We start from the raw sequence: 112991 nt of genomic DNA on the forward strand, positions 1-112991 counted from the left end.
TCTTCAATCGGCAAGTGGTGGGGGCGGCTCGGCACGCTCCTGGTAACGGTCGTGCTGGCGGTGTTCGTGCCGGTCGCGGCGTGGGCCTCGACCGGCCCCGGGGAACTGGTCGTGGAGGCCGCCCGGCGGCGTGGGCGCGGTGGCGGCTTCTTCGGTTTCCTGGGCCTGCTCTGCTGCCTTGCGGTGGTGGCCGTGGTCGTCCTGCTGCTGGTGCGGCTCACCCGTAACCGGCGGCGCTGAACGGGTTCCGCAGCGCCTCCCGCGCGCTGCGGTCCCGGCACGGTGGTGCGTCCGGGGCGTGGTCTACTTGTCCGCGTGGAACTTCTGCACTCGGGCAAAGTGAGGGACGTCTACGCGGACGGCGACGACCTGATCCTGGTCGCCTCGGATCGCATCTCCGTCTACGACGTGGTGCTGCCGACTCCGGTCCCGGACAAGGGCAAGCTGCTCACCGCGTTGTCGCTGTGGTGGTTCGAGCAGCTCGCCGACCTGGTGCCGCACCACGTCATCTCCGCCACCGACGTGCCGGCCGAGTTCGCCGGGCGGGCGATCCGGTGCCGCCGGTTGCGGATGGTCCCGGTGGAGTGCGTCGCCCGCGGCTTCCTCACCGGGGGCGGCCTCAAGGAGTACCAGAGCACCGGGGCGGTGTCCGGCGTCGCGCTGCCGCGTGGGCTGGGCGAGGCGTCCATCCTGCCCGAGCCGATCTTCACCCCGTCGACCAAGGCGCCGATGGGCGAGCACGACGAGCCGATGACCTTCGCCGAGGTGGTCGACGAGGTCGGCGCGGAGACCGCCGAGCGGCTGCGGAAGCTGACCATCGACGTGTACTGCCGGGGCGCCGAGCTGGCCGCCGAGCGCGGCATCCTGGTCGCCGACACCAAGATCGAGCTGGGCTGGGCGGCGGACGGCACCCTGGTCCTCGCCGACGAGGTGCTCACCCCGGACTCGTCCCGCTTCTGGCCCGCCGAGTCGTACCAGCCGGGCCGTACGCAGTTCTCCTACGACAAGCAGTACGTGCGGGACTGGGCGGCGGGCAGCGGCTGGGACCGGCGCGAACCGGCGCCCGAGGTGCCGGACGAGGTGGTCGAGGCGACCCGGGCCCGCTACGTGGACGTCTACGAGAAGATCACCGGCAACCGCTGGGAGTGACCCCGGCGCCGGTCGTCACTCGCTGCGGTGCCGGCCGATGTGCTGCTCGGTGGGGAGGGTCGCGGAGGTGATGCGGACCGTGGTGCCCTCCGGGCCGGTCTCCACGTCCATCGCGTCGGTCAGCTCGCGGGCCAGCCAGAGTCCCCAACCGCCGGCGGTCTCCGGCGCCGGCCGGCTGCGGTCGTCGAGGCGCTGCACACTGATGCCCTGACCGTGGTCGGAGACCTCGCACACCACCAGTTCCGACTGCCGCCAGAGCCGGAGCCAGCCCCGCCCTCCGCCGTGCCGGACCGCGTTGGTGATCAGCTCGTTGACCGCGAGCACGAAGTCGTCGAGGCGGTCGTCGCGCAGCCCTGCGGCACGCACGCACGAGGCGACCGAGTGCCGCAGCTCGGTCACCTGTGCCTGGTCGAAGGCGTCGGCGATCAGGAGGGTGTGTTCGATGGGCACCACCGTACGCGGTGTGCGGGGTTCTGCGTTCGTCATGGCCCCGTCCCGACAGGAGATCGCAGAGCTTTAAGCGGCTTTTACCACCGTACGTCAGGATTCGTGGGACCGCATCGGCGAGGACCCGTCACACAGGCTGTGGCATGGTGACGGGCGTGTCCGCCCCCGGTGGTTTCGAACTCCCTCTCTGGCGGGCCGTCGCGGTCTTCCGGGTGGCCTCGCTGGCGTACGTCTGCGTGGTCGTGCTGCGCGACGCGGACCGCTACGCCCACCCTCTGCTCGCCGGGGTGCTGGTGCTGGCGATGGCGGTCTGGACCGGCGTCACCGCGATCGGCTACGCCGCTCCGGCCCGGCGCGGCTGGCCGCTGCTCCTGGCCGATCTCGGCGTCGTGGTGGCGATCCTGCTGGCCACTCCCTGGGTGATGGGCCGCGACGCGCTGGACGCCGGCCTGCCGACCATGGCGGTGGCCTGGTTGAGCGGCCCGGTGCTGGCCTGGGCGGTCTGCGGCGGACGGCGACGCGGCGCGCTGGCCGCGCTGGTCGTCGGCGCCACCGACCTGGCCACCCGGGGGATGGCCACCCCCACGGCGATCAACGGCGCGATCCTGATGTTGCTCGCCGGCGTGGTGGTCGGGCACGTCGCCCGGCTCACCGTGACCGCCGGGGAGCGGTTGCAGCGGGCGGTCGAGATCGAGGCCGCCAACCGCGAACGGGAACGCCTGGCCCGTGACATCCACGACTCGGTGCTCCAGGTGCTCGCCCTGGTGCAGCGGCGCGGCGAGCGACTCGACGGCGAGGCCGGCGAACTGGCCCGGCTGGCCGGTGAACAGGAGGCGGCGCTGCGCATGTTGATATCCGGCACCGGCCCGATGTCCGTCGACGACGTGGACTCGCCGGTGGACCTGCGCGCGCTGCTCGGCCGGTACGCCTCGGGCGGCGTGTCGCTCTCCGCGCCGGCCACCCCGGTGCCGCTGGCCCCGCCGGTGGCCCGCGAACTGGCCGCCGCGATCGGGGCCGCGCTGGACAACGTCGCCCGCCACGGCGACGGACGTGCCTGGGTGCTGGTCGAGGACGAGGGGACGGCGGTCACCGTGTCGATCCGGGACGAGGGACCGGGCTTCACCCCGGAACGACTCGCCGAGGCCGCCGCCCAGGGCCGGCTCGGCGTGACCCACGCGATTCAGGGCCGGCTCGCCGAACTCGGCGGGACCGCCCGGATCAACTCCACCCCGGGCTCCGGCACCGAGGTCGAGCTCACCGTGCCGAGGAGGGGATCGTGAACGGCGTACGCGTGATGGTGGTCGACGACCACCCGATGTGGCGGGAAGGGGTGGCCCGCGACCTCACCGAGGCCGGCCACGAGGTGGTCGCCAGTTGCGGGGAGGGCCGGCAGGCGGTCCGGGTGATCGCCGCGGCCCGCCCCGACCTGGTGGTGCTCGACCTGCAACTGCCGGACATCTCCGGTGTGCAGGTGATCCGGGGCCTGCGGGCGGAACGGCCCGAGGTGCGGGTGCTCATGCTCTCCGCCAGCGGCGAGCAGCAGGGGGTGCTGGACGCGGTGAAGGCCGGCGCCACCGGCTACCTGCTGAAGTCGGCCGGGCTGGCGGAGTTCCTGGACGCGGTCCGCCGGACCGCCGCCGGTGAGCCGGTCTTCACGCCGGGCCTGGCCGGGCTGGTGCTCGGCGAGTACCGCCGGCTGGCCGCCGTCCGGGAACAGGCTCCCGCCGGTACGCAGGACACCGCACCCCGGCTCACCGACCGGGAGACCGAGGTGCTGCGGCTGGTGGCCAAGGGGATGTCCTACAAGCAGATCGCCGAGCGGCTCGGACTGTCGCACCGGACGGTGCAGAACCACGTACAGAACACGCTCGGCAAGCTGCAACTGCACAACCGGGTCGAACTGACCCGGTACGCGATCGAACGCGGCCTGGACGAATGAGCGAGCGCAGCGAGCGAACCATCAGGCACAGCAGGTACGGCGGCACGCAGCGCAGTGACGTCGTGAGCGGGACTCAGACCGAGTGCGGCGGCCGGGTCTCGTGCACGGCCAACTCCTCCGCGCTGGCTCCGCCACCGGCCGCTCCCGCGTCGTACGCGATGGAGTCGGTCTCCTGGTCGGTGTGCGTGCCCTCGTCCGGTTCGACCAGTCGGCCCACCGTGGCGTCGGCGACCGTGCCCAGCCGGTCGTGGTCGTAGAGCGACACCGGGGAGTTCGGGTCGGAGGTCGGGCCGGGATCGATCACGTCGGCGTCGAGCTGCGCCTGCGCCGCCTGCTCCCGGCTGTCCGCCTCGGCCGCGATGTCCGGGTCGACCGGACCGGCCAGCGGGTCGTCGACCGGCAGTTCGAACCGCTCCCGGCCGAGCTTGTAGTCCAGCGACTCGCCGTCGAGCTGCTCCTCGGCGGTGGTGCCGAACTCGTCCACCGCCACCGGGGTCCGGTCACCGGGCAACTGGGCCGGCGCCGGGCCGTCCGCCTCCCGGCCGGTCAGCACGTCGTCACCGGCCGTCGAGTCGTCGTCGGCGGTGTCCGGCAGGCCGTCGGCCTCAGGGTCGGACAGGGGGGTCGGGTACTCGTCGTCGCGCATGACTGACCACTACCCGTTGCCCTCCGGCCGTAACCGGTCACGTCCGCGTCGTTCGGGCAGCCGCCGCTGGCGGGCCACCGCGGCGAATCGACGCGGGTGGTGGCGGGGTGCCGCGAACGGCGTCACGGTCGCGCTCGATGCAGGATCGAGTGGCTTCCGGTGCACTCCGATACCACTCGACCCGGGATCGGGCGTGATCAAGGGCGGCCCGTGGCCGGTGCCGTGGCGGTTCGGCGAGCTTTCGGGCGAGGGGCATTCCTCATCGGTACCCCCTGGTGTCCGGGTCATGCGCGCCGGACACCAGGGGATCTGCCATGTTTCGGCTCGTCGGAGCCCGGTTAATGGGACGCTCTGACCGGAGACCACCGCCCCATCCGCATGGAGGTGACCCATGCGCGTCGGCCTCGTCTGCGCCCACGCCGCTTCGCCGCCGTCCGGCGACGGTAACGTCGTCGGCACCTACCAGCACATCGCACGGGTCGCCGCCGAACTGGCGGGGAGAGGCCACGACGTCCGGGTCTACACCCGACGGGACGATCCGGAGGTCGCCGAGAGCGACCTCGTCGACGGGTACCGGATGGAACGGGCCCCGGTGGGTCCGATCACCCCGATCCCCACCGCCGAGCTGGTGCCGTACGTGCCGGCGTTCGGCCAGTGGCTGGCCGACCGGTGGTCCGGCGACTGGACGCCGGAGGTCGTGCACGGCCACTACTGGGTCGGTGGACTCGCCGCCGCGCAGGCGGTCCGGGAGACCGACATCCCGGTGGTGCAGACGTTCCACTCCCTCGGCATGGAGCAGCTCCGCCACCTCGGTTCGCAGTACGACGGGCCGGGCACCCGCATCCCGTTGGAACGGGCGCTGACCCGGGCGGTGGACATGGCCGTCGCCCAGTGCAACGACGAGGTCGACGAGCTGACCCGGATGGGCCTGCAACGCAGCTCGGTGGCGATGGTGCCGACCGGAGTGGACATCGACCGGTTCCACCCCGACGGCGAGGCGGCACCCCGGGACCAGCGTCCCCGGATCCTCTCCGTCGGCGGGCTCTCCCCAGGCCACGGGCAGGACGACCTGATCCGCGCGATGCGCCTGGTGGGCGACGCGGAACTGGTGATCGCCGGTGGCCCGCCGGCCGAGGGGCTGGCCCAGCACACCGAGGCCCGTCGGCTGCGGGAAATGGCCGAGCGGATCGGCGTGGGGGAGCAGGTGCACCTGGTGGGCGCCGTGCCGCACGAGCAGATGGCCACCTGGTACCGCTCGGCCGACGTGGTCGCCTGCACCCCGCACTACTCGTCGGCCGGACGGGTGTCGCTGGAGGCGATGGCCTGCGGGGTGCCGGTGGTCGGCTACGCGATGGGCGGCATCGCCGACGCGGTGGTGGACGAGGTGACCGGCAAGCTGGTGTCGCCGGGCGACGTCCGGACGCTGGGGATGACGCTGCGTCGGGTGCTCACCGACAACGCGGGCCGGTTCGCGTACGGGCACGCGGCGGTGGACCGGGTCCGGTGCAGCTACACCTGGGAGCGGACCGCCTCCGCCCTGGAACGGCTCTACGAGCGGGTGGTCGGCCGGCGCAGGCCCGTCGAGGCGGCCTGAGCCAGACCGGAGCCGGTCGGGGAGAGCTGGGCGGCGGGGTGCGGCATCGGCCCGTCCGTGCCGCCCGGGCGTGCCCGGCTCGGCTGCGGCCCGATCAGCGGCTTGCCGGCGACGACCGCCCGCGAGGTCTCCTGAGCGACGGCGTGGTGGTGCTGCGGCTCGGCGTACCGGGTGAGGCCGATGACCGAGGCGAGGGTGACCAGGAAACCGACTCCGGCCAGCCACTCCCGGCCGGGCCAGATCTTGTCGTTGAGCAGCAGTAGCCCGACGATCGCGGCGGGGACCGCCCCGGCGGCGTCCATCGCGGCCACCGCCGCCGTGGTGGAGCCGCGCTGCATCGCCAGGCCGAGCAGCAGCTGCCCGACCACGGAGTGCCCGACCAGCACGTAGAGCAGCGGGTCGGCGAGGAACGCGTCCCAGGTCGGTGCGGAGGCCAACGGGCGGGCGGCGATCGCGGCGGCGGAGAAGGCCAGCCCGGCCAGCGAGCCGAGCGCCACCGAGCCGGGAGCGCCGCGTAGCCGGACCGCGAAGAAACCCAGCACCGCGATCACGCCGAGCGTCACCAGCAGGGCGATCATCCCGGCGGTGCCGAGGGGCTTGGACTGTGCCGGCTGGGCGGCGAGCACCAACGCGGTGATCCCGGCGAAGAGCAGGAGCAGCAGCACCACCTCGGCCACCGGCAGCCGCCACTTCAGCACCAGGACACCGAGGATCGCGGTGACCCCGAGCCCGGCCGCCACGCTGGCCTGCACCAGGAACAGCGGCAGGTCGCGGCGGGCCAGGAAGGCCAGCACGAAGCCGCCCACCTGGCAGACCAGGCCGATCAGGTAGGCGCGGTGTCCGGCCAGGCGCAGCAGCAGACCGGGATCGAAGGTGTGCTGCACTGTGGTGCGGGCTGCGGCGACCGACTGCAACAGGTTGGCAACGCCGTACGCGACGATCATCGCCGCGAGAAAACACCAACCCGAGGTAGCCACCTGGCGAGGATAGAGGTAACCGGACGTCAGTGCGCGGCGGGCCGACCGAGCCTGTCGAGGAGTTCGGCGTGCAGTATTCCGTTGCTGGCCACCGCGCTGTTTTCGCCTCCGGCGGGGGCCGGTCGACCGGCCAGATCGGTGAAGGTACCCCCCGCCTCGGTCACGATGGGTACCAATGCGGCCACGTCCCAGAGCGACAGCTCGGGTTCGACCATGACGTCCAGTGCGCCCTCGGCCAGCAGCATGTAACCGTAGAAGTCGCCGTAGGCGCGACTGCGCCAGGTGTCCCGCATCAGTTGGAGCATCGGCGCCAACCGACCGGCCTCCTCCCAGCCGCTGAGGGAGGAGTAGCAGAAGCTGGCGTCGGCCAGCTCCGCGACGGCGGAGACCCGGATCGGTTCGCCCGAGGCGGCGTCCGGGCCCGCGTACGCCCCGGTGCCGGTAGCCGCCCACCAGCGGCGGCCCAGGGCCGGTGCGGAGACCAGCCCGGCGACGGGTCGGCCGTCCTCCAGCAAGGCGATCAGGGTGGCCCAGACGGGCACTCCCCGGACGAAGTTCTTGGTGCCGTCGATCGGGTCCACCACCCACTGCCGGGTGCCGGCGGCCGGCGACGCGCCGTACTCCTCGCCGAGCAGCCCGTCGTCCGGCCGGTGCGCGGTCAGCAGCGACCGGATCGCGCGCTCCACGGCGGTGTCCGCGTCGGAGACGGGGGTGAGGTCGGGCTTCGCCTCCACCCGCAGGTCGAGCGCGCGGAACCGGGCCGCCGAGATGGCGTCGGCGGCGTCGGCGAGCCGGTGGGCGAGAGCGAGATCGTCGGCGTACCCGGTCATGCCGGACACGGTAGCGAGGCCGGTCGCGGCCGGTCCCGCCGGGCCGTCGTGACCTGGGCGCGGCTCACTCCGGGTGCCCGCGCGGCTCGACCTCGCCGCGTGGCTCCAGGTCGCCGGAGCGGGAGGCCAGCAAGCGGCGGTACGAGGCCAGCCGGCGCGGATCCGCCCGCCCCTGCGCCACCCAGGCGTCCAGCGTGCAGTCGGCCTCGTCGGCGGTGTGCGGGCAGTTGGCCGGACAGTCGGCGGTGGCCTCGACGAGGTCGGGGAAGCCGTGCAGCAGGCTCTCGGCCGAGACGTGTGCCAGCCCGAAACTGCGGACGCCCGGCGTGTCCACGATCCAGCCCGGGTCGTCCGCGGCGCCCGGCAGGGCAGGCAGCCGCAACGCCACCGCGCTGGTCGAGGTGTGTCGCCCCCGGCCGATCGCGCTGACCGTGCCGACCGCCCGGTCGGCCTCCGGGACCAGTCGGTTGACCAGCGTCGACTTGCCCACCCCGGAGTGCCCGACGAGCACCGACACCCGGCCGGCGAGCAGGCTGCGGAGGGCGTCCAGCGGCGAGTCCGGCCGGATCAGCACGTACGGCAGTTCCAGCTCGGTGTAGTAGTCGAGCACCGCCTCGGGCCCGGCCAGGTCGGCCTTGGTCAGGCAGAGCAGCGGCTCGATGTCCGCGTCGTAGGCCGCCACCAGGCAGCGGTCGATGAACCCGGTACGCGGCGGCGGGTCGGCCAGCGCACTGACGATCACGAGCTGGTCGGCGTTGGCGACGACCACCCGTTCCAGCCGCCCCTCGGCGGTGCTGGCGTCGTCCTCGGCGGTCCGCCGCAGCACCGAGTGGCGGGGGGCGATCCGGACGATGCGGGCCAGCGCCCCGGCCGCGCCGGAGGTGTCCCCGACCAGGGCCACCCGGTCTCCGACCACCACCGACTTGCGGCCCAGCTCGCGGGCGCGCATCGCGGTGACGGTGGGGTCGTCGGGCCCGGCTCCGGTCAGCACGCATGTGTAGCGTCCCCGGTCCACCGCGAAGACGAAGCCGTCCCGGGCGTCGGCGTGCCGGGGGCGGGTGCGGGTACGCGGACGCGAGGACTTGCCGGGCCGGACCCGGACGTCGTCCTCGTCGTACTCGCGTCGCTTGGTCGCCAGGTCCGCCCCTCCGTCGTCGGTCAGCTCTTGCCGGTCACCATCGCCGACCATAGTGCCGGAAACTCGGGCATGGTCTTCGAGGTGCACGCCACGTCGTTCAACTCGATGCCGGGGACGGCCAGGCCGGTGATCGCCGCGGCGTGCGCCATCCGGTGGTCATCGTAGGTGTGGAACACGCCACCCCGCAGCGGTCGGGGGCGGATCTCCAACCCGTCGGACGCCTCGGTGACGTCCGCACCCAGCGCGGCGAACTCCCGCGCCAACGCGGCCAGCCGGTCGGTCTCGTGCCCCCGGATGTGCTCGACGCCGGTGAACACCGAGGGGGAGTCGGCCAGCATCGCCAGCGCGGTCAGGGCCGGGGTCAGCTCGCTGACGTCCGAGAGGTCGGCGCGCAGCCCGTGGACCGTCCCGGTGCCGCGTACGGTGAGCCCCTCGGTGGTGAGCGCGACCTCCGCGCCCATCTGCTGCAACAGCGAGCGGAGCCGCTCCACCGGCTGTGCGCTGCTGCCCGGCCAGCCCTGGAGCGTCACCTCGCCGCCGGTGACCAGCGCGGCGGCGAAGAACGGCACCGCGCCGGAGAGGTCGGGCTCGATCTGCCAGCCGCGCCCGGTCAACGGGCCCGGTTCGACCACCCACACGTCCGGCGTGCTGTCGTCCACTGCCGCGCCGGCCGAGCGCAGCATCTGCACGGTCATCCGCAGGTGGGGCGCGGAGGGCACCGGCGGGCCGACGTGGCGTACCACCAGGCCCCGGTCGAAGCGCGGGGCCGCCAGCAGCAGGCCGGAGACGAGTTGGCTGGAGGCGGAGGCGTCGATCACCACCTCGCCGCCGGTCACCCGCCCGGTGCCGAGGACGGCCAGCGGCAGGCTGCCCGGACCGGTGGTGTCGATGCGGACGCCGAGCGAGCGCAGCGCCTCGATCAGCGGGCCCAACGGCCGGGTGCGGGCGTGCGGGTCGCCGTCGAAGGTGACCCGGCCGTCGGCAAGCCCGGCGACCGGCGGTACGAACCGCATGATCGTGCCGGCCAGGCCGACGTCGACGTGGGCCGGGCCGACCAGCGGGTGCGGCCGGACCAACCAGCGCTCGTCGTCGGCGATCGACACGTGCGCGCCCATCGCCCGCAGCCCACCGGCCATCAACTCGGTGTCGCGGGCGCGCAGCGGCGCGGCCAGTGTCGAGGGGCCGGTGGCCAGCGCGCTGAGCACCAGGGCCCGGTTGGTCATCGACTTGGACCCGGGCAGGCGTAGCGACGCCGACACCGGATCGCTGGCCGTCGGGGCGGTCCACGGCTGTAGCGGCCGGGTCGCGGTCAGGTTCCCCACGGTTCCCATTCTGCCGTGTGCCGGGCGTCGGCGGACCTCGCCGTTTCCCACTCCCGATGAACGGGACAGCCGCCCGGCCGGTGGCGCGCTAGCGTGTCGGACATGTGCGGGAGGTACGCCACGACCCGGAGCTCCGGTGACCTGAGCGGGCTGTTCGAGTCCGCCGACGAGACCGGTGGCGACCTGGCGGTCGACTACAACGTGGCGCCGACCGATCCGGTGCCGCTGGTGCGGGTCAGCTCCGAGGGGCACCGGGTGCTCTGTCTGGCCCGCTGGGGGCTGGTGCCGCCGTGGTCCCGGTCGCCCGCCGGCGCCGCACGCATGATCAACGCTCGCGCCGAGACGGTCGCCACCAGCCGGGCGTACGCGCCGTCCTTCGCCCGCCGTCGGGCCCTGGTCCCGGCCGACGGCTGGTACGAGTGGGTCCGTCGACCGGACGGCACCAAGCAGGCGTTCTATCTGACCCCACGCGACGGGTCGGTGCTCGCCTTCGCGGGCATCTGGTCGGTCTGGGGCGGCCCCGACGACCCGCTGATGACGTGCAGCGTGGTGACCACCGGCGCCCTGGGTGAGCTGGCCGAGGTGCACGACCGGATGCCGTTGCTGCTGCCGCCGGAGCGGTGGGCGACCTGGCTGGGCGGGGGAGGTGAGCCGGCGGAGCTGCTGGTCCCGCCGGCACCGGAGTGGCTGGCCGGGCTGGAGGTGCGCCCGGTGGGGCCGGCGGTCGGCGACGTCCGCAACGACGGTCCCCGGTTGACCGCCCGGGTGCCACTGTCGTCCCCGGCCGGCCCGGAAGAGGCGACCCTGTTCTGATTGCACCCCGCATATTGTCGGGAGTGATTTGCCGCAGTTGCGGGTGAAAGGTGCAGGGCTCTTTCTGGCAACTTCCCGGCAGACACTTGTCCCCGTGCCAGTAAATGCGATAGAACACAGCGCCGGTGGTGGGTGTCGTTCGCGTCCTGTGAACGATGCTCATCGATATTGCTGGTCCCACGGGGGAGGTGGGTGGATGACACGGGCGCGTATGCCCCGTCCGCACGAGGTGGCCGCCGCACGGCGTGATCCACGACTGTTGAGGGCGCTGCACGAGCGGCGACAAGACGAAGCCTGGCGTACCAGGGGGACATGCCAGAGCGTCGATCCGGAGACGTTCTTTCCGGCACCGAACGAGCCGGCCGACGCGGCGGTGGCACTCTGCAACAGCTGTGACGTGCAGGGTTCCTGTCTCGCCTGGGCGCTGGAAGTGGGCGACTGCCACGGCGTGTGGGGTGGCACCACACCCCGCGAGCGGCGGGCGATGTTGGTGGCCTGGCGTGACGAGGTCCAACCCGATCCGGACGCCGCCAGCGAGGCGGGTCCGCCGGTGCGTGATCGACTGCTCACCCTGGTGCCGCTGAGCTGATCGATGAGCCGGTCCGGAGCGGGACGCCGTGTCGTCGGACGCGACGGTCCCGCCCCGGAGCCGGCCAGACGGCGTCGGCGGGAACGAGGCACGCCGACCTGCGGACCGACCGGCGGTGGTGGTGCCCGGACACCAGCCCGGCCGCCGGTGGCGCGGGCGGCGGCGTGACCGCCGGTCGCGCAGAGCGTGCGGCCCGCAGAATGGAGCCGTGCCGCACGACGACCTCATCGAGACCCCGCACGGCCCGGCGCGGGTGGACACCGACCGACCGCCCGGCCCGGCCGGCGCGCTCCTGGTGCTCGGGCACGGGGCGGGTGGCGGTGTCGACGCACCGGACCTGCTCGCGCTACGCGACGCGGCGGTGGCTGTCGGGTTGGTCGTGGCCCGGGTGACACAGCCCTACCGGGTCGCCGGTCGGCGGGCTCCGGCTCCGGCCGGACACCTCGACACGGCCTGGACCGCCGTGTCGACCGTGCTGCGGGGGCGTCATCCGGGCGTACCGGTGCTGGTGGGAGGTCGCTCCAGCGGCGCGCGGGTGGCCTGCCGGACGGCGCGTGGCGTCGGCGCCGCCGGGGTGGTCGCGCTCGCCTTCCCGCTGCATCCGCCCGGCCGCCCGGAACGCAGCCGGGCCGCCGAGCTGGACAGCGGGGTGCCGACACTGGTCGTCAACGGCGACCGGGACCCGTTCGGGGTGCCCGAGCCGGGCCCCGGCGTGCAGGTGGTGGTCCGCCCGGGCCAGCGCCACGACCTGCGTGGCGACCCACCCGGCACGGCGGCGTTGGTGATCGACTGGCTGCGCGCACACGGCTGGGTGCGGTCCTGACCGCCCGTCGTCCGCCCGGCCGGGACGCGGCCGCCGCGGTGCCGGTCGGGGCCCGCGCCGTGTCCGGTGGCCGCGCCGGGTCGTTGCATCCCATGGTGTCGCCCGCCCGGTCGGGGCGGTCGCACCGGGCTCCCAGGCCCTTCCTGGTCCCAGCCGTGTGATCCGCGCGGCCGGGACCAGGATCGGGAGTCGGATCCGGAATGCCCTGGCCTGCGGTGGGTGTTGAACCCCTCGGATGACCACTGTGCGAGGGGGTGACCGGTGCCGACCGAGATCCGGAACCGGGAACGCGACGAGCGGGACGCGCGGCAGCTACGGCAACTGCTGGCGGGCCCGGACTGGCCGGCGACGGTGTCACCGGCCGAGGTGGCGACGGGCACACCCGTCGGAACCGAATCTGCCGGGAGGTCCGTGCGCGTATCCTCGGCGGGGAAGCATCCGACCCGAGGGGATGTGCGGTTGACCACCGAGAAGACGGACGAGCGCAGGGCCCGGTTCGAGCGGGACGCGATGCCATTCGTCGATCAGCTCTATGCGGCCGGCCTGCGAATGACGCGTAACCCGGCGGATGCCGAGGACCTGGTCCAGGAGACCTACCTGAAGGCGTACGCGGCCTTCCACCAGTTCGAACAGGGCACGAACCTGAAGGCCTGGCTGTATCGGATCCTGACCAACACCTACATCAACTCCTACCGCAAGCGGCAGCGGCAGCCGGTGCAGGCGCCCACCGATGAGATCACCGACTGGCAGCTCGCCGAGGCCGAGTCGCACACCTCCAGTGGGTTGCGCTCCGCCGAGACGGAGGCGCTCGACCGGCTGCCCGACAGTGACGTCAAGGAGGCCCTCCAGCAGCTGCCGGAGGAGTTCCGGCTGGCGGTGTACCTGACCGACGTCGAGGGGTTCTCCTACAAGGAGGTCGCCGACATCATGGGTACGCCGATCGGCACCGTGATGTCGCGGTTGCACCGCGGTCGTCGTAATCTGCGCAAGCTGCTTGAGGGCTACGCCGCGGAGCGCGGCTTCTCGGCCGCGCCGTCGACGGCCCGGAGTTCCGCTGCCACCGGCCGGGAGGTGTGACGTGAGCTGTGGAGACCCGCACGAGACGGCTTGCCGCGAGGTCCTCGCCGAGGTCTACCTCTACCTCGATCTGGAGTGCGCCCAGGAGCGGCGCTCCCGGATCCGTCACCACCTCGACGAATGCGGTCCCTGCCTGCGGGAGTACGGCATCGAGCAGGAGGTGAAGGCGCTGGTGGCCCGCTGCTGCGGCAACGAGTCCGCGCCGGACGAACTGCGCGAGCGACTGCGGGTACGCCTCAGCGAGATCGTGGTGTTCGAGAGCACCGAGTCCCGCGAACTGGCCGACTGACCGGTCGGCGAGGGAGGGACGACGACGCCGGTGGCCCGGACGGGCCACCGGCGTCTCGCTGTCCGGTCCGCCGGGACCGGAGCGTCGTCGTCAGGAGTTGGGGCGCTTGCCGTGGTTGGCGGCGCTCTTCTTCCGGGCCTTCTTCTTGCGGGCCTTCTTCGCCATGGTGACCTCCTCGTGATGATCGTCTGCGCACGACCTCGACCCCGGGGCACGCTACCGGCCCTCCGGAGCCAGGGTCCGACCTGTTGATGCTAGTGCGGTCGGCGTCGACGCATCCTCGCCGGGGCTGCTGCTCGCCGCCCGGGGAGGACCGCCACATGATTGGATGTGGCGCAGGCAGTCGCGAGAGAAGGGGCCGGGAGATGGCCGAGGAGATCCGCGCCGAGATGGTGGCGAACGTCTGGAAGGTCGTCGCGTCGGCCGGGGACACCGTGTCCGAGGGGGACACGCTGGTGATCCTGGAGTCGATGAAGATGGAGATCCCGGTGATCGCCGAGTCCGACGGCGTCGTGCAGCAGCTCGCGGTCAACGAGGGCGACGTGGTGCAGGACGGTGACCTGATCGCGGTGATCGGTTGACCGGCGTCCTGGTCCGCGCGGCCGAGCCGGCCGACTTCGCCGCGGTGGCCCGGTTGACCGTCGCCGCGTACGAGGCCGACGGCCAGTTGAAGGGCGAGAACGGTTACGCCGAGGTGCTGGCCGACGTCAGTGGTCGGGCGGCACACGGCCGGATCCTGGTCGCCGTCGACCCGGCCACCGGTCAGGTGCTCGGCACGGTCACCTTCGTCCTGCCCGGCAGCAGGTACGCCGAGCTGTGCCGACCGGACGAGGCGGAGTTCCGCATGCTGGCCGTCGATCCGGCCGCACAGGGACGGGGTGCCGGTGCCGCCCTGGTCGAGGCGTGCGTGGCGGAGGCGACCGGGCGGGGCTGCACCGCGCTGGTGATCTGCGTACGCGCCGGCCACGCCGAGCCGGCGCACCGGCTCTATCGGCGGCGGGGCTTCGTCCGCGTACCGGAACAGGACTGGTCGCCGATGCCCGGTGTCGACCTGCTCGCCCTGCGACTGACGCTGACCCCGGCCGGCTGAGCGCTCGGACCTCCGGCGGGCGTCGGCGGTCGGGCGGTCACGCCTCGGCCGGTGCGGCCGGTACCGCGATCGCGGCCAGCAGCTCGTAGGCGACCTCCAACGCCACCCGCTTGCGGTCGGCGTCGGTGATGTCCGGCGTACGCAGAGCGAACCAGCTGCTGTGCACGGCGAACAGGGCCAGCACGGCGCGTAGCTGGGCACCGGCGCTGTCGTCGCCCCGGCACAGCACGGAGGCCAGCCGGAACATCCGCTCGCGCATGTCCCGACCGGCGGAGAGGTTCTTCAGGGCGGTCTGGTTCTGCTCGAAGAAGCGCATCACCGACGGCTGTTCGCCGCCGAACATCGCGTCGGCGTACCGCTCGATCAGCGCCCGGCGGGTGGCGAGCGTGTCCGGTTGGCCCTCGCCCCAGGAGATCAGCGTGTCCATCCGGCCCAGCCGGTCCTCGACGACGCTGGTGACGATCTCGTCCTTGCTCTTGAAGTGGTAGTAGAGGGCGGCCTTGGTCACGCCGAGTCGTTCGGCGACCTCACGCAGCGATGTCGCCTCGTAGCCCTGCTCGGTGAAGAGTTCCAGCGCGACGGCCTTGATCCGCTCCCGGGTGCCGCCTGTGCTCTGGCTCACCTGCACCACCTAATCCAGTTGACCGTCATCTGCTGTCCAACTTACCGTCCGGCTAGTAAGGTAGCTAGCCGGTCGGCAAGTAAGTGCGTCACGTCTCGGGGGGAGAGCTTACCGATGGCCTCACAACAACAGGCCGCCGTGCGACCCAACATTCGACTCGTCCTGTTCGGGCTGATGATCGCCATGATGCTGGCGATGCTCGACAACATGATCGTCAGCACGGCGCTGCCCCGCATCGTCGGCGAGTTCGGTGGGCTCAACCACTTCACCTGGGTGGTGACCGCGTACGTGCTGGGCACCACCGTCTCCACCCCGATCTGGGGCAAGCTCGGCGACCTGTACGGCCGCAAGAACGTCTTCCTCACCGCCGTGGTGCTCTTCCTGCTCGGCTCCGCGCTCTGCGGCATGGCCGGCTCGTCGGCCCTCGGCGGACCCGACGACGGGATGGTCCAGCTCATCGCCTTCCGCGCGGTGCAGGGCCTCGGTGCCGGTGGCCTGATGGTCGGCGTGATGGCGATCATCGGCGACCTGGTCCCGCCTCGCGAGCGCGGCCGGTACCAGGGCATGATCGCCGGCATCATGGCCATCGCCATGGTCGCCGGACCGCTCGTCGGCGGCTTCATCACCGACCACCTCTCCTGGCGCTGGGCGTTCTACGTCAACCTGCCGCTCGGCGGCGTGGCGCTGGTGCTGCTCATCGCCACCCTGCGCCTGCCCCGGTACCGCACCGAGCACCGGATCGACTGGCTCGGCGCCGCGCTGCTGTCGGTCGGCATCACCGCGATCGTGCTGATCACCACGTGGGGCGGCAACGAGTACGCCTGGCGCTCCCCGCAGATCCTCGGCCTCGCCGCCCTGGCGCTCGTCGCGCTGGTCGCCTTCGGGTTCGTCGAGCGGCGCGCCCCCGAGCCGATCCTGCCCCTGGGTCTGTTCGCGAACCGGAACTTCGCCCTGATCTCCACGATCGGCTTCCTGCTCGGCTTCGCGATGTTCGGCGCGATGAACTTCCTGCCGCTCTACCAGCAGACCGTGCAGGGCGCCTCGGCCACCAACTCGGGCCTGCTCCTGCTGCCGCTGATGTTCGGCATGCTGGTGGTCTCGCTGCTCGTCGGCCGGGCCATCACCCGGACCGGTCGCTACCGGATCTATCCGATCGTCGGTGGCGCGGTGATGGCCGTCGGGCTCGCCCTGCTGAGCCTGCTGGACGTGCACACCAGCAAGGTCCAGTCGTCGCTCTACATGATCGTGCTCGGCGTCGGGATGGGCTTCCTCATGCAGACGTCGATGCTGATCGCGCAGAACAGCGTGGAGCAGAAGGACCTCGGCGCGGCCAGCGGCGCGGCCACCTTCTTCCGCTCCATCGGCGGCTCGTTCGGCATCTCGCTGTTCGGTGCGATCTTCGCCAACCGGCTGGCCGGTACCGCCGCCGGTGGTGCCTTCAGCGGCGGCGGCGAGGCCGGGGCGGCGATGAACATCGACCAGCTCCGGGAGTTGCCGGCACAGGCGCGCGAGGCGGTGCTCGGCGGGTTGGCCGACGCGATCTCGCACGTCTTCCTGTGGGCGGTGCTCTTCGCCGTGCTGGTGCCGGTGCTGGCCTGGTTCATCCGCGAGATCCCGCTGCGCACCAGCAACGAACCGACCGGCACGCCCGAGGAACAGGCCGAGACCGCTCTGGCCCGCTCCCCGTCCGCGTGAGCCGCGTGAGCCGGCTGTGCCGGATGTTCCGGCTGTGCCGGATGTAAGGAGGGGTCCCCTGCTAACGCCTCGTGCATAGCAGGGGACCCCTCCTTACGTCCGTGAGCGCGAGATGCGCGGATCAGGGTGGGCCGGGTAGGCGGGGGCGGAACGGGCGCAGCAGCCGGTGCAGCAGTGCGCGCAGCGGCGAGCGGTGCCCTCCGGCGGGTGCGCCGGCCAGGGTGCGCGCCAGGGCGACGCTGTCCGGGTCGAGATCCGGGGCGGCCAGCGCCAGGTGGGCCAGGGAGGCGGCCATCGGCACCGGGCCCTGCCGGGTCGCCTCGGCCACCGTGGCGAGTCGGGCGGCGACCAGCCCGGCCACGTCGGGCCGGACCGACGGGTCCACCCAGGCGGCGGTGACCAACGCGAACAGGGCCGCCTCGGCGACCTCCTCGGTGTCGGTCAACTCGGTGAGCACCCGCCGTCGCGTCGAGGCGGCCCACGGCTCGTCGGTGCGGTGGTGCAGCAGGCCGAGGCAGGCCCACACCTGGACGCAGCGCACCCAGAGCGCGGGATCCTGCCCGGCGAGCACCCGGCCCAACGCGGTCGGCGGAGCCTCCGGCGGGTGGGCCAGCAGGCCGAGCAGGTCCGACAGGTCGAGCGTGGCCAGGCCGACCGCCGTGTCGTACGCGGCCGGTGGGTGCGGCCAGGCGGGGTGGGCGAGCTGCTGCAGTCGCCGGGCCGCGTCCGCGGAGGGCGGTGGCGGTGTCGGGCGTGCCCGCTCCGCGGTGTCGAACGGCGGGCGGGCGGCGACCGGCGTCACCTGTCCCAGCCAGGGGCGGCCACGGCAGCACTCGGCGAGGTCGCCGTGCTCGTGGGAGTCGTCGGGATGGTCGCGGACGAAGTCGGCCAGCGCGACCAGGTGGCGTACGTCGGCGTCGCGCTGGAACCGCAGCCGGTGCGCGGTGTGCACGGCACAGTCGAAGGACGGGTTGCGGGTCAACGCCCGCTCGATCCAGACCAGCGCCTCGTCGAGCCGGCCGTGGTCTGCCAGCGTGCCGGCGATGTCGGCGTACACGGCGAGGTCGTCCGGGTCGTGGTCGACGGCACGGCGCAGCGCGACGAGCGCCTCCCGGGTACGGCCCGCGCTGCGCAACGCGTACCCGAGCCAGACCTCGCCGATCTTGGACGGTGCGGCGCGTACGCCCCGACTGGCCCAGCGGACCGCGAGCGGCACCTCGCCGACCCGCCGGGCCAGCGCGGAGGCCGTGCCCAGCAGCAGCCCGTGTTCCGGGTGGACGGTGACCGCGTTGCGGGCCAGCGTCAGGTAGGCCGCCAGGGCCGCCCGGTCGGACGCGGGGACCGGGTCGGGGGCGGCGGCGCAGACCTGCATCAGGACCCGGGCCGCCTGGTCCGGACCGAGGCGTTCGGCCAGGTCGGGTGAGGTGACCCAGGGGACACCGGCCCAGTCCGCTCCCGGTGCGTGCGCGGTGGCGGCCACCAGCAGGTCGAGCCCTTCGGCGGGACGGCCGGTGGCGGCGAGCAGGTGTGCCCGGGCGACGACCGCGCCGATGAAGGTGTGGTGTTGCAGAGGGAAGAGTTCCACCGGGTCGTCGCCGCCGGCCACGGCCAGTCGGGCCAGGGTCTCGTGCACCTCGGGCAGCGTCGGTGCCCGGGCCAGCGCAGCCGCCACGTGGTCAGCGGCGTGTGCCAGGTCGCCGGAGTCCAGGGCCTGCCGGGCCAGGGCCAGTTCCTCCGTCGCCGGCAACGCCCGATCGTCGGTTCCCTCGGCCACGTCGTCCTCTCGGTGGTAGGTACGGGTTGCGCGGTGAGGTCGGGTCAGCGTAGGTGACGACTCCTAGTTTTGGTGATCCACTGCGCAGTACTGCGCGTTCGGTTGCTCATACGTGAAGAATCCTGCAAGACTGAGCATCAAACGCGCGGGGACCGCGCAGGGGAGGAGTTCGCGTGACGCGCCCAGGAAGCGGCATGGCCGCCGACATCGACGAGCAGCCGGCCGGTTACGAGCGACTGCTCTCCGACGAGTACGCGGCACCGATCGCCCGGGTCGCCGCCGCCATCGCCGAGCGCCGCCCCCGGCACGTGGTGTTCACCGCGCGCGGCACCTCCGACCACGCCGCGCTCTACGGGGCGTACCTCGCCGAGATCCGTCTCGGCCTGCCGGCCGGGCTCGCCTCGCCCAGCGCCGTGACCCTCTTCGGCGCCCGGCCGGACCTCTCCGACGCCCTGGTCGTCGGCGTCAGCCAGAGCGGCGGCTCGCCCGACCTGGCCGAGGTGCTCCGGAGCGCCCGGGACTCCGGCGCACTCACCCTCGCGGTCACCAACGCACCGGACTCCCCGCTGGCCGGGACCGCCGAACTCTCCGTCGACATCGCCGCCGGACACGAGCGGGCGGTGGCGGCGACCAAGACGTACACCGCGGAGCTGCTCGCCCTGCTCCTGCTGGTCGAGGGGATCCGGTCCGGCGACGGCACGCTTCCGGACGACGAGCGCCGGGCACTGGCCGCGCTGCCGGCACTGGCCGCCCGGACCCTCGCCGACCCGACCGCCACCGAGCTCGCCCCCCGCTACCGCTTCGCCGGCCAACTGGTCACCACCGGCCGGGGGTACGCGTACCCGACCGCCCGGGAGGCCGCGCTCAAGCTGATGGAGACGTCGTACCTGCCGGCGTTGGCCTTCTCCGGCGCCGACCTGCTGCACGGCCCCCTCGCGATGACCGACCCGGACGTGCCGGTGCTGGCCGTGGTCGGCTCCGGGCCGGGCGGGCAGGCGATGCGCGAGGTGCTGCCCCGGCTCGGCGAGCGTCGGGCCGACGTGGTCGTGGTCGGCTCCGCCGAGGTCGAGGGGGCCACCCGGCTCGGCGTGCCCGAGGTCGACGAGCGCTACGCCCCGCTGCTGGACATCCTGCCGCTGCAACGGCTGGCGCTGGCCCTCGCGCTGACCCGGGGCGAGGACCCGGACGCGCCCCGGGGCCTGAAGAAGGTCACCGCGACGAGGTGACCCTCGGCGTGGCACGCTGGTCGGCGTGTCAACGCTGCGCGATCTCGCCGAGGAGCACACCCGTCTGCGTCCGGCCGACATCGACCACCTGCACCGCATCGCCGGTGACTGGCAGTTGCTGTCCGACCTGTCCTTCGCCGACCTGCTGCTCTGGGTCCCCGTGGACGGTGAGGGGAGCTTCCTCTGCGTGGCCCAGGTCCGCCCGACCACCGCGCCCACCGCGTACCAGGACGACCAGGTGGGACGCATCGTCGGCGGCCCGGAGGTGGCGCACCTGGACGTCGCCTACGGACAGGGCCGGATCTGGCGGGAGGGCGATCCGGTCTGGTACGGCGACGTGCCCGCCCGACACGAGGCGATCCCGGTCCGGCTGCGAGCCGCCGACGGGGAGTCCGACGAGGTGATCGCCGTGGTGGGGCGGGACACCAACCTGTCCACCGCCCGTACGCCCAGCCAGCTGGAGTTGAACTACCTGACCACTGCCGACGACCTGGCGCAGATGATCGCCGACGGCACGTTCCCGCCGCCCCGGCACCCCGGCGAGACCACCTCGGCGCCCCGGGTCGGTGACGGGCTGGTCCGGCTGGACGCCGGGGGCAAGGTCACCTACGCGAGTCCGAACGCGCAGTCCGCGTACCGCCGGTTGGGCTACGCCTCCCACCTGGTGGGCGAGGATCTCGCGGCGCTGCACCGCCGACTGGCCAACGACCCGCTGGAGGGGACCGAGGCCGGCAACGGCATCCTCGCCGCGCTGCGCGGCGAGGCGCCGCCCCGGCGCGAGATCGACGCGCGGGGCGCGACCATGCTCACCCGGGCCCTGCCGCTGATGCCCGCCGGTGTGCCGATCGGCGCGCTGGTCCTGGTCCGGGACATCACCGAGGTACGCCGCCGGGACCGGGCCCTGATCACCAAGGACGCCACCATCCGGGAGATCCACCACCGGGTGAAGAACAACCTCCAGACCGTCGCGGCGCTGCTGCGCCTCCAGGCCCGCCGGGTCGGCATACCCGAGGCGCGGGTCGCCCTGGAGGAGTCGGTACGCCGGGTCGCCTCGATCGCGTTGGTGCACGAGACGCTCTCCATGTCCAGCGACGAGGCGGTCGAGTTCGACGGGATCGTCGACCGGGTGGCCAGTGCGGCGACCGAGGTGGCGGCGACCGAGGTGAGCGTCGGGATGCGACGCACGGGCAGCTTCGGCGTGCTGCCGGCCGAGATCGCCACCTCGATGGTGATGGTGCTCAACGAGCTGCTGCTCAACGCCGTCGAGCACGGCTTCCCGCCGACCGGTGAGGCCGAGGACGAGGTCGGTGTCGAGCCGGAGCCACCGGGCCCGCCCACCGCCGACGCGCCCGAGGTGGTGGTGTCGGCGCACCGGGCCCGCAAGATGCTGCACGTCACCGTCGCCGACAACGGTCGGGGGCTGCCGGACGACTTCGACGCCTCCGGCAGCGGGAAGCTCGGTCTGCAGATCGTCCGCGCCCTGGTCACCGGGGAGCTGCGGGGCAGTATCGAGCTGCGGCCCGGCGCCGAGGGCGGCACCGAGGCGATCCTGATCGTCCCGCTGGCCCGCACCGCCCCGGAACGCCCTGGCGCCTGAGCGTGCCCTGGCGCCTGAGCGTGCCCCGGGCCGACCGGGAGTTCGCCGGTCGCCCTCGGTGCCGCGCCCGGCGGGCGGTCAGCGGTCGTCGGCGGTGAGCAGGGCGACGGTGAGGCCGGGTCGGGGCCAGACCCGGGTGACGGTGTAGCCGCTCCGCAGCGCGTCACCCTTGGTCCCGGGGACGGCGGCCAGCGGGTCGTCCGGACCGCCGGCGACCACCAGCCAGACCCGGTCCACCCCCGCCAGGCACTCCGTCGGCCGGTCGCACTCGGTGGCCCAGAGATCGCCCCGGCGCTGCGGGTCCGCCACCGCCAGTACGTCCCGGGGTGTCCGCTCGCCGAGGTGGTAGCGCAGCCCCAGGTCGAGGAAGAGCCAGCTCTCCCGGGGCGAGTAGACCACCGTGTCGTCGGGGCGCAGGTCGTCGGCGACGATCCGGGCCGCGCCCGCGTAGTCGACCGTGGCGCTGCGCGGCCACTCGTGGGTACGTCGCAACGCGGCCTGGTCCGGCAGACCGAGCAGCCCGGCCAGGGCCACCACGGCGAGTGCACCGGGCGCCCGGACCGTACGCAGAGCCGCACCGGCCAGCAGGCAGCCGAACGGCACCACGAAGACCAGGTAGCGGGGAACCCAGAGCGGGACGACGGACCCGGCGACGAAGAGCAGCAGCACGGGCAGCAGCACGCAACTGGCCGGCAGCAGCGCCCGCCGACCGGCCCGGACCGTACCGAGAGCGGCGAGCCCGACCAGGAGGCCGCCCACCACCCCGCTCTGTACCACCCCGCCGGGCAGCGCCGCCAGGTCCCCGGGCCGCGCCGCGTCCACCCAGTCCAGTTGCCGGGCCCGTTGCCCCCGGGCCCGCAGCGCCAACGGGGTGACCGCCGCGAACACCGGCACCAACGCGGCCACCCACCCCCACGCCACCCGTCGCCGGAACCGCCGCCGCCCCCCACCGGCCCCGAGGTCGCCCGGGGCCCGGGGCCCGGGGTCAGGGGTCGACGCCCGGTCCGATGACGCCGGGTCGGCGGCGGGCGGTGCGGTGGTGCCCGGTGAAGCGGTGCGGGGTGTGGCGGTGAGTACGGCGACGGCGTGTGCGGCGAGCAGGGTGAGGGCGACCAGGTGGGTGAGCCCGAGGGCGGCGGTGGTCACGGCGTACCCGGCCCAGCGGCGTGGACCGGGACGGTGCAGCGAGTCCACGAGCAGCAGGGTGCTCAGCACGGCCAGGGCGGTGGCCAGCGCGTACGGGCGGGCTTCCTGGCCGTAGCGGGAGGTGCTGGGCAGGACCGCGAACAGCAGCCCGGCGAGGGTGCCGACGCGGGCGTCCCAGAGCCGTCGACCGAGCGTGGCGGTCAGGCCGGCGGCGACGGCCATGGCCAGTGCGGACGGCAGACGCAGCGCGGCCACCGAGTCGCCGGCCACCGCCGTCCAGGCGTGCACGAGCAGGTAGTAGGGCGCGGCGGCGGCGTCGATGGTGCCGGTCAGCCGGAACAGGTCGGCCGCCGGCCGGGTGGCGGCGCTCCAGGTGGCCAACTCGTCCCGCCACGGCTGGGCGGAGTCCAACCCGGCCAGCGTCACCAGCAGGGTCAGGCCCGCCGGGAGCAGCCAGACCGGCAGGGCACGCAGGCGTACGCCGCTGAGCCGGACGCCGGTTCCGGCGACCGGGACCGACCTATCGGACAAATCCCCCACATTGCGAGCCTGCCACACGATCGCGCTCCGAGTGGCGGCAGCGACCGCCCGTGATGTGGGATGCGGCACGCAGTCATTGGCCGGCCCATACCCGGTGTGGCAACATGACGTTCATGACTGCCGCCGTCGTGCGCCGCTTCGTGGCTCGCCGCCACGTTGATTACGGCCGCGTGCGCAGCGCCATCTGTCCGGCCTACTGACGACGCCCGACCACCCTGCCTCGGGCACCTGGCGCGCCGGCCGTTCCTGACATCGCCGTCCACGGCCCCTTTCCGGGAGCCGATCGCGTCCGCTTACCCCAGCCGAGGCACAGCAGACAACGGAGGACGCCGCGATGGCGGTCAGCGAGATTCCGGCCCGACCCGGGGATCCCACGGCGCGCCCCGCGCGGGCTCCCCGCCGCCCCCGCGGCGAGGGCCAATGGGCGCTCGGATACCGCGAGCCGCTCAACCCCAACGAGCGCAGCAAGAAGGACGACAACCCGCTCAACGTGCGGGAGCGGATCGAGAACATCTACGCCCACGGCGGCTTCGCCTCCATCGACCCGGCGGACCTGCGCGGTCGGTTCCGCTGGTGGGGCCTCTACACCCAGCGCAAGGCGGGCATCGACGGCGGACGTACCGCCGTGCTGGAGCCGCACGAGCTGGAGGACGAGTACTTCATGCTCCGGGTGCGGGTGGACGGCGGCCAGCTCGACCTGGCGCAGCTGCGCACCATCGCGGAGATCTCCCGGGAGTTCGCCCGGGACACCGCCGACATCACCGACCGGCAGAACATCCAGTACCACTGGATCCGGGTCGAGGACATGCCCGAGATCTGGCGTCGGCTGGAGGCCGTCGGCCTGCAGACCACCGAGGCGTGCGGCGACTGCCCCCGCATCGTGCTGGGCAGCCCGGTCGCGGGTGTGGCCGCGGACGAGCGGATCGACGCCACCCCGGCGATCGACGAGATCGTCCGGCGGTACGTCGGCGACCGGGAGTACTCCAACCTGCCACGCAAGTTCAAGTCGTCGATCTCGTGGCTGGTGGACACCCCGTACCAGGCCAACGACATCGCCTTCCTCGGCGTCGACCACCCCGAGCACGGCCCCGGCTTCGACGTGTGGGTCGGCGGCGGGCTCTCCACCAACCCCATGCTGGCCCAGCGGCTCGGCGTCTGGGTTCCGCTGAACGAGGTGCCGGACGTCTGGGTCGGCGTGGTCGGCATCTTCCGCGACTACGGGTACCGCCGGCTGCGCCACCGAGCCCGGTTGAAGTTCCTGGTCTCCGACTGGGGCGTGGCCAAGTTCCGCGAGGTGCTGGAGAAGGAGTACCTCGGCCGGACGCTGCTGGACGGCCCGGCCCCGGACCTGCCGGAGCGGCCGGTCGACCACATCGGCGTGCACGCCCAGCGGGACGGCCGAAACTACGTCGGCGCGACCCCGGTGGTGGGGCGGGTCTCCGGCACCCAGCTCGCCCAGCTCGCCGACGTCGTCGAAGCGCACGGCAGCGGCCGGATCAGCCTCACCCCGTACCAGAAACTGCTCGTCCTCGACGTCCCGCAGGAGCGGACCGACTCGCTGGTCACCGCGCTGCGCGGGATCGGTCTGGAGGCCCACCCGTCGAGCTGGCGGCGCGGCACCATGGCCTGCACCGGCATCGAGTACTGCAAGCTCGCCATCGTCGAGACCAAGGCGCGCGGCGAGGAGCTGGTGGCCCGCCTGGAGCAGCGGCTGCGTGACTTCGACACGGACATCTCCATCCACATCAACGGCTGCCCGAACGCCTGCGCTCGCACCCAGGTCGCCGACATCGGGCTCAAGGGACAACTGGTGACCGGCCCGGACGGCCAGCAGGTCGAGGGCTACCAGGTGCACCTCGGCGGCGGGCTGGGCATGGCCGAGGGCCAGACCGCCGGGTTCGGGCGCAAGCTGCGCGGTCTCAAGACGACCGCCGACGAGCTTCCCGAGTACGTCGAACGGCTGGCCCGGCGCTACCTGGACGGCCGGACCGAGAACGAGACGTTCGCCAACTGGGTCGTCCGGGCCGACGAGGAACTACTGCGATGAGCGAGGTGACGCGATGAGCAGCGAGACCCGTGCCGCGCCGTTGTACTGCCCCTACTGCGGCGAGGAGGACCTGCGGCCGAGCGAGACCGGGCACGGCGCCTGGGAGTGCCACGGCTGCGCCCGAGTGTTCACGGTCCGTTTCACCGGTCTGCTCCCCCAGGCGGTGCGGCGATGAGCGCGCTGGTCTCCGCAGCCGGTCTGGGACTCGTCGACACCGCGCCCGCCCCGGCGGTCGCGCCGGCCGACCCGACCCGCCGCAGCCCCGAGCAGTTGCGGGAACTCGCCGACCGGGCGGGCCGGGAACTGGAGGGCGCGCCCGCGCTGGAGATCGCCCGGTGGGCCGCGGAGACCTTCGGTGACCGGTTCTGCGTGACCAGCTCGATGGCGGACGCGGTGCTCGCCCACCTCGTCTCCCGGGTGGCACCCGGGGTGGACGTGGTCTTCCTCGACACCGGCCTGCACTTCCCGGAGACCCTCGCCGTCCGCGACGAGGTCGCCCGCACCCTGCCGGTGAACGTCCGGTCGATCCGGCCCCGACTCACCGTCGGTCAGCAGGACGGCGAGTACGGGCCCCGGCTGTTCAACCGGTCACCGGACGAGTGCTGCCGGTTGCGCAAGGTGGAGCCGCTGGAACGGGCGCTGGCCGGCTACGAGGCATGGGCCGCCGGACTGCGCCGGGACGAGTCGCCGACCCGGGCCAACACGCCGGTGGTGGCGTTCGACCCGCGCCGGGGTCGGGTGAAGGTCAACCCGATCGCGGCCTGGAGCCAGGCGGACGTCGACGCGTACGTCGCGCGGTGGAAGGTGCCGGTCAACGAACTGCTCCGGCGCGGCTACGGTTCGGTCGGCTGCTGGCCGTGCACCCGCCGGACCACGGCGGGGGAGGACCCGCGCGCCGGCCGCTGGGCCATGTTCGAGAAGACCGAGTGCGGACTGCACCTCTGACCGAGGCGGCGGAAACCGACGGCGGCCCGATCCGCCCCGGCCCACCAGGGTCGGGGCGGGACCCGCTGCTCCTGGTCGCCCACGGCAGCCGCGATCCACGGGCCGCCGAGGCCACCCGGGCGCTGGCGCGGGCGGTGTCGGACGCCCGGCCCGGCACCCCGGTGCTGGCGAGCTGGCTGGACCACACCGAGCCCGGTCCGACCGAGGCGCTGCGAGGACTGGCCGCCGCCGGGCACTCCCGGGCGGTCCTGGTGCCGCTGCTGCTGACCGCCGCGTACCACCGGCGGGTGGACATCCCGGCGGCGGTGGCGGCCGCCCAGGAGTCCGGTCCGCCGATCGCGGTGACCGTCACCGACGTGCTCGGCCCGGTCGGCAACCGGGTGGACCGGTCGCTGCTGGACGCGCTGGGGCGGCGGCTGGCGGAGGCGGAACCGGGTCGGTTCGACGCGGTGGTGCTGGCGGCGGCGGGTACCCGGGACGCGTCCGCCCGCGCCTCGGTCGGCCGGGTGGCCCGGGAACTCGGTGCGGTCCTGGGTGCCACGACCCGGGTCTCGTACGCCTCGGCGGCGCCACCGGCCGTCGGCGCGGCGGTGGCCCGGTTGCGGGCGCGGGGCGCGCGGCGGGTCGCCGTGGCCGCGTACTTCCTGGCGCCCGGGTTGTTCCACGACGCGGTGGCGGTGTCGGCGCGGGAGGCCGGCGCGGTTGCCGTGGCGGCGCCGCTGACCGACGCGCCGGAGTTGGTGGGGCTGGTGCTGGACCGGGTGGACGTCCAGGCGCCCTCGACGCGCTGAGCGCCCTTGTGGATGTAAGGAGGGGTCCCCTGCTAACGCCTGGTGTATAGGAAGGGTCCCTTCCTTACATCCAGGTGCGGGTGGACAGCAGAACGCCCCGGCGGGCTGAGCCCGGCCGGGGCGTGTCGCTTCGGTGCGGTTGTGGTCAGGCGGAGTGAGCGCGCAGCACCCGGAGGCCACCGCGACGCTTGACAGCGCGGCGCTCCTCTTCGCTCATCCCGCCCCAGACGCCAGCGTCCTGACCGGACTCCAGCGCCCACTGCAGGCACTGGTCGGTCACGGAGCAGCGCCTGCAGACGGCCTTGGCCTGCTCGACCTGCAGGAGAGCCGGACCGGACGTCCCGATCGGGAAGAACAGTTCCGGGTCCTCGTCGCGGCAGACAGCATGGTGACGCCAGTCCATGGCGGCAACACTCCTCATTCTGGATGGGTGGCAGATGTTGCTTCTTCGTGCTTTTCCTATATGCATCCGCATTGCCGATGGTGACGGTTTGCGTTCGTCAATTCGGCAGTGCGTGAGCAGGCTGTTGGCCCGGGGGACCTGCTGGAACAGCTCAACCTGCCGAGCATGTCCAGGCAATGTCCCGGTAACTCAAGTTCGCTTGTGAATACTTTCACGAACTCTGGCGATGTCAAGGGTGACGCTTGGAAAAACTCCGGGCGGTGAGCAAGCCCACAACCCATTTGTCCCGGTTCCAGGGGGCACTGGCTTACCCGGCTTATCACAGTCGAGGATCAATATAGTACAGTCCCGCGCACATTGCCGACATTTCCGGCACGAGTCCCGGGTGTCGCAGTCGTCGCGTGTCGGGGGCGCGCCGACCTCTCCGCCCGGGGGTACCGGAGACCTAACAGATTACTCTGAGTGCGGCCGGAACGGAGGCGAATCCAACTTTTTCTCGTTCGCCAAGGTAGTCGCCGTCGAGCTGAAACGCCTGCGGACGGCTCGCTACCAGCGTGAACTCGGCAACATCGTGCCGACGAAGAACTTGGCGACCCTGCGGATCTGGCGTGGCGGACAGGAATTGCCTCACTGTCCGTGTCGTACTGGCGACGCCTAGCTGGCGAAGGGCCATCACGTCGAGGCCCAGATCGAAGGACGCCTCCGGGTTCGGGTTGGCCTCCCGGTCGCCGACGAACGTCCACGGGGCGGTGTTCTGGACGATCACCGTCGCCAGATCGCCCTCCGTGGTCTCGCCCGGCTGCTCCAACTGGATCGCCGGGTTGCGCCGCTCGGCACCGAGCAGGAACTGCGCGGTGAAGGCGCGGAAATAGAGCCCCGGCGAGGAGACCCGGCCCCGCCGACGGGCCTCCTCGACCCGATGGATGACCGCCGCGTCGAGCCCGAAGCCGGCGCAGAAGGTGAAGTAGCGGTCGTCGGCCCGGCCGAGGCCGATCGTCCGGTGCCGGCTCAGCCGCAGCCCCTCCAGGAGCATGCTGGCCGCCTCGGGCCACTCCTTGGGCAGGCCCAGCGCCCGCGCGAAGACATTCGTCGAGCCGCCCGGCACGGTGGCCAGCGCGGGCAACCGCTCGGCGGTCGGTGCCGCACCGCCGGCACTGGTCGCCGTCATCAGGCCGTTGACCACCTCGTTGACCGTGCCGTCACCACCGAGGGTGACCACCACGTCGACGCCCTCCACCGCGGCCTCCCGGGCCAGCGCGGTGGCGTGGCCGCGGCGCCGGGTGTAGCGCACGGAGAGATCCACCTCGCTGCGCAGCGCTCGGACGAGCACATCCCGCGCACGCTCGCTGGTGGTGGTGGCCTTCGGATTGACCAGCAGGACGGCCCGCATGGGCGGCACTGTACCCCGACCCGCCACGGGTATCGTGACCGCGTGGCAATCGACTCCGACCCGACCCCGGTGACCCTCCGGTGGGCGGTCTTCCTCCTGCGGGGTCAGGCGATCGCCGTCGGGCTGATCGCGGCCTGGTTGGTCGTCGCCGACTTCACCGCCGCCACCACCGACCTGGTGTCGGCGCTGCTGGTGACGGCGTTCGCCATCGGCGCGGCGATCGCGCTCTGGGCGCTGGGCAGCGCGCTGCTGCGCCGTCGAGCGGGCGCCCGGGCACCCGCCATCGTGCTGCAACTCATGCTGCTGCCGATCGGCTGGTTCATGATCCAGGGCGGGTTGGGCTGGCTCGGCGTACCGCTGATCGCGCTCGGGCTCGGCGTCACCTGGCTGCTGGTGAGCCCGCCCACCACGCGGGCCCTCGGCTTCGAGTGAGCTCCGCTCACCAGCCGGAGGCGCGGCGGGTGAGCAGCGAGATGGTGGCCCGGCCGTCAGCCGCTCCCGCCGAGGCGGAGGTGGTCAACGCGGTCAGCACCTTCCACGCGAACGACGACTCCGCAGGGAGTCGGGCGCCCGGCACGGTCGGCACCGTCACCTCGACGGTCAACGCGTCCTCGGTGACCGCGAAGCGGCAGTCCAGTTCGGCACCCCGGGGCGCGATGGCGAGCAGCATGGCGCACGCCTCGTCCACGGCGATGCGTAGGTCCTCGATCTCGTCGAGGGCGAACTGGAGACGCGCCGCGAGACCGGCGGTGGCCGTACGCAGGACGCTCAGATAGCCGCCGTCGGCGGGCACGGTGAGGTGCACCACGTCGTCGTCGGTGGTCGGTTGTCCGGTCAGTTGAGTCACGACTCATCCCCCCGGTCGGGGACTCTACCCGCTCAGGCGGCGGGGCGGCGGAGGGCCGTCAGCGCGGCGGACGGCGAGCCGGGCGACCTGGTACGGACCGGGGCGCTCGACCGGAAACGCGTCGGCGACCGGCCCGCCCCGAGGGGCAGGGCCGGCCGCCGACGACAGGCGTGACCGGGTCACGTCACGCCTGCTTGGTCTCCCAGAAGATCTTCGAGATCTCGTCGATCTTCTGCAGCAGCTCGTCGGCCTTGGACGGGTCGGTGGCGCCCTTGGCGCCGGCCGCGCCGGCCAGCTTGGTGGCCTCGTTGAACAGCTGGTGCAGGTGCGGGTACTTCTCGAAGTGCGGCGGCTTGAAGTAGTCGGTCCACAGCACCCACAGGTGATGCTTGACCAGCTCGGCCCGCTGCTCCTTGATCAGGATGGCCCGGGTACGGAACTCGGGGTCGGTGTTGGCCTGGTACTTCTCGCAGATCATTTTCACCGACTCGGCCTCGATCCGAGCCTGCGCGGGGTCGTAGACGCCGCAGGGCAGGTCGCAGTGCGCGCTCGCGGTCACCCGGGGCGCAAGGATGCGTGGAAGTCGCATCGGGATCCTCCATGGGAAGTTTGCGATGATCCATGACGACATTACTCCTGGACGTGGTCCCCGAGGCCGCAGGAGGTGAAACCACATGCCGGTACCCCGTCTCCGGCGACCGCTCTCGGCCGTACTCGTGACCGGTCCGTCCATGGCGCCGACCCTGCGGCACGGCGACGCGGTGCTGGTCCGCCCGGGGGGTCGCGCCACCCGGCCGGGGGACGTGGTGGTCGCGGTCTTCCGCAGCCGCCCCGAGCTGCTCGTGGTCAAACGCGCCGTCCGACCCGTCGACGGCGGCTGGTGGCTGTACGGTGACAACGAGTTGGTGACCGACGACTCCCGGGCGTACGGGGTGGCCGACGTCCTCGGTCGGGTGGTGTTCCGCTACTGGCCCCGTCCCGGCCGATTGCCGCCGCAGCCGTTATGACCCTGCTCACCTCTGGCTGCCGGTGGCGTGACTATGCTCGAAAAGTGCCTGGGTGACCCCCCGCACTCGTGCCGCCGCTCGCTCGCCTCACCGTGCGCCCCGACCGGCCGGCCCAGCTGCTGAAACGACACTGGAGTCACCATGCCTTCGTCCACCGTGGACCCCGCTGATCCCGTCTTCCAACTGCACCGGGGCGGCAAGATGGCCGTCCTCTCGACCGTCCCGCTGACCAGCCGCGAAGACCTCTCCCTCGCGTACACGCCGGGCGTGGCACGGGTGTGCGAGGCGATCGCCGCCGACCCGTCGCTGACGTACGAGTACACCTGGGCGTCGAACACCGTCGCGGTCGTCACCGACGGTTCGGCCGTACTCGGCCTGGGCAACATCGGCCCGCGCGCCGCGCTGCCGGTGATGGAGGGCAAGGCCGTGCTGTTCAAGCAGTTCGGCGGCGTCGACGCGGTGCCGGTCTGCCTCGACACGCAGGACGTCGACGAGATCGTGGCGACGGTCAAGGCGCTCGCGCCGTCGTTCGGTGGGATCAACCTGGAGGACATCAGCGCGCCACGCTGCTTCGAGGTGGAACGCCGCCTCGACGAGGCGCTGGACATCCCGGTGTTCCACGACGACCAGCACGGCACCGCGATCGTGGTGCTGGCCGCGCTGCGTAACGCCGCGACCCTGCTCGACCGCAAGCTCGGCGACCTGCGGGTGGCGGTCAGCGGCGCGGGCGCGGCCGGCGTGGCGGTGACGAAGATGCTGGTGGCCGGGGGAGTGGACCCGCAGCGGGTGGTGGTCTGCGACTCCCGGGGCATCGTCTCCCGTCAGCGTGACGGCCTCACCGGCACCAAGGCCGAACTGGCCGAGCTGACCAACGCCGACGGCCGGCAGGGCGACATCACCGAGGCGTTGCGTGACGCCGACGTGCTGATCGGTGTCTCCGGCGGTCAGATCCCGGAGGCGGCGGTGGCCGGGATGGCGTCCGGCGGGATCGTGTTCGCGCTGGCCAACCCCACCCCCGAGGTGCACCCGGACGTCGCCGCCCGGCACGTCGCGGTGGTCGCCACCGGCCGCAGCGACTACCCCAACCAGATCAACAACGTGCTGGCCTTCCCGGGCGTGTTCCGGGGCGCGCTCCAGGCCCGGGCCACCCGGGTCACCGAGTCGATGAAGGTGGCCGCCGCCGACGCCATCGCCGCCGTGGTGGCCGAGACGCTCACGCCCGACGCGATCGTGCCCTCGCCGCTCGACCCCCGGGTCGCCCCGGCGGTGGCCGAAGCGGTCGCCGAAGCCGCCCGCCGCGACGGCGTCGCTCGCGCCTGACGTGTAAGCCTGACGTGTAAGGAAGGGTCCCCTCCTAACGCCTCGTGTCGAGGAAGGGACCCTTCTTAACGGCCGCTCAGCTTGTTACGGTGCGGATCATGCGTGCCGCCTTCGCCTCCCGTTTCGACGACGCCGATCCGCTCGCCGCGCTCACCGTGGGTGAGCAGCCCGAGCCGAGCCTGCCCGACGACGACTGGGTGACCCTGCGCGTCACGGCCAGTTCGCTCAACCACCACGACATCTGGTCACTGCGCGGTGTCGGACTGCGAGCCGAACAGTTGCCGATGATCCTGGGCTGCGACGCCGTCGGTGTCGACCCGGAGGGCAACGAGGTGGTCGTCTACCCGGTGGTGCCCACCCCGGGTGACCCGCGCGGGATCTCCATCCTCTCCGAGCACTTCCCCGGCACGCTGGCCGAGCGGGTGGCCGTACCCCGGTGGAATCTGCTTCCGCTGCCCGCGGGCCTGTCGGCGGCGAACGCGGCGTGCCTGCCGACGGCCTGGCTGACCGCGTGGCGGATGCTGACCGCCAAGGGCCGGGTCGACGAGGCCGAGGCGGTGCTGGTCCAGGGCGCCGGGGGCGGCGTCGCCACCGCCGCCGTCGTGCTGGCCACCGCGATGGGCAAACGGGTGTACGCGACCAGCCGCGACGCGGCCAAGCGGGAGCGGGTCGCCGGGCTGGGGGCGACCGCGCTGGAGACGGGTGCCCGGCTGCCCGAGCGGGTCGACGTGGTGATCGAGACGGTCGGTGCGGCCACCTTCGACCACTCCCTGAAGTCGGCCGCGCCGGGCGCGCGGATCGTGGTCTCCGGGGCGACCGCCGGGCACGAGCCGGCCGTCAACCTGCGCCGGGTCTTCGCGATGCAGTTGGAGATCCTGGGCACCTCGATGGGTACCCAGGCCGATCTGGCCGACCTGCTGGCGTTCTGCGCCGAGCGGAAGGTACGCCCGGTGGTGGACAGCGTGGTGCCGTTCAGCCGGGTCGAGGAGGCGTTCGCCCGCCTGCACTCCGGCGACGCCTTCGGCAAGGTCGTGATCGACCACACCAGCTGACGCACGGCACGCGTCGAGGCGCACGCGCTCAGTGTGAGGGCGTGCGGCGTTAGGGCGTGCGGCGTTAGGGCGTGCGGCGTTAGGGCGTGCGGCGTTAGGGCGTGCGGCGTTAGGGCGTGCGGCGTTAGGAAGGGTCCCCTGCTATACGCGAGGCGTTAGCAGGGGACCCTTCCTTACAACAAACCCCGGGAGCTACAGGTTGCTGTCGAGGGTGGCGATGTCGTCGCGGGCGGCGGCGGTGGGGATGCGCTCCTTGGCCTCGGCGTCGCCGTAGAGCGTCCAGCGCAGGAACTCGGCGGTGGTGTTCGCCACCACGCCCAGCGACGTGTCGTCTCTCAGCAGCTTCCGGCCGTGGTCGCCCTCGGGCAGGCTGAGCATCGCCTTCGGCCAGGGCACCAGGTCGTAGACCGCCTTGCCGGCGGTGTACTGCACCACCTCGTCGGCCTCGCCGTGCACGAACAGTTGCGGTGCGGCGGCACCGGCGAAGGCGGTGCCCACGCCGAGCGCGGTGCCGGCGAAGACGATCCCGGCGGCCAGCCGCTCGTCCCGGCCGGCGGTGAAGAGCCCGATGGTGGTCACCCCGCCCGCCGAGTGCCCGGCGGCGGCCACCCGGTCGGTGGCGAGCCGGCCCCGCAGCACGTCGCCGTCGCGGGCGTCGAGCGCGAGCACCTCGGTCAGCGCGTACGAGACGTCGGCGGGCTGGTTGAGCACGTCGAGCACGTTGTTCTCGCCACCCGCCTTCGAGGTGTTCGGAAACGTCGGCGCGGCCACCACGAAACCGGCGGCGGCCCACCGGGTCAGTAGCGCCTGGTAGTCGGCGGGTCGACCGCCGAGGCCGTGGCTGAACATGACCACCGGGAACCGCCCCTCGGCGGCGTCCGCCGACGACTGCGGCTTCCCGCCGGCCCGACCGGCCGCCGGGTACCAGACGGTCACCGGCAGCGGTCGGTTGCCGTCGCGGTTGAGCTTGAGTTGCCGTACGCCGACGGCGAAGGTCTGCTCCGGCGCGGTGCCGGCGGGGATGTCCGGCGCCGACGCGGCCGGTGCGGAGGCGGTCGCCGAGGGGGCGGGCGCCTCGGCCCGCTCGTCCGGTTCGCGGTCGGCGGAGCAGCCGACCAGCAGGACGGCGGTGAGCGTACTGGCGAGCAGGAGAGGGAGGGCGCGGCGCGACATGACTCCGATTCTGCCTCGCCCGACGACCGAACCGTCCGGCGCTCCACGTGCTGCGCCCACGCCCTCACCTGACGTGCAGGTGACGCCGTCGGGCTGGTCAGCCCGCTGGTCGGGTCTCGAAGCTGGTGACGCCGGCCAGCAGCGCCCGGCCGGGCAGCCGCCGCCCGGCCTCCTGGTCGCCGTAGAGGGTCCAGCGCAGGAAGTCGGTGGTGGCGCCGAGGACCTGGGCGAAACCGGGCCGGCCGGGGACGAGGTACTCGCCGTGGCCCTGGCCGAGCAGGCTGAGGAAGGAGGCCGGTCCTGGGGTACGGCCGTACGCCGCCCGCCCCACGCTGAGCGGTACCACCGCGTCGGCGGTGCCGTGCACGAAGAGGATCGGGGCGCTCGGGCCGGCGAAGCTGCCCGCCATCCCGCCTCCGGCGATCACGATGCCGGCCCGCAGCCGGGACGGGTGCCCGGCGGTGAACATGCCGGCGGTGGTGAAGCCGCCCGCCGAGTGTCCGGCCGCCGCCACCCGCTGCACGTCGAGGTGACCGGCGAGCGGGTCGCCGGAGCGGCCGTCGAGCCGGACCAGGTGCCGGATCACCCGCCACCCGTCGGCCGGCTGGTGGCGGACGTCGGCCCGGGAGAACCGCTTCGCGCCGCGCCGGGTGTGCGGGTATGTCGGCGCGGCCACCACGAAGCCGGCGGCGGCCCACCGGGCGGTCAGTCCGGAGTGCAATTCGGGCAGGCTGGCCAGACCGTGGCTGTAGATCACCACCGGGAACCGCCCTTCGGCGACCCGGCTGCCCTGCGTCGGATACCAGAGTGTGACCGGCAGCGGACGTTCCGAGGCCGGGTCGACGGTGAGGGTGCGCACACCCACCGCGTACGGCACCTCCGGCGCCAGCCGGCCCCCGAGCGCCTGGCCGGACTGCTCGCCGCTCGCCGCGCAACCGGCTGTCAACGCCATCAGCAGCGCCGACACCAGTGCGGTGAACCCCCGTGCGATTCCCACGACATCACGGTAGGACCCCGGGTCACCCGTCCGGGTCCGGTTGACCGGTGCCGTACGCCATCCGTTCGGACGGCGCGCACGGACCGTCCGACTGGACTGCTTTCGCTAAGGTCACGGCATGACTGAGAACTACACCGATCCGAGCGGCAACACCGAGGCGTTCCGCGCCTTCGCCGGCACCCCGGACGCGCCCGCTGAGACGGCCTCCCGTAACGGCCTGATCATCGCTGCCGCCGTGGTCGCCGTGGTGCTGGTCGCGCTCGCGAGCTGGCTCGCCTTCGCCTGATCGGTTCGCCGCCGGCCGCCGACCGATCAGGCGGTGGCCGCCACCACCGCGCGTGCCGCCCGGGCGATCTCGCGCTCCTCGTCCGTGCCGACCACGCAGACCGCGACCTCCGCGCCGTCCGGTGAGATGAACCGGTCACCGCTGCCCGTGTTGCGCTCGGGGTCGACGGTGATGCCGAGCCGTTCGAGCCCGGCCAGTGCCGCCGCGCGTACCGGTGCCGCGTGCTCGCCGACCCCGGCGGTGAAGGTGACCGCGTCGACCCGGCCGAGCAACGCGTAGTACGCCCCCACGTAGCCGGTGATCCGCCGGCAGTAGACGTCGAAGGCGAGCGTCGCCGCCTCGTCCCCAGCCGCCCGCCGGGACAGCACCTCCCGCATGTCGTTGACGCCGGAGAGCCCGAGCAGGCCGCTGCGGTGGTTGAGCAGGTCGTCGATCTCGTCCACGCCCAGTCCGCCCTCGCGGCGCAGGTGGAACACCACGGTCGGGTCCAGGTCACCGCTGCGGGTGCCCATCACCAGCCCCTCCAGCGGAGACATCCCCATCGAGGTGGCCACGCTGCGTCCCTGCGCGACCGCGCACGCGCTGGCACCGTTGCCCAGGTGCAGGGTGATCGTGTTGACCTCCGCGTACGGGCGGTCCAGCAGCTCGGCGGTGCGCCGGGAGACGTACGAGTGCGAGGTGCCGTGGAAGCCGTACCGCCGTACGCCGTACCGCTGTGCGACGTCCCGGTCGATCGCGTACGTGGCGGCGGAGTCGGGCAGCGTGTGGTGGAACGCGGTGTCGAAGACGGCGACCTGCGGCACCTCGGGCAGGACGGCGCGCGCCTCGGCGATGCCGGCGAGGTTGGCCGGGTTGTGCAGCGGTGCCAGCGGCACCAGGTCGGTGATGGCGGCCAGCACCGCGTCGTCCACCAGCGTCGGCGCGGTGAACCGCCGGCCGCCGTGCACCACCCGGTGCCCGACCGCGGTGAGCCCGGTCAGGTCCAGCCCGGCCAGGATCCGCCGCACCGCACCGGCATGGTCGGGCGCGTCGCCACCGGCCTCACCGATCCGTTCGACGGTGCCCTTGTCGAGCACCCGGTCACCGTCGTACAGCCGGTACTTGACCGAGGACGACCCGCAGTTGAGCACCAGCACCTTGTCGGTCATCAGGCACCTCCGGGTGCGGGAGCGTCGGTGAGGGCGGCGGCCTGGATGGCGGTGATCGCCACGGTGTTGACGATGTCCGGCACGGTGGCCCCCCGGGAGAGGTCGTTGACCGGCCGGCGCAGGCCCTGCATCACCGGCCCGACGGCCACCGCCCCGGCCGAGCGCTGCACCGCCTTGTAGGTGTTGTTGCCGGTGTTGAGGTCCGGGAAGATGAAGACCGTCGCGCGGCCGGCGACCGCACTGTCGGGCAGCTTCGTCGCCGCCACCGCCGGGTCGATCGCCGCGTCGTACTGGATGGGGCCCTCCACGGCCAGGTCGGGCCGACGCTCACGGACCAGCGCGGTGGCCGCCGCGACCTTCTCCACGTCGGCACCGGCGCCGGAACTGCCGGTCGAGTACGACAGCATCGCCACCCGGGGCTCGATGCCGAACCGGGCCGCGGTGTCGGCCGAGGAGATCGCGATGTCGGCGAGCTGGGCGGCGTCCGGGTCGCGGTTGACCGCGCAGTCGCCGTACACCAGCACCCGGTCGGCGAGCAGCATGAAGAAGACGCTGGAGGCGACGGAGACGTCCGGCAGGTTCTTGACGATCTCGAAGGCGGGGCGGATGGTGGCGGCGGTGGTGTGGGTGGCGCCGGAGACCATGCCGTCGGCGTGACCGGCCCACACCATCATGGTGCCGAAGTAGTTCGGCTGGGCCACCACGTCGTACGCCAGCTCGACGGTGACGCCCCGATGGGCGCGCAGCTTCGCGTACGCCTCGGCGAACTCGTCCCGCCACCGGCTGGTCGCCGGGTCGACGATGGTGGCCCCGGTGATGTCGACGCCGAGTTCCCGGGTCCGGCGGGCCACGTCGTCGGGGCGGCCGAGCAGCGTGAGGTCGGCCACCCCCCGGTGCAGCAGGATCTCGGTGGCCCGCAGGATTCGCTCCTCGGTGCCCTCGGGGAGCACGAGGTGGCGGCGCTGGGCGCGGGCCCGGTCGATCAGGTCGTACTCGAACATCAGCGGGGTGACCCGCTGTGAGCGGGTGACCGCGAGCCGGCGGGCCAGTTCGTCGGTGTCCACGTTGGCCTCGAACGCACCGAGGGCGGCCTCCACCTTACGGGTGTTGGCCGCGCTGGGCCGTCCCTCGATCCGGCTGGACGCGGCGACCGTGTCGTAGCTGTCGCTGGTGACGCTGAGCACCGCCAGGCCGGTGTTCAGCCCCTCGAAGAGGCGCAGGGCGCGCGGGTCGGGTTGTTCGCCGAGGGTGAGCACCAGCCCGGAGATCGAGACCTGGCCGGAGACGTGCGCGGCTCCGGCGGCCACCAGCAGGTCGTCCCGGTCGCCGGGGGTGATCACCAGGCAGCCGTCGGTCAGGTGCTCCACCAGCGTCGGCACGTGGGCCGCGCCGACCACGTAGTCGAGCACGTCGCGGCCGAGCGCCGCCTCGTCGCCGGTGAGCAGCGTCGCGCCGAGCGCGGCGGCCACCTCGGCCACCGTCGGCGCGGACACGGTCGGCACCTCCGGGATGGCGTACGCCGGCACCGGCAGGTCGGGCAGGTCCATCGGCTCGGGCACCCGGTTGGCGATGACCGCGAGCACCGTCGCGCCGAGGTCCACCAGGTCGTGGTACGCGCCCCGGGCCGCCGCCGCGATCGCCGCCGGTGACTGGCCCTGCCCGTCCACGACCGGCACCACCACGCTGCCGAACTCGGTGGCCAGCCGGGCGTTGAAGGCGAGTTCCCGGGGTGTGGTGCCGTCGCCGGAGTCGGCGAAGTCACTTCCCACCACCACGACGGCCGGACACTGCCGTTCGACCGCTCGGTAGCGCTGCACCACCCTGGAGATCAGTTCTTCCCGCCGTCCGTCCGATACCAGCGCCGTGGCCTCGGCATATGTGGCTCCGGACAGGTCGGACGGGTTAACCTGCACGCGATAGCGCTCGCTGAGCAGGGCGAGGATGTGGTCGGGTCCGTTCGACGGCACCAGGGGCCGGAACACGCCGATCCGTTCGACCTGCCGGGACAGCAGCTCGGCGAGACCCAACGCGATGGCGGATTTTCCGCCGCCGGATCCCACGCTGGTGAGGTAGACGCTGCGAGCCATGCGGCCCAACCTACTCGGTCCGGTTGGTTGTCCTCGGACAACCATCTAGGGCTGGTTGCGCCTGTTTTCGCATGTCAGATGGGACACTTGGGCGAGAAAGCGAGAGCTTTTCACGTTTAGACTCGCCCAGGTGGAGGGACCAACACAGATCATTCCTGTCGCCCCGGAACCATCCCCCGTCTTCGTCGATCCGAGTGGCCGCCGCAGGCGGTGGTTACGCCGGACCGCGTACGCCCTCGGCCTGGCCGGAGTGGCGTACACCATGATGGTCGGCATCAGCTTCGCCGGCGGACCGGTCCGCCCGGAGACGATCATCCCGTTCGTCGAGCCCGCCGAGACCTGGGAAGCGCCGCCGGTCTCCCCGACGCCCTCGCCCAGCCGCTCGACCTCGCCTGCGCCGCCGCCGACCCAGGTCACGCCGCAGCGCCCGGTGCTCCCTTCCTCCACGCCCGGCACCGGCACGACGTCGGCCAGTCCCACCCCCAGCCCGTCCCGGACGGCGCCGACCAGCGCCCGTCCCAGCCGGACGCCGTCGGCCAGCCCGTCCCGGAGCACCCCGCCCCGCAGCACGCCGCCGCCCAGCACCCCGCCCCCGACCAGCCCGACGCCCACGACAACGCCGTCGCCGGACCCGAACGACACGAGTGAGGCGACCGCTCCCTGATGAGCCACCCCTACCCGCCCGGCCGACCGACACACCCACCCCCCGGCCGGACGCCCGAACAGCCCCGGCAGCACGCCCGACCCGGTCCGGCCGCCCGCGCCCGGCGGTTCATCCCCCGTCCGAGCTGGGCGGTCTACGCCATGGTCTTCGTGCTGCTCGGCGGCATCCTCTTCGTGCAGGCGTACGCCAACGGCTCGTTCATCCCGGACTACCGGGCGGAGAACACCTTCGGCAGCGGCCAGGACGACGTCCCCGACGAGATCCTCGAAGGCGGCCCGATCGTCAACACCACCGCCGACCGGCCGCAGTCGTACCGGCTGCCGGCGCGGACCATCGCGTTGACCTTCGACGACGGCCCCGACCCGATCTGGACCCCGGCCGTGCTGGAGGTGCTGGAGAAGCACCAGGTCCCGGGCACCTTCTTCGTCCTCGGCAACCAGGTGGTCCGCAGCCCCGACCTGGTCCGCGAGCTGGCCGAGAAGGGGCACGAACTGGGCGTGCACACCTTCACCCACCCGCACCTCACCCAGATCCCGGGATGGCAGCGGCGGATGGAGTACACCCAGACCCAGCTCGTCATCGCCGGGGCCACCGGCCAGCGGTCCAACCTGCTGCGCTTCCCGTACTCGTCGCGGGCGGACGCCTTCGTCGACCAGGACTGGCCGCTGCTGCAACAGGCCGGTGAGCTCGGCTACCTCAGCGTGGTCAACGACCTGGACAGCCGGGACTGGGAGCGGCAGGGCGTGGAGGGGATGATCGAGCGGACCGTACCGGAGGGCTACTCCGGAGCGGTCACGCTCTGGCACGACTCCGGTGGCGACCGCTCGCAGACCGTCGAGGCGCTGGACCGGTACATCCCGTTGATGAAGGAGCGGGGATACACCTTCACCACGATCAGTGGCGGATTGAACCGGGCGCTGGCCGAGGCCGGCGCCACCGGGACCACGGCCGGACCGACCGAGGCGACGTTCACCGAGCGCTGGCGCGGCCAGATGCTGATCATGGCGGTACGCGCCGCCGACGGCACCTTCGTCCTCTTCGGCGTCCTCTTCGTGCTGGTCGGGACGCTCACCATCGGGCGTACCGTGCTGCTGTTCGTGCTGGCGCGACGGCACGCCCGCAAACGACGCCGCAAGGGCTTCGCCTGGGGGCCGCCGGTCACCGAACCGGTGTCGGTGATTGTGCCCGCGTACAACGAGAAGGAGGGCATCGCCGAGGCGGTCCGCTCACTCGCCACCGGCGACCATCCCGGCGGCATCGAGGTGGTGGTGGTCGACGACGGTTCGACCGACGGCACCGCCGACATCGCCGCCGGGCTCGGCCTGCCGAACGTACGGGTGGTCCGCAAGCCCAACGGCGGCAAACCGAGCGCGCTGAACACCGGCGTCGCGCTGGCCCGGCACGATCTGATCGTGATGGTCGACGGGGACACCGTCTTCGAGCCCGACGCCGTCCGTCGCCTGGTCCAGCCCTTCGGCGACCCGCAGGTGGGCGCGGTGGCCGGCAACGTCAAGGTCGGCAACCGGCGCAGCATGATCGCCAAGTGGCAGCACATCGAGTACGTGATCGGCTTCAACCTCGATCGCCGGCTCTACGAGACGCTGCGGTGCATGCCGACCATCCCCGGCGCGATCGGCGCGTTCCGCCGCGAGGCGCTGGAGTACGCCGGTGGGATGACCGACGAGACGCTGGCCGAGGACACCGACATCACCATGGCCCTGGGCCGCGCCGGTTGGAAGGTGGTCTACGAGGAGAGCGCCCGCGCCTGGACCGAGGCACCGGCCAGCTTCGGCCAGTTGTGGAAGCAGCGGTACCGGTGGAGCTACGGCACCATGCAGGCGATGTGGAAGCACCGCCGCTCGGTGCTCGACAAGGGCGCCTCCGGCCGGTTCAGCCGCCGCTGCCTGGCCTTCCTGACGCTGTTCGGGGTGCTGCTCCCACTGACCGCCCCGGTGATCGACCTGCTCGCCATCTACGGCCTGATCTTCCTGAACCGGACCGAGACGGCGCTGGCCTGGGCCGCCATGCTGGGGTTGCAGTTCCTGACCGCGATCGTGGCGTTCCGCCTCGACAAGGAGAAGCTCGGCGTCCTCTGGGTGCTGCCGTTGCAGCAGTTCGTCTATCGCCAGCTGATGTACCTCGTGCTGCTCCAGTCGGTGGTCACCGCGTTGACCGGCGGGCGGCTGGGCTGGCAGAAGCTCAAGCGCACCGGACTGGCGCCCGTCGGCCCGGCGGCTCCACCGTCACCGGTGCCCGCCCCGGTGGCCGCCACCGCCCGGCGGGGACGCCCCTGACCTGCCGACAGCCGGTACGCCCGAGAGTGTCAGCCGGCGCGTCGGGCGAGGCCGAGGGCGTACTCGGGCCACCAGGCACCGCTCTCCGGCTCGCCCGGGCGGCAGGCGCCGTCGGACTCGCCCGGGTACTTGACCCACAGCAGGGCGTCGACCCGCTCCAGGCCGGTGTCGGTGGTGGGGTCCGCGCCGAGTGCCCGGCCCGGCGGGTTGCACCAGCTCGGCGCCGACCGCACGGTCTCGCCCGGATACCGGCCCCGGCCGTTGCGGCTGGTGTCGATGACGAAGGTGGTGGTGCCGCCGAGGGCGTCGGAGATCTCGTGGCCGTAGGTGACGTTCTGCGGCGTACCGACGAAGTTGGCCACGTTGAGCGCGAAGCCGTCGGCCTCGGCGACACCGGCACGGCGCAGCGCCGCCGCCAGCCGGGCGCCGTCGGTGATCCAGCCGGGGTGCCCGGCGTCCAGATAGACCCGGGCGCTCCCGGTGCTGCCCAGCACCGTCACCGCGTCCCGCAGCAGGTCCAGTCGCTCGTCGACGTCGTCGACGCACCGGTCCACGGCGTCCGGCACCGCGCCCGGTTCCACCACGATGGTGACCGGGCGTCCCTGCACCCCGGCGGCCACCCGCCGGATCCAGTCCTGGTACGCCCCGGCCGACTCGGCGCCGCCCTGACCCTGCCGTCCGCAGTCGCGCTGCGGGAGGTTGTGGGTGACCAGCACCGGTGTCTGCCCGGAGCGGCTGGCACCGGCGAGGAACTCCGACACCTCCTCGGTGACCGTGGCGGAGTCGCCCACCAACCAGCGGGCGGTGGGGCGGGTGCTGATCCGGCGCAGTGTGGCGGCGTCCTCGGCCCGTCCCTCCTGCGCCCACTCGGTGACCTGCCAGGACGCCGCGCCACGCGGGTCGACGTAGAAGGTCGGCGGCAGCGGCGGTGACGAGCGGTCGGCGCTGACGGTCTCCGTCGGTGGACGCTCGGGCGCCTCGTCGCCGCACCCGGTCAGCAGGAGCGTCAGCGCGATCCCCGCCACCAGGGCAGGGCGGCGGGAGCTGCGAAGCATGGCCGTCACCATACCCGCCGTCCCGGCCGGTGGGGACCGGGCCTACCAGGGCTTCTTCGTCGGCACCGACGCCCGGTGCCGGGGGCGGTCCGGGGTGCGGACTACTCGTCGTCGGGGTCGTCGAGCCGGGCGAGCCAGGTGGCGAAGCGCTCGATCGGGGTCTCGAACTCGGGGTTGAGGTCGACGAAGTCCCGCAGCCGCTCGCCGATCCACTCCAGGGTGACGTCCTCGTCCCCCCGGCGCTGGACCAACTCCTCGATGCCACGGTCGGTGAAGTACATCAGGTCTCCTCGGACATGCTCACCGGGGCGGGCCACCGTCTCCGATGGCCCGCCCCGGTGTTCGCGGTCGGTGGGTCAGGGGCGGGGCAGCGCCGCCTCGATGAGCGCGTTCTGCTCCACCTCGTGCATCTTCGCCGAGCCGACGGCCGGGGCGGCGGCGGCGGGGCGGGAGATGCGACGCAGGCGGACCCCGTCGAGGTGCTCCAGCAGGTTGAGCGCGACGAACGACCAGGAACCCTGGTTGGCCGGCTCCTCCTGCACCCAGGCGAAGTCCTCCGCGTTCGGGTACTGGGCGAGCGCGGCCCGGATCTCCTCCACCGGCATCGGGTAGAGCTGCTCCAGCCGGATCAGCGCGGTGTCGGTGACGCCGCGCTCCTGCCGCGCCTGGAACAGGTCGTAGTAGACCTTGCCCGAGCAGAGCAGCACCCGCTTGACCTGATCGGCGGCGGGTGCCGCCTGGTCGGCCAGGACCGGTGCGAAGGTGCCGGTGGTGAAGTCCTCGACCGGGGAGACGCAGAGCTTGTGCCGCAGCAGGGACTTCGGCGTGAACACCACCAGCGGCTTGCGCTTCGGCGAGAGGGCCTGGCGACGTAGCAGGTGGAAGTAGTTCGCCGGGGTGGTCGGGATGGCCACCCGCATGTTGTCCTCGGCGCAGAGCTGGAGGAACCGCTCGGGCCGGCCGGAGGTGTGGTCCGGGCCCTGTCCCTCGTGGCCGTGCGGCAGCAGCAGGGTGACCGCGGAGCGCTGGCCCCACTTCACCTCACCGGAGGAGATGAACTCGTCGATCACCGACTGGGCGCCGTTGACGAAGTCGCCGAACTGGGCCTCCCAGCAGACCAGCGCGTTCAGGTTCTCCACCGAGTAGCCGTACTCGAAGCCCATCGCGGCGTACTCGGAGAGCAGCGAGTCGTGCACGAAGAGCCGGGACCGCTCGCCGTCGCCGGTCAGCGACTGCAACGGCAGGTAGTCGTCACCGGTCTCGGCGTCCACGATCGAGGCGTGCCGCTGCACGAAGGTGCCGCGCCGGGAGTCCTGTCCGGCGAGCCGGACGGTGACCCCGTCGTGCAGCAGTGCGCCGAAGGCGATGATCTCGCCGAAGCCCCAGTCGATGTTGCCCTCGACGGACATCCGGGCCCGCCGGTCGAGCAACTGCTGGATCCGCTTGTGCGGGGTGAAGCCGTCCGGCAGGTTGACGTGCGCCTCGCCGACGGCCTTGACCACCGACGCGTCGGTCGCGGTCTCCACCTGCGGCTCCGGCTCGTCCTGCCGGGCCGGGCGGCTGACCTGGCGCGGGGTGCTGGCCGCGTCGCGGGTGGCCTTGAAGACCCGCTCCAACTGCGCCTGGTAGTCGCGCAGCAGCTCCTCGGCGTCCTCGACGGTGATGTCACCCCGCCCGATCAGCTCCTCGGTGTAGAGCTTGCGGACCGAGCGCTTCGAGTCAATGATCTTGTACATCTGGGGGTTGGACATCGAGGGGTCGTCGCCCTCGTTGTGCCCGCGCCGCCGGTAGCAGACCAGGTCGATCACGACGTCCTTGTTGAACGTCTGCCGGTACTCGAAGGCCAGCCGGGCGACCCGGACCACGGCCTCGGGGTCGTCGCCGTTGACGTGGAAGATCGGCGCCTGGATCATCCGCGCCACGTCGGTGCTGTAGAGGCTGGACCGGGAGTACTCCGGCGCGGTGGTGAAGCCGACCTGGTTGTTGACCACCACGTGCACGGTCCCACCGGTGCGGTAGCCGCGCAGCTGGGAGAGGTTGAGCGTTTCGGCCACCACACCCTGACCGGCGAAGGCGGCGTCGCCGTGCACCGCCAGCGGCAGCACGGTGTAGCCCTCCAGCTTGAGGTCGATGCGGTCCTGCTTGGCGCGGACGATGCCCTCCAGCACCGGGTCGACCGCCTCCAGGTGCGACGGGTTCGCCACCACCGAGACCTTGACCGAGTGGTCACCGGCCGGCGTGGTGAACTTGCCGTTCTGGCCCAGGTGGTATTTCACGTCGCCGGAACCCTGGGTGGAGCGCGGGTCGAGGTGCCCCTCGAACTCCGAGAAGATCTTCTCGTACGGCTTGCCGACGATGTTGGCCAGCACGTTGAGACGACCCCGGTGGGCCATGCCGATCACGACCTCGTCCAGGTCGTTCTCGGCGGACGCCTCCAGCACCTCGCCGAGGAGCGGGATCAGCGACTCGCCGCCCTCCAGCGAGAAGCGCTTCTGCCCGACGTACTTGGTCTGCAGGAACGTCTCGAAAGCCTCGGCCGCGTTGAGCCGGTTCAGCACGTGCTTCTGCTCGTCGGCCGGCGGCTTCTCGTACTTGCGCTCGACCCGCTCCTGGATCCAGCGGCGCTCGGCCGGGTCCTGGATGTGCATGTACTCGATGCCGACCCGGCGGCAGTACGAGTCGCGCAGCACCCCGAGGATCTCCCGCAGCCGCATCCGCTGCCGGCCGTTGAAGCCGTTCACCGGAAAGGTGCGGTCCAGGTCCCACAGGGTCAGCCCGTGCTGGAGGACGTCCAGGTCGGGGTGCTTGCGGATCTTGAACTCCAGCGGGTCGGTGTCGGCCATCAGGTGGCCCCGGACCCGGTAGGAGTGGATCAGCTCGTGCACCCGCGCGGTCTTGTTGATCTGCCCCTCGCTGTCGACCGCGACGTCGCGCATCCAGCGCACCGGCTCGTACGGGATGCGCAGCGAGGTGAAGATCTGGTCGTAGTAGCCGTGCTCGCCGAGCAGCAGCTCGTGCATGACCTTGAGGAACTCGCCGGACTGCGCGCCCTGGATGATCCGGTGGTCGTACGTGCTGGTCAGCGTGATGACCTTGCTGACCGCCAGCTCGGCGAGGGTGGCCTCGCTCATGCCCTGGTACGGCGCCGGGTACTCCATCGCGCCGACGCCGATGATCGCGCTCTGGCCCTGCATCAGGCGCGGCATCGAGTGCACGGTGCCGATGCCGCCGGGGTTGGTCAGCGAGATGGTGGTGCCGGAGTAGTCGTCCATGGTCAGTTCGTTGCGGCGGGCCCGCCGGACCACGTCCTCGTACGCCTGCCAGAACTGCCGGAAGTCCATCTGCTCGCAACCCTTGATGGAGGGCACCACCAGGGTCCGGCTGCCGTCGGGCTTGGCCAGGTCGATGGCGATGCCCAGGTTGACGTGCTCGGGGCGGACCATCGCCGGTTTGCCGTCGACCTCGGCGAAGGAGTTGTTCATCTCCGGGTGCGCGACCATCGCCCGGACCAGCGCGTAGCCGACCAGGTGGGTGAAGCTGACCTTGCCGCCGCGCCCTCGGGCGAGGTGGTTGTTGATCACGATGCGGTTGTCGACCAGCAGCTTGGCCGGGACCGCGCGCACGCTGGTCGCGGTCGGCACGGCCAGTGAGGCGTCCATGTTCTGCACGATCCGGGCGGCGACGCCGCGCAGTGGCGTGGTCTGCGGCCCGGTGGCGGTCGGGGCCGACTTCGCCGGGGTGGACTTCGTCGTGGTCGCCTTGGCCGGCTCGGACTTGGCGGCCGGCTTGGCCTTCGCCGGTGCCGTGGACTTGGCCGGCTCCGCCTTGGCCGCGGGTGTGGCCTTGGCGCTCGGCTCGGACTTGGCGGCACCCGGCTCGGTCTTGGCCGGGGCCTTCGGGGCGGACTCGGTGGTGGTCGCCGGGCCGTCACCGTCGGCGGAGCGGCCCTTGCCGGGGCCGGGCCGGTAGTCGGCGAAGAAGTCGTGCCAGGCCGGGTCGACGCTGCTGGGATCGGCGAGGTAGCGCTGGTACATCTCCTCGACGATCCACTCGTTCGGGCCGAAACCCGCCAGTGGGTTCTCCTGCGAAGTCTGCTGGGTCGACACGGCCGGTAATCGCCTCTTTCACGCGGGTTTGGTGTGTCACGCGGTGTCCGTCCGCGCCAGGACGAGCGCACACAGGACGGGTTCAAGGCTACGCCGTACTGATCGCTGAGGCATTTCCACCTCCGTCCCGTGGTCCGATTCACAGAAGATGCCAGAAGTTCCGTAAGCCCAGCGTGTCGCCCTGCTAGCTGCTATGACACGGGCCCGGCCCGACCGGCTCGTCGCCGATCGGACCGGGCCCGGCCCGGTCGCTCCCGGGTCCCCGAATCAGGAGATGTCGCGACGCCGCGTAATCAGGATGCCGACCACGCAGCTCACCACGGCGTAGCCGATCAGCACCACGGCACCGACCCACCAGGCGGGCAACATCTCGTTCTCACCTGGGGTGATCATGATCTGGGAGGCCGCCGCAGGCCAGATCACCTGCCACTTGATCACGGCCATGTTGTCCAGCCAGTTCGACAGCAGGAGGAACAGCAGACCGACAACTTGTGTACCAATTAGGTAAAGCACCGACGCGGTGATCACCGCACCGAGCTGGCTGGTGATCAGCGTGCCGATACCCACGCCCAGCACGGTCCAGATGGCGTACGCCATCAGGTTGAGCAGCAGGGCCCGCTGGACCTCCCACTCGCCGAGCATCGTGCCGTGGTCGTTGAGCGTCAGGAACAGCGCTCCGGCACCCAGGTCGATCACGGTGGTCACCAGCCAGAACGCGAAGCCCAGCAGGCTGGCCGCGATGAGCTTGCTGACGATCACCGCGGTCCGCCGCGGGGTGGCCAGGAAGGTGGTGGTCGCCGTCTGGTGGAAGAACTCGTTGGTGACCATCAGGATGCCGATCAGCATCACGAACATCAGGCCGAGGTACTGACCCGAGGTGTAGATGTTCGCCGCCTGTGCCGGCGCGGAGGCGGCGTCGCCGGTGTAACCGAACTCCTCCCCGCCGCCGCTGAGCGTCTCGTTGGCCAGCCAGGCGTTGAACGGGAAGGCCATGGCGATCGACAGGAACGCCGCGATGGCCAGCCACCACCAGGTGCTGGTGGTGCGGATCTTGAGCAGTTCGGCGCGGACGAGGTTGCTCATCGGATGCCCGCCTTTCCGGCCGTCAGCTCCAGGAACACGCGTTCCAGGTCGGGTCGTTCGGTGCTCAGCTCGTGCAGCTCCACCCCGGCGGCCAGGGCTGCCCGGCCCACCGTCGGGGCGTCCACCCCGGCGATCAGCAGGGTGCCGTGCTCGTCGGTCTGCACGGTGGCCTCGCCGCCGGCCAGCGCCGCGGTCAGCGCGTCCGCCTGCGGGGTGCGGACCCGGACCCGGGCACCCTGCGCCATCGACCCGATCACCTGCTCGACCGGTCCCTGCCGGACGAGCTGCCCGGCCGCGATGATCACCACGTCGTCGGCGAGCAACTGCATCTCCGACAGCAGGTGGCTGGAGACCAGCACGGTGCGGCCCTCGGCGGCCAGGCCCTTGAGGAACCCGCGCATCCACCGGATGCCCTCCGGGTCCAGACCGTTGGCCGGCTCGTCGAGGATGAGCACCTGGGGGTCGCCGAGCATCGCCGCGGCGATGCCGAGGCGCTGCTTCATACCCAGCGAGTAACCCTTGAACTTGCGCTTCGCCGCCGGGCTCAGGCCGACCATGGCGAGCGCCTCGTCGGCCCGCTGCCGGGGCAACCCGGCCGCCGCGCAGATCACTCGCAGGTGGTTGATTCCGGTACGCCCCTTGTGCGCGCTGGACGCCTCCAGCACCGCGCCGACGTGCCGCAGCGGGTCGACCAGGTCCGGGTACCGGCGGCCACCGATGGTGGCGGTGCCGGCGCTCGGGGTGACCAGGTTCAGCAGCATCCGCAGCGTGGTGGTCTTGCCGGCGCCGTTCGGACCGAGGAAGCCGGTGACCCGGCCCGGCTCGATCGTGAACGACAGATTGTTGACCGCCAGCACGTTGCGGTACTGCTTGGTCAGACCGGAGACCACGATCTGCGCGTCGTTATTGGGGCGTGACTGCCCGTCGGACATCATTCTCCTCCCGTGGCGCCGGGGTGCGCCGTTGCACAGCGTGACGGTAATGGTCAGGCAAATCAATCGGGCGCGTTCCGGAGATCGTGCTCCGTCCCAGGCAGGAGCTGTCTCATCCCCAGGTACGACCCGATCGACGGTCGTCCTCCACCGCGATCCAGGTCGCACGGGCGTGGGCCAGCAGATCACCCTCCGGCGCGTACAGGCTGGTGTGCACCAACGCCTTGCGACCCTGCGTGGTGATCACCACACCGGTCACCACGCACTCGGTGCCCGGCTCGGGCAGCGCCTCGACCCGCGCGGCGATCCGCCCGAGCAGGTACGGCCGGTCCGCGCCGAGCACCGTCCAGCCGCCCGGGCAGTCCAGCGCGGCCCAGACCGTCGGCTCGCCCACCTGCGCCGGCACCCGCCACGGGGCGGCCGTCCGGCCCTCCGGCAGCGGTCCGGGAAAGATCCGCAGGCCGTCGGCGCGCTCCGGGCCGCAGACGAAGCAGCCGGGGAACGGGTGGTCCACCAGACCCGGGTACGCCGTCGAGGCGGATCGGGCGGTGGCCGAGTCCACCGGCGGCGCCACCACGTCGAACGGCTCGGCGGGACGGAGTTGCGCGACCACCTCGCCGGCCGGATCGTGCACCTGGCCCTCGGTCAGCGTCAGCGGCGTGTCCAGTGGCGGCGGTCGACGCAGAGTCACCTCCACCGGCCCGGACCCGCCGTACGCCGAGGCGAAGACGCCCGCGCTCCATCCGCCGTTTCCGGAGCCGGGCGGCCCGTGGTAGCGCGCCTCGATGATCATCGGACTCCTTCCGCCGCGCCCGGCCCCGTCGCCGGGCAGACCCCGGGCAGCCTCGCACGATCCCCGGGCCGGACCGGCCGGCAGGTCGGCCACCGGTCGCCCACCGGCGTTCACCGGATCGACACCGGTCGCCACCGGAGCCGGCAACCCGTCGGGGGCTACACAGAGGGCATGGCTGTTCTGTCCGCCGCGGACGTACCTATCACGACCAGCGGCTACACCCTCTCGATCGCCGACGGACCCCGCCAGGTCGAGGCCGCGCAACGCCTGCGTCACGAGGTGTTCGCCGGCGAGTTGGGCGCGACCGTCGCGCCGGACGCACCCGGCCTGGACACCGACGCCCTCGACCCGTACTGCGACCACCTGCTGGTGCGCCAGGAGCACACCGGGGCGGTGGTCGGCACGTACCGCCTCCTGCCGCCGGGCCGGACGGACCGTCGCTACGCGGCGGGAGAGTTCGACCTGGCCCCGCTCGACCCGCTGGACGGGCAGCTGGTCGAGGCGGGTCGGTCCTGCGTACACCCGGATCACCGGACCGGCGCGGTGATCAACCTGATGTGGGCGGGCATCGCCCGCTACCTGCACCTGCGCGGCCTGCGTTGGCTCGGCGGCTGCGCCTCGGTGCCGGTGGCCGACGGCGGCCTGGCCGCCGCCGCGGTCTGGGCGCAGGTGCGCGCCCGCCACCTGGCGCCGCCCGCGCTGCGGGTCCGTCCGCTGCGGCCCTGGTTCGCCGAGCCGGGCGTGCCGCGCGTGCCGGTGGCGGGTGCCGCCGGGCTGATCCCGCCGCTGCTCCGCGGTTACCTGCGGCTCGGTGCCCAGGTCTGCGGCGAGCCGGGGTACGACCCGGACTTCGGGGTGGCCGACTACTACGTGCTGCTCGACCTGGACCGGATGAACCCCCGCTACCGGCGGCACTTCCTCGGTGGTCGACCGTGACCGCGCTCGCCCACCCGCTGTGGCGACCCGACTCCACCTGCGGTCCGGAGTGCCTGTCCCGCACCGACGAGACCCGCACCGTCCCGGTGGCCCGACGGCTGCTCCGGGCCACCGCCCTGCTCGGCATGCTCGGGCTCGGCGTCGGGGTGGCCGCGCTGCTCCCGCTGCTGCCCGCCCGCGAGTGGGCGGGCCTGACCAGCGCCTGGGCCCGCGCCACGGCCCGGGCCTGCGGGGTGCGTCTGCGGGTACGCGGGCGGCTGCCCCGGCGGCGGGTCCTGCTGGTCGCCAACCACGTCTCCTGGTGGGACGTGCCGGCGCTGCTGGCGGTCGCCCCGGCCCGGTTGGTGGCCAAGCGGGAGGTCGGTCGCTGGCCGCTGGTGGGCCTGCTGGCCCGGGCGGCGGGCACGGTCTTCGTGGACCGCACCCGCCCGCGCCGCCTGCCGGCCACCGTGGACCGGGTGGCGGCGACCCTGCGGGCGGGCCGCTCCGTCGCGGTGTTCCCGGAGGGCACCACCTGGTGCGGTACGCGTGCCGCCTGCCGCCCTCGGACCGGCTTCCGGCCGGCGATGTTCCAGGCCGCGATCGACGCCGGGGCGCCCGTGGTGCCGCTGCGGATCGGCTACCGGCTCGGGACGACCGGACCAGCCACCACGGCACCGGCCTTCCTCGGCGCGGAGAGCCTGCTGCGGTCGGTCTGGCGGGTGCTCGCCCTGCGGGAGCTGACCGTCACCGTGGAGATCGCCGCGCCGCTGTACCCGACCCGTACCGCCGACCGTCGGGCGCTCGCCCGGGTCGCCGAATCGGCGGTGCACCTCGTACCGTCGTCGGCGGGTGTGCCGCCCACCGCGCCGGTGCCGGTACGGTCGCTGTGGAGGCCCCCGCAGCGTGTGGTCGGGCCGTCGCCGACCGGTACGACCGGACCCGAGATGCCGCTCGCCGCCTGAGCCGTTCGCTCACAGGGTTTTTTCAGTGACCGCCCAGCATGGGCGCAGCGACTGCGCGGATGATGGGCGGCATGGCGGCTACCCAGACCGAGGCCCGACTGCTCGTGGTCGAGGACGATCCCAACATCCTCGAACTGCTCTCCGCGAGCCTGCGGTTCGCCGGGTTCGACGTGGCCACCGCCACCAGCGGCAGCGCCGCGCTCAGCGCGGCCCGGGACCACCGGCCCGATCTGGTGGTGCTCGACGTGATGCTGCCGGACCTGGACGGCTTCGAGGTGATCCGGATGATGCGCGAGGGCGGCACCCGTACGCCGGTGGTCTTCCTCACCGCCCGGGACGCCACCGACGACAAGATCCGTGGGTTGACCCTCGGCGGCGACGACTACGTCACCAAGCCGTTCAGCCTGGAGGAGTTGACCGCCCGGATCCGGGCGGTACTGCGCCGCACCAGCACCGGCGAGCAGACGCCCGCCCGCCTCACCTTCGCCGACCTGGAGCTGGACGAGGAGACCCACGAGGTGTATCGGGCCGGTCAGCGGGTCCAGCTCTCGCCGACCGAGTTCAAGCTGCTGCGTTACCTGATGCTCAACGCCAACCGGGTGCTCTCCAAGGCGCAGATCCTCGACCACGTCTGGAACTACGACTTCCGGGGCGACGACAACATCGTCGAGTCCTACATCTCCTACCTGCGGCGCAAGGTCGACACCATCGAGCCCCGGCTCATCCACACCCTGCGGGGGGTCGGGTACGTACTCCGCAAGCCGGCGGCGTGAATCCGGTCCAGCAGGGCAAGACCCGACTCCGCTCGGTACCGCTGCGGGTCAAGCTCGTCGCGGCCGTACTCGCGTTGGTCGCGGCTGCGCTGCTGGTTATCGCCTCGCTGACCACGATCTTCCTCCGCAGCTACCTGGTCGGGCAGATCGACACACAGTTGCGAGGCTCGGGCCAGACGCTCGGTCCACTGGTCCCCCTGATGAAGACCGGCCGGGTGGGAGCGATGCTGCCCAGCGACTACTTCGTGGTGCTGGCGAACCCGGAACTCGGCCTCACCCGGCCGTACTACGACGACAACACCTTCGGTCCGCAGCAGTTGCCGCGCGTCCCCGACGACGTGCAGGGTTTCTCCGAGCGGGTGGGGGAGCCCAGGACCGTGACGTCGTGGGACGGGCACACCCGGTGGCGGATGTACTACGTCGAGGTGTCCGACGGCGAGGTGTTGGCGATCGGGCAGCACCTCACCGAGGTCGAGGCGGCGGTCAAGCGGCTCATCCTGATCGACATGCTGGTCGGTGGGGCGGTGCTGATCCTGCTCGCCTCGGTCGGCGCGGCCATCGTGCGGACCAGCCTGAAACCGTTGGTGGAGATCGAACGTACCGCCGCCGCGATCGCCGGGGGTGATCTCAGCCGCCGGGTGCCCGACCCCGAGTACGGGCAGCCCTGTCCCACCTCGGAGCTGGGTCGGCTGTCCCGTGCGTTGAACGCGATGCTCAGCCAGATCGAGATGGCCTTCACCGCCCGCGCGGCGTCCGAGTTCGCGGCCCGCTCCGCCGAGAGCGCCGCCCGGGAGGCGGCGGAGGCGGCCCGTGCCTCCGAGGCGCGATCCCGCCGCTCCGAGGAGCGGATGCGGCAGTTCGTCGCGGACGCCTCGCACGAGCTGCGGACCCCGCTGACCACCATCCGGGGCTTCGCCGAGCTGTACCGGCAGGGTGCGGCCCGCGCCCCCGAGCAGACCTCCGACCTGCTGCGTCGGATCGAGGACGAGGCGTCCCGGATGGGTCTGCTGGTGGAGGACCTGCTGCTGCTGGCCCGGCTGGACCTGGAGCGGCCGTTGTCGCTCGCCCCGGTGGAACTGCCCGTGCTGGCCGCCGACGCGGTGGAGGCGGCCCGGGCGACCGCGCCGGACCGGCGGATCGAGCTGGAGATCCAGTCGGGTTCCGGGCCGTTGGTGGTGCGCGGCGACGACGCCCGGCTGCGGCAGGTGATCGGCAACCTGATGACGAACGCGCTGCGGCACACCCCATCGGAGGCGTCGGTGACGCTGCGGCTGCGCGCCGAACCCGGCGACCTGGCGGTGATCGAGGTCGCCGACACCGGGCCGGGGCTCACCGGCGAGCAGGCGGAACGGGTCTTCGAACGCTTCTACCGGGCGGACGCCTCGCGGACCCGACGCAGTGGGTCGTACACCGGTACCGGCCTGGGCCTGGCCATCGTCGCGGCGCTGGTGTCGGTGCACCAGGGCACCGTGGAGGTGACCGACACACCGGGTGGGGGTGCCACCTTCCGGATCCGGCTGCCGTTGGCGCCCGCCACGGACATCGATGACGAATGATTTTCAGCGAACGCTCAGGCCCGGCTAAGGCGGAACGCAGTGCGATGGGTAAAGGTAGAGGCATGAGCGAGTACGAGTCCGACCCGCGCCGGCCGGCACCGACCGACGCCGAGCCGTCGCATCCCGAGCTGTCCCGTGCCGAGTACGCGCGGACCGACTCTCCTGGCATTCCGGCCTCCGGCGGCGGTGCCGACCGGACCGCCGAGGCGCCGACCGTCCCGGTGCGGGCGGTCGACGCGCCGGGCACCCGTGGGCAGGACAACGAGCCCACGATGACCGGCCTACCCACCGCCGGCTCGGCTCCGCCGGCCTCCGGTCGACCCACCTGGTCGCCGTCGGGTGGGCAACCGCACCAGCCCGGCCAGCCGGTCTCCGCCCAGCCCGGCTACGGCAACCCTGCCGGCTACGGCGCCCCGTCCGGCTACGCCGCGCAGTCTGGTTACGGCAGCCAGTCCGGTTACGGCGCGCAGTCCGGCTACGGCGTCCAGCCGGGCCAGTCCGGTCAGTCCGGGTACGGCGGCCAGTCCGGTCAGCCCGGGTACGGGGGCCAGCCCGGTCAGCCCGGTCAGTCCGGCTACCCCCAGTCCGGTGCCGGCTACTCCGGCGCGTCCTGGTACCCGAGCCAGTCGAGCTGGAGCGGCGGCACCCAGAGCGGCGGCTCCGGGCATTCGGGTTACCCGGGTCAGCCGGGGGCACCCGGCGGCTACCCGGGCCAGCCCGCCCCGTGGGGACCGGCCCCGTCCCAGGGGTCCAAGCCGGGGCGGGTCGCCAAGTTCATCGGCGCCGGTGTCGCGGTCTTCGTGCTGATGCTCGGCAGCGGTGTGGCCGGTGGGTCGCTCGCGCTGATGCTGAACGACGGCGGCAGCGGGAACCGCACGTTCTCCGCCGCGCCGGTGATCGACGGTGCCGACCTGCCGCGTATCGCCGCTTCCGTGCAGGACAGCGTGGTGTCGATCAGCACCGACAGCGGCGGGGGCTCCGGGGTGGTGCTGAGCGCCGACGGTTTCGTGCTGACCAACAACCACGTGATCGCCAACGGCGGCGACAACGTCCGGGTGATCTTCGCGAACGGCACCACCGCACGGGCCGAGATCGTCGGCACCGACCCGAAGACCGACCTGGCGGTGCTGAAGGCGAACGGGGTCACGAACCTCCAGGCCGCCACGTTCGGCGACAGCGACGCCATGCAGGTCGGCGACACTGTGCTCGCGTTGGGCAGCCCGCTCGGCCTCCAGGGCTCGGTGACGGCGGGCATCCTCAGCGCCCGAGACCGCACCATCCAGGCCGGCAGCGGACAGCCCGGCCAGTCGGCCAGCTCGATCTCCGGGCTGTTGCAGACCGACGCGCCGATCAACCCCGGTAACTCCGGCGGTGCGCTGGTCAACACGCGGGGCGAGGTGATCGGCATCAACACCGCCATCGCCACCTCCGGGCAGGGCTCCAGCGGCAACATCGGCGTGGGCTTCGCGATCCCCAGCAACAAGGCCAAGGACGTCACGGACAAGCTGCGACGCGGCGAGAAGATCAGCCACCCGTCGCTCGGGGTGAGTGTGAACGCTGCGCCCGGCGGCGGTGCGATGGTCGGTTCCCTGCTTCCGGGCGGTGCCGCCGAGCGGGCCGGCCTGCAACTGGGCGATGTGATCATCCGCTTCGGCGACAAGCGGATCAACGACTCCACCGACCTGGTCGGGGCCGTGCAGGCCGGCAAGGTCGGTGACCAGGTCGAGGTGGCCTACGTGCGGAACAGCGCCGAGGCGACGGTGACCGTGACGCTCGCCGAGGCGTCCTGACGCACGGATCTGCTTCCTCCCTCCGGGGCGGTGGGTGGCACGGCCAAGGGGGTTGGTCGCGGCACCCGCCGCCCCTCTTCGTGGTCCCGGGACGGGTCACCCGCAGCGGGTGACCCGCGCTCACCCGGTATTCGGGCAGGCTCAGCGCTGCGGGAGCAGGTCAGGCGGATGGGGGGACCCATGACCACGGCAGCGACGGCCCGGACCGACGACCGGGTCCAGCGGGACGTACTGGACGAGCTCGACTGGGATCCGCGGGTACGCGGAACCGACATCGGGGTCACCGTGCACGACGGGGTGGTGACGCTGACCGGTGCGGTGGACGGTGCGGCCCGCAGGTGGGCGGCGGTCGGCGCGGCCCGACGGGTACGCGGCGTCCGCGCGATAGCCGACGAGATCGAGGTGCGTCCCGCCGGGCCGGACGGGATCACCGACGGCGAACTGGCGATCGCGGCCGCCCGGGCGTTGGAGTGGAACAGTTTCGTGCCGGCCGAACGCCTGGACGTCACCGTCGCCGCCGGTTGGCTGATGCTGCGCGGCGAGGTGGAGTTCGGGTGGCAACGGCGTACCGCCGAGCGGGAGTTGCGCCGGCTGCGGGGCGTACGCGGGGTGACGAACCTGGTCGGGGTGCGGTCCGCCGCCCCGCCCGACGGCGACCGGGTACGCGGCGACGTGCAACGTGCCCTGCTGCGCGGTATCGGCACGGAACGGGTGACCGTGCAGGTCAGCGGCGACACGGTGACCCTGACCGGGGTGGTGCGGTCCTGGTGGGAACGCGACCAGGCGGAACGGATGGCCTGGTCGGCCGAGGGGGTGTCGGCGGTACGCGACGAACTGATCGTGGGCGGCTGAGCCGCGATGTGGTGTCCCGTTTGCCGGCGTCGGCACCGGGAAACCGCTTCGATCCCCGGCCGCCGTACCGGGGATCGGGGCCAGCGGAGACGGACGGGGAGGGCTCGTGGCCGACAACGTTCCCTGGGAACGCCCACTACGGATCGCGATGGTGGTGCCACCCTGGCTGTCCGTGCCCCCGCCTGGCTACGGCGGGTTGGAGCAGGTGGTGGCGGGCCTGGTGGACGCCCTGGTCGACCGGGGACACGCGGTGACCCTGATGGGCGCCGGTGCGGCGCACGGCACCGCGGGCGACTTCCTCGCCACCCTCGACGAGTTGCAGTACGACCGGCTCGGCGAGTCACTGCCCGAACTGGCCCATCTGGCCCGGGTGAACCATCTGCTCAGCGCGGCCGACTTCGACGTCGTGCACGACCACACCACGATCGGTCCGCTGGTCGCCGGACGTCGCGCGGTGCCCACCGTGGCGACCGTGCACGGCAACCCGGTGGGCGAGTACGGCACCGTGCTCAGCGACACCGACCAGGGCGTCGGTCTGGTCGCCATCTCGCATGCCCAACGGCGGCTGAACCCGCGACTGCCCTGGGTCGGCACCGTGCACAACGCGATGGAGGTCGGCGGGTTCCCGCGTAAGACCGCAGCCGGTGACGGGCCGGTGCTGTGGCTCGCCCGTTTCAGTCCGGACAAGGGGCCGGACCTGGCCATCCGTGCCTGCCGGGAGGCCGGCCTGGCGTTGGTGCTGGCCGGCAAGTGCAGCGAGCCGGCGGAGCAGCGGTACTTCGACGAGGTCGTCCGACCGCTGCTCGGCCCGGACGTCACGGTGGTCCGCGACGCCGACCGGGAGGTCGCGCTGCGGCTGCTGGTCGAGGCGTCCTGCCTCATCATGCCGATCCAGTGGGAGGAGCCCTTCGGCATCGTCATGCTGGAGGCGATGGCCACCGGCACGCCGGTGGTGGCGTTGCGCCGGGGCGCGGTGCCGGAGCTGGTCCGGCCCGGGGTGACCGGGTTGATCTGCGAGCGTCCGGAGGAGTTGCCGGCGGCGTTGCGCGAGGCACCCCGCCTCGACCCGGCGGACTGCGTGGCGCACGTGGCCCGGACCTTCTCGGTGGAGCGGATGGCGGCCGGCTACGAGGAGGTGTACCGCCGGTTCCTGGCGGCGGCCACCCCACGGTCCGCGACACGGGAACCGGCTCGGGTGACCCGCGCCTAGGGCCTGTGTCGAAGTCCCTGGCCGGCCTGCGACGGGCCCAGGCGACGACCGGCCGCGTTGGGAATTGGTCCGGATACAACACCGGTATCCGGACCAATTCCCGCCTTGCCGGACCGCAGCCTGGACTCCGCCTCGGCTCGACCGAGGACTTCGACACAGGCCCTAGACCCGTGACGGCATGGACCCCCTGCGTGGCCTGGACCTGCGCGGCGCCGAGTGGCGCGCCCCCCGTGCGGCCTAGACCTGCGCGGCGCCGAGCGCGGTGATCGCCGCGTCCAGTTGCCGGGCGTACGCCGGGCTCAGCCCCTCCTCGCGCAGTCGGGTGGCGACCTTCTCGCGGAGCCGGGCGACCTCGGGCCCCAGTTCACCGTCGCCCTGGGCCACCGCCCGGGTGAGGTTGCGTAGTTCGTTGCGCAGGTCGAGGGCGACGTCGTCGCGGATGCCGCCGTCGGCGAGACCGGCGCCGATCACCCGGTCGAGCCGGTTCGCGGCCTCGACCAGGGTGTCCGGTCGGCTCGCCCGGGTGGGCGCAGCGCTGGTCGGGGGCGGCGCGGCCGAGGTGATCGGCGGTGCCACGGGTGGTTGCGCGCTGGCGGTGTCGTCCGGCGCGGTCGGCCCGGCCGACGCGCTCGGCTGGGGCGTGGGCAGCGCCGCAGGGGGCTCGTCGCCCTCCGGCAGCAGTGCCGGGACCAGCAGCGCCGCCCCGATCACCAGGATCGCTGCCGGGACCAGGACCGCCGGTCGCAGCAGCCGTCGGCGTCGTTCGGTCGGGGCGTCGTCGCCGGGGGAACGCGTTCCCGGCTGGTGGCCGCCGGGCGTGGGTTCCCCGGCCGCCGTGGCCGTCGTCGGGGCACCGGCCGCTCCGCTGGCGCCGGGAACGACCGGCCCGACGATGGTGCTGTGGGCCGGACCGACGGCGGCGGTGGCGCGGGTCGACGTCAGCGCGGGGAGCGTGACGGTGGGGGAGAGCATGGTGGTGGCCTGTGGGTCGGCCGGGAGCATCTGGTCCCGCAGCACGGTGGCCACCTGGCGGGCGGTGGGACGGTCGGCCGGGTCGCGGGACAGGCACCGCAGGCAGACCTGGGCCACCGTCGGGGGAAGCCCCGGCACACCGTCCAGGGTGGGCGGTGCCCCCTCGGCCAGCGCGAGGCTGAGTTCCTCCCACGTGTCCGCCGGGTACGGCACCCGGCCGGTGAGCATCTCGTGGAGCAGCACCCCGAGCGAGTAGACGTCGGTGGCGGGCTGGGTCGGCGCGCCGTCCAGCCGTTCCGGAGCCACGTACGCCGGGGTACCGAAGGTGCCGCCGTCCTCGTCGTCGTCGGGGGCGCCGATGCGGGTGGCGATGCCGAAGTCCAGCACCTTGGCGCCGACCTGCGTCATCATCACGTTGGCGGTGGTGACGTCGCGGTGCACGATGCCGAGCCGGTGCGCGGCGGCGAGCGCGTCCGCGACCTGCGCGCCGATCTCCACCGCCTCGGTCCACGGCAGCGGCCCCTCGGTGAGCCGGAACTCCAACTCCTCGCCGGTGAGCAGCTCCATCACCACGAACGACGTGATGGAGCCGTCCGGCGACACGGTCTCGCCGTAGTCGTGCACCGACGTCACGTGCGGGTGCACGAGCGCGGCGGCGGCGCGGGCCTCCTCGCGCACCATGTCGCGGAACCGGGCGTCGGCGGCCAGCGACGGGGCGAGCACCTTGAGTGCGACCACCCGGTCGAGTACCTCGTCGTGGGATCGCCAGATCACCGACATGCCACCGGCACCGATCTGGTCGATCAGCCGGTAACGGGTGGCCAGCAACCGGCCGGGCTGCAGTGCTGGCTTCACGGATCGCACCTGCCCTCATAGGTGGGAGCGGTATCAGGTTGCGCGAATGTTGCCGCCCTGTCAACGGTCGGCCGGGCAGCCCGTACCGGTTCGGACACGGTGCGTACGCAGGGGGGCCTGCTGTGCCGGGGTGAACGGGGTACGGCACGGACGTGCCAGGATGAACGGCATGGCTCGGGGACCGGTGGCGTTCGTGCTCGGGGGCGGTGGCGTCCTCGGCGCGGTCGAGGTGGGCATGCTGCGGGCCCTGTTCCGCGCCGGGATCCGCCCGGACATGGTGCTCGGCACGTCTATCGGCGCGGTCAACGGCGCACTCGTGGCGGCCGATCCGACCGAGGCGGTGACCGACCGGCTCGTCCGCCTCTGGGCGTCCCCCGAGGCCAGTGAGGTGTACGGCGACTCGGTGGCCCGGCAACTGCGGCGCTTCGCGGCGCGTACCCACCTGCACTCGCCCCGACCGTTGCGCAAGCTGCTGGAGAGCGAGCTGGGTGCGGAGACCACCTTCGCCGACCTCCAGGTCCCGTTCCGCTGCTGCGCCGCGAACATCGAGCGGGCCGCCGAGCACTGGTTCGTCAGCGGGGCGGTGGTGCCCGCCGTGCTCGCCTCCGCGTCGGTGCCGGGGCTGCTGCCGCCGGCCCGGATCGGCGACCAGCACTACGTCGACGGCGGCATCGTCAACTCGATCCCGATCGGCGAGGCGGTGGTGGCCGGCGCGGGCCGGATCTTCGTCCTCCAGGTGGGACGGATCGAACGGGCGCTGGCGCCGCCCCGGCGGCCCTGGGAGATCGCCCAGGTGGCCTTCGAGATCGCCCGCCGGCACCGGTTCGCCCGGGAGATGGCGGCCCTGCCCGACGGGGTCGAGGTGCACGTGTTGCCGACCGGCGGGCTGGAACCGCGCGACAACACCCCGTGGGCGTACCGGGACATGGCGGCGGTGGGGCGGCGGATCAGCCGCGCGTACTCGGCCTCCCGGCACTACCTGGCGAATCTGGAGCGTTGATGCCGCTACCGCACCGGTGGATCCGCCGTCTGCTGCTGGCGCCGGGAATGGTGCTGCTGGTGCTCCTGCTGGTGACCACCGTGCCGGTGTGGGCCGTGCTGGCCCTGGCCGTGTCCCCGTTCGTGCCGGGACGGCTGCGCCCACTGCGGGTGCTCTGGATCGGCTTCTGCTATCTCCTCTGGGACGCGGCGGCGCTGCTCTGTCTCTTCGGGCTCTGGGTCGCCTCCGGCTTCGGCTGGCGGGTCGGCTCGCCGGCTTTCCAGCGCGCCCACTACGTGTTGGCCGGCTGGTTCCTGCGGGTGCTGTTCTGGCAGGCGAAGTGGACGCTGCGGCTGACCATCGACGTGGTCGGCACCGACCCGGACACCGCGTTGCCCGGCCGTCCCGAGCTGGTGGTCTGCCGGCACGCCGGTCCGGGCGACTCGTTCATCCTGATCCACGCGTTGGTGAACTGGTTCCAGCGGGAGCCGCGCATCGTCCTCAAGGACTCCCTCCAGTGGGACCCGGCGATCGACGTGCTGCTCAACCGGTTGCCGAGCCGGTTCATCGCGCCGGGGCGCGACGGCCGGGGCTCGCTCACCGACCAGATCGGGCACCTCGCCGTCGGTCTGGACGACGACGACGCCTTCGTGATCTTCCCCGAGGGCGGCAACTTCACCCCGAAGCGGCGGTTGCGGGCCATCGCCCGGCTGCGGGACCGGGGGCACGAGCGGATGGCGGTCAAGGCCGAGGCGATGCAGCACGTCCTCGCCCCGCAGCCCGGCGGCCTGTTGGCGGCGCTGGACGCGGCGCCGGACGCCGGAGTGATCTTCGTGGCGCACACCGGGCTGGACCGGATGCTCACCGTCGCCGACGTGTGGCGCGAACTGCCGATGGACAAGCGGCTGGTGATGCGGTTCTGGTCGGTGCCGCCGGAGGAAATCCCGACCGGCCGGCAGGAGCGCATCGACTGGCTGTACGAGTGGTGGAGTCGGATAGACGAGTGGATCGCGGCCAATCGTGACGACGCCGCGTAGGGTTCCGGGATGGACCAGATCAGCGTGGTGACGACGGTGGTGGACGCGCGGTCGGTCGCCGATCTGCTGGCCGCCGCCGCGGTGGCCGGTCGACTGGCGGCTTGTGCCCAGGTCGGTGGCCAGGTGGAGAGCACCTACTGGTGGCGTTCCGGGGTGGAGACCAGCACCGAGTGGTCGTTGCAGTTCAAGACCGCACCGGACCGGGTCGACGCGCTGGTGGAGCAGATCCGCGCCAGCCACCCGTACGAGGTGCCGGAGATCCTGGTCAGCCGGGTGGACTGCGGCGACCCGGCGTACGCGACCTGGGTGTTCGAGCACACCCGGGCCTGAGTACCCGCACTCTGGTGCTGGTGGGGGTCGCCCGTCAAGGATGACCTGGTGGACAACGGCTACCCCTGCCCGGCCTGCGGCGCACCGGCGACTCTGAGTTCCGGGTGCACCGGTTGCGGTCGCCCGCCGCACGCCGCCGCCGCCGAGGTGATCCGGCTCGACCGGGAGATCGTCGTGCTCGGCGGCGAGGTGCAACGGGCCCGTCAGGCGTTCGAGGGGTTGACCGGCCGGTTGTCGGCGGTCCGTCGGCGTCGGGCCGAGCTGGCCGCCGCCGTACGCGCCGAGTTCCCGGCGGGTCCGGTGGCGGGTCGGCCGGGGGTGCCGGTCGCCGCGACGGCGGCCCCGACCGCGCTGGTCCCCGGCGCACCCCGGGCCCCGATCCCCGGCGGCCCGCTGCCGGTCGGCCCGGTTCCTGGCGGCCCGGTTCCCGGCAGGCCGGTGCCGCAGGGGCAGATGCCCGGTGGACCGGTCCCCGGCGGACCGCAGCCTCAGGTGCCCGGCGCGGGGTGGACGCCGGTGCCGGCGATGGCGGCTGCGAACGCCGCCGGACCGGGCGGGGCGGAGGCCTCCACCAAGACGGTGCAGAATCTGCTCTTCGTCCTCGGCGGCCTGCTGCTCGGCACGGCCGCGACGGTGTTCACCGCCGTCGCCTGGGCGTCGGTCGGGGTGCCCGGCCGGGCGTTGATCCTGCTGGCGATCACCGTGCTGATGCTCACCGTGCCGTTCGTCGCCCGCTGGCGTCGGCTGTACAGCACCGCCGAGACGTTCGCCGCCGTCGGCCTGCTGCTGGTGGTGCTAGACGGGTACGCCGCCTGGACGGTGGACCTGTTCGGGGTCTCCAGTTGGCCGGGCAGCCGGTACGCGGGGCTGGTCGCGGTGGTCGCGACCGGGGTGGCCGCCGGGTACGCCCTGATCAGCCGACTGACCGTGCCGTGGTTCGCGGCGCTGCTCGCCGCGCAGCCGGTGGTGCCGCTGCTCGCCGCCGAGGCCCGGCCGGGCGCGGCGGGATGGGCGGTGGCCTTCGTCGGGGTGGCACTGGTGGACCTGGCCGTGATCGTCGCGCTACGGCGCCGGACCGTCGTCGCGGGCGAGGGGGCCACGACGACTCCGGGGCCGAGGTTCGCCGGTCAGATGGCGGCCTGGGTCGGGTACGCCGTGGCGGTGCTGTTCGCCGCCGGGTGTGCCCTGGCGCCGCTGCTGGTCGGCGAGGCGGGCGGCAGCACGGTGCTGGCCGGCGGGCCGATGCTGCTGGTGGCGCTCACCCTGCTCGGGGCGTCGTTGTGGGCCGGTGGCCCGACCGGGCGGGCTTTGGCCGGCGCGTTCCTGGTGCCGGTGCTGGCCGGCGCGGTGCTCCGGCCCATCGCCGAGGTGGAGCCGTCGGTGTGGCTGCTGGCGGGGGGCCTGCTCGCGGTGGCGCTGGTCGGCGCGCTGGGGCTGCTGCCGGCCTCCTGGCGGCCCGGTCCCCGGGCGGGCACCATGCTGGTGGTCGCCGGGGTGGGGTTGCTGGTCACGTTGACGACCCTGGTGACGGCCGCGATGGCGGTGGGCAGGTCGGTGCCGCCGTGGCGGGGGGCTGCGGCGGGAGAGACGTTCGACCTGGGCTGGCAGCTTGCCGTGACGGTCGCCCTGGTCGCGGTCGCGGTGGGGTGGCTGCTGCCCCGGACGGCCCGTCCGGCGGTCGCGGCGGTGGGCGTCGGTCTGGCCGCGCTGGCCGTGCCGCTGTCCTGGGCCGCGCCGTGGCCGGCGCTGGTCGCCCTCGACCTGCCGGTGGGGGCGGCGCTGGTGCTCGTCGCGGTGGCCCGCCCGGCGACGCGGAGTGTGCTTCCGGTGGCGGCGGCGCTGACCGGTGTCGCGCTGCTCGGGCACGGTCTGCTGGTGGGGTTGGCCGCACCGGCCGGAGCCGGTGCGGCCTGCGCGGTGATCCTGGCCGTCGGCGTCGGCGCGGCCGTGCTGGGCCGGCGCGGCAGTGTGGTGCAGCGTGCCGTCGGTGGCGTCGGTGCCGCCCTGGCGGTGCTGGTGGTGCCGGCCGGCGCGGCGATCGCGCTGATCGGTGCCGGCGCAACCCCGTGGTGGCAGGCACGGGCGGCCGTGGCCGCGCTCGCGCTGCCGGTGGCCGTGCTGCTCGTGGTCCGCCGACTCTGGTCGGACCTGCACCCGTACGCCTCGGCGGGTCTCGCCGTGGCGGCCCTGCTGACCGGCCTCGCGCCGTTGACGGTGCCGGCCGACGAGCGGCTGGCGGTCTATGCGGCGGTCGCGGCGCTGCTGCTCGCGGTCTCCGTGGTCCGGTCCCGACCGCCGATTCCGGCGCTGGTGGCCGGGGTGTGGCTGGCCGTGGCGGCGGTGCTGGCGGCGCTCCCGGTGACCGTGGTCGCGCTGGTCGCCCCGTACGGCCCGCCGCCCGTCCCGTGGTCCGGCGTGCCGTCGACGGTGGCCGCCCCGGGCGCGTTGCCGGTCGGCGTGGCGCTGACCGTGCTGGCCCTGGCGGCGGCACTGGCCACCTGGCCGGCGCACCGGGCCGGTCGGGGTCGGACGGTCGCGGTGCTGCTGCCGTTCGTGGCCGCCGCCGGGCCGGTGCTGCTGGTGGCCGCCGCCGCACCCTGGCCGCTGGTGCCGGCGACGGCGCTGCTCGGCGGGGTGGCCGCGTTGCTGGTCACCGCGTTGCGCGGCCGGTCCGGCGCGCTGCTCGGTGCCGGCCTGCCCGTCGGTCTGGTGCTGACCGGTGCCGGGCTGCTTAACCTCCAGGCCACCAGGGCGGGCACGCTGGCCGGTCTGGGCCTGCTCGTGGTGGCGGCGACGGTGGTCGGGGTGGCCGCCCGGACGGTCGCGGTACGCCTGGTCGGCTGGTTGGTCGCGATCGCGGCGGCGACCGGTCTCGCGATCACCTCCCCGCTGGCCGGTGGGCTGCCGCTGCGGGTGGCCGGGTTCACGGTGCTCGGTGTCGCGGTGCTGGTCCTCGCGTTGGCCGTCGCCCTGTCGGCGGTCCGCTCGGTGCTGGACGTCACCGCGCAGGCGGTGGCGCTGGTCGCGGTGCTGCTGACCGTCGGCTCCGGCCGGTACGCCGCGACGATCTGCGTGCTCTGGGGAGTGGCGGTCGGGGTACGGCTGCTGCGCCGGGGCGAGTCGACCGGACGACGGTGGGTCTTCGCCACGGTGGCCGGTGGCAGCGAACTCCTCGCCATCTGGCTGCTGCTGCGCTCCGGCGAGGTGCGGGTGGTCGAGGCGTACACGGTGCCGGCGGCGGTGCTGGCGCTCGTGTTCGGTGCGGTGGCGATGCGTACCCGGCCGGGGTTGAAGAGCTGGCTCGCCCTCGGCCCGGGCCTGGTCGCGCTGCTGCTGCCCAGTCTGGGAACCCTGCTGTTCGACGCCGACGACCAGCCGTGGCGCCGTCTGCTGCTCGGTGTCGCCGCGCTGGCCGTCACGCTGCTCGGGGCGGTCCGCCGCTGGCAGGCGCCGGTGGTGCTCGGCGGGTTGACCCTCGCCCGGCTCGCCCTGCACGAGGCGGGACGTAGCTGGGACCTGCTGCCCCGGTGGGTCTTCCTGGCCGTCGCCGGGTTGGCGCTGATCGGTCTCGCGGCCACCTACGAACGCCGCCGTCGCGACCTGGGTCGTCTCCGTGACGCCATGGGCCGGATGAGCTGATCGATGGCGCAGCCGCTGGTCGCGTCGCCGTCGGACGGCACAGGTAGGGTCCTTGCCATGGCTGACGTGCTCACCGCCGAGGCGGTGCGAAACGAGCTGGGTGGGCTGGCGGACTGGTCGGGAGACCCCGCCGGGATCACCCGCACGGTGGAGCTGGCCAGCTTCCCGGCCGCCGTCACGGTCGTCGACCGGGTCGCAGTGGTGGCGGAGGAGCTGGACCATCACCCGGACATCGACATCCGGTGGCGGACGCTGACGTTCCGCTGTGTCACCCATTCGGCCGGCGGCGTCACCCTGCGCGACGTCGAGCTGGCCCGGCGGATCGACGAGATCGTGGGGGCGGCCCGATGAGGTTCGAGATCAGCAAGGTCCTGGACGCGATCGAGGGGCGGGTCTGCACCGACCCGCAGCTCGTCCGTGCGGTGATCGACCTCGCCGAGGTCATCCGCTACCAGGACCTCGACGGCGGCCGACCGGCCAGCACGTTGCGCCTCGGCATGGTCTTCGACGCGCTGGCGCGCAGCCTGGAGGAGGACACCGTCCCGGTCTACGCGGTGGTGCACCGGGGGGTGCTCTCCGACGCCGACCTGACCTCCAACGAGCGGATGGTGGTCCGCCGCTGGGCCGACGACGGCCTGGTCGAGGTGCTGGACAATCCGGGTGACCGGATGCTTGAGGTGGCCGACCTGCTCGGCCTGCCGGTGCTCAGCCGGGTCCGCTTCGACGGCCTGCGCGGGCGGTTCCCCTGGCTGGTCGACCAGCCCGGCCGGGTGCTCGCCCCGGTGCCCGGTGCCGGTGGGCCGGTCTTCATCGCCCATGTCGGTGGCGGCCACATCCCGCTCACCGGGCCGCCGTCACCGGCCGGTGTCCAGTTGCTCGCCCGGCAGTGGCGCTGTTCCGAGTCGGGCTGCACCCTCTTCGGCGGTGCCGGCGGCGGGGGTGCCTTCGCCGACCTGGCCCGGATCGACCGCGCGCCGACCGGCCAGCCGCCACCGTCGCTGCGCGGTGGCGTACCCACCTGCCCCCGGCACGGCACCCGGCTCCGCGACGACGGCCCCCGGCCGCGCAGTGAGGTCCTGGCGGTACGCGTCGGTGGCCTGATCCGGCGTCGCTTCGTGCTCACCGAGGACCAGCCGGTCACGATCGGCCGCGCCCCGGAGAGCGCCAACGCGATCATGCTGGGTCAGTGGCTCAACGACGAGGCCCGGCGCTGGATCAGCCGCAGTCATCTGCGGCTTGAGCTGCGGGGCGGCGACATCGTCGCGACCGACGTGAGCACCAACGGCTCCGGCATCCGGCCGGGCGGCTCGATGGCCGAGTCGGACCGCCTGCCGCTGGCACCGCAGCAGTCCCGCGCCCTCGGGAGCGGGGACATGGTGGAGCTGTATCCGGGCGTGCAGATCGGGCGGCCGAGCGATCTGCCCTCGGGTGCGCCGTACAACCCCGACTCGGTGATGTCCGAGGCGCCGACCATGGCGATGCGCCTGCCCCGCTGACGCGGACGACGGCGGGCGCCGGGACCGTGGTCCCGACGCCCGCCCCGCGGGTGTCAGCCGGCCAGTACCGCCGTCAACTGGGCCACCGCGTGGTCGATCTCCTCCTCGGTGATCACCAGCGGCGGGGCGAGGCGGATGGTCGAGCCGTGGGTGTCCTTGGCGAGTACGCCGCGCTCCATCAGCCGCTCGCACGCCTCCCGGCCGCTCATCAGCGTCGGGTCGATGTCCAGCCCGACCCACAGCCCCCGGCCGCGTACCGCGACCAGGCCCTTGCCGATCAGTGCGCGCAGGCCGGCGTGCAGCCGCTCGCCCAGCTCGGTCGAGCGCCGCTGGAACTCGCCGGTGGCCAGCAGCCGGACCACCTCGGTGGCCACCGCGCAGGCCAGCGGGTTGCCGCCGAAGGTGGAGCCGTGCTGGCCGGGCCGGAGCACCCCGAGCACCGCCGCGTCGGCGGCCACCGCCGAGACCGGCACGATGCCGCCGCCGAGCGCCTTGCCCAGCAGGTACATGTCCGGCACCACGCCCTCCTGCTCGCAGGCGAAGGTGGCGCCGGTGCGGCCCAGACCGGACTGGATCTCGTCGGCGATGAACAGCACGGTGCGCTCGTCGCAGAGCCGCCGGACACCGGCCAGGTAGCCCTCCGGCGGCACCACCACGCCCTGCTCGCCCTGGATCGGCTCCAGCAGCACCGCCACGGTGTGCTCGTCGACCGCCTCGTCCAGCGCGGCCAGGTCACCGTAGGGCACGATCCGGAAGCCCGGCGTGTACGGCCCGAAGTCGGCCCGCGCGTCCTCGTCGGTGGAGAAGCTGACGATGGTGGTGGTCCGGCCGTGGAAGTTGCCGTCGGCGACCACGATGGTGGCCTGCCCGTCCGGTACGCCCTTGACCTGGTAGCCCCACTTGCGGGCGACCTTGATGCCGGTCTCCACCGCCTCGGCGCCGGTGTTCATCGGCAGCACGAGGTCCTTGCCGCAGAGCGCCGCGAGTTCCCGGCAGAAGTCGGCGAACTGGTCGTGCACGAACGCCCGGCTGGTCAGCGTCAGCCGGTCGAGCTGGGCGTGCGCGGCGGCGATCAGCGTCGGGTGCCGGTGCCCGAAGTTCAGCGCCGAGTAGCCGGCCAGACAGTCGAGATACCGCCGACCGTCCACGTCGGTGACCCAGGCACCCTCGGCGGAGGAGATCACCACCGGCAGCGGGTGGTAGTTGTGCGCGGTGTGACGCTCGGCGTCCCGCACCGCGGCCGGAGTCCGCAGCATGTCCTCGATCACTGGCTCGCCTTTCCCTGACGGAGTCGCAACGTGCAGCACTTCGGTCCACCGCCGGCCTTGCGCAGCTCGGACAGGTCGACGCCGATCGTCTGGTAGCCCCGGTCCCGCAGCTTCGCGGCCAGGCCGGTGGCCTGCTCCGGCAGCACCACGTGCCGACCGTCGCTGACCGCGTTCAGGCCCAGCACCTCGGCGTCGGCCATGGTGGCGTGCACCGCGTCCGGGAACAACCGGCGCAGCACGGCCCGGCTGCCGGGGGAGAACGCCTCCGGCAGGTACGCCACGGTCCGCTCGTCGAGCACGGTGAGCGCGGTGTCCAGGTGGTAGAAGCGCGGGTCGACCAGGTGCATGGTGACCACCGGGTAGCCGAACACCTCCTGCAACTGGGCGTGCGAGGCGTGCGCGGTGCGGAAGCCGGTGCCGGCGAGCACCACGTCACCGGCGAGCAGGACGTCGCCCTCGCCCTCGTTGACGTGCTTCGGGTCGTACACCTCGAAGCCGGCGTTCTCGAACCAGGACCGGTACGCGGGCGCCTCGTCGGCGCGCTGCGGGTCGCGGAACTGCACGGCCATCGCCCGGTCACCGATCACGGTGCCCCCGTTGGCGGCGAAGACCATGTCGGGCAGGCCCGGCAGCGGGGTGATCTCCTCGACGACGTGACCCAGGTCGCGGTACACCTGTCGCAGCCGCTCCCACTGCCGCACGGCACGGTCGGTGTCGACCGGGGCGGTCGGGTCCATCCACGGGTTGATCGCATAGTCGACGGCGAAGTACGTCGGCCGGCACATCAGGAAGCGCTGGCTGGTGGCGTCCATCGTCATTGTCCTGCTCCCAGGGCTCGGGCGCGCCCTGGCCACCGTCGGCCCACGGGCTGGCGCCGTTGCTCAACGTTATGCGCCGCCCAGCCGCAGAATCCACCGCCGACCCTTGCGCAGTACGACTGATCGTTGCGTCTCGGGTGCTGGTGGCGGTTGATCGTTGCGTTAACGTCTCGATGGCCTCGTGCGAGAGCCTGTCGGCGTGCTCACCGTGAGTGGTCGTTTCGCCGCGCGGTCGATGACGTCCGTAGCGGGCGTGCGGCAGCCGGACGCTGCCTGGCTCCTTGGCGCTGATCGGTGCTCGCGGTGTCGGGGGTGCTGTCGGTGTCCTGGGTGCTTGCGGTGTCCTGGACACCGTTGGTCGGGTGGAATCGGCCGGAGCGGCCTCCGTTCGAGCGACCGGCGGACCAGCGAACCCACGGTCCCGTCAGCGCGACGCAGATCTTGGACAGTTCCGTTAGCAGCTAACGGAAACTGTCCAAGATTGCCAGGCGAATCCTGCTCGGGGTGTGTTCGGAGGACGCGGTCACGTGACCTGGCCACCGCACGCCTCGCCCGCTCCGCCGGCAAGGCCCCAGTTCCCGCTTCTCGGCCCACAAGGGTCGCTCACACGCCGCTGCGTGGCCCCACGGACCTGCTCACGCCGCCGCACGGCCCCACGGCCTTACTCACGCCGCTGCGTGGCTCCACGGACCTGCTCACGCCGCCGCATCGAGAGGACTGTTCGAGGTGCTCTGGACACGCGTCAGGGGCGGCGAATCGCCGCCCCTGACGAGGGTGTGTGCGCCCGGCTGGTGAACCACCAGAACTGGTCGGGCTACGGCCGGTACCTCGCCGGCCGGGCGCCGGTGAACCACCGGCGGGCTGAAATGTGCCCTCTAGATGCGATCGACAAACTGTGAGTCAAGCCACTCGCGGAAGCGGGCCACGGTGTCGCCGTCGGTGGTCGGCCAGTCGTACTGGCCGGTCATCGCCAGGATGCCGAGGACCACCGCGCCGAGGCCGATGGCGATGCCGAACAGCGCGTCGGCCTTGCCGGCGATGTGCCGCCGCCGGGTGGCGATCAGGCCCAGCACGGCGAGGACCGCGCCGATCGCGCCGACCGCGATGCCGTATCCGGCGAGGGTTCCGGTGAGGACGAAGAGGATGCCGCCGACGCCGACGATCAGGCCCAGTGTGGCCAGCAGGCTGGCCCGGGGGCGCGGCCCGGCGGGCGCGGGCGGTGCGTCGGGAGCGGGAACGGTGTCCCGGTCGGCCGTCGTCTCCCGGCTGGCCACAGTGTCCCGGCTGCCCACAGTGTCGCGGTCGCCCACGGAGTCGCGGTCGGTCGTGGTGTCGCGGTCGGTGGTGACCGGGGCCCGGTCGGTACGCACGTCCGGGTCGGTCTCGGTGACCGGGGCGGAGGCCGTGACCGGGGCGGTGGTGCGGGCGCGGCGGGAACCGTCGACGCCGGAACGGGCGGTGACGGCACGCGCCACGGCAGCCCGCTCGGCGGCGGGAGCGTCGGTCGTCCGACCGGTACCGGCTTCGGTGGTGGTGGCCGCACCGGCGGCGTTGTCCCGGTCGGCGGCCCGCGCGGAAGCCGTGCGGTCTCGGTCGGTCGCACGGGCGGTGGCGGCGTGGTCCGCGTCGGCAGCGGCGCGATCTGCGGCAACGGCGCCGACGGAGCGATCCCGGCCGGTGTCGGCGCGGTCCTCGACGGCGGCGGGGGTGGCGGCCGTGCGGTCCCGACCGGTGGCGCGTCCGGTGGCGGCGCGGAGCCGGTCGGTGGCGCGCTCGGCGGCGGCGCGGTATCGGCCTGCGGCGCGCTCGGCGGCGGTGCGGTCCGGGTCGGTGGTCTCCGCCGCGCCCCGGTAGGTGGTGCCGTCGTCGGTGCGTTCCTCGACGCTCGGGCGGTCGGCGGGACGGGCCTCGGTGGCCACCGTGCCGGTGCGGTCGGCCTCGTCACCGGCGGCCGGGGGCGGCGCGGGCTCCTCCCGGCGGGACAGCGAAGGAAATCTCATGGGTTCACCTCCAGGTCATGCGTGGGAGGCGCCGCGACCCCGTTCATCGCCACTCCACGCGTCAACGACCCCGAGATACCCAGCCCGCACTTTCCCGACACCCGTGTGGCATCGAGCCGACTGGATCCTGGGAAGCGCGGTTCACCGGGGAGGAAGGGCCCAGCAGCGAGGGTCAGCGGCGGGGGCGGGTGAGGGGTGCCAGGAGGGTGGTGAGCAGGGCCGCCCGGCGGGGGCGGGAGACCAGGACGGGACGGTTGCGGACGCACCGGACGAGGACGTCCACCGCCCGGTCCACCGTCATCATCAGCGGCCGGACCGGGCCCTTGGCCATCTTGGTGTCGACGAACCCGAACCGCACGGTGGTCACGCTCACGCCCTGTCCGCGCAGCGCCGCCGAGAGCCCCAGCAGGTACGACGACAGTCCCGCCTTCGACCCGGCGTACCCGGGTGCGTCGCCGGAGACCATCCGGTCCGCCATGCTGGACAGCCCGATGAGGTGCCCGTCACCGGCGGCCACCATCCTCGGCACGACGGTGGCGACCGTGCGGGCCGCCCCGATCAGGTTGACCTCCAGGGTGCGGGTCTGCGCCTCCAGGTCGGCCAGGTCGACGGGCTCGCCGATGCCGGCGGCGTAGACGCAGAGGTCCACCCCGTCCAGCTCGTCGATCGCCTTCGTCAGCACCTCCGGGTAGTCGGGCGCGGTCACGTCGACGGTGTGGTGGGAGTACGTGGGGACTCCGATGCCGTTGTCGCGGCGGGACACTCCGGCGACCCGCCAGCCGTCGGCGAGCAGCCGTCGGGTGAACGCCAACCCGATCCCGTCACTGTTGCCGATCACCACTGCGCAGCGCATTCGTTCCGCCATGCCCCACCGTCCTCATCGCACCGATGGTGCCCGCCCTCCCGGCGGCCCGAGGCGCAATTGAACCAGAGTTTTCTGAGTACTCCCTACCAATGAGTAGAGAGTCCGGCCGGCTATCGGCGTACGCCTCGGGCCGGACTCCGTGTGGTGCGGGCGGAGGTCTGGCGGGGTGCGGCGCGGAGCAGGGTGAGGCCGGCGCGCTGGACGAATATCGACCGGCGGGTGACCGCGTGCCCCTGGATGTCGAGCTGGTATCCGTCCAGCCAGACCCACCCGTCGTAGGTGGTCCAGTCCAGTTCGCGGATCACCCGGAACATGATCGACCGATGGAACTGCACGCTGGCCCGACGGGTCACCCGCACCAGGTCACCGGCCCGAAGCTGACCGTCGTGCCCCCGCTCGGCCGGGATGCGGTCGGTGGGGAGGTGGCGGGTCACAGCCAGCCCAGGAAGCGGTGGTGCAGGGTGCCGGCGGTGGCCCAGGACATGTCCTGGCTGGCGGCCACCAGGCAGGAGCCCAGATAGAGCCGGAGCGAGACGGGCGCCTGGTCGTACTCGGCGCGGAGTTCGATGCGGCGGCGGGCGCAGGGCCAGGGCCGGTCGCATCCGGCGCACATCCAGGTGGGCAGCACCGGGCCGTGGCGGGTCACCGTGCACCACCCGGGGAGTACGCGACCGTGCCGGTCGTGGTCGTGGAGGCTACGCGCATCGTGGTCCTCTCGGCGCGGCGATGATCGTCGGCAAGAAGTGCTCCGTTGCCTTTTCACGTCAATTCATGACGGCATTTCATTCAGCCCCGGACGGCCTCCACAATCCGTCTCCCGCCCGTCTTGCGCAACGTTCCGCACCGCCCTAATGTCTTTCGGTAATTGTGCGCGACGAATGGAAATGAATCGCGTGCGTCCGGAAACGCGATCGTGTGCGTCCGGGAACATCACGTGTTGCAGGAAGGAAAGCGGTGATGTTGCATGCTGGATGAAACAAGCGGGTCCACCGTGCCCCGACGGCAGCTCGGGCGACTCTTCACCGAGCTGCGGGAACACGCCACGATCACCCTCGACGAGGCGGCGCGGGCGCTGGACTGTTCACGACAGAAGATCTGGCGGATCGAGAAGGGCCTGGTGCCGGTCCGGCTGGTGGACGCCCGCGCGATGTGTGATCTCTATCGGGTGCCGGAGGAGATGGCGGCGATCGTCGCCGGGCTCGCGAAGGAGACCCGGGCCAAGGGGTGGTGGCACTCCTATGGCGACGTGGTCCCGTCCTGGTTCTCGCTCTACGTCGGCCTGGAATCGTCCGCGACCCTGTTGCGGCAATACGATTCCGAGTTGATTCCCGGGCTGCTGCAAACCCGCGCCTACGCCAGCGAACTCTTCCGCCGCAAGAACCCGACGATGGCCCCCGAGGAGCGGGAGAAACTGGTGGCGGTGCGCCTGCAACGGCAGAGCATCCTGGTCCGGCGGCTGCCCGTCGCGCCCACCCTCCAGGTGGTGCTCAGCGAGGCCGTGCTGCGCCGCAGCATCCCCGACCGGCAGGCGATGATCGAGCAACTCCGCCACCTGCTCGACGTGGCCGCGCTGCCGAACGTCTCGCTGCGGGTCCTGCCACTGGCCGCCGGCCCGCCGCTGGCCAGCGAGACCGGCACCTTCGTCGTGCTGGGCTTCCCGCAGGGGCTCGGCCGGGCCTCGACCGAGCCCACCACCGTCTACCTGGAGAACATCACCGGCGCGCTCTATCTCGACCGGCCGACGGAGGTGGCCGCCTTCGTGCACGTCTGGAACGACCTGGAGTCACTCGCCTCCGGTGAGGCAGAATCAGGGAAAATGATCAACATGATCATCGAGGAGCATCATGACTGATCTGGCCGGGGCCGTCTGGCGCAAGAGCACCCGCAGCGGCGGGAGCGGAGGAAACTGCGTCGAGGTGGCCGACAACCTGCCCGGCGTGGTGGCCGTCCGGGACAGCAAGGACCCGTGCGGCCCGGTGCTCACCGTCACGCCGTACGCCTGGACGGCCTTCGTGCGGCAGGTGCGGCACCGCTCACACTGACCACGACGGCGGGCTGACTACGCTTGGTGTCGTGCCAGAGGGACATACGATCCATCGCCTGGCGGCTCGGCACGCCGAGCTGTTCGCCGGGGACAAGGTGCTCGCCGCCAGCCCTCAGGGCCGGTTCGCCGAGGGTGCCGCGCTGCTCTCCGGGAGTGTGCTGGAGGCCACCGAGGCGTACGGCAAGCACCTGCTGCACCACTACGCCGGTGAGCGGACCCTGCACGTACACCTCGGTCTCTACGGCAAGGTGACCGACGGTGACGGTGAGCCGCCGGAGCCGGTGGGGCAGATCCGGCTGCGGCTGGCCAGCGACCGGCACTGGCTCGACCTGCGCGGGCCGACCGCGTGTGAGCTGCTCACCCCGCCCGAGGTGGCGGCGTTGCGGGCCCGCCTCGGCCCCGATCCGCTGCGTGCCGATGCCGACCCGGACCGCGCGTACGACCGGATCCGGCGCAGTTCCACGCCGCTGGCCTCGTTGCTGCTCGATCAGTCGGTGGTGGCCGGCACCGGTCTGATCTTCGTGATGGAGGCGCTGTTCCGCGCCGGGCTGCCGCCGAGGATGCCCGGCCGGGAGCTGAGCCGTCCCGCCTGGGACGCCATCTGGGCCGACCTGGTCGAGCTGATGACGCTCGCCGTCGCCGCCGGTCGCATCGACACCGTTCGCGCCGCGCACCTGCCCGAGGCGATGGGCCGCCCGGCCCGCGTCGACCGGCACGGCGGCGAGGTGTACGTCTATCGCCGTGCCGCCCAGCCCTGCCACGTCTGCGGCACCGCCGTCAGCCGGGGCACCCTCGGCGCCCGCAACCTGTACTGGTGCTCGACGTGCCAGATGTAAGGAAGGGCCCCCTGCTAACGCCTCGCGTATAGCAGGGGACCCTTCCTAACGCCCGGCGACGGTGCTCGCGCCCGCCGATCCGGGGTGGTGCTACTACTGCTTGCGCCAGTTCTGGTCGGCGTAGCCCTTGTCGGTGTAGATGATGAGCGGCTTGTTCGGGTCGGCCATGATCGTGTCGAGGACCTTGCCGTTCAGCTTGCTGACGATGCGGCCCTTCGAGTTCATCTGCCAGTGCTGAGCAGGGTTGCCGCTACAGGTGGTCGCCTGCACCACCGTGTTGTCCTCGGAACCACCCCAGGCGATGTCCATGCAGAGACCACGGGAACGGATGGTCCCGTCGCTGCGGAAGGTCCACCACTGCGCCGGATCCTCGGTGCAGGTGCGCAGCCTGAGCTGCATCCCGTCGCCAGCGCCGGAACTGACGCACCGCTTCGTCTGTACGTGCAGGATCTGCACCGCGTCGGCCGGGCGCGTCGGCTTCGGGTCGGGGGCCGGCGGCGTCGATGCGCCCGCGTTCGCCCCCGCAGTACTGGGGCTGCTCGGGCTCGGGCTGCCGGAGGGGCTGGCGTCCGGACTCGGGCTCGGGGACCCGGACGGCGACGGGGTGGGTGAGGGGGAGGGGCTGGTCGGCAGGTTCGCCGTCAGCCGGCTGTCGAGCGCGTAGACGTCGGTGAAGGTCTTCACCGACCGCAGGAACGTCTCGGTCTGCCGGTCGATGGTGCCACCGTTCTGCCGTACCGCCGTGGTGCCGTTGCGGTACGCGGCGAGCGCCAACTGAAGCGGGTCACCCTTCAGGCCGGACAGCTCGCGGACCAGGCTGCACAGGGCGTAGCCCATGGTGGGGACGGCGACCTCCGGCTCCCACACCGAACGACCCTTCGGCCCGTACGACTGCCACATGTCCGACCGGAACTGCGCGACGCCGCGTTGACCGGTCGCACCGAGCCGGTTCGCGTCGAACCCGGACTGCGCCATGATGTGGGCGGCGACCAGTGGTGGGGTCACCTCCTGGCAGAGCGAACCCGCCCGGTTGATGTGCTGCACGTACTCGGCGGGAACCCCCTTCGCCTCGGCGGCCGGTGCCGTCCGGTCGGTCTCACCGGGCCCACCGAACTGCCGCAGCTTGCCGTAGTACCCGGCGTAGGCGCTGACCCGGTCGACGTAGGTCGTGGCGGCGTCGGGCACCCCGCGCACCTCGGCGACGGGGTTCAGCCCGACGTGGAAGGCCGCCACCGCGAGACGCCACTGGTCACCGGCGGCACCCGCCAGTCGGAGATGACCGGTGAGGTCACACATCTGGTGGGCGAGGGCCAGGATGTTCGCCGACATGTCGGAGCGTCGGGCGTCCGGCCACGGCTTCCACGTCTTCCACTTGTCGTCTTCGAGACCGGCGATGCCCTGACCGCCGGAGATGGTCGTCGCCGCCCGGTCGTCCAACCCGGACTCCGCCATGAGCTGCCCGGCGAGCCTCGCCGGTGTCAGCGTCGGGCAGGACCCGGCGGCAGCGATGAGCACCGTCATCTGCTTGTCGGTGACCGCGTCGCCGACAAGCACGTCGTCACGGGCGGAGGCGACGCCGAAACCGACGGCGGTGGCGGCGGAGAGGAGCGCCAGCGCGGCAAGGACGAACGCCACGAACCGGCGTGGCATCCGCTCCAGCTTGAGCTTCTTGAGGAGGAGGTCGCGTGTCACAGGTAGGCCATCCCTTTCGGCGTGGCGACACCAGTGGCGACGGATCCTGACCGCTTCGCGTTCACGACCTCGCCGACATACTTTTCCGGGGCACGGATCACGGCCGGATCCTACGGCGGACCGGGGGACGTCCTCCGCGCTCGGGGCCCGTCTCCTGAGGACCGGCCGGCCGCCCTCAGGAGACAGGCACTAGTCGAGGAGCCAGCGGACGATCTCGATGTGGTCGGTGAAGACCGTGTCACCGGCGATGCTCCAGGCCATCGTGTGGCCGATCGTCCAGTCGCGTACCCGGCTCCGGTCCAGGCCCAACTCGGCGCTGAGTCGGTCCAGTCGGCGGCGCACGGCTGCGGGGGAGTGGCCCAACTCGGTGCCGCGCACCATCGGCACCGCCGAGAACTCCCGCTCGCCGACGAGCGGTTTCGGGTCGATCGCCAGCCACGGTTCGCGGGTGGACCGCAACACGTTGGCGGCGTGCAGGTCCTGGTTGACCAGCACCTGTTCGCCCTGGCTGGCGGCCAGCCCGGTGAGCAGGTCGAGGGCGAGGTCCACGAACCGCCGCTCGTAGGGTCGCCCGGCCCGTTCCCAGGCGGCCGGTAGCCGGACCGCCCAGCCCCGCACCGCCTCGGCCAGCGACAGGAACGGCCGATCTGCGGGCAGCCAGAGGCGCGGGAGCAGCGCCACCACCGCGTCCACCGCGTCGTCCAGGGGGAGTACGCGCAACGGCGTACCGGGATCGCAACGCTCGATCAGCAGCGCCCGCAGGTCGGGGTCGTGGGCGAGCAGCCGGACGGCACCGTCGCCGTCCCAGTGGTGCAGCGCGGTCGCCTCGTGTTCGCTCTCCGAGTCCGGGAACTGCAACTTGAGCACCGCGCGGGTGCCGTCGGGCAGGTCAGCGGGCACCACCAGCGAGGTCGTGCCGTGCCCGAAGGGCGGCCCGACCCGCAGCGACCAGTGCCGGGCGCAGGTGGTCAGCCGCTCCGGCAGCCCGGCCAACCACTCTGGACCGCCCGGCATCGAGCGCAACCAGGTCAACTCGTCGGGGATCCGCACCGGGTGGGTCATCGCAGGCGGCGGATGTCGCCGTAGGCGCGGTAGAAACCGCCCCGGCCGGACTCGCGGACCTCGGTGACCAGGTAGCGGGCGCCCGGCTGGCGGATGCCCTTGGGGAACTGCACCGACCAGTTCTGGTGGTAGCCGGCGGAGAGCACGTGCACCCGCAGCCGACCGCCCTGCTCGACGCACTCGACGATCACCCCGTCACCGCCGTCGGCGACCATCTCGACCTGGGTGACGGCCGCCGGCTCGGGCATCCGGGCCGGTGCCTTCACGTCGACCACGGTCGGCACGCTGCCCGCCTCGGCCGCCCGGATCGCCGGCTCGCTGGCGTCGATGCAGGCCAGATGGCCGCTGGTGGTCACCACGTAGAGGCGCTGGTCGTGATACTGCATGGAGTACGCCGAGCCGCAGCCCGTGCCGAGCTTCCACAACCGGGTGCCGTCCTCGGCGAAACAGTAGATCGAGGACTGGCTGTCACCGGCGAAGACGTACCGGCCGTCGGAGGCGGTGGCGCAGGAGAAGACCGCCGCGTCGGCGCGGTAGGTGCGGGCGTGCCGGCCGTCCTTGCCGATGCGGACCACCTCGCGGGTCGCGGTGCCGGCGAACACCGCGTCGCGCTCCTGCCAGCCGAACAGCACCGCGCCGGTGCGGGTGTGCCACAGCTCCTGCCCGGTGCGCCAGTCGTAGCCGCTGACCCCGGTCGAGTCGCCGTGGTAGACCGCGTCGCTGTCGCAGCGCACCATCCAGGCCGAACTGCCGCGCCCGCCCCGACGCCAGAGGAACTCGTCCTCGTGGTCGACGGCGGCGATCCCGCCGTCGGCGTCGGAGACACCGAGCACGCCGTCGTGGATGTCCAGCCAGTAGATGTCGATGTCGGGGGCGATCGTGTACGCCACCCGGGGGATCTTGCCGGAGAGGTCGTAGACGTTGCCGTCGTCGCAGCCGGCGTAGATCCAGGCGTCGTCGGCGACGATGCACTTCACCCCGTCGGGCAGCCGGACCTGGTCCAGCACCCGGGCGTCGTGGTCGAGCGTGGTGATGACGCCCCGCTCGTTGCCGACCGTGCAGGTGCGGCCGTCGATGAAGATGCCGAACGCGGGAGCGCCGGAGTCGTATCGCCACAGCACCGGGGCGGTGCGGGCGGTCGAGCGGGTGCTGACGATCTGCCGCCGCGACACCGAACGCTTCTGGCGGACGCCCGGCACCGCCGGGGCGTACCCCTTGCGGACCTTCTCGCCGATCTTCTTCGCGGCGGCGGCCCGCGCCCGCACGTTGTCCGGGTAGCCGGAGGTCTTGACCTGACCCTGGTCGCCGATCCGGCCGTAGCGCACGGTCAGCGTGGTGTCGTCGACCACCACCTCGTAGAACTTGTGCGCTCCGTCCGTCTCGGACAGTTCGAGGTAGGTCGTCTCCTGCGACATGCGGGTCCTCCGAGGGGTCGGCACCGCCCTGTCTGGGGCGGCAGGCACAACCTAGCCACCCCCACCGACAGAGATCCGAGCAGACCTCAGCGCGGGTCGAGCGCGTCGACGGCCTTGCGGGCCGCGACCAGCACCGGATCCCAGACCGGGGCGTACGGCGGGGCGTAGCCGAGATCGAGCGCGGTCATGTCGTCCACCGTCATCCGGTTCCACAGCGCCACGGCCAACGTGTCGATCCGCTTCGCCGCCTCGGTCCAGCCGACGATCTGGGCACCGAGCAGCCGCCCGCTGGGGCGTTCGGCGATCAGCTTGACCGTCATCGGCCGGGCGCCCGGGTAGTAGCCGGCCCGGTTGGTCGACTCGGCGATCACCGAGACGAACTCGAAGCCGGCCGCCAGCGCGTCCCGCTCCCGCAGCCCGGTCCGCCCGACCTCCAGGTCGCAGACCTTGGCCACGGCCGTGCCGATCACCCCGGCGAAGGTGGCGTACCCGCCGCCGATGTTGATGCCGGCCACCCGGCCCTGCTTGTTGGCGTGGGTGCCGAGGGGCACGTGCACCGGCATGCCGCTGACCCGGTGCAGGGTCTCCACGCAGTCCCCGGCGGCCCACACCCCGGGCACCTCGGCCACCCGCATCCGGCGGTCCACCCGGATGCCGCCGGTGGGGCCGAGCGGCATGCCGGCGGCCTCGGCGAGCGCGGTGTTGGGGCGTACGCCGAGGCCGAGCACCACCACGTCGGTCGGGATCGGGCCGTCGTCGGTGACCACCTCGCTGACCCGGCCGTCGCGGACACCGAGCGACTCGACCTGCACGCCGGTGCGGATGTCCACGCCGAGACCCCGCATCGCCTCGGTGACGAGCGTGGCCATGTCCGGGTCCACGGTCGACATCGGCTGCTCGTCGCGCTCGACCAGGGTCACCGACAGCCCACGTCGGACCAGTGCCTCGGCCATCTCCACGCCGATGTAGCCGCCGCCGACCACCACCGCGCGCTGCGGCCTCGGGTCGGCCTCCAGCCACGTGCGCAGGGCCGCGCCGTCGTCGAGCGTCTGCACCCCGAAGACCCCGAGCGCGTCGGTACGCGCCCAGTCCGGCTTGGTCGGCACCGCGCCGGTGGCGTACATCAGGGTGTCGAAGCCCTCCCGGACCTCGCCGCCGCCGTCCAGATCGCGGGCGACCACCTCGCGGCGGTCCAGGTCGATCTCGGTGACCTCGTGCCGGAGCCGGACGTCGATGTCGTACTTCTCCCGGTGGGTCGCCGGGTCGCGGGCCACGAGCTGCTGCGCGTCGGCGACGAGCCCGCTGATCCAGTACGGGATGCCGCACGCCGAGTACGAGGTGTAGTGCCCCCGCTCGAACGCGACGATCTCCAGGTCCTCCCGGCCGCGGCGGCGCCGCGCCTGGGCGGCAGCCGCCATGCCGGCGGCGTCCCCGCCGACGACGATCAACCGTTCCGCCACGGCCATCCTCCTCCTCAGCCGGGGATCTCGCCCCGGGTCTGTCGCGCCACGTCCGCCACCACGTCCTCCAACCGACCGGTACGCGCGAACACCGCACGCTGCCGCGTCGCGCCGGTGCCGTGCTCCCGCAGCCGGTCCAGCAGCTCGGTCACCTCGGCGAGGTCACCGTGCCGGTCCAGCGCCGGGCCGAGCCGACCGACGAGCTGGTTCAGCAGGTCCCACGCCGGGCGCAGCTCACCGGTGGCCAGGTCGACCGCGTCGCCCTCCATGCCGTCGTGCGCGGCCCGCCAGTGCGCGCCGACCAGCAGGTGGTGGTCGGCGGGCAGCGGCGGCCGTCCGGCGGCGATGTCGTCCAGCGCGGTCGCCACCAGCGCGCGGACCAGGCCGGCGACCAGGACCGCGTCGTCCACCGTCGGGCAGACGTCGCCGATGCGCAGCTCGACCGTCGGGTACTTGGCCGACAGCCGGGCATACCAGTAGAGCATCCCCTCGTCGAGCATCACCCCGCTGCCGATCAGCTGGTCGATCAGCCGTCGGTAGTGGTGGTGGGAGGTCAGGAACGGGGTCGGCGCCACCGACGGCCAGCGTTCCCACTCGATCGAGCGCCAGCTCGCGTACCCGGTGTCCTCGCCTGCGGAGAACGGCGAGTTGGTGGTCACCGCGTGCAGGATCGGCAGCCACGGCCGGACGTGGTTGAGCACCTGCACCCCGGTGTCCGGGTCCGGCACCCCGACGTGCACGTGCATGCCGTTGTTGCCCGGCCCCGGCACCAGCAGCCGGTACCGCTCGATCATGCGGTCGAAGCGGGGCTTGTCCACCACCGGCGGCACCGGTCCGCCGATCGGCCCGGTGCCGATGGCGAGCAGTCGGGCACCGGCCCGCTCGGCGGCGTCGGCGAGCCCGGCGCGGAGCAGGGCCAGGGAGTGCCGGATCGAGGAGAGTTCCAGCCCGGGTGGGCTGCCGATCTCGATCTGGCTGGTCTGGAACTCGCGTTCGACCTGGCCGTGCAGTTCCGCCGGTACCTGTTCCATGACCGCCTCGACGGCGGGCACCGCGGCGCCACCGTTCGGGTCGACCAGCAGGAACTCCTCCTCGACTCCCACCGTGAGCAGGTCGGTCTCCTCGACCGGCCGGGTCGGCGCCGTCGCCACCTGCCTGACCATCACTACCACCGTCCGCTTCTGCCGGGGCGGTACGTCCGCGCCGTCGGCCGGCAATTACCCCCCGTGGTGGTCCGGAGAAACCCGCCCTGCTCAGTGCAAGGAGGGGTCCCCTGCTAACGCCTCGTGCATAGCAGGGGACCCCTCCTAACATCCGGCGGAACCGGAGCACCACCGATCGACATTGACAACTCTTCGGGCGGGACGTACAACTCCTGAGAGAGCGCTCTCACACCTCCGTCCCGCAGAGAGGTACGTCCCATGACACCTGCCCCGGCGGCGCCCGCCGCCCTGCCCGCGCGACGCCGACTGCGGCTCGCGTTGGCCCTGATCACCGCCACCGTCACCGGCGTCGCCGGGCTCGCCGCGACCGCCGACGCCGCCGTGCCGACGCCCCCGTCCGGGTGGAGCCTGGTGTGGAGCGACGACTTCACCGGCGCCGCCGGCACCCTCCCGTCGTCCAACAACTGGATCATCGACACCGGCACCAGCTACCCGGGCGGGCCGCCCAACTGGGGCACCGGCGAGATCCAGACGTACACCAACAGCACCGCGAACGTCAGCCACGACGGCGCCGGCAACCTGCGGATCACGCCGCTGCGCGACAGCTCCGGCCGCTGGACCTCGGCCCGGATCGAGACGGTCCGCAGCAACTTCAAGGCCCCGAGCGGCGGCATCCTCGCCATCGAGGGACGCATCCAGATGCCCAACGTCACCGGCGCTGCCGCCTCCGGCTACTGGCCCGCCTTCTGGGCGCTCGGCTCGCCGTACCGGGGCAACTACCAGAACTGGCCCGGCATCGGCGAGTTCGACGTGATGGAGAACGTGAACGGGCTCAACACCGTCTGGGGCGTGCTGCACTGCGGCGTGGCGCCCGGCGGCCCGTGCGACGAGTTCAACGGCATCGGCGGCTCCCGCGCCTGCCCCGGCAGCACCTGCCAGTCGGCCTTCCACACCTACCGCTTCGAGTGGGACGCCTCGACCAGCCCCCAGCAACTGCGCTGGTACGTCGACGGGCAGCTCTACCACTCCGTCAGCCAGTCCCGGGTCGGCGAGCCGTACTGGTCGCAGATGACCAGCCACGCGGGCTACTTCCTGCTGCTCAACGTGGCCATGGGTGGCGCCTTCCCGAACGGGGTGGCCGGCAGCACCACGCCGACCTCGGGCACCGTGCCGGGGCGGCCGATGCTCGTCGACTACGTGGCCGTCTACAGCCGTGGCGGCAGCACCCCGCCCACCACGCCGCCGCCGACCACCCCGCCCCCGACCGGGGTGCGGGACGCGTACGGCACCATCCAGGCCGAGTCGTACAACGCGCAGAACGGCGTGATCGTCGAGGCGTGCTCCGAGGGCGGGCAGAACATCGCCGCGCTGCGCAACGGTGACTGGGTCCGCTTCGACAACGTCGACTTCGGCTCCACCGCGCCGCGCGACTTCGTGGCCCGGGTGGCCTCCGGCGCGGCGGCCGGCGTGAGCGGTCTGGTCGAGGTGCGGATCGGCAGCCCGACGAGTACGCCGATCGGCAGCTTCGCCCTCGCGAACACCGGCGGGTGGCAGAGCTGGCGTTCGGTGCCCGGCAACGTCACCTCGGTAACCGGCCGGCAGACCGTCTACCTGACGTTCAGCAGCGGCCAGCCGAACGACTTCGTCAACGTCAACTGGTTCCAGTTCCGCCGCTGAGCACACGCTGCCCGGCAGGGCGGTGCTCGTCGCTCACGCGGGTCCGTGCAAGGAGGGGTCCCCTGCTAACGCCTCGTGCATAGCAGGGGACCCCTCCTAACAACCTCACACCAACCCTGGACAGAAATAGTTAACAGTCTTAATAATGAGCGCCAGGTCGATGCCCATGGATTTCCGTCCGGTCTGGAGGCTCACATGAAACGGTCCAGAACCCTGGTGCTCACAGTGGTCGGCGCACTGGCCGCCGCACTCGGTGCGGTCTGGCTGGCGCCCGCCGCGTACGCCGCCGGAGTCACCGCCAGCTTCGCCAAGACGTCCGACTGGGGCTCCGGTTGGGAGGCGAAGTACACCATCACCAACGGCAGCAGCAGCACGGTCAACGGCTGGAGCCTCGCCTTCGACCTGCCCAGCGGCACCACGCTCGGCAGCTACTGGGACGCGTTGCTGACCTCCAGCGGCCAGCGCCACACGTTCACCAACCGCTCCTGGAACGGCACCATCGCCCCCGGCGCGTCGGTCTCCTTCGGCTTCCTCGGCAGCGGCTCCGGCGTACCCGCGAACTGCCGGCTCAACGGCGCGGCCTGCGCCGGCGGCACCACCCCGACCACCCCGCCGCCGACCACCCCGCCCCCGACGACGCCGCCGCCCACCACGCCACCTCCGACGACACCGCCGCCGACCAGCCCGCCGCCGGTCACCGGCCTGCCGAAGCACATCCTCACCGGGTACTGGCACAACTTCGACAACCCGGCCGTCGAGCTGCGGCTGCGGGACGTGCCCACCGAGTACGACCTGGTCGCGGTCGCCTTCGCCGACGCCACCACCACGCCCGGCGCGGTCTCCTTCGCCATCGACCCGGGCCTGTCCGCCGCCCTCGGCGGCTACACCGACGCCGACTTCTCCGCCGACGTGCGCACCCTCCAGAGCCGCGGCAAGAAGGTGATCATCTCGGTCGGCGGTGAGACCGGCCGGGTCGCGGTGAACGACGCGGCGTCCGCGGTGGCCTTCGCCGACAGTGTGTACGCGCTGATCCAGCGCTACGGCTTCGACGGCGTCGACGTCGACCTGGAGAACGGCCTGAACCCGACCTACATGGGGCAGGCGCTGCGTTCCCTGCGGGCGAAGGTGGGCAGCCGACTGATCATCGCGATGGCGCCGCAGACCATCGACATGCAGAACCCCACCACCAGCTACTTCAAGCTGGCGCTGGACATCAAGGACATCCTGACCGTGGTGAACACGCAGTTCTACAACTCCGGGGCGATGCTCGGCTGCGACAACAACGCCGCGTACGCCCAGGGCACGGTCAACTTCATCGTCGCGCTGGCCTGCGTCCAGTTGGAGGCGGGACTACGGCCCGACCAGGTGGGGCTCGGCCTGCCGGCCGGTCCCGGGGCTGCCGGTGGCGGCATCGTCGCGCCCAGCGTGGTCAACGCCGCGATGGACTGCCTCACCCGGGGCACCAACTGCGGCAGCTTCCGTCCGCCGCGTACCTACCCCGGCCTGCGTGGCGCGATGACCTGGTCGATCAACTGGGACGTCACCCACAACAACTCCTTCGCCCGCACCGTCGCCCCCCACCTCCGCACCCTCCCCTGACCGCCTGAACCCGCCCCACCTCATTCCGTCGATCATGGAGTTGTGGCTCCCGAAGAAGCCGCATAAGTGGTCAGAACAAGAGCCACAACTCCATGATCGCGGGGGCTGACGGCGGGGCGGGACACTGCCGCGAGGTCAGCGGGAGACGGGGGTGCGGGGGTGGGCGCGGCGGCGCTTCTTCTTGATCGCCCAGGAGGCGATCATGAAGACGAAGACGGCGATGATGCCGTAGTCGAACCAGGAGCTGTAGCGGTCGATCTCGTGCCACTGCGAGCCGAGCGCGTAGCCGAGCCCGATGAACAGCCCGTTCCAGATGCCGCTGCCCAGCGTGGTCAGCGTGACGAACTCGACCAGCGGCATCCGGTTGGCGCCGGCCGGTACCGACACCAGGCTGCGGACCACCGGTGCCATCCGGCCGAAGAAGACCGCCCACCGGCCGTACCGCTCGAACCAGCGGTCGGCCTTCTCCAGGTCCTCCAGGTCCACCAGCGGCAGCCGGTCGAGCCAGCGTTTGAGCCGTTCCTCGCCGAGCGCGGCGCCGAGCCAGTAGAGCACCAGCGCACCGAGCAGGGAACCGGCGGTGGCCGCGACGGTCACCACGACCACGTTGAAGCGGCCCTCGCCGGCCAGGTATCCCGCCATCGCCAGCACGATCTCGCTGGGGATCGGCGGGATGATGCTCTCCAGGGCGACCAGCAGCGCCACGCCGACCGCACCGCCCGCGTCGATCACACCGGCCACCCAGCCGGTCAGTCCACCGATCTGGCTCGGGTCGACGTCCTGGGCGAGTGCCATCCGGTGCCTCCGCGAGGATCGGCGTAGAGGGAAGGCTCCTACCCGCCCGAAGCCGCTGCTACTCCTCGGGGTGCAGGGCGGCGTCGGCCGGGCCGAGTCGCCAGTCGGTGAAGCGCACGGTCAGCCCGCCCCGGCTGGGGGAGCAGCAGTACGGCCCGGCGGAGGCGACCGCGTCGGGCGCGAGCGGCGCGAGCCGGACCAGCCGCCACTGCTCGCCGGCCACCCGGGCGCGTACGGTCAGCGCGTCGCCGGTGCGGCTGACGCGTACCGTCACCTCGTGGTCGGCCCACTCGGGCACCGGGGCGACCGACCAGTCGGAGAAGTCCCGGGTGACCACGGCACCGACCTGCGGGTGGCCGTCGCTGACCTCCACCCCGGCCTTGACCCAGGTGCGGTCGTCCACCCACACGAGTACGCCGGCCTGGTCGAACTGCTCGGTGTAGTCGAGCGGGAAGTCCACCTCCATCGCGCTGCCCACCGGGAAGGGCGTGAGCAGGGCCGGGGCGTCGTCGTGCACGAATCCGTAGCTGGTGTGCCGCCACAGGTCGCTGCTCGCCCCCGGCTCGACGCTCAGGACGCCGGCCGGCTCCTGGGTCGTCCGCACCGGCTGCCCGTGCCAGGTCCCGCTGGACCAATCGATGCTCCGCATGACGGCACCGTACCGAGCAGCCGCCCCCCGGCGGGGCCCCGCCCGCGACCTCGGCGGGTTTGCCGGGCGAGCCGTACGGAGAAGGTTCCCGGGCATGTCTGACAGGTGGTACTCGGAGGCGGTCGTGTACTGCCTCGACATCGACACGTACGCGGACTCCGACGCCGACGGGGTCGGCGACATCCGGGGTCTGATCGGCCGGCTGGACTACCTGGCCCGGCTGGGCGTGACCTGCCTCTGGCTGCACCCCATCCACCCGTCGCCCAACGGTGACGACGGGTACGACGTGACCGACTTCTACAACGTCGACCCCCGCTTCGGCACCCTCGGCGACTTCGCCGAGCTGCTGCACCAGGCCGGCAACCGGGGCATCCGCGTGATCATCGACCTGGTGGTGAACCACACCTCGGACCAGCACCCCTGGTTCGTCTCCGCCCGGTCGTCGCCGGACTCGCCGTACCGCGACTGGTACGTCTGGTCCGACGAGGAGCCCGCGGACCGGCACCAGGGCATGGTCTTCCCCGGCGAGCAGCACGAGACCTGGACCTACGACCGGACCGCCAAGTCCTGGTACTACCACCGCTTCTACAAGTTCCAGCCGGACCTCAACACCACGAATCCCCAGGTACGCGCCGAGATCAAGAAGATCATGTCGTTCTGGCTCCAGCTCGGGGTGGCCGGGTTCCGGATGGACGCGGTGCCGTTCATCATCGAGCGCACCGAGCCCGGCGACCCGAACCCGGAGCTGGATTTCGAGTTCCTCACCGAGCTGCGCCAGCACGTGCAGTGGCGTCGGGGCGACGCGGTGCTGCTGGCCGAGGCGAACGTCGAGCCGGACCAACTGCCCGCCTTCTTCGGCGACCGCGGTGGCTCGGCGAACCGGGTGCACATGCTCTTCGACTTCATGCTCAACGGGCGGCTGATGCTGGCCATGGCGCGCCAGGACCCGGAGCCGGTGATCGAGGCGCTGCGCGACACCCCGGCCCTGCCCGAGGGCGGCCAGTGGGCCACCTTCCTGCGCAACCACGACGAGATCGACCTGTCCCGGCTCACCGCCGAACAGCGCAACCAGGTGTACGCGCAGTTCGGCCCGGACGAGAACATGCGGATCTACGACCGGGGCATCCGTCGTCGGCTCGCGCCGATGCTCGGCAACGACCGGCGGCGCATCGAGTTGGCGTACTCGCTCCAGTTCTCGTTGCGCGGCACGCCCGTGCTGCGGTACGGCGAGGAGATCGGGATGGGCGAGGACCTGGCGCTGCCGGGCCGGGAGGCGATCCGTACCCCCATGCAGTGGTCCTACGAGCCCAATGCCGGCTTCTCTCGGGCGGAGTCGGAGAAGCTCGTGCGCCCGGTCATCGACAAGGGTGAGTTCGGGTACGAGAAGGTGAACGTCACCCTGCAGCGACGGGACCGCAACTCGTTGCTCGGCTGGTTCGAGCGGATGATCCGTACGCTGCGCGAGGCGCCGGAGATCGGCTTCGGCTCGACCACCCACATCGACGTACCCATGCCTGCGGGGGTGTTGGCGCACCGGGCCGACGGGCCGACCGGCACGATGGTCTTCCTGCACAACCTGGGCACCGACGACGCCGAGGTCGACCTGAGCCTGCTGGAGTCGGAGGCGGAGCTGCCGATCGACGTGCTCGCCGACCGCAACTACGACGACGTGGGCAAGCTGGACAAGCTCAAGATCGCCGGCCACGGGTACCGGTGGATCCGGCTCTGTCGATCCTGGTCCGTCTAGTCTCCGCACCGGATTCCCCGACCGTCGCCGGCCGGTCGGGGATCTCGGTGGGCCGGAGGTGGGCGCACGGTGGGTTAGGCTCCTGCCGTCGAGCGAGGTTACCGGGAGGTAGGCATGTCGGAGGGGCAGCGGGTCGCGATCGTGACCGGGGCGGCGCGGGGAATCGGCGCGGCCACCGCCAGGCGGTTGGCCGCCGACGGGCTGGCCGTCGCGGTGGTCGACATCGAGGAGTCGGCGACCGCCGAGACGGTGGAGGCGATCACGTCGTCCGGTGGCCGGGCGCTCGGCGTGGGCGCGGACGTGTCGGACCGGGCGCAGGTGGAGGCCGCCGTCGAACGGGTCGCCACCGAGCTGGGCGCGCCGACCGTGCTGGTCAACAACGCCGGGGTACTGCGGGACAACCTGCTGTTCAAGATGACCGACGCCGACTGGGACACGGTCATGGGCGTACACCTGCGGGGTGCGTTCCTGGTCAGTCAGGCCGCGCAGAAGCACATGGTCGAGGCCAAGTGGGGTCGGATCGTCAACCTCTCCAGCACGTCCGCGCTCGGTAACCGGGGGCAGGCCAACTACGCCGCCGCGAAGGCCGGGATGCAGGGGTTCACCAAGACCCTCGCCATCGAGCTGGGGCCGTTCGGGGTGACCGTCAACGCGGTGGCGCCGGGCTTCATCGTCACCGACATGACCGCCGCCACCGCCGCCCGGATGAAAATCGACTTCGAGGCGATGCAGAAGCACGCCGAGGGGGAGATCCCGGTACGCCGGGTCGGGCGGCCCGAGGACGTGGCGCACACCATCTCGTTCCTGGCCAGCGAGGGGGCGTCCTTCGTCTCCGGTCAGGTGGTCTACGTCGCGGGCGGGCCGCGTGACTGACCCGCTCCTGTTGGTGGTGGGTGGTGGGTGTTAGGTGTTAGCAGGGGACCCTTCCTATACACGAGGCGTTAGTAGGGGGCCCTTCCTTACATCCGGGGGCGGGTGGACCAGAGCCAGACCAGGCCGAGGACCGGCAGCACCAGCGGGATGTAGCCGTACCCGCTGCCGAAACCGGACCAGACCGTCTCGTCCGGGAACAGGTCGGGGCGGGCCAGGCTGAACGCGCCCACCCCGACCACGCCGACCAACTCCACGAGGCAGCAGGCCAGGGCCACCCGACGACCGGTGTGCCCGGCCCGGGCCAGCCCCACCGCCGCCACGATGTAGACCAGTGCGGCCAACGCCGAGAGCAGGTACGCCAGCGGCGCCTCGTCGAACCGGGTGATGATCTGGAGGCCGGCGCGGCTGGTGGCGGCGATCGCGAAGAGCAGGTACACCGCGATCAGCAGACGGCCGGGGCCGGCGTTGGTCCGGGCCGTCCCGGCGGTCCGCGCCTCAGCCACCGAGCACCTCCCAGGTCTGCTGGAGCCGCACCACGACCACCGGCGTCACCAGGCAGACCGCGCAGACGATCGCCGAACCCCAGCGGGTCGGCTCCATCCGGGCCAGCACCGCAGCCAGCGGCGGCAGGCAGACCAGCGTCACCAGGTAGCCGAAGAACGCGCCCGGCTCGCCGGGCTGCTCGCCACCGGCGAGGGCCACCCCGGCCAGCACCGCCAGCCCGAGCAACGCCAACTCCAGCACGGCCAGGCCGATCATCTGTACCCGGTCCGGCGCGCGGTGGCGCAGCGTGGCCACCAGCGCCCACACGGCGACCAGCAGCGACAGCACGATGGCGACGGTCGCCGGGACGCCGTCGACCGGGGACCCAGCGACGGGCGCGGCGGTCACCGGGTCCGTCCGGTGCTCGTTCCGATCACCGGCCCACTCTACTAACCCCCGTAGTACAGGCGCCGGGGCGCCGGGCCGGACCGACCGGGGACTAGCGTGGACCCCGCTGCGGGTACGCGGCAGCCAGGCGAGACGGCGGAGGTACCGGTAATGCGGTTCGGGTTGTTCGGCACCGGCCACTGGGCGGCACAGACGCACGCGGCGGCGCTCGACGCGCACCCGAGGGCGGAACTGGTCGGCGTCTGGGGACGCAACCCGGATCGGGCCGCCGCGCTCGCCACCCGGTACGGCGTACCGGCCTTCGCCGAGGTCGAGGCGCTGATCGAGGCGTGCGAGGCGGTCGCCGTGGCGCTGCCCCCGGACGTACAGGCCGACATCGCCGTCCGGGCCGCCACCGCCGGGCGTCACCTGCTGCTGGACAAGCCGCTGGCGTTGACCGTCGCCGACGCCGACCGGGTGGTCGAGGCCGCCACCACCTCGGGCGTGGCCTCGGTGGTCTTCTTCACCGGCCGGTACCAACCGGAGGTCGCCGGTTTCCTCACGGCCGTCGCGGCGGCCGGCGGCTGGCACACCGCCAACGTGGTCCGGTTCGCGTCGGTCTTCCAGCCCAGCAGCCCGTACGCCCAGTCGCCCTGGCGGCGCGAACGCGGCGCGCTCTGGGACATCGGCCCGCACGCGCTGGCCGTCCTGCTGCCGGTGCTGGGCCGGGTACGGCGGGTGGCGGCCGTCGACGGCCCCGGTGACCTGGTGCACCTGCTGCTCACCCACGACGGCGGGGCCACCAGCACGGTGTCGCTGACGCTGGACGCCCCGCCCGAGGCGGTGGCGGCGGAGTTCACCCTCTACGGCGACAACGGCGTCGAGCGGCTGCCGCACCCGAGCGCTTCCTCCGCGACCGCCCTCGGCGTGGCCATCGACCAACTGCTGGCCGAGGTGGACGGCGGCACCCGGGACCACCGCTGCGACGTCCGCTTCGGCCGCGAGGTGGTCGCCGTCCTGGCCGCCGCCGAGACCGCCCGGACCCGCTCCGCCACCGTCGACCTGCCCGCCTGACCCGCGTCCCGCGCTGACGTCGGCTCAGGTCGCCGCGCAGCGCACGCTGACGCCGGTCAGGTCACCACGGTGACGTCTGCTCAGGTCGCCGCGCGTAGGGCCTCGCCGAGGTCGGCCGGGGAGCCGAAGTGCGCCACCGGCAGCGCCCGGACCGCCTCCAACTGCTCGGTGCTGGCGCCGTTCTCCTGGCACCAGCGGATCAGGTCCTCGCGGGAGACGGGAAAGTCCAGCCCCGCGATCTGCTCCGGCAGGAGGGCACCACTGTCGGTCATGCTGACGGCCTACCCGCCCGGGGCGCCCGGCACACCCCCGGGTTTGCTGCCGGGGGTGCCGGGTAGCCGCAGGCATGCTGGTACAGCGGCTCGGCGCACCGAGCGACCTCGACCCGTTGCTGGAGCGAGTCCGGGACGTCCGGGTGGTGATGATCGGCGAGGCCACGCACGGCAGCCACGACTACTACCGCATCCGGGAACAGCTCACCCGGCGGTTGATCGCCGAGTGCGGGTTCAGCTTCGTCGCGGTGGAGGGGGACTGGCCGGACTGCGACCGGGTGAACCGGTCGGTGACCGCTGCGTCGGGTGGGGCGACGGAGCCGCAGACCGCGCTGGAACGTTTCGAACGCTGGCCGACGTGGATGTGGTCCAACGCCGAGGTGGCCCGGTTCTGCCGCTGGCTTCGAGCCTGGAACCTGGAACGGCCCGAGACGTCCCGGGCCGGGTTCCACGGGCTGGACGTGTACAGCCTCTGGGAGTCCATGCAGGCGATCTTCGACTACCTCGGCGAGGAGGACCCGGCGTCGCTGGAGGCCGCCCAGGACGCCTACCGGTGCTTCGAGCCGTACGGCAAGCAGGTCGAGGAGTACGGGTTGGCCAGCCGCTTCGTCTCCGCCCGCTGCGAGGAGGAGGTGGTGCGGCTGCTGGCGCGTACCCGCGAACACGCCGCCACGGACGGGCCGGGCGCCTTCTCGGCCTGGCAGAACGCGGAGGTGGTGGCCGGCGCGGAGCGGTACTACCGGGAGATGGTGGCCGGCGGGCCGGGGTCGTGGAACATCCGGGACGGCCACATGGCCGACACCCTGGACCGGTTGCTGGACCGCTACGGGCCGGGTGCCCGGGGTGTGGTCTGGGCGCACAACACGCACGTCGGCGACGCGCGGGCCACCGACATGGCCGACGACGGGATGCTCACCATCGGCCAGTTGGCCCGGGAGCGGTACGGACCGGACGGGGTGGCCCTGATCGGCTTCGGCAGCTATCACGGCACGGTGACGGCGGCACCGCGCTGGGGGTCCCCGGCGGAGGCGATGGTGGTGCCGCCGGCCCGCCCCGGCTCGCTGGAGCACCGGCTGCACGAGCTGATGCCGGACCGGGCGGTGCTGGTCTTCGGCGGCCCGGACCAGCCCGGCTGGGTCACCGACACGCTCGACCACCGGGCGATCGGCGTGGTCTACGACCCGTCGTTCGAGTCGTGGGGCAACTACGTGCCGACCCGGCTGGGGGACCGGTACGACGCCTTCGTCTGGTGTGACGAGACCACCGCCCTGCATCCGCTGCCCGCGCTGACCACACCGGGCGAGATGGAGACCTATCCAGCGGGCGTCTGAACGCGCGCTCGCGCTGCGGGGTGCGGGCGCTCGGGGTGCTGATGTTAGGAAGGGTCCCCTGCTATGCACGAGGCGTTAGCAGGGGACCCTTCCTTTCACGCATGCCGTCAGGTGTTGGCGTGTGCCTTGTCGTCGAGCTTGGCGCGCAGCTTCTCGCCCTCGATGTCGACGTTGGGCAGGATCCGGTCCAGCCAACGCGGCAGCCACCAGGCCACCTTGCCGAGCAGCGACATCACCGCCGGGACGATGGTCATCCGGACCACGAAGGCGTCGATGGCCACACCGACCGCCAGCGCGAAGCCCATCGACTTGATGACCGGGTCGTCGAGGAAGACGAAGCCGCCGAAGACCGACGTCATGATCAGCGCGGCGGCGGTGACCACCCGGGCACCGTGGCCCATCCCGTTGATGGTGGCCTGCTGGGCGGTGTCACCGTGGACGAAGTCCTCCCGCATCCGGGAGACCAGGAAGACCTCGTAGTCCATGGCCAGGCCGAACAGGATGCCGATGAGCAGGATCGGCAGGAAGCTGATCAGCGGGCCCGGGGTGTCCAGGCCGAGCAGGCCCGCCAGGTGTCCCTGCTGGAACACCGCCACCGTGAGACCGAAGGTGGCCGCCACGGTGAGCAGGAAGCCCAGCGCCGCCTTGACCGGCACCAGCACCGACCGGAACACCAGCATCAGCAGCAGGATCGACAGGCCGACGACCAGGCCCAGATAGACCGGCATCGCGTCGGAGAGCTTCTCCGAGATGTCGATGCCGATCGCGGTCACGCCGGTCAGCAGCACGTCGGCGCCCTGGACGCCGTCGACCGCCGTACGGATGTCGTGCACCATCGTCTCGGTGGCCGGGTCGGTCGGGCCGGTCAGCGGGATCACCCCGAGCAGCGCGGTCCGGCCGTCCGGGCTGAGCTGCGGCGGAGCCACCGCCAGCACGTTCTCGGTGTTCTGCACCAGGTTCGCCACCTGCGGCACAGCAGCGGCGGTGGCCTGCGCGTCGTCGCCGGCCACGACCACCGCGAGACGGCCGGTGAAGCCCGGCCCGAAGCCCTCGGTGATCAGGTCGTTGGCGACCCGGGGAGCCGAACCGGCCGGCGCGGTGCCGGCGTCGGGCAGGGCCAGACGCATGTCCGGCGCGGGCAGCGCGAGCAGGCCGAGACCGATCACGCCGGCCAGGATCACCGGGATCCGGAAGCGGGTGAGGAACGCCGCCCAGCGGAACCCGAACGTCGACCGGTCCTCGCCGGTGACGGCGGCCACGTCGGTGCCCGCACCGCTCTCGGTCGGCTCCGGCGTGCTCTGCTCGCCGTCGGCGGCCTGCGGTGCGGCCGTACGCAGCTTGCGGGGCAGCACCCGGCGGCCGGCGAAGCCGAGCAGGGCCGGTTGCAGGGTGATCGCCACCAGCACGGCTACGGTCACCGTGCCGGCCGCGGCCAGACCCATCACGGTCAGGAACGGGATGTTCACCACCGACAGGCCGGCGAGGGCGATGACCACGGTGGCCCCGGCGAAGACCACCGCCGATCCGGCGGTGCCGACCGCTCGACCGATCGCCTCGTCGGCGGGCAGTCCTTCGAGGAGGTTCTGCCGGTAGCGGGAGGTGATGAACAGTGAGTAGTCGATACCGACGGCGAGGCCGAGCATCAGCGCGAGGATCGGCGCGGTGCTGGTCAGCTCCACCACGCTGCTGAGCGCGAAGAGACCGGCCATGCCGACGCCGACACCGATCAGCGCGTTGAGCATGGTCATCCCGGCCGCCACCAGCGAACCGAAGGTGATCACCAGAACGACCAGGGCGACCGCGACACCGATCGCCTCGGTCGAGCCCACCTCGGGCTCGGCGTTCAGCACCTCACCGCCGGGCGCGACCTGCCAGCCCTGGCCTTCGGCCTGGGTGCCGACCTGCTCGTACGCCTCGCGCTGCTCGTCGGTGATCGCGTCGGAGCCACCGCCGAACTGCACCTGGATCAGGGCGTACCGGCCGTCCGGCGACACGGCGCCGACCTGGAACGGATCGACGGCGGCGAGGACGCCGGGAACCGCCGTGGCCTCCTGGGTGATCGACTGGACCACCGCCTGGCCTTCGGGTGTGCCGAGTTGTCCCTCCGTGGGCGCCTTGACGGCGATCGTGCCGGTGGCACCGGATGCGGCCGGGAACTGCTCGGCGAGCAGGTCGAGAGCGCGCTGCGACTCGGTCCCGGGCATGGTGAAGTTGCTGGCCGTCGGGCCGCGCAGGGTCGCTGCGGCCAGGCCGAGCCCGACGAGTACGACGAGCCAGATCGCGGCCACGAGCCGCCGTCGGCGCATCGAACCCCGGCCAAGCCGGTAGAGCAGGGTCGCCATGAGGTCCTTTCCCTCGGTTCAGTGAATGGTGGAACGGGTCAGTGAACGGGCTCCAGCGCCCGTCGCAGCAGGGCGAGCAGGGCGGCCCGCAGGTCCTCGTCGGACACCTCGGCGAACTGTCCGCAGGTCTCCGCGATGCCGGCGAGGAGCACCAGCGCGCAGATCCGGGCCGAGTCCCGGGACGAGCGTCCGGCCAGGGCGGCGATGAGCCGCTCGGAGATCTCGTGGATGTGCGCGAAGTCGGGTTGTTGCAGCAGCTCGGGGAACTCGCCGCGGAGCAGGGCGATCTCGCCACGGAACCGGACGGCGAGGTCGACGAAGCCCTCGGTGGCGACCTGCTGGGCGCGGGCGGGGTCGGCCTGCGCCGCGATCCGGTCGTCCAGCGCCTGCAACACCTCGACGGCGGGCGCCATCAGTTCTGTGAGGATCGCCTCCTTGTTGGCGAAGTGGTAGAGCACCGCCGCCTTGGAGCAGCCGACCTCGCGCGCGATGTCCTGCAACGAGGTGCCCCGGTAGCCGGTGGCGGCGAACCGCCGGGTGGCGGCGGCCAGGATCTCGTCGTGGGTCTGCTGGGTCGGGCGGGCCATGGCAGCCAGCATGCCTGACCGATCGGTCAGAGGCTGACCGATCGGTCAGATCAGTGGTCTTCGCCACAACCACCCGGGTGTGATTGGCTCTCGGGCTCCCGCCCGTCCGATGCCCAGAATCGCGCTATGACCTCTACCGCGATCGATCGGGCGGCGGCACTGCGCGCGCTGCATCGTCCCGGTGAACCACTCGTCCTGCCCAACGCCTGGGACGCCGGCTCGGCTCGGGCCGTGGCCGACGCCGAATTCCCCGCTGTCGCCACCGGCAGCGCCGCCGTCGCGGAGTCGCTCGGCTACGCCGACGGCGAGCGCACCCCACCGGCCGAGATGTTCGCGGCGGTGGCCAGGATCGCCCGTGCGGTGACCGTGCCGGTCACCGCCGACCTGGAGCGGGGGTACGGCCTGCCTCCGGCGGAACTGGTCGAGCGCCTGCTCGACGCCGGCGCGGTCGGGCTCAACCTGGAGGACTCCGAGCCGGCCGGCGGCGCGATGGTGGACACCGAGAAGCAGGCCGACCTGCTGGCCGAGATCCGGGCGGCGGCCGGGTCTGCCGGCGTACCGGTGGTGCTGAACGCCCGGGTGGACGTCTTCCTCCAGCAGGCCGGCGACCCGGCCCGGCGACTCGCCGAGGCTATCCGCCGGGCCCGCCGCTACCTGGCGGCCGGTGCGGACTGCGTCTATCCGATCGTGCTCGCCGACGCCGCCGACCTGCGGACGTTCGTGGCGGAGGTGCCCGGACCGGTGAACGTGCTGGCCCGCCCGGCGGCACCGACGCTCGCCGAACTCGCCTCGCTCGGCGTGGCCCGGATCAGCTACGGCTCCGGTGTGTACGCGGCGACCCGTGCGCACACCGCCCGACTGCTCGCCACGGTCGCCGCCGGCGAACGACTGGCCTGATCGGGTGAGCTGGGCGGAGCCGGGTGCCCCGTCCCGCAGGTGAATCGAGCCGACCGTCCGCGCCCCAGTGCGCCAGTGCGCCTTTCGAGCTGAGTGCGTAGGCGGATCGGCGCGTTCCGGTTGACCACGTGTCGCGGCGGCGGGATGGTGGGCGGATGAGTCGGGGGGACGAGACCAGGGACGGCGTGGCGCTGACCAACCTCGATCAGGCGCTCTTCGACGGGTCCGGCGCGATCAAGCGGGACCTGGTCGACTACCTGGACGCGGTCGCCGACCGGCTCGTCCCGCACCTGCGCGGACGGCCGCTGTCAGTGGTCCGGGTACGCCCCGGGCAGCCGCCGTTCATGCAGAAGAACCTGCCCCGCTACACCCCCGACTGGGTACGCCGGACGCCGGTCTGGGCCGAGGCGTCCCACCGCGAGATCGCGTACGCGCTCTGCGACGATCGCCGTACCCTGCTCTGGTTCGCCAACCAGCGCGCGGTGGAGTACCACCCGGCGCTGGCGGTGGTCGACGACCTGAGCCGTCCCACGCACCTGGTGCTCGACCTCGACCCACCCTCCGACGGCGGCTTCGGCGCCGGGGTGGCCGCCGCCCTGCTGGTCCGCCAGGCCCTCGCCGACGCCGGGCTGACCGGTGCGGTGAAGACCAGCGGCGCCAAGGGGGTACACGTCTTCGTGCCGATCGCGGCCGGTCCGGACGCCGAGGAACTGGCCGCCGCCACCCGGGCCCTCGCGGCCCGTGCGGAACGGCTCGACCCGGCGCTGGCCACCACCGCGTTCATCCGGGAGGACCGGGCCGGCAAGGTCTTCGTGGACCCGACCCGGTCCGGCGGAGCCACCGTCGTGTCCGTCTACAGCCCCCGGCTGCGGCCCGGTGTGCCGGTCTCCTTCCCGGTGCCCTGGGCCGACCTGGAGTCGGTGGCCCCGGCGGACTTCACCATCCGGACGGTGCCCGGCCTGCTCGCGGACGGTGACCCGTGGGCCGAGGCGATGCCGTCCCCGCAGCCGCTCCCGGCCGACCTGGTCGAGGAGGGGCGGACCATCCCGGTACCCCGGGTGCAGGCCATGCACGAGGGCCGGCGCCGGGCCCGCGCCCGGCGCGCCGAGGGCGGCTGAGAACGGGGTGACGGCCGGCGCGCCGAGGGCGGCAGCAGAGGACCGACGCGCCGAGGAACCCGTTCCGGAGAGTCGGGCTGAGGTCCGGTCTGCCCGGTGCGGTGCGGTGCGGTGCGGGCCCGGTCCGCCTGGTGCTGTGCCGGGTCCGGTCCGCCGGAAGACGGTGCGGGTTCGTCGACAGGTGCCGACACGACGCCGGGCCGGACCCTGGAGGCGGTCCGGCCCGGCGTCGGTCGGGGCGTCAGATCATCCAGCGGTGCCGCTGCACGAAGGGCAGGCGGGCCCAGATCCGCCCCAGACCCCAGGTGTGTCCGGCGTACGCGGCGGCGAGGGCGATCAGCGCCACCGCGTAGATCAGGTGGTAGTCGACCAGCGGGTTGGTCGAGCCGGTCGGGTCGCCAGCGGCGGTGAACCGGGCAAGCGGGAACTCGGCCAGCCACATCAGCGCCATCATCACGGTGCCCGAGGCGGCGGCGACGCGCAGCCCGACACCGGCCACCAGGGCGACGCCGATGGCGGCCAGACCGACCATGAACAGCACGTTGGCCCACCAGGTGCCGGCGATCGTGTGGGAGATCGACTGCAACGGGCCCACCTCCACGTTGGCGAGGAAGCCCCGGGTGGGGGAGCCACCGTTGATCCAGGCCCGCTCGGCCGGGGTGGCGTACCCGAAGCCGAAGGTCTTGTCGAGGAAGGCCCAGAGGAAGATCAGGCCGGTGGCGACCCGCAGCACGGCCAGCGCCCGCGCGGCGGTGACGGTGAGCATGGCGCCGGGCATCTCGGCGTGCTCCAGCGGCCGTTCGATCGATCGTCGGGTGCCGTGGTGGATGGTCATCGTCGCCTCCGCAGTCAGCTTCTTACGGGATCACCATCCCCCACGCCGGGGCTCCGGCACCCGGGCCGGAACACCTGAGCCGGGCAGGACCAAGGTCCCGTCCCCAACAGGCCCCTCGGCGACCGGCACGTGCGCGGACCCGGCCCTCGCGGAGGCACCGGGCGAGGTCAGCCCTTGATGGTCCAGCGCTGCTTGGTGACCCACTCGGCGCCCGGTGCCACGGCCAGCTCGCGCCACTCGATGACCAGGAAGTCGGCACCCGGCACCCGGACCGGCTGGGCCAGTTCCAGGACGGCGAAGTGGTTCGGTTGGTTGTGCTCCAGTTCGTGCTGGCTGACTCCGGTGCTGCCACAGCCGGAGACGATCAGCGGGCGGGGCGTCACGCTGGAGTCGTTCTGCGGGATCCGCACCAGCGTCTCGCGCAGTTGCGGCTTGTGCTTGTGCCCGTGCAGCAGCAGCGAGAAGCCGAGCCGCTCCAGGCGCTGCTCCACCAGCCCGGCGTCGCGGACGGTGGACAGGTCGAGCACGACCGCGTCACCCCGTCGCGGCTCCAGCGGTTCGGGGAAGGGGTGCAGGTGGTGGTGCATGACCGCGACCCGTACGTTCTCCGGCGGCTCCTGCTCCAGCAGGTCCTTGACGATGTCGAGCTGACGCTTGCCGATGTAGCCGTAGTGGTTCTGGTCGTCCTCGAAGATGCAGGAGTTCAACCCGACGACGGTCATCGTCCGGTCGGTACGCCGATAGACGATCTCCCTCGCCTCCGGCCGGGTGCCCGAGGTCCTCAGGTCCCACTCGATGCGGGGATAGACCTCGTGGAACAGTTCCTCGCCATAGAACTGGTGCGCGAAGGTGAGGTAGTTGTCGAAGCGGTTGGCCCGGTTCGACTTGGTCTGGAGCCAGTCGATGTCGTGGTTGCCGGGGACCAGCACCACCTGGCTGCGGTCCATCCCGGTGTTCTCGCACAGCTCCGTGAGGAACTGCCGGACCAGGTCGAACTCGTCCTGCCGTCCGGTGTAGGTGGAGTCGCCGGAGACCACCAGGACGGCGTCGGAGGCGGCGCAGCCCGACCGCTTGAGGGCGCCGTGGAACTCCCGGGTCAGCTCGACGCTGAGCCGGTCGGAGTTCTCGGTGTCGGCGAACCGGTGCACGTCGATGCGGCTGCCGCCCTCGGTGATCGATCCGAAGTGGACGTCGGAGATGTGGAAGATCATCCGACGGGGGAAGTCCGGATCGGTCGCCGGTGCGCCCCGCTCCTCCACGGTCGTGGACGCCGGATCCCTGGCCCCGTCGACCAGCCAGCGCGCGAAACCGTCCGCGTCGCGCAGCGGCAGGCCGTTGGCGTGCAGCATGAGAATCTGGTCGGCGGTCGACTCCAGGTGCAGCCGTTCCGCGCCGTACCGGACCGCCGCCCGCCCGAAGCGGCGGGCCGCCTCCACGTCGCCCAGCACGAAGTGGGCCTCGGCCCGGACCAGGTTCGCCCAGGAGTCGGTCTCCTGCCCGGGGCGGGAGTCGATCTCGTCGAGCAACTGCCGGTACCGGGCGAGCGCCGGCTCGGGGTTGCCGGGATCGGCGATGGCCAGCATGCCGGCGCAGGCCACCGCGAGGTACAACGAGGTGGGGGAGAGGGTGGCACCCTGCTGGTAGAGGCGCAGCGCCTCGGCGTACCGGCCCTGACGTTTCAGGGCGCCGCCGAGCATGCCGAGCGTCTCCGGGTCCGAGGGGTTCAGCTCGTACGCCCGGTTCAGCGCCACCTCGGCCGCGTCGAGCCGGGTCAGCTTGCGCAGGTAGAAGCCGCGCTGCCGGTGCACCTCCCAGTCGCCGTCAGCCTCAGGGAAGGCGGCGTCGAGGACCTGCACCGCGCTGGCGTAGTCGCCCTCGGCGGCCAACCGGTTGCTCAACGACAGCAACGCCCCGGTCGGCAGGTCACCCGACTGCCGCGCCCAGTGCCAGACCGCGAGCAACTGCTCGATGTTGCGGCTCCGCTCGATCTTGTGGTGCAGTTCCTGCTCGAAGGCGACCCGGTCGGTACGCGGATGGAAGTTCAACCCGAGGTCGCTCAACGCGTCCCGGACCGGATTGTGGACGTGCGGGCTGTCCGAGATGAGCGCCTCGCGGTACGCGAACCGGAACCGTGGATCCTGGTCGAACTGTGGGCTGTAGAAGAGTACCCGCTGGCTTTTCAGATCGAACGGCAACTCGGTGCCGTGCACCGCGACGAGAATCGTCTTGCCCGGCGAGATGGCCTGCCGCACGCCCAACTCGTAGTAGACGCTGCCGTTGGGCGAGCTGATGTCGGCGACCACCACGTCGGCGGCCTGGAGGTGCCGGAACGCCTGGTTGACGATGGTGCCCGGCTCGGTGATCTCGTCGGCGCGGAACACCGACCACCCGGCGTCCTGAGCCACCGGGCGGAGGATCCCGTGATAGAAGCGGTCGAAGTCGTGCATCAGGCCGGAGGGCAGCCGCTTCAGACCGAACGGCATGATGACGAAGAGTTTCTTGGCGCCCGAGATGTTCGACATCCACGTTCCGATCGTGCTGGTCAGGTGTGGCTCTCGAAAAGGCCCTTGCCGTTGACCCGGACCAGGGTCGCCAACTCGCTGAAATCAGCGTATTCGTAGACCCGGATCCGGGGTATGTCCGGATGATTGGAGTTGGCCGCTCCCCGGAGGAGGAACGGCAGCACCGCGGACGTGTGTCTGAAATAGATGGACGGTGTGCGCAGGGCGATCGCCACTCCGGCCTCGACCAGCGCGCTCGACGGATTCGACACGGGCAGCACCAGCAGGAAGTGTCGACTGTGGGTCAGCGCCCGCAACTCGTCCCGGAACCCCAGGTCGACGGCGGGGAAGTCGGCGATCTCGGGACGGTCCCGTCCGGCGTAGTAGCAGCTCAGCCCGGCGCGCTGCTCGATCTCCCGGATCAGCGTCATGATCTGTCGGCGGTGGGCCGGGTACTCCGACTTTGGCAGGGAGGCCATCGGCGTCGAGACGAAGACGTCGAACTCCGGTCCGTCGCCGGCCAGGGATCGTCGGCGTACGGTGGCGACCACCGCGACCGTCGCGCCGGTGACGGCCACCCCGGCGAGGAACGACACCACCGCGACCGTGATCGTACCGCCCTGCCCGGCGAGCAACGGCACCGCGCCCTGCACGACCGCCACCGCCACCGTGGCCGAGGCCGCGATCGCCGCACCACCGTAGGACGCCTTCTCGGTGGCCGAGATCCGCGACCACCGTACGTTCACCCGGGGCACCGGCAGCCCTTCCGCAGAGTGGCGAGGTGCTCACAGCATAGTGTCGGCACGCATCCCCGTACTGACCGCCGATCGGGGGTCGTCACGGCCCGGAAGGGCGATCCAGCCGTGGTCGGTGCGTGTCCGGTGCTGCCCGCTGGGCGCGAAAAAGGCCGCTGACCGGGAATCTCTGGTCAACGGCCTTGCTCGTGCTGGTCTGCTCTGGTGCCCCCGGCAGGATTCGAACCTGCGCCCCCGCCTCCGGAGGGCGGTGCTCTATCCCCTGAGCTACGGGGGCTCAGCGACTGGAGAAGACTAGCAAACTCACCCTTCGATCGCCGAACCGGCACCCCGACCCCACCCTTACACCCACCCCCGCGTCGTCCGGTTGATCAAGAGGTTTTGGTACTCGACGGGCTATTCCGAAGGCCAAAACCTCTTGATCAACGCAGCGAGAGGGGGCGGGGACGGGGACGGGGTGGGGTGGGGTGGGTCAGGCGGCTTGGGCGCGGCCGCAGCTCGGGAGGGGGTGCGGCACGATGCGTCGGGGGAGGCGGCGGGGCCACTCGTTGCGGGCCCAGGAGCCGTCCACGATCAGGTGCACGGTGCGCTGCTCGGTGCCGCTGAGGCGGAGCACGAAGTCCCGGGGTAGTGCCGGATCCACCGACGGCGTGGTGACCATGAACCGCACCCGGCCGCGCGAGGAGACCGCCGAGATCACGTCGGCTGCCGGCATGGTGCCCCGGAGGCGTACCCGGCCGAGCCAGTAGACCTCGGCGAGGTGCTCCTGGGCGGCCCGGGTGATGGCCGGGTACTCGCCGCGTACCCACCGCTCGACCGCGCCGACGCAGAGCCCGCAGGCGCGCTCGCGTGGCTCGCGGGGGCCCAGCCCCCAGGCCCGCAGGTACGCCCCGACGACCCCGGCGTCCAGGGTCAGCCCGAAGTGCTGCTCGATCAGGGTGTGCAGACTCTGGCGAGTCCAGAGTTCCTCGTCCAGCCCGAACTCGTCGGGGTGGACGCCCCGCAGGGTGTCGATGAGTTCCAGCTCCTGTTCGCGGCTGAGCGCTCCCGACTCGCTCTGCCGCTGTCCGCGACGGACGGCTGCCACCGTCCCGTCACCGCCGATGGTGTGGCGTCGGCACCAACTGGTGACCGAACGCCGTGCGTCTCTGAGTGCAACCCCCACGTCCTGCGCAACGAGCCCGAATCCCAACTGGTCACGATATGTGGGGAGAAAGGTTGTCAAGCTCGGTAATTAGTTCAGAAAGTACTAAAAGCGTCTATCGGACAAGTGGGGCACGCTCGGGGCTGACCTGCGGACGGGCGAGGGGCCCGGCCGGTGTTCCGGCGGGGCCCCTCTCCGGTCGTACACGTGTTGCGGCGGTCGCGGACCGTCCCGGTATCAGCCGGCGGCCTGCTGGAGTTTCCGGAGCTCGTTGATCTCCTTCTGCTGCGCCTGTTTCATGGCCTCGGCCATCCGGACCACCTCGGCCCGGTCGGACGTCTTGAGGAGCCCGTCGACCATGTGGATCCCGCCGAGGTGGTGCTTGATGATCAGGTCGATGAAGAGACGGTCGACCTCGGCACCCTGGGCCTCGTGGAGCTGGGTGATCTGCTCCCGGGTGGCCATGCCGGGCATCAGCCCGTTCGCGTCCACCCGTACGCCGTCCGGCATCCACTCCATCGCCGGCCGGGTGCCGGTGGGCAGCAGGTCCCACTCCTGCAACCAGCGCTGCATGTGCCCGATCTGCGCCTGCTGGGTGAGGGCCATGTCGTACCCCATCTGCCGGATCGCCGGATCCTGCCCCTTGGCGTACGCGAGCATGGCCATCTCGACCGCCTGCGCGTGGTGCCGGGACATGTCCCGGGCGAAGCCGGCCTCGGCCGACTCCTCACCCGGCGTCCGCCCGGCGGCCAGCGTGGCAGCCGTCCACCCGACGGCGAGCAGCATCAGCGCGGTCACGGCCAGCGTCAGATACCGCAGGGTCCGGGAGGCCGGGCGGGGTGCTGCCCCGCCCGTCTGCTCGGTCACCGGTGGGTCCTGCACGGCGGTGGGCATGTCAGCCGCCCTGCGTGGGCTGCATCTCGCGCGGCTCGGTGCCGGTGCCGGTGGTGTAGTTGCCGGAGGAGCAGGGCACGCCCGGCTCCATCGAGGCGTTCTGTGCCAGCACGGTGGCGAACTCCTTCAGCCGGGAGTCGCCGGCGTCGTCGACCTTGAGCTGGTAGCCCCACGCCTGGATCGAGACGGGCTTGTCGAGGCCCTCGTAGGGGCTCATCAGCATGAAGTCGTTGCCGCGGATGATGTCGGCGAGCTTCGCCACGTCCGCCTCGGGCAGGTCGGGGCGGTAGGTGATCCAGACCGCGCCGTGCTCCAGGCTGTGCAGCGCGTGCTCGTTGGCGATCGGCGCGGTGTAGACGTCACCCTGGCAGCGCTGCCACGTGTTGTTGTGCGGGCCGCCGACCGGCGGGCTGTGCGGGTACTCGATCTTGCCGGCCCGGTGCTCCTGGTTGGCGATGCTCTCCGGGTCGCTCTCCCGGAAGTTGACGACGCCGTCGATCGCCGCAGCCTTGTCCTGCCACGACTGGCTGCCCTTGAAGGTCGCCCAGGCGCCGAAGCCGATGATCGAGGTGGCGAGCACGCCCACGGCGACGAAGAGGGCGATCGGCCCCCAGGAGCGCCCCTGGCTGACCTTCACCGGGGTGATCGGCTTGCGGGGACCCTTGCCACCGCCGGAGCGGGGGGTCGCCGGCTTGCCGGACCCGGTCTTGTCGCCGGTCGGCTTGTCGCCGGCGGCCGGCCGACCAGCCGCCGGCTTCTTACCGGTGCTGACCACGGTCGGGCGGCGCTGCGGGCCGCCCGGGGTGCTGATGCTCATCGTGCCTCGTCAGGTCGGTCGGTCAGAGGAGTCCGGCGGCCCAGCCCCCGATGCCGGGTCGCCGCCGCGGGGACCGAGTCTACCCCCGATAACATGGTTCGGTGACTCCCGCTGAACTCGCCGAAGCCGTCCTGGCCGCCGCTCACGCCGTCTTCACCGACCGGGGGCTGGACCGCTCCGCGCTGCCGGAGCACACGACGGTCGAGCGGCCCCGCAACCCCGAGCACGGCGACTACGCCTCCACGCTGGCGCTCCAGCTCAGCAAGAAGGTGGGCGTACCGCCCCGCGAGCTGGCCACCGGGCTCGCCGCCGCGCTGGGCAGCACGGCGGGGGTCAAGTCGGTGGAGATCGCCGGCCCCGGCTTCCTCAACATCCGGCTGGACGCCGCCGCCGCCGGCCAGCTCGCCCGGAGCATCGTCGAGGCGGGCGAGGAGTACGGCCGTGGCGACCGGCTCGCCGGCCTGAAGGTCAACCTGGAGTTCGTCTCGGCCAACCCGACCGGACCGGTGCACATCGGCGGCGTGCGGTGGGCGGCGGTCGGCGACGCGCTGAGCCGCCTGCTGCGGGCCGCCGGTGCCGAGGTCGGTACGGAGTACTACTTCAACGACGCCGGTTCCCAGATCGACCGGTTCGCCCGCTCGCTGCTCGCCGCGGCCCGGGGCGAGGCGGCGCCGGAGGACGGCTACGGCGGGGCGTACATCGCGGAGATCGCCGCCGAGGTCACCACCCGGCGGCCGGAGGTGCTGTCGCTCGACGAGACCGCCGCCCAGGAGGTTTTCCGGGTGGAGGGCGTCGCGCTGATGTTCGAGGAGATCAAGTCCTCGCTGCGCGACTTCGGGGTGGAGTTCGACACCTACTTCAACGAGAAGGACCTGCACGACCGGGGTGAGCTGGAGCACGCCCTGACCCGGCTGCGCGAGCAGGGGCACGTCTTCGACGCCGACGGCGCGACCTGGCTGCGCACCACCGACTTCGGTGACGACAAGGACCGGGTGCTGCGCAAGTCCAACGGCGAGTGGACGTACTTCGCCGCCGACTGCGCCTACTACCTGGACAAGCGGGAGCGCGGCTTCGACCGGGTCGTGATCATGCTGGGCGCGGACCACCACGGCTACATCGGCCGGATGAAGGCGATGGCCGCCTGCTTCGGCGACGAGCCGGAGCAGACCCTGGAGATCCTCATCGGCCAGCTGGTCAACCTGGTGCGCGACGGCGCCCCGGTGCGGATGAGCAAGCGCGCCGGCACCGTGATCACCCTGGAGGACCTGGTCGACGCCATCGGGGTGGACGCCTCCCGGTACGCGCTGGCCCGCTACTCCAGCGACTCGCCCATCGACATCGACATCGAGTTGTGGACCCGGGCCACCCGCGACAACCCGGTCTACTACGTGCAGTACGTGGCGGCCCGGACGGCCAACGTCGCGCGCAACGCCGCCGAGGTCGGGCTGACCCGGGGCGACACCGGCTCGTTCCGGCCCGAGCTGCTCGACCACGACAAGGAGAACGAGCTGCTCAAGGCGCTCGCCGAGTTCCCCGCCGTGGTGGCCGCCGCCGCCGAGCTGCGCGAGCCGCACCGGGTGGCCCGCTACCTGGAGGACCTGGCCGGGGCGTACCACCGGTTCTATGACAACTGCCGGGTCCTGCCCCGGGGCGACGAGGAGATCACCGACCTGCACCGGGCCCGGCTCTGGCTGAACGACGCCACCCGGGTGGTCATCGCCAACGGCCTGCGCCTGCTCGGCGTCTCGGCCCCCGAGAGGATGTGACCGATGCGCGCTCACGAGGCCGGTGCGCTGCACGGTGACATCGGCAACCGGGGGCCGTCGTGGCTGCGTGCCCCGGCCGACGTCAACGCCCTGGTGCCGCGCCTGTGGCCGCGCACGACCCGGCGCGGCGACGACGGCGCGCTGGTCGTCGCCGGCCTGGACGTCCGCGACCTGGCCGCCCGGTTCGGCACCCCGGTGTACGTGCTGGACGAGGAGGACCTGCGGTCGCGCTGCCGCGACTTCCGGGACGCCTTTCCGGACGAGGACGTCTACTACGCGGGCAAGGCGTTCCTCTGCCGGGCGGTGGTCCGGATGATCGCCGAGGAGGGCCTCTTCCTCGACGTGTGCAGCGGCGGGGAGCTGGCCGTGGCGCTGGCCGGCGGGATGGATCCGGCGCGGATCGGTTTCCACGGCAACAACAAGTCCGTGGCCGAGCTGACCCGGGCGTTGGACGCCGGGGTAGGCCGGATCATCGTCGACTCGTCCGCCGAGATCGACCGGCTCACCGCGCTGGCCCGCGAGCGGGGCGTCCGGCCCCGGGTGATGATCCGGGTCACCGTCGGCGTGGAGGCGCACACCCACGAGTTCATCGCCACCGCGCACGAGGACCAGAAGTTCGGCTTCTCGCTGGCCGGAGGCGCGGCGAGCGCGGCGGCGCTGCGCATCCTCGACGAGGACGTGCTGGAACTGCGCGGCCTGCACTCGCACATCGGTTCGCAGATCTTCGACACCAGCGGCTTCGAGGTCTCCGCCCGCCGGGTGCTCGCGCTCCAGGCGCAGATCCGCGACGCCCGTGGCGTCGAGCTGCCGGAGCTGGACCTCGGCGGCGGCTTCGGCATCGCGTACACCACCCAGGACGCCCCCTCGACCCCGCACGAGCTGGCCAAGCGGCTGCGCCGGATCGTCGACGCGGAGTGCGCCGCGGAGCGGCTGGCCGTGCCGCGCGTCTCGATCGAGCCGGGTCGGGCGATCGTCGGCCCGGCCGTGTTCACCCTCTACGAGGTGGGCACCGTGAAGTCCGTGCTGGTCGGCGCCGGTGGTGACGCGGCCGACGGGCACCGTGCCTACGTCAGCGTCGACGGGGGGATGAGCGACAACATCCGGACCGCGCTCTACGACGCCGCGTACTCGGCGACGCTGGCCTCCCGGGCGACCTCCGCCGGGTCGATGCTCGCCCGCGTGGTGGGAAAGCATTGTGAGTCCGGGGACATCCTGGTGAAGGATGAATTCCTGCCCGCCGACGTGCAGCCCGGAGATCTTGTCGCGGTGCCGGGCACCGGTGCCTACTGCCGCAGCATGGCCAGCAACTACAACCACGTGCCCCGCCCCCCGGTGGTCGCGGTGCGCGACGGCCAGGCCCGGCTGATCGTTCGACGGGAGACCGAAGAGGACCTGCTCGCCTTGGATGTGGGATGAATCAACCTGTGCGCCTGGCCCTGCTCGGCTGCGGCACCGTCGGCGCCGAGGTGGTGCGGCTGCTGCACGTGCAGTCCGCCGACCTCGCCGCCCGGATCGGTGCTCCGCTGGAGATCGCCGGCATCGCGGTACGCCGGCTCGGGCGTGACCGTGGTGACCTGCCGGTCGATCCGGCCCTGTTCACCACCGACGCGCTCGGGCTGATCAAGCGCGACGACGTGGACGTGGTCGTGGAGGTGGTCGGCGGCATCGAACCGGCGCGTGGCTGGCTGGTCGAGGCGCTGCGGGCCGGCAAGAGCGTGGTCACCGCCAACAAGGCGCTGCTCGCCGAGGACGGCGGCACGCTGCACGACGCGGCGGCCGAGGGCGACGCGGACCTCTACTACGAGGCCTCGGTGGCCGGGGCGATCCCGCTGCTGCGTCCGCTGCGCGAGTCGCTGCACGGTGACCGGATCACCCGGGTCACCGGCATCGTCAACGGCACCACCAACTTCATCCTCTCCGCCATGCACGCCACCGGCGCCGGCTTCGCCGAGGCGCTGGAGGAGGCCACCGAGCTGGGGTACGCGGAGGCCGACCCGACCGCCGACGTGGAGGGCTTCGACGCGGCGGCCAAGGCGGCGATCCTCGCCTCGCTGGCCTTCCACACCCGGGTCGGTGCCGACGACGTGCACCGTGAGGGCATCACCGAGGTGACTGCCGCCGACGTGGCCAGCGCGAAGGCGATGGGCTGCACGATCAAGCTGCTCTGCATCGCCGCGCGCGGTGCCGACGGGCAGGGCCGCGAGACGGTCAGCGTCCGGGTCCATCCGGCGATGATCCCGCTGAGCCACCCGCTGGCCGGCGTCGGCGACGCGTTCAACGCGGTCTTCGTCGAGGCCGACGCGGCCGGGCAGTTGATGTTCTACGGCCGGGGCGCGGGAGGGTCGCCGACCGCCAGCGCGGTGCTGGGCGACGTGGTCGCGGTGGCCCGCAACCGGCTGGCCGGGGTCCGGGCGGCCAGCGAGTCCGCCTATGCGGACCTGCCGGTACGCCCGATGGGCGAGGCGCTCACCCGCTACCACATCAGTCTCGACGTGGCCGACCGTCCGGGTGTGCTGGAGGCGGTGGCCGGGGTGTTCGCCCGCCACGACGTCTCGATCGCCACCGTGCGGCAGGGGCCGGCCGGCGGCGGTACCGGGGGAGCGGGCGAGGCGATCCTGGTCATCGTGACCCACGTGGCGCCGGACGCGGCGCTCGCGGCGACCGTCGACGAACTGCGCGGGCTCGATATCGTCCGTTCGGTGGCGAGCGTGCTGCGGGTCGAGGGGGGCTCGTGAGCGGGCGGACCGGATGGGTGCGGCTCCCGGCCGGTGGTGACCGGTGACGGGTACGAGAGGCGAGGAGAGCGGCATGTGGCGGGGTCTGATCGAGGCGTACCGGGACCGGCTGCCGGTCACCGACGCCACGCCGGTCGTCACGCTGCACGAGGGGAACACGCCGCTGCTGCCCGCGCCGGTGCTCTCCGCGCGGCTCGGCTGCGACGTCTACCTCAAGGTGGAGGGCGCCAACCCGACCGGTTCGTTCAAGGACCGGGGCATGACGATGGCCGTCTCCAAGGCGGTCGAGGCGGGTAACAAGGCGATCATCTGCGCCTCCACCGGCAACACCAGTGCCTCCGCCGCCGCGTACGCGGCCCGCGCCGGGGTGACCTGCGCGGTGCTGGTGCCGCAGGGCAAGATCGCCCTCGGCAAGCTGGCCCAGGCTCTGGTGCACGGCGCGAAGCTGCTCCAGGTCACCGGCAACTTCGACGACTGCCTGGCGTTGGCCGCCAAGCTCGCCCAGGACTACCCGGTGGCGCTGGTCAACTCGGTCAACATCGACCGGCTGCACGGCCAGAAGACGGCCGCGTTCGAGATCGTGGAGGCGCTCGGCGACGCGCCGGACATCCACTGCCTGCCGGTCGGCAACGCCGGCAACATCTCCGCGTACTGGATGGGCTACGGCGAGGACGCCGCCGCCGGCAACGCCACCCGCACCCCGAAGATGTACGGCTTCCAGGCCGCCGGTGCCGCACCGATCGTGACCGGGCAGGTGGTGCCCGAGCCGTCCACGATCGCCACCGCGATCCGGATCGGCAACCCGGCGAGCTGGACGAAGGCGTTGGACGCCCGGGACGCCAGCGGCGGCCTGATCGAGTCGGTCACCGACCGGGAGATCCTGACCGCGTACCGCCTGCTGGCCCGGGAGGTCGGCGTCTTCGTGGAACTGGGCAGCGCGGCCAGCGTGGCGGGTCTGTTGCAGCAGGCCGCCGCCGGGCGGGTGCCGGCCGGTTCCACCGTGGTCTGCACGGTCACCGGGCATGGTCTGAAGGATCCGGAGTGGGCGATCACCACGGCTCCGGCGCCGGTCACCATCGCCAACGACCCGCTCGCCGCCGCCCGTTCGCTCGATCTCGCCTGAGGCAGCCAAACCGACACTTGCTCCTTTATGGGCATTTTGGTCGCAAAGGCGTCTTCTAGCGGTACAACTATGGGGTGGCTACCGACCCGGTGGCTGCCGAGGCTCGGCGGACACCCGACGCGACAGGCGTCGCGCCCGTGGTGGCCGCGCAGTCACGGACCTCCTACCTGGACCTGCTGCGCGCTGCGGCACTGGCCCGGGTGCTGCTGTACCACGCCACCGGGTGGCTGTGGCTGAGCCTGCTGGTGCCGGCGATGGGCGTCATGTTCGGCGTCGCCGGCGCGTTGCTCGCCGCGTCGCTGGACCGGTACGGCACCCGTGCCGTCGGCCGTCGGATGCGGCGGCTGCTGGTGCCGTTCTGGGCCTTCGGCGCGACGGTGCTGGTGCTGGTGGCCGTCGCCGGTCAGGTCTCCGGCACGCCGAGCGGGTTCGGTTGGGGCGACGTCTGCTGGTGGCTGCTGCCGCTGCGGGTGCCGTCGGCCGGCGCGATGTCCTGGGGGTGGGCGTTCACCGTCGGCCTCTGGTACGTCTCGACGTACCTGTGGCTGACCCTGCTCTCACCGCTGCTCCTGCCGTTGTACCGCCGCTGGCCGTGGCCCGTGCTGGCGGCGGCCACCGCCCTGCCGGTGTGCGCTCATCTCGCCGGGGTGACCCAGTTCTACTTCGTCGTGTCGTACCTGCCCTGCTGGCTGCTCGGTTTCGCCTACCACGACGGACTGCTGCGGCGGGTGCCGGCCCGCCTCTACCACGGTCTGGTCCTGGTGCTGGCCACCGTCGGTGGCACCTGGGTGCTGCTCGCCGCCACCACGGGTGCGCCGGGCGAGCTCAACCACATCCCGGCCGGTTCCACCATCTGGTCGATGGCCTGGGTCGCGGCGCTGTTGCGGTGGGCCCCCCGGTCGACCGCCGTTGCCCGGTCGACCGGGGAGGTCCGGCCGACGCGGGGCGGCGGGCTGCTGCGCCTGGTCAACGCCCGGGCGCTCACCGTCTATCTGTGGCACATCCCGGCCAGTGCGGCGATCACCGCCCTGCTCATGCCGTGGCTCTCCTTCGACTCCGTCGCCCACGTGGGGATACGGCTGGTCGGGATGGTCCTGCTGACGGCCGTCGCGGCGCTGGCCGTCGGGTGGATCGAGGACCTCGCCGCCCGGCGGCGTCCACGGCTGCTGCGGGTGGGCGCCCCGGCGGTGTCCCGCTCGACGCGCCGTGGTGGTGCGGGCGTGCCGCGTGGACGGACCGCCGTCGACGGGCCGATGCCGCCGGTCGGGGCTGAACGAGGGTGAGCCGGCGGAGGGTCAGCCCCGGGGTGCGACAGCGCCGGCGACGGTCCGGATGACCAGGCCGAGGGCCTCGTGCCGGGAGACCTCGTGGGAGGCCAGGTAGCTCCAGCCGGCGTAGAGCTGGGACCAGAGCACCGACTGCACCCACGGCGCGGGCAGCGCCGGGTCGATGCTGCCGTCGGCGTGGCCGCGCGCGATCATCGCGTAGAAGTCGTCGTCGCAGACCTCGGTGCCCCAGATCGGGTCCTCGATGATCGTCGGCTCGGCGAAGACGAGCGAGAGCAGGTCACCCAGGTCGAAGTACTCCGCGCAGAGACGGAGCAGCGCCTCGGCGCCGGTGCCGTCGGCCAGGCGGGCGCGTCCGGTGGCTTCGTTGAGCCGGTTCGCGCCTTCGGCGGCCACGGCGGCCAGCAGGTCGGAGCGTTCGGCGAAGTAGCGGTGCAGGGTGGTCCGGCCGACCTGGGCGGCGGTGGCGATCTCGCTCAGGCTGGCGGCCTGGTTGTGGCTGAGCACCTCGATCGCGGCCTGCAGGATCGCCTGCCGGGTCCGCGCCCGGCTGCCGCTCTCGTCGGTGGTCATCACGCCGGACAGGTTACCAACGTACAGATTCGGAATATTGCTTGCCCGTAGTGGAACAGTGGTGTTCCATTGCCGGGTGACTGTGACCGCCGTACCCGCCGCGACCGAATCGGAGCCGACCGCCCCGAGGGCCCGGACCCGGCTGCTGCTGACCTACCTCCGGCCGCACTGGCCGGCCATGCTGGTCGGGCTGCTGCTCGGCCTGGTCGCCAACGCGGCCGGGCTGGCCACCCCGCTGGTGACCAAGTGGGTGCTGGACACCCTCGGCGCCGGTGAGTCGCTGGCCCGACCCGTCGCCGTGCTGCTGGTGCTCGTGGTGGTGGGTGCCGCCATCTCGCTGTGGCAGTGGATCCTGATGGGCCGCATCGCCGAACGGGTGGTGCTCGACGCCCGCACCGGGGTGATCCGCCGCTACTTCGCCGCCCGGATCGACCAGCTCACGCACCGCTCCGGCGGTGAACTGGTCACCCGGGCCACCTCCGACCCTGCGTTGCTGCACCAGGCGTCCGGCAGCCTGGTGGGCCTGACCAACGGTGCGTTGGCGCTGGTCGGAACGCTGGTGCTGATGGGTGCGCTCGACCTGGTGCTGCTCGGCGCCACCATGGTCGCGGTGGTCGTGGTGGCGGTCCTGATGGGATACCTGCTGCCCTCGATCGGCCGCGCCCAGGAAGCCGCCCAGGAATCCGTCGGGCGGTTCGGCGGGGCCCTGGAGGGTTCCCTGCGCGCCATCCGGACGGTCAAGGCCAGTCGCGCCGAGCAGCGCCAGACGTCGGCGCTCACCACGCACGCCCGCGAGGCCGCCGAGCACGGGCTCCGCGCGGCCCGCCGCAGCGCCCTGGTGTGGACCATCTCCTGGACCGGCATCCAGCTCGCCGTCATCGTCATCCTGGGCGTCGGCGCGGCACGGGCCGAACGCGGCCTGATCGAGGTCTCCACCCTGATCGCGTTCCTGCTCTACGCCTTCGGGCTGATGGGGCCGATCGGCGAGCTGACCCA

At 72.4% G+C, this 112991-nt stretch carries 104 protein-coding genes, 1 tRNA gene and 3 pseudogenes (2 of these 108 running past the window's edge); 56 read left to right on the plus strand and 52 right to left on the minus strand.

Annotated elements, in window-relative coordinates; all coding sequences use genetic code 11:
- Window positions 1–240, plus strand: the 3' portion of a protein-coding gene (locus ACFYTT_RS20195; RefSeq protein ID WP_387261082.1) for a hypothetical protein. Its footprint begins 3 nt before the window's first position; the window shows 240 of its 243 coding nt (coding positions 4–243); its start codon lies off the left edge, out of view; its stop codon occupies window positions 238–240.
- Window positions 241–315: 75 nt separating this feature from the next.
- Window positions 316–1149: a phosphoribosylaminoimidazolesuccinocarboxamide synthase gene (locus tag ACFYTT_RS20200; protein ID WP_131056425.1), complete on the plus strand. Its 834-nt coding sequence runs from the start codon at window positions 316–318 to the stop codon at window positions 1147–1149.
- A 15-nt stretch (window positions 1150–1164) separates the two neighbouring features.
- Here ACFYTT_RS20200 and ACFYTT_RS20205 read toward each other — a convergent pair whose 3' ends face one another.
- Window positions 1165–1635, minus strand: coding sequence for an ATP-binding protein (locus ACFYTT_RS20205; protein WP_176095159.1), 471 nt, complete (start codon window positions 1633–1635; stop codon window positions 1165–1167).
- A 116-nt stretch (window positions 1636–1751) separates the two neighbouring features.
- Between ACFYTT_RS20205 and macS the strand changes: the two genes are divergently transcribed.
- Entirely contained in the window at window positions 1752–2876 is a 1125-nt protein-coding gene (gene macS, locus ACFYTT_RS20210) for a MacS family sensor histidine kinase (RefSeq protein ID WP_387261085.1), read from the plus strand.
- A 14-nt stretch (window positions 2877–2890) separates the two neighbouring features.
- A complete protein-coding gene (locus ACFYTT_RS20215) occupies window positions 2891–3535 on the plus strand; it encodes a response regulator transcription factor (protein WP_131056433.1) in 645 nt (214 codons plus the stop codon).
- Window positions 3536–3608: 73 nt separating this feature from the next.
- Here ACFYTT_RS20215 and ACFYTT_RS20220 read toward each other — a convergent pair whose 3' ends face one another.
- Window positions 3609–4181, minus strand: a complete 573-nt coding sequence (locus tag ACFYTT_RS20220) for a DUF5709 domain-containing protein (RefSeq protein WP_176095157.1) — start codon at window positions 4179–4181, stop codon at window positions 3609–3611.
- A gap of 391 nt (window positions 4182–4572) precedes the next feature.
- On the opposite strand from ACFYTT_RS20220, the gene ACFYTT_RS20225 reads away from it, so the two are divergent.
- On the plus strand, window positions 4573–5775 hold the full coding sequence (locus ACFYTT_RS20225; protein ID WP_387261088.1) for a glycosyltransferase: 1203 nt from the start codon (window positions 4573–4575) through the stop codon (window positions 5773–5775).
- Here the strand turns inward: ACFYTT_RS20225 and ACFYTT_RS20230 are convergent.
- The 4 genes from ACFYTT_RS20230 to aroA form a co-directional block, all read right to left on the minus strand.
- Window positions 5730–6719: a hypothetical protein gene (locus ACFYTT_RS20230; RefSeq protein WP_176095155.1), complete on the minus strand. Its 990-nt coding sequence runs from the start codon at window positions 6717–6719 to the stop codon at window positions 5730–5732. The two genes, ACFYTT_RS20225 and ACFYTT_RS20230, sit on opposite strands and share 46 nt — an antisense overlap.
- Window positions 6720–6778: 59 nt before the next feature.
- Entirely contained in the window at window positions 6779–7582 is an 804-nt protein-coding gene (gene hisN / locus ACFYTT_RS20235) for a histidinol-phosphatase (protein ID WP_131054850.1), read from the minus strand.
- Window positions 7583–7646: 64 nt separating this feature from the next.
- On the minus strand, window positions 7647–8771 hold the full coding sequence (gene rsgA, locus ACFYTT_RS20240; protein WP_387261092.1) for a ribosome small subunit-dependent GTPase A: 1125 nt from the start codon (window positions 8769–8771) through the stop codon (window positions 7647–7649).
- Window positions 8741–10042 carry a 3-phosphoshikimate 1-carboxyvinyltransferase gene (aroA, locus tag ACFYTT_RS20245; RefSeq protein WP_131054848.1) on the minus strand — a complete coding sequence of 434 codons (1302 nt, stop codon included), beginning with the start codon at window positions 10040–10042 and terminating at the stop codon, window positions 8741–8743. The genes rsgA and aroA overlap by 31 nt, the downstream gene beginning before the upstream one ends.
- Before the next feature lie 102 nt (window positions 10043–10144).
- Between aroA and ACFYTT_RS20250 the strand changes: the two genes are divergently transcribed.
- The 5 genes and pseudogenes from ACFYTT_RS20250 to rsrA all read left to right on the plus strand — a co-directional run bounded on the left by ACFYTT_RS20250 (window position 10145) and on the right by rsrA (window position 13633).
- The gene (locus tag ACFYTT_RS20250; RefSeq protein ID WP_131054847.1) at window positions 10145–10855 is read left to right on the plus strand and encodes an SOS response-associated peptidase; all 711 of its coding nucleotides are present in this window, start codon (window positions 10145–10147) and stop codon (window positions 10853–10855) included.
- A gap of 196 nt (window positions 10856–11051) precedes the next feature.
- The gene (locus tag ACFYTT_RS20255) at window positions 11052–11444 is read left to right on the plus strand and encodes a WhiB family transcriptional regulator (RefSeq protein WP_131054846.1); all 393 of its coding nucleotides are present in this window, start codon (window positions 11052–11054) and stop codon (window positions 11442–11444) included.
- Window positions 11445–11652: 208 nt separating this feature from the next.
- Window positions 11653–12292: pseudogene (locus tag ACFYTT_RS20260) on the plus strand (alpha/beta family hydrolase); the annotation flags it as partial.
- Between the two features lie 236 nt (window positions 12293–12528).
- Window positions 12529–13344 (plus strand): sigma-70 family RNA polymerase sigma factor, encoded by an 816-nt coding sequence (locus ACFYTT_RS20265; RefSeq protein ID WP_162854371.1) that lies wholly within the window; start codon window positions 12529–12531, stop codon window positions 13342–13344.
- A gap of 1 nt (window position 13345) precedes the next feature.
- Window positions 13346–13633, plus strand: coding sequence for a mycothiol system anti-sigma-R factor (rsrA, locus tag ACFYTT_RS20270; protein ID WP_387261097.1), 288 nt, complete (start codon window positions 13346–13348; stop codon window positions 13631–13633).
- Between the two features lie 90 nt (window positions 13634–13723).
- Here rsrA and ACFYTT_RS20275 read toward each other — a convergent pair whose 3' ends face one another.
- The gene (locus ACFYTT_RS20275; RefSeq protein ID WP_370461611.1) at window positions 13724–13798 is read right to left on the minus strand and encodes a 50S ribosomal protein bL37; all 75 of its coding nucleotides are present in this window, start codon (window positions 13796–13798) and stop codon (window positions 13724–13726) included.
- Window positions 13799–13998: 200 nt separating this feature from the next.
- On the opposite strand from ACFYTT_RS20275, the gene ACFYTT_RS20280 reads away from it, so the two are divergent.
- Together ACFYTT_RS20280 and ACFYTT_RS20285 are read left to right on the plus strand one after the other, a co-directional pair.
- Window positions 13999–14214: a biotin/lipoyl-binding carrier protein gene (locus ACFYTT_RS20280; RefSeq protein WP_093405215.1), complete on the plus strand. Its 216-nt coding sequence runs from the start codon at window positions 13999–14001 to the stop codon at window positions 14212–14214.
- A complete protein-coding gene (locus tag ACFYTT_RS20285) occupies window positions 14211–14723 on the plus strand; it encodes a GNAT family N-acetyltransferase (RefSeq protein ID WP_357210643.1) in 513 nt (170 codons plus the stop codon). Before ACFYTT_RS20280 ends, ACFYTT_RS20285 begins: the two co-directional genes overlap by 4 nt.
- Before the next feature lie 37 nt (window positions 14724–14760).
- Here ACFYTT_RS20285 and ACFYTT_RS20290 read toward each other — a convergent pair whose 3' ends face one another.
- Window positions 14761–15345: a TetR/AcrR family transcriptional regulator gene (locus ACFYTT_RS20290; RefSeq protein ID WP_131054329.1), complete on the minus strand. Its 585-nt coding sequence runs from the start codon at window positions 15343–15345 to the stop codon at window positions 14761–14763.
- 114 nt (window positions 15346–15459) lie between these two features.
- Here ACFYTT_RS20290 and ACFYTT_RS20295 point away from each other — a divergent pair, with 114 nt between their 5' ends.
- A complete protein-coding gene (locus ACFYTT_RS20295) occupies window positions 15460–17040 on the plus strand; it encodes an MDR family MFS transporter (RefSeq protein ID WP_131054328.1) in 1581 nt (526 codons plus the stop codon).
- Window positions 17041–17161: 121 nt separating this feature from the next.
- Here ACFYTT_RS20295 and ACFYTT_RS20300 read toward each other — a convergent pair whose 3' ends face one another.
- Window positions 17162–18814, minus strand: coding sequence for a tetratricopeptide repeat protein (locus ACFYTT_RS20300; protein WP_387261102.1), 1653 nt, complete (start codon window positions 18812–18814; stop codon window positions 17162–17164).
- Window positions 18815–19008: 194 nt separating this feature from the next.
- Between ACFYTT_RS20300 and ACFYTT_RS20305 the strand changes: the two genes are divergently transcribed.
- Both ACFYTT_RS20305 and ACFYTT_RS20310 read left to right on the plus strand, forming a co-directional pair.
- The gene (locus tag ACFYTT_RS20305; RefSeq protein WP_176096005.1) at window positions 19009–20040 is read left to right on the plus strand and encodes an SIS domain-containing protein; all 1032 of its coding nucleotides are present in this window, start codon (window positions 19009–19011) and stop codon (window positions 20038–20040) included.
- Between the two features lie 25 nt (window positions 20041–20065).
- Window positions 20066–21637, plus strand: a complete 1572-nt coding sequence (locus ACFYTT_RS20310; protein ID WP_131054326.1) for a PAS domain-containing sensor histidine kinase — start codon at window positions 20066–20068, stop codon at window positions 21635–21637.
- 78 nt (window positions 21638–21715) lie between these two features.
- On the opposite strand, the gene ACFYTT_RS20315 is transcribed toward ACFYTT_RS20310, so the two are convergent.
- Window positions 21716–23257: a glycosyltransferase family 39 protein gene (locus tag ACFYTT_RS20315; protein WP_387261652.1), complete on the minus strand. Its 1542-nt coding sequence runs from the start codon at window positions 23255–23257 to the stop codon at window positions 21716–21718.
- Window positions 23258–23657: 400 nt separating this feature from the next.
- On the opposite strand from ACFYTT_RS20315, the gene ACFYTT_RS20320 reads away from it, so the two are divergent.
- From ACFYTT_RS20320 to ACFYTT_RS20335, 4 genes are read left to right on the plus strand one after another with little or no spacing between them, the layout of a single operon-like run.
- Window positions 23658–25370, plus strand: coding sequence for a nitrite/sulfite reductase (locus tag ACFYTT_RS20320; RefSeq protein ID WP_176095150.1), 1713 nt, complete (start codon window positions 23658–23660; stop codon window positions 25368–25370).
- 13 nt (window positions 25371–25383) lie between these two features.
- The gene (locus ACFYTT_RS20325; protein WP_162854390.1) at window positions 25384–25545 is read left to right on the plus strand and encodes a hypothetical protein; all 162 of its coding nucleotides are present in this window, start codon (window positions 25384–25386) and stop codon (window positions 25543–25545) included.
- A complete protein-coding gene (locus tag ACFYTT_RS20330) occupies window positions 25542–26315 on the plus strand; it encodes a phosphoadenylyl-sulfate reductase (protein WP_176095149.1) in 774 nt (257 codons plus the stop codon). Before ACFYTT_RS20325 ends, ACFYTT_RS20330 begins: the two co-directional genes overlap by 4 nt.
- 29 nt (window positions 26316–26344) lie before the next feature.
- Window positions 26345–27106, plus strand: coding sequence for a sirohydrochlorin chelatase (locus ACFYTT_RS20335; protein WP_254877081.1), 762 nt, complete (start codon window positions 26345–26347; stop codon window positions 27104–27106).
- A gap of 145 nt (window positions 27107–27251) precedes the next feature.
- Here ACFYTT_RS20335 and ACFYTT_RS20340 read toward each other — a convergent pair whose 3' ends face one another.
- Together ACFYTT_RS20340 and ACFYTT_RS20345 are read right to left on the minus strand one after the other, a co-directional pair.
- Window positions 27252–27509 (minus strand): WhiB family transcriptional regulator, encoded by a 258-nt coding sequence (locus ACFYTT_RS20340; protein WP_007072794.1) that lies wholly within the window; start codon window positions 27507–27509, stop codon window positions 27252–27254.
- A gap of 445 nt (window positions 27510–27954) precedes the next feature.
- Window positions 27955–28899: a diacylglycerol kinase family protein gene (locus ACFYTT_RS20345; RefSeq protein ID WP_131055297.1), complete on the minus strand. Its 945-nt coding sequence runs from the start codon at window positions 28897–28899 to the stop codon at window positions 27955–27957.
- Window positions 28900–28941: 42 nt separating this feature from the next.
- Between ACFYTT_RS20345 and ACFYTT_RS20350 the strand changes: the two genes are divergently transcribed.
- A complete protein-coding gene (locus ACFYTT_RS20350) occupies window positions 28942–29331 on the plus strand; it encodes a hypothetical protein (protein ID WP_131055295.1) in 390 nt (129 codons plus the stop codon).
- 7 nt (window positions 29332–29338) lie between these two features.
- On the opposite strand, the gene ACFYTT_RS20355 is transcribed toward ACFYTT_RS20350, so the two are convergent.
- The gene (locus ACFYTT_RS20355) at window positions 29339–29746 is read right to left on the minus strand and encodes an anti-sigma regulatory factor (RefSeq protein ID WP_131055293.1); all 408 of its coding nucleotides are present in this window, start codon (window positions 29744–29746) and stop codon (window positions 29339–29341) included.
- Between the two features lie 184 nt (window positions 29747–29930).
- Window positions 29931–30335, minus strand: a complete 405-nt coding sequence (gene sodN / locus ACFYTT_RS20360) for a superoxide dismutase, Ni (protein WP_131055291.1) — start codon at window positions 30333–30335, stop codon at window positions 29931–29933.
- Window positions 30336–30420: 85 nt separating this feature from the next.
- Between sodN and ACFYTT_RS20365 the strand changes: the two genes are divergently transcribed.
- From ACFYTT_RS20365 to ACFYTT_RS20375, 3 genes are all read left to right on the plus strand, one after another.
- The gene (locus ACFYTT_RS20365) at window positions 30421–30753 is read left to right on the plus strand and encodes a S24/S26 family peptidase (protein WP_131055289.1); all 333 of its coding nucleotides are present in this window, start codon (window positions 30421–30423) and stop codon (window positions 30751–30753) included.
- Between the two features lie 141 nt (window positions 30754–30894).
- On the plus strand, window positions 30895–32073 hold the full coding sequence (locus tag ACFYTT_RS20370) for an NADP-dependent malic enzyme (RefSeq protein WP_176095148.1): 1179 nt from the start codon (window positions 30895–30897) through the stop codon (window positions 32071–32073).
- A gap of 89 nt (window positions 32074–32162) precedes the next feature.
- Window positions 32163–33125, plus strand: coding sequence for a zinc-binding dehydrogenase (locus ACFYTT_RS20375; protein WP_131055284.1), 963 nt, complete (start codon window positions 32163–32165; stop codon window positions 33123–33125).
- Window positions 33126–33317: 192 nt separating this feature from the next.
- Here ACFYTT_RS20375 and ACFYTT_RS20380 read toward each other — a convergent pair whose 3' ends face one another.
- Entirely contained in the window at window positions 33318–34298 is a 981-nt protein-coding gene (locus ACFYTT_RS20380; protein WP_176095146.1) for a chlorophyllase, read from the minus strand.
- Between the two features lie 97 nt (window positions 34299–34395).
- Window positions 34396–35295 carry an alpha/beta hydrolase family protein gene (locus ACFYTT_RS20385; protein ID WP_387261112.1) on the minus strand — a complete coding sequence of 300 codons (900 nt, stop codon included), beginning with the start codon at window positions 35293–35295 and terminating at the stop codon, window positions 34396–34398.
- 118 nt (window positions 35296–35413) lie between these two features.
- Here ACFYTT_RS20385 and ACFYTT_RS20390 point away from each other — a divergent pair, with 118 nt between their 5' ends.
- Complete coding sequence (locus ACFYTT_RS20390; protein ID WP_176095145.1) at window positions 35414–35581, plus strand: hypothetical protein; 168 nt, start codon at window positions 35414–35416, stop codon at window positions 35579–35581.
- A 26-nt stretch (window positions 35582–35607) separates the two neighbouring features.
- Here ACFYTT_RS20390 and ACFYTT_RS20395 read toward each other — a convergent pair whose 3' ends face one another.
- Window positions 35608–36729, minus strand: a complete 1122-nt coding sequence (locus tag ACFYTT_RS20395) for an acetate/propionate family kinase (protein ID WP_176095144.1) — start codon at window positions 36727–36729, stop codon at window positions 35608–35610.
- Complete coding sequence (gene pta, locus ACFYTT_RS20400) at window positions 36729–38816, minus strand: phosphate acetyltransferase (protein WP_387261115.1); 2088 nt, start codon at window positions 38814–38816, stop codon at window positions 36729–36731. Before pta ends, ACFYTT_RS20395 begins: the two co-directional genes overlap by 1 nt.
- A gap of 130 nt (window positions 38817–38946) precedes the next feature.
- Between pta and ACFYTT_RS20405 the strand changes: the two genes are divergently transcribed.
- Both ACFYTT_RS20405 and ACFYTT_RS20410 read left to right on the plus strand, forming a co-directional pair.
- On the plus strand, window positions 38947–39480 hold the full coding sequence (locus tag ACFYTT_RS20405) for a hypothetical protein (RefSeq protein WP_176095142.1): 534 nt from the start codon (window positions 38947–38949) through the stop codon (window positions 39478–39480).
- Window positions 39480–41774, plus strand: coding sequence for a bifunctional polysaccharide deacetylase/glycosyltransferase family 2 protein (locus ACFYTT_RS20410; protein WP_387261118.1), 2295 nt, complete (start codon window positions 39480–39482; stop codon window positions 41772–41774). Before ACFYTT_RS20405 ends, ACFYTT_RS20410 begins: the two co-directional genes overlap by 1 nt.
- Window positions 41775–41803: 29 nt before the next feature.
- On the opposite strand, the gene ACFYTT_RS20415 is transcribed toward ACFYTT_RS20410, so the two are convergent.
- The 6 genes from ACFYTT_RS20415 to ACFYTT_RS20440 all read right to left on the minus strand — a co-directional run bounded on the left by ACFYTT_RS20415 (window position 41804) and on the right by ACFYTT_RS20440 (window position 49743).
- Window positions 41804–42829, minus strand: a complete 1026-nt coding sequence (locus ACFYTT_RS20415; RefSeq protein ID WP_387261121.1) for a glycoside hydrolase family 6 protein — start codon at window positions 42827–42829, stop codon at window positions 41804–41806.
- Between the two features lie 101 nt (window positions 42830–42930).
- Window positions 42931–43110, minus strand: a complete 180-nt coding sequence (locus ACFYTT_RS20420; RefSeq protein ID WP_131053081.1) for a DUF6104 family protein — start codon at window positions 43108–43110, stop codon at window positions 42931–42933.
- 75 nt (window positions 43111–43185) lie between these two features.
- Complete coding sequence (locus tag ACFYTT_RS20425; protein ID WP_387261124.1) at window positions 43186–46935, minus strand: multifunctional oxoglutarate decarboxylase/oxoglutarate dehydrogenase thiamine pyrophosphate-binding subunit/dihydrolipoyllysine-residue succinyltransferase subunit; 3750 nt, start codon at window positions 46933–46935, stop codon at window positions 43186–43188.
- Window positions 46936–47202: 267 nt separating this feature from the next.
- Window positions 47203–48018, minus strand: a complete 816-nt coding sequence (locus ACFYTT_RS20430; protein ID WP_131053079.1) for an ABC transporter permease — start codon at window positions 48016–48018, stop codon at window positions 47203–47205.
- A complete protein-coding gene (locus tag ACFYTT_RS20435) occupies window positions 48015–48950 on the minus strand; it encodes an ABC transporter ATP-binding protein (RefSeq protein WP_176095139.1) in 936 nt (311 codons plus the stop codon). The genes ACFYTT_RS20430 and ACFYTT_RS20435 overlap by 4 nt, the downstream gene beginning before the upstream one ends.
- Before the next feature lie 112 nt (window positions 48951–49062).
- Window positions 49063–49743 (minus strand): hypothetical protein, encoded by a 681-nt coding sequence (locus tag ACFYTT_RS20440; protein WP_387261128.1) that lies wholly within the window; start codon window positions 49741–49743, stop codon window positions 49063–49065.
- A 171-nt stretch (window positions 49744–49914) separates the two neighbouring features.
- Here ACFYTT_RS20440 and ACFYTT_RS20445 point away from each other — a divergent pair, with 171 nt between their 5' ends.
- The 7 genes from ACFYTT_RS20445 to ACFYTT_RS20475 all read left to right on the plus strand — a co-directional run bounded on the left by ACFYTT_RS20445 (window position 49915) and on the right by ACFYTT_RS20475 (window position 57804).
- A complete protein-coding gene (locus ACFYTT_RS20445) occupies window positions 49915–50679 on the plus strand; it encodes a GNAT family N-acetyltransferase (protein WP_176095137.1) in 765 nt (254 codons plus the stop codon).
- Complete coding sequence (locus ACFYTT_RS20450; protein WP_387261131.1) at window positions 50676–51623, plus strand: lysophospholipid acyltransferase family protein; 948 nt, start codon at window positions 50676–50678, stop codon at window positions 51621–51623. The genes ACFYTT_RS20445 and ACFYTT_RS20450 overlap by 4 nt, the downstream gene beginning before the upstream one ends.
- Window positions 51624–51694: 71 nt before the next feature.
- Complete coding sequence (locus ACFYTT_RS20455; RefSeq protein ID WP_131055002.1) at window positions 51695–52396, plus strand: response regulator transcription factor; 702 nt, start codon at window positions 51695–51697, stop codon at window positions 52394–52396.
- Window positions 52393–53952 (plus strand): HAMP domain-containing sensor histidine kinase, encoded by a 1560-nt coding sequence (locus ACFYTT_RS20460; protein ID WP_131055001.1) that lies wholly within the window; start codon window positions 52393–52395, stop codon window positions 53950–53952. Before ACFYTT_RS20455 ends, ACFYTT_RS20460 begins: the two co-directional genes overlap by 4 nt.
- Window positions 53953–54014: 62 nt before the next feature.
- Window positions 54015–55742 (plus strand): trypsin-like peptidase domain-containing protein, encoded by a 1728-nt coding sequence (locus tag ACFYTT_RS20465; protein WP_387261135.1) that lies wholly within the window; start codon window positions 54015–54017, stop codon window positions 55740–55742.
- 180 nt (window positions 55743–55922) lie between these two features.
- Window positions 55923–56594, plus strand: a complete 672-nt coding sequence (locus ACFYTT_RS20470; protein ID WP_387261138.1) for a BON domain-containing protein — start codon at window positions 55923–55925, stop codon at window positions 56592–56594.
- Between the two features lie 148 nt (window positions 56595–56742).
- Window positions 56743–57804, plus strand: coding sequence for a glycosyltransferase family 4 protein (locus tag ACFYTT_RS20475; RefSeq protein WP_131055004.1), 1062 nt, complete (start codon window positions 56743–56745; stop codon window positions 57802–57804).
- Window positions 57805–58041: 237 nt separating this feature from the next.
- Here the strand turns inward: ACFYTT_RS20475 and ACFYTT_RS20480 are convergent, their stop codons facing one another.
- Complete coding sequence (locus ACFYTT_RS20480) at window positions 58042–59631, minus strand: protein kinase (protein ID WP_387261141.1); 1590 nt, start codon at window positions 59629–59631, stop codon at window positions 58042–58044.
- Between the two features lie 169 nt (window positions 59632–59800).
- Here ACFYTT_RS20480 and ACFYTT_RS20485 point away from each other — a divergent pair, with 169 nt between their 5' ends.
- Genes ACFYTT_RS20485 through ACFYTT_RS20510 form a run of 6 tightly spaced genes read left to right on the plus strand, consistent with a single transcriptional unit; the run spans window position 59801 to window position 67112 of the window.
- A complete protein-coding gene (locus tag ACFYTT_RS20485) occupies window positions 59801–60631 on the plus strand; it encodes a patatin-like phospholipase family protein (RefSeq protein WP_387261144.1) in 831 nt (276 codons plus the stop codon).
- Entirely contained in the window at window positions 60631–61647 is a 1017-nt protein-coding gene (locus tag ACFYTT_RS20490; protein WP_176095132.1) for a 1-acyl-sn-glycerol-3-phosphate acyltransferase, read from the plus strand. Before ACFYTT_RS20485 ends, ACFYTT_RS20490 begins: the two co-directional genes overlap by 1 nt.
- A 9-nt stretch (window positions 61648–61656) precedes the next feature.
- Window positions 61657–61977, plus strand: a complete 321-nt coding sequence (gene cutA / locus ACFYTT_RS20495; RefSeq protein WP_131057047.1) for a divalent-cation tolerance protein CutA — start codon at window positions 61657–61659, stop codon at window positions 61975–61977.
- Between the two features lie 48 nt (window positions 61978–62025).
- Complete coding sequence (locus ACFYTT_RS20500) at window positions 62026–65616, plus strand: SCO7613 C-terminal domain-containing membrane protein (protein ID WP_387261148.1); 3591 nt, start codon at window positions 62026–62028, stop codon at window positions 65614–65616.
- A gap of 57 nt (window positions 65617–65673) precedes the next feature.
- Entirely contained in the window at window positions 65674–65967 is a 294-nt protein-coding gene (locus ACFYTT_RS20505) for a 4a-hydroxytetrahydrobiopterin dehydratase (RefSeq protein ID WP_176095131.1), read from the plus strand.
- Window positions 65964–67112 carry an FHA domain-containing protein gene (locus tag ACFYTT_RS20510; protein WP_131055763.1) on the plus strand — a complete coding sequence of 383 codons (1149 nt, stop codon included), beginning with the start codon at window positions 65964–65966 and terminating at the stop codon, window positions 67110–67112. Before ACFYTT_RS20505 ends, ACFYTT_RS20510 begins: the two co-directional genes overlap by 4 nt.
- 53 nt (window positions 67113–67165) lie before the next feature.
- Here the strand turns inward: ACFYTT_RS20510 and rocD are convergent, their stop codons facing one another.
- From rocD to ACFYTT_RS20540, 6 genes are all read right to left on the minus strand, one after another.
- On the minus strand, window positions 67166–68380 hold the full coding sequence (rocD, locus tag ACFYTT_RS20515; RefSeq protein WP_387261151.1) for an ornithine--oxo-acid transaminase: 1215 nt from the start codon (window positions 68378–68380) through the stop codon (window positions 67166–67168).
- Complete coding sequence (gene ddaH, locus ACFYTT_RS20520; RefSeq protein ID WP_387261656.1) at window positions 68377–69192, minus strand: dimethylargininase; 816 nt, start codon at window positions 69190–69192, stop codon at window positions 68377–68379. The genes rocD and ddaH overlap by 4 nt, the downstream gene beginning before the upstream one ends.
- A gap of 881 nt (window positions 69193–70073) precedes the next feature.
- Entirely contained in the window at window positions 70074–71198 is a 1125-nt protein-coding gene (locus ACFYTT_RS20525) for a hypothetical protein (RefSeq protein ID WP_387261154.1), read from the minus strand.
- Between the two features lie 172 nt (window positions 71199–71370).
- Complete coding sequence (locus ACFYTT_RS20530; RefSeq protein WP_387261157.1) at window positions 71371–72063, minus strand: SDR family NAD(P)-dependent oxidoreductase; 693 nt, start codon at window positions 72061–72063, stop codon at window positions 71371–71373.
- Window positions 72064–72173: 110 nt separating this feature from the next.
- Window positions 72174–72497 (minus strand): hypothetical protein, encoded by a 324-nt coding sequence (locus tag ACFYTT_RS20535; RefSeq protein WP_387261160.1) that lies wholly within the window; start codon window positions 72495–72497, stop codon window positions 72174–72176.
- Entirely contained in the window at window positions 72494–72709 is a 216-nt protein-coding gene (locus tag ACFYTT_RS20540; protein WP_131056545.1) for a hypothetical protein, read from the minus strand. Before ACFYTT_RS20540 ends, ACFYTT_RS20535 begins: the two co-directional genes overlap by 4 nt.
- Window positions 72710–73027: 318 nt before the next feature.
- Here ACFYTT_RS20540 and ACFYTT_RS20545 point away from each other — a divergent pair, with 318 nt between their 5' ends.
- From ACFYTT_RS20545 to ACFYTT_RS20555, 3 genes are read left to right on the plus strand one after another with little or no spacing between them, the layout of a single operon-like run.
- Window positions 73028–73915, plus strand: a complete 888-nt coding sequence (locus ACFYTT_RS20545; RefSeq protein ID WP_387261163.1) for a helix-turn-helix domain-containing protein — start codon at window positions 73028–73030, stop codon at window positions 73913–73915.
- On the plus strand, window positions 73908–74105 hold the full coding sequence (locus ACFYTT_RS20550; RefSeq protein WP_131056549.1) for a DUF397 domain-containing protein: 198 nt from the start codon (window positions 73908–73910) through the stop codon (window positions 74103–74105). The genes ACFYTT_RS20545 and ACFYTT_RS20550 overlap by 8 nt, the downstream gene beginning before the upstream one ends.
- Before the next feature lie 31 nt (window positions 74106–74136).
- Window positions 74137–74943 (plus strand): Fpg/Nei family DNA glycosylase, encoded by an 807-nt coding sequence (locus tag ACFYTT_RS20555; RefSeq protein ID WP_131056550.1) that lies wholly within the window; start codon window positions 74137–74139, stop codon window positions 74941–74943.
- A 93-nt stretch (window positions 74944–75036) separates the two neighbouring features.
- Here ACFYTT_RS20555 and ACFYTT_RS20560 read toward each other — a convergent pair whose 3' ends face one another.
- The 5 genes from ACFYTT_RS20560 to ACFYTT_RS20580 all read right to left on the minus strand — a co-directional run bounded on the left by ACFYTT_RS20560 (window position 75037) and on the right by ACFYTT_RS20580 (window position 81735).
- Entirely contained in the window at window positions 75037–76635 is a 1599-nt protein-coding gene (locus ACFYTT_RS20560) for a ricin-type beta-trefoil lectin domain protein (protein ID WP_387261167.1), read from the minus strand.
- Between the two features lie 189 nt (window positions 76636–76824).
- Window positions 76825–77697: an aminoglycoside phosphotransferase family protein gene (locus ACFYTT_RS20565; RefSeq protein WP_387261170.1), complete on the minus strand. Its 873-nt coding sequence runs from the start codon at window positions 77695–77697 to the stop codon at window positions 76825–76827.
- Entirely contained in the window at window positions 77694–79112 is a 1419-nt protein-coding gene (locus tag ACFYTT_RS20570) for a WGR domain-containing protein (protein WP_176095125.1), read from the minus strand. Before ACFYTT_RS20570 ends, ACFYTT_RS20565 begins: the two co-directional genes overlap by 4 nt.
- A gap of 86 nt (window positions 79113–79198) precedes the next feature.
- Window positions 79199–80572 carry an FAD-dependent oxidoreductase gene (locus ACFYTT_RS20575; RefSeq protein ID WP_387261173.1) on the minus strand — a complete coding sequence of 458 codons (1374 nt, stop codon included), beginning with the start codon at window positions 80570–80572 and terminating at the stop codon, window positions 79199–79201.
- A 14-nt stretch (window positions 80573–80586) separates the two neighbouring features.
- Window positions 80587–81735 (minus strand): glutamate--cysteine ligase, encoded by a 1149-nt coding sequence (locus ACFYTT_RS20580; protein ID WP_387261176.1) that lies wholly within the window; start codon window positions 81733–81735, stop codon window positions 80587–80589.
- Between the two features lie 258 nt (window positions 81736–81993).
- Between ACFYTT_RS20580 and ACFYTT_RS20585 the strand changes: the two genes are divergently transcribed.
- Window positions 81994–83412: a carbohydrate-binding protein gene (locus ACFYTT_RS20585; protein WP_387261180.1), complete on the plus strand. Its 1419-nt coding sequence runs from the start codon at window positions 81994–81996 to the stop codon at window positions 83410–83412.
- Between the two features lie 195 nt (window positions 83413–83607).
- Window positions 83608–85011 (plus strand): chitinase, encoded by a 1404-nt coding sequence (locus tag ACFYTT_RS20590; RefSeq protein ID WP_387261183.1) that lies wholly within the window; start codon window positions 83608–83610, stop codon window positions 85009–85011.
- Between the two features lie 135 nt (window positions 85012–85146).
- Here ACFYTT_RS20590 and ACFYTT_RS20595 read toward each other — a convergent pair whose 3' ends face one another.
- Together ACFYTT_RS20595 and ACFYTT_RS20600 are read right to left on the minus strand one after the other, a co-directional pair.
- The gene (locus tag ACFYTT_RS20595) at window positions 85147–85806 is read right to left on the minus strand and encodes a DedA family protein (protein ID WP_387261186.1); all 660 of its coding nucleotides are present in this window, start codon (window positions 85804–85806) and stop codon (window positions 85147–85149) included.
- A gap of 58 nt (window positions 85807–85864) precedes the next feature.
- Window positions 85865–86455 (minus strand): DUF1349 domain-containing protein, encoded by a 591-nt coding sequence (locus ACFYTT_RS20600; RefSeq protein WP_176095119.1) that lies wholly within the window; start codon window positions 86453–86455, stop codon window positions 85865–85867.
- A 94-nt stretch (window positions 86456–86549) separates the two neighbouring features.
- Between ACFYTT_RS20600 and ACFYTT_RS20605 the strand changes: the two genes are divergently transcribed.
- Window positions 86550–88202 (plus strand): alpha-amylase family protein, encoded by a 1653-nt coding sequence (locus ACFYTT_RS20605; protein ID WP_131054010.1) that lies wholly within the window; start codon window positions 86550–86552, stop codon window positions 88200–88202.
- Between the two features lie 114 nt (window positions 88203–88316).
- Window positions 88317–89075 carry a 3-oxoacyl-ACP reductase FabG gene (fabG, locus tag ACFYTT_RS20610; RefSeq protein ID WP_357210695.1) on the plus strand — a complete coding sequence of 253 codons (759 nt, stop codon included), beginning with the start codon at window positions 88317–88319 and terminating at the stop codon, window positions 89073–89075.
- 86 nt (window positions 89076–89161) lie between these two features.
- Here the strand turns inward: fabG and ACFYTT_RS20615 are convergent, their stop codons facing one another.
- Both ACFYTT_RS20615 and ACFYTT_RS20620 read right to left on the minus strand, forming a co-directional pair.
- On the minus strand, window positions 89162–89578 hold the full coding sequence (locus tag ACFYTT_RS20615) for a hypothetical protein (protein ID WP_357210698.1): 417 nt from the start codon (window positions 89576–89578) through the stop codon (window positions 89162–89164).
- Window positions 89571–89966, minus strand: coding sequence for a hypothetical protein (locus tag ACFYTT_RS20620; protein ID WP_176095118.1), 396 nt, complete (start codon window positions 89964–89966; stop codon window positions 89571–89573). The genes ACFYTT_RS20615 and ACFYTT_RS20620 overlap by 8 nt, the downstream gene beginning before the upstream one ends.
- A 150-nt stretch (window positions 89967–90116) precedes the next feature.
- On the opposite strand from ACFYTT_RS20620, the gene ACFYTT_RS20625 reads away from it, so the two are divergent.
- Complete coding sequence (locus ACFYTT_RS20625) at window positions 90117–91019, plus strand: Gfo/Idh/MocA family protein (RefSeq protein ID WP_387261191.1); 903 nt, start codon at window positions 90117–90119, stop codon at window positions 91017–91019.
- Between the two features lie 80 nt (window positions 91020–91099).
- Here the strand turns inward: ACFYTT_RS20625 and ACFYTT_RS20630 are convergent, their stop codons facing one another.
- Window positions 91100–91291: a DUF2795 domain-containing protein gene (locus tag ACFYTT_RS20630; RefSeq protein WP_131054005.1), complete on the minus strand. Its 192-nt coding sequence runs from the start codon at window positions 91289–91291 to the stop codon at window positions 91100–91102.
- A 74-nt stretch (window positions 91292–91365) separates the two neighbouring features.
- Here ACFYTT_RS20630 and ACFYTT_RS20635 point away from each other — a divergent pair, with 74 nt between their 5' ends.
- On the plus strand, window positions 91366–92622 hold the full coding sequence (locus ACFYTT_RS20635) for an erythromycin esterase family protein (RefSeq protein WP_387261194.1): 1257 nt from the start codon (window positions 91366–91368) through the stop codon (window positions 92620–92622).
- A gap of 107 nt (window positions 92623–92729) precedes the next feature.
- Here the strand turns inward: ACFYTT_RS20635 and ACFYTT_RS20640 are convergent.
- From ACFYTT_RS20640 to ACFYTT_RS20650, 3 genes and pseudogenes are all read right to left on the minus strand, one after another.
- Window positions 92730–93863, minus strand: a pseudogene (locus ACFYTT_RS20640) (MMPL family transporter); the annotation flags it as partial.
- Between the two features lie 90 nt (window positions 93864–93953).
- A pseudogene (locus ACFYTT_RS20645) lies at window positions 93954–94964 on the minus strand (MMPL family transporter); the annotation flags it as partial.
- 38 nt (window positions 94965–95002) lie between these two features.
- Complete coding sequence (locus tag ACFYTT_RS20650) at window positions 95003–95551, minus strand: TetR/AcrR family transcriptional regulator (RefSeq protein WP_131054002.1); 549 nt, start codon at window positions 95549–95551, stop codon at window positions 95003–95005.
- Window positions 95552–95677: 126 nt separating this feature from the next.
- Between ACFYTT_RS20650 and ACFYTT_RS20655 the strand changes: the two genes are divergently transcribed.
- Both ACFYTT_RS20655 and ACFYTT_RS20660 read left to right on the plus strand, forming a co-directional pair.
- Window positions 95678–96448, plus strand: coding sequence for an isocitrate lyase/phosphoenolpyruvate mutase family protein (locus ACFYTT_RS20655; RefSeq protein ID WP_387261197.1), 771 nt, complete (start codon window positions 95678–95680; stop codon window positions 96446–96448).
- Between the two features lie 155 nt (window positions 96449–96603).
- Window positions 96604–97566, plus strand: a complete 963-nt coding sequence (locus tag ACFYTT_RS20660) for a DNA polymerase domain-containing protein (protein ID WP_387261200.1) — start codon at window positions 96604–96606, stop codon at window positions 97564–97566.
- Between the two features lie 241 nt (window positions 97567–97807).
- Here ACFYTT_RS20660 and ACFYTT_RS20665 read toward each other — a convergent pair whose 3' ends face one another.
- From ACFYTT_RS20665 to ACFYTT_RS20695, 7 genes are all read right to left on the minus strand, one after another.
- Window positions 97808–98401 (minus strand): DoxX family membrane protein, encoded by a 594-nt coding sequence (locus ACFYTT_RS20665; protein WP_131052089.1) that lies wholly within the window; start codon window positions 98399–98401, stop codon window positions 97808–97810.
- Between the two features lie 167 nt (window positions 98402–98568).
- A complete protein-coding gene (locus tag ACFYTT_RS20670) occupies window positions 98569–100923 on the minus strand; it encodes a metallophosphoesterase (protein ID WP_176095115.1) in 2355 nt (784 codons plus the stop codon).
- Window positions 100924–100943: 20 nt separating this feature from the next.
- Complete coding sequence (locus ACFYTT_RS20675; protein ID WP_387261204.1) at window positions 100944–101648, minus strand: hypothetical protein; 705 nt, start codon at window positions 101646–101648, stop codon at window positions 100944–100946.
- Window positions 101649–101859: 211 nt separating this feature from the next.
- Window positions 101860–101934 (minus strand) — tRNA-Arg (locus tag ACFYTT_RS20680).
- A gap of 195 nt (window positions 101935–102129) precedes the next feature.
- Window positions 102130–102822 carry a winged helix-turn-helix domain-containing protein gene (locus ACFYTT_RS20685; RefSeq protein WP_131052104.1) on the minus strand — a complete coding sequence of 231 codons (693 nt, stop codon included), beginning with the start codon at window positions 102820–102822 and terminating at the stop codon, window positions 102130–102132.
- Between the two features lie 216 nt (window positions 102823–103038).
- On the minus strand, window positions 103039–103695 hold the full coding sequence (locus tag ACFYTT_RS20690; protein ID WP_131052094.1) for a DUF305 domain-containing protein: 657 nt from the start codon (window positions 103693–103695) through the stop codon (window positions 103039–103041).
- A gap of 1 nt (window position 103696) precedes the next feature.
- The gene (locus tag ACFYTT_RS20695) at window positions 103697–104512 is read right to left on the minus strand and encodes a DUF3105 domain-containing protein (protein ID WP_131052095.1); all 816 of its coding nucleotides are present in this window, start codon (window positions 104510–104512) and stop codon (window positions 103697–103699) included.
- Window positions 104513–104613: 101 nt separating this feature from the next.
- On the opposite strand from ACFYTT_RS20695, the gene argS reads away from it, so the two are divergent.
- From argS to ACFYTT_RS20720, 5 genes are all read left to right on the plus strand, one after another.
- On the plus strand, window positions 104614–106278 hold the full coding sequence (argS, locus tag ACFYTT_RS20700; RefSeq protein WP_357210711.1) for an arginine--tRNA ligase: 1665 nt from the start codon (window positions 104614–104616) through the stop codon (window positions 106276–106278).
- Window positions 106279–106281: 3 nt separating this feature from the next.
- On the plus strand, window positions 106282–107694 hold the full coding sequence (gene lysA / locus ACFYTT_RS20705; RefSeq protein ID WP_387261208.1) for a diaminopimelate decarboxylase: 1413 nt from the start codon (window positions 106282–106284) through the stop codon (window positions 107692–107694).
- An 8-nt stretch (window positions 107695–107702) separates the two neighbouring features.
- Complete coding sequence (locus ACFYTT_RS20710) at window positions 107703–109013, plus strand: homoserine dehydrogenase (protein WP_176095997.1); 1311 nt, start codon at window positions 107703–107705, stop codon at window positions 109011–109013.
- A gap of 73 nt (window positions 109014–109086) precedes the next feature.
- Entirely contained in the window at window positions 109087–110136 is a 1050-nt protein-coding gene (gene thrC, locus ACFYTT_RS20715; RefSeq protein WP_131052105.1) for a threonine synthase, read from the plus strand.
- A 74-nt stretch (window positions 110137–110210) separates the two neighbouring features.
- Window positions 110211–111419 (plus strand): acyltransferase family protein, encoded by a 1209-nt coding sequence (locus tag ACFYTT_RS20720; RefSeq protein ID WP_161594916.1) that lies wholly within the window; start codon window positions 110211–110213, stop codon window positions 111417–111419.
- Window positions 111420–111431: 12 nt separating this feature from the next.
- On the opposite strand, the gene ACFYTT_RS20725 is transcribed toward ACFYTT_RS20720, so the two are convergent.
- Window positions 111432–111995, minus strand: a complete 564-nt coding sequence (locus ACFYTT_RS20725; protein ID WP_176095996.1) for a TetR/AcrR family transcriptional regulator — start codon at window positions 111993–111995, stop codon at window positions 111432–111434.
- Between the two features lie 76 nt (window positions 111996–112071).
- Between ACFYTT_RS20725 and ACFYTT_RS20730 the strand changes: the two genes are divergently transcribed.
- Window positions 112072–112991, plus strand: the 5' portion of a protein-coding gene (locus tag ACFYTT_RS20730) for an ABC transporter ATP-binding protein (RefSeq protein ID WP_254876970.1). It continues 979 nt past the right edge of the window; the window shows 920 of its 1899 coding nt (coding positions 1–920); its start codon is at window positions 112072–112074; its stop codon lies off the right edge, out of view.

The sequence above is a fragment of the Micromonospora sp. NPDC003816 genome, from assembly GCF_042874705.1.
Classification (GTDB): domain Bacteria; phylum Actinomycetota; class Actinomycetes; order Mycobacteriales; family Micromonosporaceae; genus Micromonospora.

Excerpts from the sequence above, each read along its gene's own strand:
- ACFYTT_RS20205 (WP_176095159.1), bottom strand. The coding sequence starts at position 1,635 with ATGACGAACGCAGAACCCCGCACACCGCGTACGGTGGTGCCCATCGAA.
- ACFYTT_RS20215 (WP_131056433.1), top strand. The coding sequence starts at position 2,891 with ATGGTGGTCGACGACCACCCGATGTGGCGGGAAGGGGTGGCCCGCGAC.
- ACFYTT_RS20220 (WP_176095157.1), bottom strand. The coding sequence starts at position 4,181 with ATGCGCGACGACGAGTACCCGACCCCCCTGTCCGACCCTGAGGCCGAC.
- ACFYTT_RS20225 (WP_387261088.1), top strand. The coding sequence starts at position 4,573 with ATGCGCGTCGGCCTCGTCTGCGCCCACGCCGCTTCGCCGCCGTCCGGC.
- ACFYTT_RS20230 (WP_176095155.1), bottom strand. The coding sequence starts at position 6,719 with ATGATCGTCGCGTACGGCGTTGCCAACCTGTTGCAGTCGGTCGCCGCA.
- hisN (WP_131054850.1), bottom strand. The coding sequence starts at position 7,582 with ATGACCGGGTACGCCGACGATCTCGCTCTCGCCCACCGGCTCGCCGAC.
- rsgA (WP_387261092.1), bottom strand. The coding sequence starts at position 8,771 with ATGGTCGGCGATGGTGACCGGCAAGAGCTGACCGACGACGGAGGGGCG.
- ACFYTT_RS20250 (WP_131054847.1), top strand. The coding sequence starts at position 10,145 with ATGTGCGGGAGGTACGCCACGACCCGGAGCTCCGGTGACCTGAGCGGG.
- ACFYTT_RS20255 (WP_131054846.1), top strand. The coding sequence starts at position 11,052 with ATGACACGGGCGCGTATGCCCCGTCCGCACGAGGTGGCCGCCGCACGG.
- ACFYTT_RS20280 (WP_093405215.1), top strand. The coding sequence starts at position 13,999 with ATGGCCGAGGAGATCCGCGCCGAGATGGTGGCGAACGTCTGGAAGGTC.
- ACFYTT_RS20295 (WP_131054328.1), top strand. The coding sequence starts at position 15,460 with ATGGCCTCACAACAACAGGCCGCCGTGCGACCCAACATTCGACTCGTC.
- ACFYTT_RS20305 (WP_176096005.1), top strand. The coding sequence starts at position 19,009 with ATGGCCGCCGACATCGACGAGCAGCCGGCCGGTTACGAGCGACTGCTC.
- ACFYTT_RS20320 (WP_176095150.1), top strand. The coding sequence starts at position 23,658 with ATGGCGGTCAGCGAGATTCCGGCCCGACCCGGGGATCCCACGGCGCGC.
- ACFYTT_RS20325 (WP_162854390.1), top strand. The coding sequence starts at position 25,384 with ATGAGCAGCGAGACCCGTGCCGCGCCGTTGTACTGCCCCTACTGCGGC.
- ACFYTT_RS20330 (WP_176095149.1), top strand. The coding sequence starts at position 25,542 with ATGAGCGCGCTGGTCTCCGCAGCCGGTCTGGGACTCGTCGACACCGCG.
- ACFYTT_RS20340 (WP_007072794.1), bottom strand. The coding sequence starts at position 27,509 with ATGGACTGGCGTCACCATGCTGTCTGCCGCGACGAGGACCCGGAACTG.
- ACFYTT_RS20345 (WP_131055297.1), bottom strand. The coding sequence starts at position 28,899 with ATGCGGGCCGTCCTGCTGGTCAATCCGAAGGCCACCACCACCAGCGAG.
- sodN (WP_131055291.1), bottom strand. The coding sequence starts at position 30,335 with ATGCGACTTCCACGCATCCTTGCGCCCCGGGTGACCGCGAGCGCGCAC.
- ACFYTT_RS20365 (WP_131055289.1), top strand. The coding sequence starts at position 30,421 with ATGCCGGTACCCCGTCTCCGGCGACCGCTCTCGGCCGTACTCGTGACC.
- ACFYTT_RS20370 (WP_176095148.1), top strand. The coding sequence starts at position 30,895 with ATGCCTTCGTCCACCGTGGACCCCGCTGATCCCGTCTTCCAACTGCAC.
- ACFYTT_RS20380 (WP_176095146.1), bottom strand. The coding sequence starts at position 34,298 with ATGTCGCGCCGCGCCCTCCCTCTCCTGCTCGCCAGTACGCTCACCGCC.
- ACFYTT_RS20390 (WP_176095145.1), top strand. The coding sequence starts at position 35,414 with ATGACTGAGAACTACACCGATCCGAGCGGCAACACCGAGGCGTTCCGC.
- ACFYTT_RS20395 (WP_176095144.1), bottom strand. The coding sequence starts at position 36,729 with ATGACCGACAAGGTGCTGGTGCTCAACTGCGGGTCGTCCTCGGTCAAG.
- pta (WP_387261115.1), bottom strand. The coding sequence starts at position 38,816 with ATGGCTCGCAGCGTCTACCTCACCAGCGTGGGATCCGGCGGCGGAAAA.
- ACFYTT_RS20410 (WP_387261118.1), top strand. The coding sequence starts at position 39,480 with ATGAGCCACCCCTACCCGCCCGGCCGACCGACACACCCACCCCCCGGC.
- ACFYTT_RS20415 (WP_387261121.1), bottom strand. The coding sequence starts at position 42,829 with ATGCTTCGCAGCTCCCGCCGCCCTGCCCTGGTGGCGGGGATCGCGCTG.
- ACFYTT_RS20420 (WP_131053081.1), bottom strand. The coding sequence starts at position 43,110 with ATGTACTTCACCGACCGTGGCATCGAGGAGTTGGTCCAGCGCCGGGGG.
- ACFYTT_RS20430 (WP_131053079.1), bottom strand. The coding sequence starts at position 48,018 with ATGAGCAACCTCGTCCGCGCCGAACTGCTCAAGATCCGCACCACCAGC.
- ACFYTT_RS20435 (WP_176095139.1), bottom strand. The coding sequence starts at position 48,950 with ATGTCCGACGGGCAGTCACGCCCCAATAACGACGCGCAGATCGTGGTC.
- ACFYTT_RS20440 (WP_387261128.1), bottom strand. The coding sequence starts at position 49,743 with ATGATCATCGAGGCGCGCTACCACGGGCCGCCCGGCTCCGGAAACGGC.
- ACFYTT_RS20445 (WP_176095137.1), top strand. The coding sequence starts at position 49,915 with ATGGCTGTTCTGTCCGCCGCGGACGTACCTATCACGACCAGCGGCTAC.
- ACFYTT_RS20455 (WP_131055002.1), top strand. The coding sequence starts at position 51,695 with ATGGCGGCTACCCAGACCGAGGCCCGACTGCTCGTGGTCGAGGACGAT.
- ACFYTT_RS20465 (WP_387261135.1), top strand. The coding sequence starts at position 54,015 with ATGAGCGAGTACGAGTCCGACCCGCGCCGGCCGGCACCGACCGACGCC.
- ACFYTT_RS20470 (WP_387261138.1), top strand. The coding sequence starts at position 55,923 with ATGACCACGGCAGCGACGGCCCGGACCGACGACCGGGTCCAGCGGGAC.
- ACFYTT_RS20475 (WP_131055004.1), top strand. The coding sequence starts at position 56,743 with ATGGTGGTGCCACCCTGGCTGTCCGTGCCCCCGCCTGGCTACGGCGGG.
- ACFYTT_RS20485 (WP_387261144.1), top strand. The coding sequence starts at position 59,801 with ATGGCTCGGGGACCGGTGGCGTTCGTGCTCGGGGGCGGTGGCGTCCTC.
- ACFYTT_RS20490 (WP_176095132.1), top strand. The coding sequence starts at position 60,631 with ATGCCGCTACCGCACCGGTGGATCCGCCGTCTGCTGCTGGCGCCGGGA.
- cutA (WP_131057047.1), top strand. The coding sequence starts at position 61,657 with ATGGACCAGATCAGCGTGGTGACGACGGTGGTGGACGCGCGGTCGGTC.
- ACFYTT_RS20505 (WP_176095131.1), top strand. The coding sequence starts at position 65,674 with ATGGCTGACGTGCTCACCGCCGAGGCGGTGCGAAACGAGCTGGGTGGG.
- ACFYTT_RS20510 (WP_131055763.1), top strand. The coding sequence starts at position 65,964 with ATGAGGTTCGAGATCAGCAAGGTCCTGGACGCGATCGAGGGGCGGGTC.
- ddaH (WP_387261656.1), bottom strand. The coding sequence starts at position 69,192 with ATGGACGCCACCAGCCAGCGCTTCCTGATGTGCCGGCCGACGTACTTC.
- ACFYTT_RS20525 (WP_387261154.1), bottom strand. The coding sequence starts at position 71,198 with ATGAGATTTCCTTCGCTGTCCCGCCGGGAGGAGCCCGCGCCGCCCCCG.
- ACFYTT_RS20530 (WP_387261157.1), bottom strand. The coding sequence starts at position 72,063 with ATGGCGGAACGAATGCGCTGCGCAGTGGTGATCGGCAACAGTGACGGG.
- ACFYTT_RS20545 (WP_387261163.1), top strand. The coding sequence starts at position 73,028 with ATGCTGGATGAAACAAGCGGGTCCACCGTGCCCCGACGGCAGCTCGGG.
- ACFYTT_RS20550 (WP_131056549.1), top strand. The coding sequence starts at position 73,908 with ATGACTGATCTGGCCGGGGCCGTCTGGCGCAAGAGCACCCGCAGCGGC.
- ACFYTT_RS20565 (WP_387261170.1), bottom strand. The coding sequence starts at position 77,697 with ATGACCCACCCGGTGCGGATCCCCGACGAGTTGACCTGGTTGCGCTCG.
- ACFYTT_RS20570 (WP_176095125.1), bottom strand. The coding sequence starts at position 79,112 with ATGTCGCAGGAGACGACCTACCTCGAACTGTCCGAGACGGACGGAGCG.
- ACFYTT_RS20580 (WP_387261176.1), bottom strand. The coding sequence starts at position 81,735 with ATGGTCAGGCAGGTGGCGACGGCGCCGACCCGGCCGGTCGAGGAGACC.
- ACFYTT_RS20585 (WP_387261180.1), top strand. The coding sequence starts at position 81,994 with ATGACACCTGCCCCGGCGGCGCCCGCCGCCCTGCCCGCGCGACGCCGA.
- ACFYTT_RS20590 (WP_387261183.1), top strand. The coding sequence starts at position 83,608 with ATGAAACGGTCCAGAACCCTGGTGCTCACAGTGGTCGGCGCACTGGCC.
- ACFYTT_RS20595 (WP_387261186.1), bottom strand. The coding sequence starts at position 85,806 with ATGGCACTCGCCCAGGACGTCGACCCGAGCCAGATCGGTGGACTGACC.
- ACFYTT_RS20600 (WP_176095119.1), bottom strand. The coding sequence starts at position 86,455 with ATGCGGAGCATCGATTGGTCCAGCGGGACCTGGCACGGGCAGCCGGTG.
- ACFYTT_RS20605 (WP_131054010.1), top strand. The coding sequence starts at position 86,550 with ATGTCTGACAGGTGGTACTCGGAGGCGGTCGTGTACTGCCTCGACATC.
- fabG (WP_357210695.1), top strand. The coding sequence starts at position 88,317 with ATGTCGGAGGGGCAGCGGGTCGCGATCGTGACCGGGGCGGCGCGGGGA.
- ACFYTT_RS20625 (WP_387261191.1), top strand. The coding sequence starts at position 90,117 with ATGCGGTTCGGGTTGTTCGGCACCGGCCACTGGGCGGCACAGACGCAC.
- ACFYTT_RS20630 (WP_131054005.1), bottom strand. The coding sequence starts at position 91,291 with ATGACCGACAGTGGTGCCCTCCTGCCGGAGCAGATCGCGGGGCTGGAC.
- ACFYTT_RS20635 (WP_387261194.1), top strand. The coding sequence starts at position 91,366 with ATGCTGGTACAGCGGCTCGGCGCACCGAGCGACCTCGACCCGTTGCTG.
- ACFYTT_RS20650 (WP_131054002.1), bottom strand. The coding sequence starts at position 95,551 with ATGGCCCGCCCGACCCAGCAGACCCACGACGAGATCCTGGCCGCCGCC.
- ACFYTT_RS20655 (WP_387261197.1), top strand. The coding sequence starts at position 95,678 with ATGACCTCTACCGCGATCGATCGGGCGGCGGCACTGCGCGCGCTGCAT.
- ACFYTT_RS20660 (WP_387261200.1), top strand. The coding sequence starts at position 96,604 with ATGAGTCGGGGGGACGAGACCAGGGACGGCGTGGCGCTGACCAACCTC.
- ACFYTT_RS20665 (WP_131052089.1), bottom strand. The coding sequence starts at position 98,401 with ATGACCATCCACCACGGCACCCGACGATCGATCGAACGGCCGCTGGAG.
- ACFYTT_RS20670 (WP_176095115.1), bottom strand. The coding sequence starts at position 100,923 with ATGTCGAACATCTCGGGCGCCAAGAAACTCTTCGTCATCATGCCGTTC.
- ACFYTT_RS20690 (WP_131052094.1), bottom strand. The coding sequence starts at position 103,695 with ATGCCCACCGCCGTGCAGGACCCACCGGTGACCGAGCAGACGGGCGGG.
- ACFYTT_RS20695 (WP_131052095.1), bottom strand. The coding sequence starts at position 104,512 with ATGAGCATCAGCACCCCGGGCGGCCCGCAGCGCCGCCCGACCGTGGTC.
- lysA (WP_387261208.1), top strand. The coding sequence starts at position 106,282 with ATGCGCGCTCACGAGGCCGGTGCGCTGCACGGTGACATCGGCAACCGG.
- thrC (WP_131052105.1), top strand. The coding sequence starts at position 109,087 with ATGTGGCGGGGTCTGATCGAGGCGTACCGGGACCGGCTGCCGGTCACC.
- ACFYTT_RS20725 (WP_176095996.1), bottom strand. The coding sequence starts at position 111,995 with ATGACCACCGACGAGAGCGGCAGCCGGGCGCGGACCCGGCAGGCGATC.